At 66.2% G+C, this 115,343-nt stretch carries 91 protein-coding genes, 3 tRNA genes and 1 pseudogene (1 of these 95 running past the window's edge); 44 read left to right on the top strand and 51 right to left on the bottom strand.

Annotation, left to right across the window (positions count from 1 at the left end; genetic code table 11):
- Together ABZS43_RS01000 and ABZS43_RS00995 are read right to left on the bottom strand one after the other, a co-directional pair.
- Positions 1-519, bottom strand: partial view of an ABC transporter permease gene (locus tag ABZS43_RS01000; protein WP_355033740.1) — the 5' portion only. 669 nt of this gene lie to the left of the window's left edge; 519 of the gene's 1,188 nt are visible here — the first part of the coding sequence; the start codon lies at positions 517-519; its stop codon lies off the left edge, out of view.
- A complete protein-coding gene (locus ABZS43_RS00995; protein WP_355033739.1) occupies positions 516-1,412 on the bottom strand; it encodes an ATP-binding cassette domain-containing protein in 897 nt (298 codons plus the stop codon). Before ABZS43_RS00995 ends, ABZS43_RS01000 begins: the two co-directional genes overlap by 4 nt.
- Positions 1,413-1,538: 126 nt before the next feature.
- Here ABZS43_RS00995 and ABZS43_RS00990 point away from each other — a divergent pair, with 126 nt between their 5' ends.
- On the top strand, positions 1,539-2,021 hold the full coding sequence (locus ABZS43_RS00990) for a TrkA C-terminal domain-containing protein (protein WP_355033738.1): 483 nt from the start codon (positions 1,539-1,541) through the stop codon (positions 2,019-2,021).
- A 10-nt stretch (positions 2,022-2,031) separates the two neighbouring features.
- Complete coding sequence (locus ABZS43_RS00985) at positions 2,032-3,228, top strand: cation:proton antiporter (protein WP_355033963.1); 1,197 nt, start codon at positions 2,032-2,034, stop codon at positions 3,226-3,228.
- 20 nt (positions 3,229-3,248) lie between these two features.
- Here ABZS43_RS00985 and ABZS43_RS00980 read toward each other — a convergent pair whose 3' ends face one another.
- The 4 genes from ABZS43_RS00980 to ABZS43_RS00965 form a co-directional block, all read right to left on the bottom strand.
- On the bottom strand, positions 3,249-4,256 hold the full coding sequence (locus ABZS43_RS00980) for a hypothetical protein (protein WP_355033737.1): 1,008 nt from the start codon (positions 4,254-4,256) through the stop codon (positions 3,249-3,251).
- Positions 4,243-5,586 (bottom strand): hypothetical protein, encoded by a 1,344-nt coding sequence (locus tag ABZS43_RS00975; RefSeq protein WP_355033736.1) that lies wholly within the window; start codon positions 5,584-5,586, stop codon positions 4,243-4,245. The genes ABZS43_RS00980 and ABZS43_RS00975 overlap by 14 nt, the downstream gene beginning before the upstream one ends.
- Positions 5,583-5,906, bottom strand: coding sequence for a hypothetical protein (locus ABZS43_RS00970; protein ID WP_355033735.1), 324 nt, complete (start codon positions 5,904-5,906; stop codon positions 5,583-5,585). The genes ABZS43_RS00975 and ABZS43_RS00970 overlap by 4 nt, the downstream gene beginning before the upstream one ends.
- A gap of 167 nt (positions 5,907-6,073) precedes the next feature.
- Positions 6,074-6,601 (bottom strand): ester cyclase, encoded by a 528-nt coding sequence (locus ABZS43_RS00965; protein WP_355033734.1) that lies wholly within the window; start codon positions 6,599-6,601, stop codon positions 6,074-6,076.
- A 91-nt stretch (positions 6,602-6,692) separates the two neighbouring features.
- Between ABZS43_RS00965 and ABZS43_RS00960 the strand changes: the two genes are divergently transcribed.
- Entirely contained in the window at positions 6,693-7,337 is a 645-nt protein-coding gene (locus ABZS43_RS00960; RefSeq protein WP_355033733.1) for a helix-turn-helix domain-containing protein, read from the top strand.
- 36 nt (positions 7,338-7,373) lie between these two features.
- On the opposite strand, the gene ABZS43_RS00955 is transcribed toward ABZS43_RS00960, so the two are convergent.
- A complete protein-coding gene (locus ABZS43_RS00955; protein WP_355033732.1) occupies positions 7,374-8,231 on the bottom strand; it encodes an NAD-dependent protein deacetylase in 858 nt (285 codons plus the stop codon).
- Between the two features lie 103 nt (positions 8,232-8,334).
- Positions 8,335-9,594: a diaminobutyrate--2-oxoglutarate transaminase gene (gene ectB, locus ABZS43_RS00950; protein WP_355033731.1), complete on the bottom strand. Its 1,260-nt coding sequence runs from the start codon at positions 9,592-9,594 to the stop codon at positions 8,335-8,337.
- 169 nt (positions 9,595-9,763) lie between these two features.
- On the opposite strand from ectB, the gene ABZS43_RS00945 reads away from it, so the two are divergent.
- The 3 genes from ABZS43_RS00945 to ABZS43_RS00935 are packed head-to-tail and all read left to right on the top strand — an operon-like array spanning position 9,764 to position 12,439.
- The gene (locus ABZS43_RS00945; RefSeq protein ID WP_355033730.1) at positions 9,764-10,618 is read left to right on the top strand and encodes an ABC-2 family transporter protein; all 855 of its coding nucleotides are present in this window, start codon (positions 9,764-9,766) and stop codon (positions 10,616-10,618) included.
- The gene (locus ABZS43_RS00940) at positions 10,611-11,444 is read left to right on the top strand and encodes an ABC-2 family transporter protein (protein ID WP_355033729.1); all 834 of its coding nucleotides are present in this window, start codon (positions 10,611-10,613) and stop codon (positions 11,442-11,444) included. Before ABZS43_RS00945 ends, ABZS43_RS00940 begins: the two co-directional genes overlap by 8 nt.
- Complete coding sequence (locus ABZS43_RS00935) at positions 11,441-12,439, top strand: ATP-binding cassette domain-containing protein (RefSeq protein ID WP_355033728.1); 999 nt, start codon at positions 11,441-11,443, stop codon at positions 12,437-12,439. The genes ABZS43_RS00940 and ABZS43_RS00935 overlap by 4 nt, the downstream gene beginning before the upstream one ends.
- 47 nt (positions 12,440-12,486) lie before the next feature.
- Here ABZS43_RS00935 and ABZS43_RS00930 read toward each other — a convergent pair whose 3' ends face one another.
- Positions 12,487-13,155: a DUF4389 domain-containing protein gene (locus ABZS43_RS00930; protein ID WP_355033727.1), complete on the bottom strand. Its 669-nt coding sequence runs from the start codon at positions 13,153-13,155 to the stop codon at positions 12,487-12,489.
- 267 nt (positions 13,156-13,422) lie between these two features.
- Between ABZS43_RS00930 and ABZS43_RS00925 the strand changes: the two genes are divergently transcribed.
- A complete protein-coding gene (locus ABZS43_RS00925) occupies positions 13,423-13,779 on the top strand; it encodes an excalibur calcium-binding domain-containing protein (protein WP_355033726.1) in 357 nt (118 codons plus the stop codon).
- A 27-nt stretch (positions 13,780-13,806) separates the two neighbouring features.
- Here ABZS43_RS00925 and ABZS43_RS00920 read toward each other — a convergent pair whose 3' ends face one another.
- Positions 13,807-14,127, bottom strand: coding sequence for a hypothetical protein (locus tag ABZS43_RS00920; RefSeq protein ID WP_355033725.1), 321 nt, complete (start codon positions 14,125-14,127; stop codon positions 13,807-13,809).
- A gap of 439 nt (positions 14,128-14,566) precedes the next feature.
- Here ABZS43_RS00920 and ABZS43_RS00915 point away from each other — a divergent pair, with 439 nt between their 5' ends.
- Positions 14,567-15,103: a DUF4254 domain-containing protein gene (locus tag ABZS43_RS00915; RefSeq protein ID WP_355033724.1), complete on the top strand. Its 537-nt coding sequence runs from the start codon at positions 14,567-14,569 to the stop codon at positions 15,101-15,103.
- Between the two features lie 19 nt (positions 15,104-15,122).
- Here ABZS43_RS00915 and ABZS43_RS00910 read toward each other — a convergent pair whose 3' ends face one another.
- The 3 genes from ABZS43_RS00910 to ABZS43_RS00900 are packed head-to-tail and all read right to left on the bottom strand — an operon-like array spanning position 15,123 to position 17,788.
- Positions 15,123-15,464 (bottom strand): hypothetical protein, encoded by a 342-nt coding sequence (locus ABZS43_RS00910; RefSeq protein ID WP_355033723.1) that lies wholly within the window; start codon positions 15,462-15,464, stop codon positions 15,123-15,125.
- On the bottom strand, positions 15,465-16,649 hold the full coding sequence (locus tag ABZS43_RS00905) for an acyl-CoA desaturase (protein WP_355033722.1): 1,185 nt from the start codon (positions 16,647-16,649) through the stop codon (positions 15,465-15,467).
- 26 nt (positions 16,650-16,675) lie between these two features.
- Positions 16,676-17,788, bottom strand: coding sequence for an FAD-binding oxidoreductase (locus ABZS43_RS00900; protein ID WP_355033721.1), 1,113 nt, complete (start codon positions 17,786-17,788; stop codon positions 16,676-16,678).
- A gap of 171 nt (positions 17,789-17,959) precedes the next feature.
- Here ABZS43_RS00900 and ABZS43_RS00895 point away from each other — a divergent pair, with 171 nt between their 5' ends.
- Positions 17,960-18,577, top strand: a complete 618-nt coding sequence (locus ABZS43_RS00895; protein WP_355033720.1) for a TetR family transcriptional regulator — start codon at positions 17,960-17,962, stop codon at positions 18,575-18,577.
- Positions 18,578-18,622: 45 nt separating this feature from the next.
- On the opposite strand, the gene ABZS43_RS00890 is transcribed toward ABZS43_RS00895, so the two are convergent.
- Entirely contained in the window at positions 18,623-19,960 is a 1,338-nt protein-coding gene (locus tag ABZS43_RS00890) for an MFS transporter (protein ID WP_355033719.1), read from the bottom strand.
- Between the two features lie 110 nt (positions 19,961-20,070).
- Between ABZS43_RS00890 and ABZS43_RS00885 the strand changes: the two genes are divergently transcribed.
- The 3 genes from ABZS43_RS00885 (at position 20,071) to cmrA (ending at position 23,592) form a co-directional block, all read left to right on the top strand.
- Positions 20,071-20,628, top strand: a complete 558-nt coding sequence (locus tag ABZS43_RS00885; protein WP_355033718.1) for a PadR family transcriptional regulator — start codon at positions 20,071-20,073, stop codon at positions 20,626-20,628.
- Positions 20,629-20,643: 15 nt separating this feature from the next.
- Positions 20,644-22,674 carry an NADPH-dependent 2,4-dienoyl-CoA reductase gene (locus tag ABZS43_RS00880; RefSeq protein WP_355033717.1) on the top strand — a complete coding sequence of 677 codons (2,031 nt, stop codon included), beginning with the start codon at positions 20,644-20,646 and terminating at the stop codon, positions 22,672-22,674.
- Positions 22,675-22,788: 114 nt separating this feature from the next.
- Entirely contained in the window at positions 22,789-23,592 is an 804-nt protein-coding gene (cmrA, locus tag ABZS43_RS00875) for a mycolate reductase (protein WP_355033716.1), read from the top strand.
- 64 nt (positions 23,593-23,656) lie between these two features.
- Here the strand turns inward: cmrA and ABZS43_RS00870 are convergent, their stop codons facing one another.
- Both ABZS43_RS00870 and ABZS43_RS00865 read right to left on the bottom strand, forming a co-directional pair.
- Positions 23,657-25,309 carry a S8 family serine peptidase gene (locus ABZS43_RS00870; RefSeq protein WP_355033715.1) on the bottom strand — a complete coding sequence of 551 codons (1,653 nt, stop codon included), beginning with the start codon at positions 25,307-25,309 and terminating at the stop codon, positions 23,657-23,659.
- 128 nt (positions 25,310-25,437) lie between these two features.
- Positions 25,438-27,111 (bottom strand): helicase HerA-like domain-containing protein, encoded by a 1,674-nt coding sequence (locus ABZS43_RS00865; protein ID WP_355033714.1) that lies wholly within the window; start codon positions 27,109-27,111, stop codon positions 25,438-25,440.
- Positions 27,112-27,292: 181 nt separating this feature from the next.
- On the opposite strand from ABZS43_RS00865, the gene orn reads away from it, so the two are divergent.
- The 3 genes from orn to ABZS43_RS00850 all read left to right on the top strand — a co-directional run bounded on the left by orn (position 27,293) and on the right by ABZS43_RS00850 (position 28,741).
- Entirely contained in the window at positions 27,293-27,916 is a 624-nt protein-coding gene (gene orn / locus ABZS43_RS00860; protein ID WP_355033713.1) for an oligoribonuclease, read from the top strand.
- A gap of 79 nt (positions 27,917-27,995) precedes the next feature.
- A tRNA-His gene (locus ABZS43_RS00855) sits at positions 27,996-28,068 on the top strand.
- 385 nt (positions 28,069-28,453) lie between these two features.
- On the top strand, positions 28,454-28,741 hold the full coding sequence (locus tag ABZS43_RS00850; protein WP_355033712.1) for a hypothetical protein: 288 nt from the start codon (positions 28,454-28,456) through the stop codon (positions 28,739-28,741).
- Between the two features lie 59 nt (positions 28,742-28,800).
- Here ABZS43_RS00850 and ABZS43_RS00845 read toward each other — a convergent pair whose 3' ends face one another.
- Positions 28,801-29,985 carry an Ig-like domain-containing protein gene (locus ABZS43_RS00845; protein ID WP_355033711.1) on the bottom strand — a complete coding sequence of 395 codons (1,185 nt, stop codon included), beginning with the start codon at positions 29,983-29,985 and terminating at the stop codon, positions 28,801-28,803.
- Positions 29,986-30,324: 339 nt separating this feature from the next.
- Between ABZS43_RS00845 and ABZS43_RS00840 the strand changes: the two genes are divergently transcribed.
- The 3 genes from ABZS43_RS00840 (at position 30,325) to ABZS43_RS00830 (ending at position 32,401) form a co-directional block, all read left to right on the top strand.
- Positions 30,325-30,400: transfer RNA gene (locus tag ABZS43_RS00840), tRNA-Lys, on the top strand.
- A 955-nt stretch (positions 30,401-31,355) separates the two neighbouring features.
- On the top strand, positions 31,356-32,003 hold the full coding sequence (locus ABZS43_RS00835) for a transglycosylase SLT domain-containing protein (protein WP_355033710.1): 648 nt from the start codon (positions 31,356-31,358) through the stop codon (positions 32,001-32,003).
- 68 nt (positions 32,004-32,071) lie between these two features.
- Positions 32,072-32,401 carry a hypothetical protein gene (locus tag ABZS43_RS00830; RefSeq protein ID WP_355033709.1) on the top strand — a complete coding sequence of 110 codons (330 nt, stop codon included), beginning with the start codon at positions 32,072-32,074 and terminating at the stop codon, positions 32,399-32,401.
- Here the strand turns inward: ABZS43_RS00830 and ABZS43_RS00825 are convergent, their stop codons facing one another.
- Positions 32,402-32,875, bottom strand: a complete 474-nt coding sequence (locus ABZS43_RS00825; protein WP_355033708.1) for a MarR family winged helix-turn-helix transcriptional regulator — start codon at positions 32,873-32,875, stop codon at positions 32,402-32,404.
- Between the two features lie 61 nt (positions 32,876-32,936).
- Here ABZS43_RS00825 and ABZS43_RS00820 point away from each other — a divergent pair, with 61 nt between their 5' ends.
- Positions 32,937-33,914: a pirin family protein gene (locus ABZS43_RS00820; RefSeq protein WP_355033707.1), complete on the top strand. Its 978-nt coding sequence runs from the start codon at positions 32,937-32,939 to the stop codon at positions 33,912-33,914.
- Positions 33,915-34,046: 132 nt separating this feature from the next.
- Positions 34,047-34,340, top strand: coding sequence for an excalibur calcium-binding domain-containing protein (locus ABZS43_RS00815; RefSeq protein ID WP_355033706.1), 294 nt, complete (start codon positions 34,047-34,049; stop codon positions 34,338-34,340).
- A gap of 67 nt (positions 34,341-34,407) precedes the next feature.
- Here the strand turns inward: ABZS43_RS00815 and ABZS43_RS00810 are convergent, their stop codons facing one another.
- A complete protein-coding gene (locus tag ABZS43_RS00810) occupies positions 34,408-34,629 on the bottom strand; it encodes a DUF3618 domain-containing protein (RefSeq protein WP_355033705.1) in 222 nt (73 codons plus the stop codon).
- Between the two features lie 137 nt (positions 34,630-34,766).
- On the opposite strand from ABZS43_RS00810, the gene bcp reads away from it, so the two are divergent.
- Complete coding sequence (gene bcp / locus ABZS43_RS00805) at positions 34,767-35,240, top strand: thioredoxin-dependent thiol peroxidase (RefSeq protein ID WP_355033704.1); 474 nt, start codon at positions 34,767-34,769, stop codon at positions 35,238-35,240.
- A gap of 17 nt (positions 35,241-35,257) precedes the next feature.
- Here bcp and ABZS43_RS00800 read toward each other — a convergent pair whose 3' ends face one another.
- Positions 35,258-35,983: a TetR/AcrR family transcriptional regulator gene (locus tag ABZS43_RS00800; RefSeq protein ID WP_355033703.1), complete on the bottom strand. Its 726-nt coding sequence runs from the start codon at positions 35,981-35,983 to the stop codon at positions 35,258-35,260.
- 171 nt (positions 35,984-36,154) lie between these two features.
- On the opposite strand from ABZS43_RS00800, the gene ABZS43_RS00795 reads away from it, so the two are divergent.
- Both ABZS43_RS00795 and ABZS43_RS00790 read left to right on the top strand, forming a co-directional pair.
- The gene (locus ABZS43_RS00795) at positions 36,155-37,114 is read left to right on the top strand and encodes an ATP-binding cassette domain-containing protein (RefSeq protein WP_355033702.1); all 960 of its coding nucleotides are present in this window, start codon (positions 36,155-36,157) and stop codon (positions 37,112-37,114) included.
- Between the two features lie 27 nt (positions 37,115-37,141).
- Positions 37,142-37,930, top strand: a complete 789-nt coding sequence (locus ABZS43_RS00790; protein ID WP_355033701.1) for an ABC transporter permease — start codon at positions 37,142-37,144, stop codon at positions 37,928-37,930.
- A gap of 27 nt (positions 37,931-37,957) precedes the next feature.
- Here the strand turns inward: ABZS43_RS00790 and ABZS43_RS00785 are convergent, their stop codons facing one another.
- Positions 37,958-39,232 (bottom strand): hypothetical protein, encoded by a 1,275-nt coding sequence (locus tag ABZS43_RS00785; RefSeq protein WP_355033700.1) that lies wholly within the window; start codon positions 39,230-39,232, stop codon positions 37,958-37,960.
- Positions 39,233-39,635: 403 nt separating this feature from the next.
- Here ABZS43_RS00785 and ABZS43_RS00780 point away from each other — a divergent pair, with 403 nt between their 5' ends.
- Positions 39,636-40,256 (top strand): TetR/AcrR family transcriptional regulator, encoded by a 621-nt coding sequence (locus tag ABZS43_RS00780; protein WP_355033962.1) that lies wholly within the window; start codon positions 39,636-39,638, stop codon positions 40,254-40,256.
- Positions 40,257-40,355: 99 nt separating this feature from the next.
- On the opposite strand, the gene ABZS43_RS00775 is transcribed toward ABZS43_RS00780, so the two are convergent.
- Together ABZS43_RS00775 and ABZS43_RS00770 are read right to left on the bottom strand one after the other, a co-directional pair.
- Positions 40,356-40,787, bottom strand: a complete 432-nt coding sequence (locus tag ABZS43_RS00775) for a holo-ACP synthase (RefSeq protein ID WP_355033699.1) — start codon at positions 40,785-40,787, stop codon at positions 40,356-40,358.
- An 11-nt stretch (positions 40,788-40,798) separates the two neighbouring features.
- Positions 40,799-50,155 (bottom strand): fatty acid synthase subunit beta domain-containing protein, encoded by a 9,357-nt coding sequence (locus tag ABZS43_RS00770; RefSeq protein WP_355033698.1) that lies wholly within the window; start codon positions 50,153-50,155, stop codon positions 40,799-40,801.
- Between the two features lie 386 nt (positions 50,156-50,541).
- Between ABZS43_RS00770 and ABZS43_RS00765 the strand changes: the two genes are divergently transcribed.
- Positions 50,542-50,623, top strand: a tRNA-Leu gene (locus tag ABZS43_RS00765).
- Between the two features lie 418 nt (positions 50,624-51,041).
- Here ABZS43_RS00765 and ABZS43_RS00760 read toward each other — a convergent pair.
- Positions 51,042-51,443 carry an Imm21 family immunity protein gene (locus tag ABZS43_RS00760; RefSeq protein WP_355033697.1) on the bottom strand — a complete coding sequence of 134 codons (402 nt, stop codon included), beginning with the start codon at positions 51,441-51,443 and terminating at the stop codon, positions 51,042-51,044.
- A gap of 170 nt (positions 51,444-51,613) precedes the next feature.
- Between ABZS43_RS00760 and ABZS43_RS00755 the strand changes: the two genes are divergently transcribed.
- The 5 genes from ABZS43_RS00755 (at position 51,614) to ABZS43_RS00735 (ending at position 57,155) form a co-directional block, all read left to right on the top strand.
- Positions 51,614-52,726 (top strand): AraC family transcriptional regulator ligand-binding domain-containing protein, encoded by a 1,113-nt coding sequence (locus ABZS43_RS00755; protein WP_355033696.1) that lies wholly within the window; start codon positions 51,614-51,616, stop codon positions 52,724-52,726.
- A gap of 131 nt (positions 52,727-52,857) precedes the next feature.
- On the top strand, positions 52,858-53,985 hold the full coding sequence (locus tag ABZS43_RS00750; RefSeq protein ID WP_355033695.1) for an NDMA-dependent alcohol dehydrogenase: 1,128 nt from the start codon (positions 52,858-52,860) through the stop codon (positions 53,983-53,985).
- Between the two features lie 27 nt (positions 53,986-54,012).
- Positions 54,013-54,966, top strand: a complete 954-nt coding sequence (locus ABZS43_RS00745) for an alpha/beta hydrolase (protein WP_355033694.1) — start codon at positions 54,013-54,015, stop codon at positions 54,964-54,966.
- Between the two features lie 3 nt (positions 54,967-54,969).
- On the top strand, positions 54,970-56,556 hold the full coding sequence (locus ABZS43_RS00740; protein ID WP_355033693.1) for an NAD(P)/FAD-dependent oxidoreductase: 1,587 nt from the start codon (positions 54,970-54,972) through the stop codon (positions 56,554-56,556).
- Between the two features lie 317 nt (positions 56,557-56,873).
- On the top strand, positions 56,874-57,155 hold the full coding sequence (locus ABZS43_RS00735; protein WP_355033692.1) for a hypothetical protein: 282 nt from the start codon (positions 56,874-56,876) through the stop codon (positions 57,153-57,155).
- A 189-nt stretch (positions 57,156-57,344) separates the two neighbouring features.
- Here the strand turns inward: ABZS43_RS00735 and ABZS43_RS00730 are convergent, their stop codons facing one another.
- The 9 genes from ABZS43_RS00730 to ABZS43_RS00690 all read right to left on the bottom strand — a co-directional run bounded on the left by ABZS43_RS00730 (position 57,345) and on the right by ABZS43_RS00690 (position 66,411).
- On the bottom strand, positions 57,345-58,019 hold the full coding sequence (locus tag ABZS43_RS00730; protein ID WP_355033961.1) for a TetR/AcrR family transcriptional regulator: 675 nt from the start codon (positions 58,017-58,019) through the stop codon (positions 57,345-57,347).
- A 156-nt stretch (positions 58,020-58,175) separates the two neighbouring features.
- Positions 58,176-59,555 (bottom strand): ABC transporter substrate-binding protein, encoded by a 1,380-nt coding sequence (locus ABZS43_RS00725; RefSeq protein ID WP_355033691.1) that lies wholly within the window; start codon positions 59,553-59,555, stop codon positions 58,176-58,178.
- 98 nt (positions 59,556-59,653) lie between these two features.
- Positions 59,654-60,283 (bottom strand): carboxymuconolactone decarboxylase family protein, encoded by a 630-nt coding sequence (locus ABZS43_RS00720; RefSeq protein ID WP_355033690.1) that lies wholly within the window; start codon positions 60,281-60,283, stop codon positions 59,654-59,656.
- A complete protein-coding gene (locus ABZS43_RS00715; protein WP_355033689.1) occupies positions 60,280-61,035 on the bottom strand; it encodes an SDR family NAD(P)-dependent oxidoreductase in 756 nt (251 codons plus the stop codon). The genes ABZS43_RS00720 and ABZS43_RS00715 overlap by 4 nt, the downstream gene beginning before the upstream one ends.
- Before the next feature lie 59 nt (positions 61,036-61,094).
- A complete protein-coding gene (locus ABZS43_RS00710) occupies positions 61,095-62,369 on the bottom strand; it encodes a cytochrome P450 (protein WP_355033688.1) in 1,275 nt (424 codons plus the stop codon).
- Positions 62,370-62,421: 52 nt separating this feature from the next.
- Complete coding sequence (locus tag ABZS43_RS00705) at positions 62,422-62,892, bottom strand: hypothetical protein (RefSeq protein ID WP_355033687.1); 471 nt, start codon at positions 62,890-62,892, stop codon at positions 62,422-62,424.
- Positions 62,893-63,010: 118 nt separating this feature from the next.
- The gene (locus ABZS43_RS00700; RefSeq protein WP_355033686.1) at positions 63,011-63,532 is read right to left on the bottom strand and encodes a hypothetical protein; all 522 of its coding nucleotides are present in this window, start codon (positions 63,530-63,532) and stop codon (positions 63,011-63,013) included.
- A gap of 34 nt (positions 63,533-63,566) precedes the next feature.
- Complete coding sequence (locus tag ABZS43_RS00695) at positions 63,567-64,853, bottom strand: aromatic ring-hydroxylating dioxygenase subunit alpha (protein WP_355033960.1); 1,287 nt, start codon at positions 64,851-64,853, stop codon at positions 63,567-63,569.
- Positions 64,854-65,658: 805 nt separating this feature from the next.
- Positions 65,659-66,411 (bottom strand): MBL fold metallo-hydrolase, encoded by a 753-nt coding sequence (locus ABZS43_RS00690; protein ID WP_355033685.1) that lies wholly within the window; start codon positions 66,409-66,411, stop codon positions 65,659-65,661.
- 69 nt (positions 66,412-66,480) lie between these two features.
- Between ABZS43_RS00690 and ABZS43_RS00685 the strand changes: the two genes are divergently transcribed.
- A complete protein-coding gene (locus ABZS43_RS00685) occupies positions 66,481-67,122 on the top strand; it encodes a TetR/AcrR family transcriptional regulator (protein WP_355033684.1) in 642 nt (213 codons plus the stop codon).
- A 134-nt stretch (positions 67,123-67,256) separates the two neighbouring features.
- Here ABZS43_RS00685 and ABZS43_RS00680 read toward each other — a convergent pair whose 3' ends face one another.
- Positions 67,257-67,589, bottom strand: a complete 333-nt coding sequence (locus ABZS43_RS00680) for a MerR family transcriptional regulator (protein ID WP_355033683.1) — start codon at positions 67,587-67,589, stop codon at positions 67,257-67,259.
- Between the two features lie 145 nt (positions 67,590-67,734).
- On the opposite strand from ABZS43_RS00680, the gene ABZS43_RS00675 reads away from it, so the two are divergent.
- Positions 67,735-68,160 (top strand): HSP20 family small heat-shock protein, encoded by a 426-nt coding sequence (locus tag ABZS43_RS00675; protein WP_355033682.1) that lies wholly within the window; start codon positions 67,735-67,737, stop codon positions 68,158-68,160.
- A 38-nt stretch (positions 68,161-68,198) separates the two neighbouring features.
- Positions 68,199-68,516: a hypothetical protein gene (locus ABZS43_RS00670; RefSeq protein ID WP_355033681.1), complete on the top strand. Its 318-nt coding sequence runs from the start codon at positions 68,199-68,201 to the stop codon at positions 68,514-68,516.
- 334 nt (positions 68,517-68,850) lie between these two features.
- Here ABZS43_RS00670 and ABZS43_RS00665 read toward each other — a convergent pair whose 3' ends face one another.
- The 3 genes from ABZS43_RS00665 to ABZS43_RS00655 form a co-directional block, all read right to left on the bottom strand.
- On the bottom strand, positions 68,851-69,009 hold the full coding sequence (locus ABZS43_RS00665; protein ID WP_355033680.1) for a hypothetical protein: 159 nt from the start codon (positions 69,007-69,009) through the stop codon (positions 68,851-68,853).
- A gap of 120 nt (positions 69,010-69,129) precedes the next feature.
- A complete protein-coding gene (locus ABZS43_RS00660) occupies positions 69,130-69,510 on the bottom strand; it encodes a helix-turn-helix domain-containing protein (protein ID WP_355033679.1) in 381 nt (126 codons plus the stop codon).
- Between the two features lie 406 nt (positions 69,511-69,916).
- On the bottom strand, positions 69,917-88,141 hold the full coding sequence (locus ABZS43_RS00655; protein WP_355033678.1) for an amino acid adenylation domain-containing protein: 18,225 nt from the start codon (positions 88,139-88,141) through the stop codon (positions 69,917-69,919).
- 828 nt (positions 88,142-88,969) lie between these two features.
- Between ABZS43_RS00655 and ABZS43_RS00650 the strand changes: the two genes are divergently transcribed.
- The 6 genes from ABZS43_RS00650 to ABZS43_RS00625 all read left to right on the top strand — a co-directional run bounded on the left by ABZS43_RS00650 (position 88,970) and on the right by ABZS43_RS00625 (position 94,872).
- The gene (locus ABZS43_RS00650; protein ID WP_355033677.1) at positions 88,970-90,184 is read left to right on the top strand and encodes an alkane 1-monooxygenase; all 1,215 of its coding nucleotides are present in this window, start codon (positions 88,970-88,972) and stop codon (positions 90,182-90,184) included.
- 454 nt (positions 90,185-90,638) lie between these two features.
- Positions 90,639-90,962 carry a hypothetical protein gene (locus tag ABZS43_RS00645; protein ID WP_355033676.1) on the top strand — a complete coding sequence of 108 codons (324 nt, stop codon included), beginning with the start codon at positions 90,639-90,641 and terminating at the stop codon, positions 90,960-90,962.
- Positions 90,963-91,422: 460 nt separating this feature from the next.
- Positions 91,423-92,316, top strand: a complete 894-nt coding sequence (locus ABZS43_RS00640; protein ID WP_355033675.1) for a PhzF family phenazine biosynthesis protein — start codon at positions 91,423-91,425, stop codon at positions 92,314-92,316.
- Between the two features lie 478 nt (positions 92,317-92,794).
- Complete coding sequence (locus ABZS43_RS00635) at positions 92,795-93,190, top strand: 2OG-Fe(II) oxygenase (RefSeq protein WP_355033674.1); 396 nt, start codon at positions 92,795-92,797, stop codon at positions 93,188-93,190.
- 316 nt (positions 93,191-93,506) lie between these two features.
- Positions 93,507-94,106 carry a hypothetical protein gene (locus ABZS43_RS00630; RefSeq protein WP_355033673.1) on the top strand — a complete coding sequence of 200 codons (600 nt, stop codon included), beginning with the start codon at positions 93,507-93,509 and terminating at the stop codon, positions 94,104-94,106.
- A 118-nt stretch (positions 94,107-94,224) separates the two neighbouring features.
- Positions 94,225-94,872 (top strand): hypothetical protein, encoded by a 648-nt coding sequence (locus ABZS43_RS00625; protein ID WP_355033672.1) that lies wholly within the window; start codon positions 94,225-94,227, stop codon positions 94,870-94,872.
- Positions 94,873-95,069: 197 nt separating this feature from the next.
- On the opposite strand, the gene ABZS43_RS00620 is transcribed toward ABZS43_RS00625, so the two are convergent.
- On the bottom strand, positions 95,070-95,996 hold the full coding sequence (locus ABZS43_RS00620) for an LLM class flavin-dependent oxidoreductase (RefSeq protein ID WP_355033671.1): 927 nt from the start codon (positions 95,994-95,996) through the stop codon (positions 95,070-95,072).
- A 345-nt stretch (positions 95,997-96,341) separates the two neighbouring features.
- On the opposite strand from ABZS43_RS00620, the gene ABZS43_RS00615 reads away from it, so the two are divergent.
- Positions 96,342-96,827 carry a DUF4254 domain-containing protein gene (locus ABZS43_RS00615; RefSeq protein WP_355033670.1) on the top strand — a complete coding sequence of 162 codons (486 nt, stop codon included), beginning with the start codon at positions 96,342-96,344 and terminating at the stop codon, positions 96,825-96,827.
- 3 nt (positions 96,828-96,830) lie between these two features.
- On the opposite strand, the gene ABZS43_RS00610 is transcribed toward ABZS43_RS00615, so the two are convergent.
- From ABZS43_RS00610 to ABZS43_RS00590, 5 genes and pseudogenes are all read right to left on the bottom strand, one after another.
- On the bottom strand, positions 96,831-99,338 hold the full coding sequence (locus ABZS43_RS00610; RefSeq protein ID WP_355033669.1) for a patatin-like protein: 2,508 nt from the start codon (positions 99,336-99,338) through the stop codon (positions 96,831-96,833).
- A gap of 209 nt (positions 99,339-99,547) precedes the next feature.
- Positions 99,548-99,751, bottom strand: coding sequence for a cold-shock protein (locus tag ABZS43_RS00605; RefSeq protein ID WP_067523410.1), 204 nt, complete (start codon positions 99,749-99,751; stop codon positions 99,548-99,550).
- A 155-nt stretch (positions 99,752-99,906) separates the two neighbouring features.
- A complete protein-coding gene (locus tag ABZS43_RS00600) occupies positions 99,907-101,136 on the bottom strand; it encodes a hypothetical protein (RefSeq protein WP_355033668.1) in 1,230 nt (409 codons plus the stop codon).
- Between the two features lie 451 nt (positions 101,137-101,587).
- A complete protein-coding gene (locus tag ABZS43_RS00595) occupies positions 101,588-103,144 on the bottom strand; it encodes a sulfatase-like hydrolase/transferase (protein WP_355033959.1) in 1,557 nt (518 codons plus the stop codon).
- A gap of 186 nt (positions 103,145-103,330) precedes the next feature.
- A pseudogene (locus ABZS43_RS00590) lies at positions 103,331-103,483 on the bottom strand (5,10-methylene tetrahydromethanopterin reductase); the annotation flags it as partial.
- On the opposite strand from ABZS43_RS00590, the gene ABZS43_RS00585 reads away from it, so the two are divergent.
- From ABZS43_RS00585 to ABZS43_RS00570, 4 genes are all read left to right on the top strand, one after another.
- On the top strand, positions 103,475-105,520 hold the full coding sequence (locus tag ABZS43_RS00585; protein WP_355033667.1) for a M3 family metallopeptidase: 2,046 nt from the start codon (positions 103,475-103,477) through the stop codon (positions 105,518-105,520). The pseudogene ABZS43_RS00590 and the gene ABZS43_RS00585 overlap by 9 nt on opposite strands.
- Positions 105,521-105,600: 80 nt before the next feature.
- A complete protein-coding gene (locus ABZS43_RS00580; protein WP_355033666.1) occupies positions 105,601-106,017 on the top strand; it encodes a MerR family transcriptional regulator in 417 nt (138 codons plus the stop codon).
- 155 nt (positions 106,018-106,172) lie between these two features.
- Positions 106,173-106,757, top strand: a complete 585-nt coding sequence (locus ABZS43_RS00575) for a hypothetical protein (RefSeq protein WP_355033665.1) — start codon at positions 106,173-106,175, stop codon at positions 106,755-106,757.
- Between the two features lie 72 nt (positions 106,758-106,829).
- Positions 106,830-107,027 carry a hypothetical protein gene (locus ABZS43_RS00570; protein ID WP_355033664.1) on the top strand — a complete coding sequence of 66 codons (198 nt, stop codon included), beginning with the start codon at positions 106,830-106,832 and terminating at the stop codon, positions 107,025-107,027.
- Positions 107,028-107,056: 29 nt separating this feature from the next.
- Here the strand turns inward: ABZS43_RS00570 and ABZS43_RS00565 are convergent, their stop codons facing one another.
- The 8 genes from ABZS43_RS00565 to ABZS43_RS00530 form a co-directional block, all read right to left on the bottom strand.
- Complete coding sequence (locus ABZS43_RS00565; protein WP_355033663.1) at positions 107,057-107,917, bottom strand: 3-hydroxyacyl-CoA dehydrogenase; 861 nt, start codon at positions 107,915-107,917, stop codon at positions 107,057-107,059.
- 163 nt (positions 107,918-108,080) lie between these two features.
- Entirely contained in the window at positions 108,081-109,205 is a 1,125-nt protein-coding gene (locus ABZS43_RS00560; RefSeq protein WP_355033662.1) for an MSMEG_0565 family glycosyltransferase, read from the bottom strand.
- Positions 109,196-110,056 carry a carbon-nitrogen hydrolase family protein gene (locus ABZS43_RS00555; RefSeq protein WP_355033661.1) on the bottom strand — a complete coding sequence of 287 codons (861 nt, stop codon included), beginning with the start codon at positions 110,054-110,056 and terminating at the stop codon, positions 109,196-109,198. The genes ABZS43_RS00560 and ABZS43_RS00555 overlap by 10 nt, the downstream gene beginning before the upstream one ends.
- Positions 110,057-110,059: 3 nt before the next feature.
- Positions 110,060-111,331: an MSMEG_0569 family flavin-dependent oxidoreductase gene (locus tag ABZS43_RS00550; RefSeq protein WP_355033660.1), complete on the bottom strand. Its 1,272-nt coding sequence runs from the start codon at positions 111,329-111,331 to the stop codon at positions 110,060-110,062.
- Positions 111,328-112,266 carry a carbon-nitrogen hydrolase family protein gene (locus ABZS43_RS00545; protein WP_355033659.1) on the bottom strand — a complete coding sequence of 313 codons (939 nt, stop codon included), beginning with the start codon at positions 112,264-112,266 and terminating at the stop codon, positions 111,328-111,330. Before ABZS43_RS00545 ends, ABZS43_RS00550 begins: the two co-directional genes overlap by 4 nt.
- The gene (locus ABZS43_RS00540) at positions 112,263-113,714 is read right to left on the bottom strand and encodes an MSMEG_0567/sll0787 family protein (protein WP_355033658.1); all 1,452 of its coding nucleotides are present in this window, start codon (positions 113,712-113,714) and stop codon (positions 112,263-112,265) included. The genes ABZS43_RS00545 and ABZS43_RS00540 overlap by 4 nt, the downstream gene beginning before the upstream one ends.
- A gap of 1 nt (position 113,715) precedes the next feature.
- Entirely contained in the window at positions 113,716-114,774 is a 1,059-nt protein-coding gene (locus tag ABZS43_RS00535) for an MSMEG_0568 family radical SAM protein (protein WP_355033657.1), read from the bottom strand.
- Between the two features lie 8 nt (positions 114,775-114,782).
- On the bottom strand, positions 114,783-115,328 hold the full coding sequence (locus tag ABZS43_RS00530) for an MSMEG_0572/Sll0783 family nitrogen starvation response protein (protein WP_355033656.1): 546 nt from the start codon (positions 115,326-115,328) through the stop codon (positions 114,783-114,785).
- Positions 115,329-115,343: the final 15 nt, after the last annotated feature.

The following is a 115,343-nucleotide window of genomic DNA, read 5'->3' as shown; positions in this document are numbered from 1 at the left end:
GTCCACCGCCCCCTTGTCCAGCAGTTCGTAGGTCACCCCGCCACCACGACCGAGTTGTTCGAGTGAGACACCGGCGGCAGCGGCATTGCGCTGTAGCGCGATCTGCCGGGCGGCGGCGCCGAGATAGGTCGCGGCATTGTCGTCCTCGGCGGCTTTGCCGAGGAGTCGCCAACCCGAATCCGAGGGCACAAGACCGACATCGGCCTCGTCGTCGCGCACCCGCTGTTCGGCCGCCGCGACATCGGCCACCGCTCGCGCGGCGAAGGTGACGTTCTTGTCCGCATCGTCGGCGAGGGTATCGGCGGTCCGCAGCACCTGCTCGGCGTCCGCGCCGACCACCGCGACCTCGATCGTCGCGGGACGACCGGTGACGACGGCGCTGATCACCAGTGCCGCGACGATCGCCGCGATCGTGATGAGCGTGGAGACCAGGAAATTCCGATCGCGCAGTTTCACCGCGATCTCACGCGCGGCCACGATGCGCCACACGCCGCGAGGCGCGGATTCCCGACTTCTCATGCCGTCACCTCCCGGTAGATATCCGAGACGGACTGGTGCACCTCGGCCAATTCGCGCACCGAACCGCGGGCCAGTGCCTCGGTGAGCAAATCGTCGGTACTCGCCCCGGCCAACTCCACGAGCGCGGCCGCACCGTTCGCCTCGAGCACCCGCACCCCCGCGAAACCCCCGAGCCAGCCGGTGTCACCGCCGAGCACCAGCCGGTACCTGGTTCGACCGCCCGCGCGCAGATCCGCCACCGAACCCCGGCCGACCACCCGGCCCGCCGAGAGAATCACCAGCTGATCGCATAGTCGCTCCACCAGGTCGAGCTGGTGCGACGAGAACAGCACGGGAACGCCCCGCACCGCGTATTCCCGCAGCAGCGCGGCCATGGAATCGACGGCCCCCGGATCCAGACCGGAGAAGGGTTCGTCGAGGATCAGTACGGCGGGCTCCGCGATGACGGCCGCCGCGATCTGCACACGCTGCTGATTCCCGAGGGACAGCGATTCGAGCTTGTCCTTACCGCGCTCGGCGAGATCGAATCGCCGCAACAGCTCGCCTGCTCGTCGCCCGGCATCGGCGGTGCGAACGCCGCGTAACCGGGCCAGGTACACCAACTGGTCGATGACCGCCTGCTTCGGATAGAGACCGCGTTCTTCGGGCATGTATCCGAACGATCGGCGATCGGCGACCGTCACCGGGCGTCCCCGCCACCGGACTTCACCCCCGTGGGTGGCCAGGACTCCCATGATCATCCGCATGGTAGTGGTCTTGCCCGCGCCGTTGCCGCCGACGAATCCGGTGAGGGCCCCCGGAACCACATCGAACGACACGTCGTTCACCGCCACGTGCTCCCCGAACCGGCGAAACAGGTGCGCGATTTCCAGCATCAACTCCCCTATCCGCATCGATAGAATTCCACCTTACCGACGGGGGCGAGGTGTCGGCGTGTTCCCGCACGGACGCCGCACCGGAGGAGAGGAAGAACGTAAGGTAAAGTAATAGTAATGTGGAGTTAAGCGTTAGGGCGTGGGGTGAACGTAGAGGTGACACCGCTGCCGGGAATCGGCGTGCGTAAAGAATTCTCATTGAAGGGCGAGCGTCGCCGGGTCGGGGTGGTCGACCGCAGGGACGGCACCGTAGATCTGATCTTCACCACGGAAGCGGATCCGGACAAGACGGTGCAGATCCCGCTGTCGGGAAATGAGGCGAGGGTGCTCGCCAACCTGCTCGGCGCGCCGCAACTGGTTGCCCAACTGCGCGAGGAACACCGTGACATCGAGGGTGTGAACACCAGGACGCTTCCGGTCCTGGCCGGTTCGCCGTACGACGGGCGCACCCTCGGCGAGACCGAAATGCGGACGAGGACACGTGTCTCCATCGTCGCGGTGATGCGCGCCGGTCAAGTACACCCTTCACCCGGGCCCGAATTCGTCTTCACCGCGGGCGATCTGCTGATCGCCGTCGGAACCGCCGCGGGCCTCGACGCCGCCGCCGGACTACTCGCAGACGGCTGAGCCGATGGTAGTGGACGGAACCGCGCTGGCATTGATTCAATTGGGCGCGGTGTTCTTCGGCCTCGGTGTGCTCGGCCGCGTCGCGGCGAGAATAGGGCTGTCACCGATCCCGCTCTATCTCATCGGCGGACTCGTCTTCGGCACGGGCGGTCTGATCGAATTACACGAGGTCGACGAATTCATCCATCTCGCCAGTGAAATCGGCGTCGTCCTGCTGCTGCTGCTCCTCGGACTGGAATACACCGCGGCCGAATTGGTCACGGGGATGCGAAGATCGTGGCCGGCCGGTCTGCTCGATATCGCGTTGAACGCCACGCCCGGCGTCATCGTCGCCTTGATGCTCGGACTCGGATTCACCGGCGCGATCGCCCTCGCGGGCGTCACCTATATCTCGTCGTCGGGCATCGTCGCGAAGGTTCTCAACGATCTCGGCAGGCTCGGCAACCGCGAAACGCCGGTGATCCTGTCCATCCTGGTTTTCGAGGATCTCGCGATGGCCGCCTATCTGCCCGCGCTCACGGCGGTGCTGGCGGGTGTCGGATTCGTCGCCGGCCTCACCACCCTCGGTATCGCGCTGGTGGCGGTGACCGTCGTGCTCGTGGTCGCCCTGCGCTTCGGCAAGTATGTCTCGGCAGTGGTCGCCAGCGACGACCGCGAGATCTTCCTGCTCAAACTGTTCGGTGCGGCACTGCTCGTGGCTGGACTGGCATCGGCGGTGCAGGTTTCGGCCGCCGTCGGCGCGTTCCTGCTCGGTATCGCGATCTCCGATTCGACCGCGCACAGTGCGACGAAAATCCTCGAACCGCTGCGCGACCTGTTCGCCGCGATGTTCTTCGTGCTGTTCGGGCTCAGCACCGATCCCGCCAGCATTCCGCCGGTGCTGGGCTGGGCGGTACTGCTCGCCGTCGTCACGATGGTGACCAAGATCGGAACCGGCTGGTGGGCGGCCCAACGCTCGGGCGCGAGCCCACTCGGCCGGGCCCGCGCGGGCACCGCGCTCGTCGCTCGTGGCGAGTTCTCCATCGTCATCGCGGGTCTCGCCGTCACCGCGGGCGCGCTGCCCGCCGAATTCGCCGCGCTGGCGACCACCTACGTCCTGCTGATGGCGATTCTCGGGCCGATCGCGGCCAGGGTGGTCGAACCCATCACGCGGTGGTTGCTGGATCGGTTGGCGCGGCGGCGACAGGCCGCCCCCGTTCCCGAGTAGCCGACCGGCCGACCTGCGATTCAGCCGGGCGCGATGGCGGTGATCAGCGTGCGATTAGCCGAGGTGCGGGTGGTGATCAGTTGGGTGAAGGTGCTCGGCTGTTCCCCCGGAACCTGCTGGGTGAGGCGGACCCTCCAGCGGGCCTGGCCCTCCTCGCTCTCGGCGCGGGTGATCTCCACGCAGTAGAGGGTGCCGACGGGAACCTGGTTGATTCCGCGCTGGATCTGTTCGGCGGCGGGAACGGGCGAATTGTCGGCGACCACGGCGCGCGCGGCATAGCCGGAACGCTGGACGTAATAGGCGCGTTCGAAGGCGAGTATCGCCGAGGGACCATCGGTGGTACCGCCGGGATCGGTGCCGGAGACGATGTCGGGGGTGCGCCGCTGTTCGCATCCGGGGGTCGCGATGACGGCGGGTTCGCCCGCCGGGGTGGTCCTGGTGACGGCGGCGGTGGACGACGTGGGACCCCGGCTGGTCTCGGCCGCCGCGGGACGCTTCTGCTTATCCGAACCGTTGAAGGCGATGAGGACCACGGCCACCAGTGCGACGACTATGCCGACCGCGATCAGCGCGCCGAGCAGTCGACCGCCGCCACCCTGCTCTTCGGTGGTGCGGCGTGGATGACGCAGGGCGACACCGGGATTACCGCCGGTTCGATCGACGATCGACGGCACGCGAATCTCCGGCTCGTCACGCTCCTGCGATTCGGGGTCCTCGGTGCGTACGCGGACCCGAGGCTGGGTGACCGGGTCCGCCGCCGGTTGCCGCACGGGCGCGGGCTCGAGCCACTGCTCCCAATCCCCGGAGCGCTGGGTGCGATCGGGCAGCGGGCCCGGATCCGGCAGCGGTGGTTCCACCGGCGGATCCACCGGATAGTCGGGTACGTCCGCCGGACGAGCCGGACCGGTGCGCACTGGCGACCGTCGCCGTTTGGGTTGTTTCTTCACCGGCTGGCGCAGCATGGGCAAGCCGGTGTCGAAAGGGTTGTCCCGACCGGGGCCGGAACCTTCGGAATCAGACGAAGTCATCGCCGAAATCGCCGATGACGGCGGCCGGTACCGTCACCGGATCGAGGTCGAGCGCGACAGCGGGGACAGTCACGCCGAGTTGGCCGTCCTTCGGTTTGTGCTCCTGATCGTTGGCGCCGGCCTGTGGCGGCATCGCGATACCGCCGGTGGGTCCGTGTTGCTGCGCGGGTTCGGGCGCCGAGGGCCGCGACGATCCGTTGGGCTGCGGTCCAGTTCCCCCGAAGGGCGCCTGCGACAGCGGTGTCGGTTTCGGATCGTCCGCCGTCGAAGGTTCGTCCCGGCCGGATGGCAGCAGCGTGCTGCGGTTGTTGTTCGGCGTGGCCGCCGGTCCCGTTCCGCCGAAATCGAATTGCCCGCCACCGGGTTTGGAGCCGGTCGGGCCACCCGTGCCGTTGTTGTCACCGGTGGTGCTGCCCGGATGGATGAGCTCGGGAATCGCCTTGTCGATCACCTTGTCCACGGAGGCGGCGACGGTATCCATCGCGTGCGTGCCGACCTCGACGATCTTGTCGATGAGGTGGGTGCCGATATCGACGCCCGCGCTGATACCGGCGGTGCCCAACTGGACACCGGCCGAGATCAACTGCTGCTGCACCTGCAACTGCGCCGCGAGTACCGGATCCATCGGCTGCCCGTTCGCGGTCTGCGTCGCGGTACCCGGCACGTATTGATTCGTGCCGAGGGTCTGATCGGGGGTCTGATCGGGGGTCTGGTAGCCGGTCCGGTTCTCGCCGATACCGGAGGGTGAGGAAACGGTGAGCGGTCCCATCGCGTCCAGCCGCCGGGTGTGGTCGTCCATCTCCGAACGGGTGGACTGCACGGTGTCGATGGCGTCGCGCAGCGCCTGCGCGCCCCGCTCGATCACCGCGTCGGTATCCGGGGATGCGGTGGCGACGCCGAGGATCCGACGGGCGTCCCTGCGGAAATCGGCGATGATCTCGTCGACCTTCGCCGCGCCGCGCGATGTGGTGGTCTGCGCGTCGGAGAGCACCTCGAGGTAGGCCGGTCCACGATCGGAGATCTCGCCGAGTTCGGTCTGGGTCGTTCGCAGCGACGGCACCGCCAGATCCGCCGCGTTGGAGGTCCAGGTGGATTCCAGCGCGTACAGACCTTCGCGATGCGGACGCTCGGTATCGGCGGCCCGCGTCGAGGCCGCCGACAGCGCACCGGTGATGGCCTGGTCCGGGGTGCCGACGCCGGTGCCGAGCGAGGATCGCAGTTTCAGGATCGGCTCGACCAGCGCGGCCACGAGCGGTGGATCGACGGTGGGATCGAGGGTTTTCAGCGAACCCGCGTCGGTGTCGGAAGCGCGTCTGCGTAGTCGCCTCATGCCAATTCCTCCCCGGTCCTGGCCAACCCGCCCGCGGTCTCGGAGTCGACGTCCTGCGCGGCCTCGCTGTAGGAGCGCAGTACCTGGCCGTAGGCCGCTACCAGCTGGCCCGCGGTCGACAACGCCTGCGAATGCTGCGCGACGGCTTCGGTGAACCGCGCCGCGAACTGGGCGCCGACCAGTCCGAGGTCGGCGGCCAGCCGCTCCGTGTGCACGGCCTCGGCCGCGACAGCCGCGGCTGACGCCAGCTGTTGCGACACACTCTCCGCGGTCGTGGTGTAGGCGGCCACCGCCGCCGGGTCGAGCTTCAGCGCGTCCACTGTTCCCCCTTCACCGAAACCGATAATCAGAAACCGATAATCAGAAACCAATAGTTCGATGTCGCGGCATGATTCGACACAGCGAGCGTACCCGCGCACACGCCTATCGCGCTCCCGATCCCCCCACTCCGGCCGTGTTCGGCCTGGTCGCGCAATCTCCTATCGCCTCAACTCCGCGCGGCGTCGCGGCGCGCCTTGCCGGTTGCGCGGCGCATGCGGAACAGATACGCCGGTGACGGTGGGGCCCAGCCGAGTTGGGTCGCGGTGCCGAGGTCGTCGCGGTTGGCCCAGTGTTCGACGACCATGCCATCGGCCAGTCGCAGCCAGTGCGTCTGTGTGGTCGCGAAGGATTTGCCCGTGGCCGGGAACGCCTGTGCGACACCGCCGTCGGCGTCATAGGCGACGAAGGTCCCGGTCTGCCGCCCCGACATGGTGGCGTGCACGACGACCAGATCACCCTCGGCGATCACCTCGTGGATCTCCCAGCGCAGATCGGAATAGGCTCCGCGCAGCCAGAGCGCGGTGGCGTAGAACGCGGCCGGTCCGGCCGCGCGGCAGGCGGGCGGCTCCGAGACGCCCTCCCTGTTGTGGGCGCGCGGGTGCACGATCGCCTCGAAATCCGCGAGCGAACCGTCTGCCATGATCCGCATGCTGCGGATCGCGAGATTCTTGATGTCCAGGTCGGTGTGGGTCATACGAGTCTCCGTCTTCGGATTGGAACTGGATACAATTAGTTTGAACATCATTCCATCGAACTGTCAACGACAATTTTCACGAGGAGTACGGGTGGCCGAGAAACGTCGCTACGCCACGGAATTGCGCACCAAACAGACCGAGCTGACCCGAGGCAGGGTCCTCGACGCGGCCCGCGCGGAATTCCTCGAACACGGCTACCTCGGCACCACGCTGACCGGCGTCGCGGCGTCCGCCGGAGTCAGCGTGCAGACCATCTACAACGTGGTCGGCGGCAAGGCAGCGCTGCTCAAGGCCGTCTACGACACCATGCTCGCCGGGGACGACGAACCGATCCCGATGGCGCAGCGGCCGATGTTCGTCGCCATGATCGAGGCCGAATCCGGCCGCGAATGCCTCGCCCGCTATACCGCGATCTCGCGGCTACTCGCCGAGCGCGCGCTGCCGCTCGTGTCGATGGCGCTGGCCCAGGCCGCGACCGGCGACGCCGAACTGCGCGCCTTCACCGACACCATCGAGAACGAACGCGCCATCGGCACCGGAAATGCCGTCCGCCACCTGGCACAACGTTTCGGCCTTCGCGACGGTCTCGATCCGGAGGAGGCCGCCGATACGCTGTGGGCGCTCACCGCGCCCGAACTCGCCGACCGACTGACCAATCGTCGCGGATGGGGCTGGGACAAATACCAGCAATGGCTCGGCACCGCCGCCGCCGACGCGTTGCTCGGACCGGAGTGAGCATTGCCCTTGGGCTCCACGCTCGCCGAACCGCGTCTACATCGCGGTGCGCAGTGCCGCCGCGCCGAAGTGATCGGCGAGGACGCAGAGCGTGGCGGAACAACTCGCGTCGAGAGCGAGCGTCGCCAGATCGTCGGCTCGCGTATTCCCGCGGTTGAGGATGACCACCGGTTTGCCCTGCTTGGCGGCGTGACGAGCGAAGCGAAGACCCGACATCACGGTGAGGGAGGAACCCGCCACCAGCAGCAGGTCGGCGGCGTCGACGAGGGCGAATGCGGCGGCGACCCGGTCACGCGGGACATTCTCGCCGAAGTAGACGATGTCGGGTTTGAGCATGCCGCCGCAGCGTTCACAGTCGACCATCCGGAAATCGGCGGTATCGGCGACGATCGCGTCGGCGTCGGGTGCCACCTCGACACCCGTGACGGACATGCGCGCGCCGAATCCAGGGTTCGCGGCCTCCAGTCTGTCGGCGAGTGACATCCGGGACATCAGGGCCTCGCAGCCGAGGCAGCGCACGCGGGCATAGCTGCCGTGCAGGTCGAGAACCCGGCGGTGTCCCGCCTTGGTGTGCAGCAGGTCGACGTTCTGGGTGATGAGACCAGTCACCACACCCAGTCGTTCCAGTCGGGCCAGCGCCCGATGCCCCGGATTCGGGCGAGCGGCGTCCATATGCCGCCAGCCGAGGTGATTGCGGGCCCAGTACCGCTGCCGGAAAACCGGATCGCCGACGAACTGCTGATAGGTCATCGGCGTGCGCGGCGGCGAGGCGGGACCGCGGTAATCGGGAATCCCGCTGTCGGTCGAGACCCCGGCGCCGGTCAGCACCGCGACCCGGTGGCCGTCGACCAGCGCGAGCAGCCGCGCGATCTCCGGTTCGGTGAGCTCCGACATGGAATTCAGGGTACGGCGACACGGCGCCGCCGGGGCCGAGGTGCCGATCCTGCGCGCGACGGGCCGTCGGCCCGAACCGCCTCGGTGCGGCCCCGCCGTAGGCTCATCCCGCGTAGATTGCGCCGACCGCCCCCGCGAGCACGGACAATCCGTGTTCGATCTCGTCATCGGAAATGGTCAGCGGGGGAAGCAGTTTGATGACCTCGTCCTCGGAACCGGAGGTTTCCACCAGCAGTCCGCGTTCGAAGGCCAGCCTGCACACCTTCGCGGCCCGCGACGCGTCCTCGAAGACGAGACCGTGCACCAGTCCGCGCCCCCGGGTGGACAGCCCGCTGTGCGCACTCGCCAGCTCCGCCAGCGCGGCGCGTACCCGCTCGCCCTTGATCGTCGTCGTGGATTCCAGCGCCCCGTCGGACCAGTACTGTTCCAGGGCGACGCGCGCGGTGACGAAGGCGGCGTTATTGCCTCGGAAGGTTCCGTTGTGCTCCCCGGGGGTCCACTGGTCGAGTTCCGGCCGGAACAGCACGAGCGCCATAGGCAGCCCGTAGCCACCGATCGACTTGGACAACGTGACGATATCCGGGGTGATACCCGCGATCTCGAAGGAGAAGAACGGACCGGTCCGCCCGCAGCCCATCTGGATATCGTCGACGATCAGCAGAATGCCGCGGGCGGAGCACAGTTCGGCGAGTTGGCGCAGCCAGGAGGCGCGCGCGACGTTCACTCCGCCTTCACCCTGGACCGTTTCGACGATCACCGCAGCGGGTTTGTCCAGGCCGGAAGAGGAATCGTCGATGGCGCGGCGCATCCACCGCAGCTCGGCGTCGCCGCCGAGGTAGCCGTCGTATGGCATCGGCGTCGCGTGGACCAGCGGCACCCCCGCCCCGGCCCGTTTGGCGGCGTTGCCGGTCACCGAGAGCGCGCCGAGGGACATGCCGTGGAAGGCGTTGGTGAAGTTGAGGATGGTCTGGCGGCCGGTGATCTTGCGCGCCAATTTCAGCGCCGCCTCCACCGCGTTGGCTCCCGTCGGTCCGGGGAATTGGACCTTGTAGTCCAATTGGCGCGGTACGAGGACGAGGTCGCGCAGCGCCTCGAGCAGCGAACGTTTGGCGATCGTCGACATATCGAGCCCGTGGGTGATGCCGTCGCCCGCGATGTATTCGAGCAGCGCTCGTTTCAGGATCGGGTTGTTGTGCCCGTAGTTCAACGAACCCGCGCCCGCGAAGAAGTCCAGGTACTCGCGGCCCTGCTCGTCACGCAACCAGCTACCGCTCGCGGTGGCGAAGACCGTCGGCCAGGATCGACAGTAGCCGCGAACGTTCGATTCGAGTGTTTCGAAAACGGTCATCTCGGCGACAGTCATCGGCGATCCTTCCTGTCGGGACGAGCGGTTCTGCCTACACGCGGCGGTGCGAACACCAATCTGAAGCGATTGTGTTTCTAACACTGACGCGTCAGGTATGTAGCAGTTTCCGAAAAGAGGCGTGGAATCCTCGCGTATGCCCACACCGTCGAACTAAAGTTGACTCCTTGTGCGCGGCGGTGCGGAGGGGGTGGAATGGCTGGCCGTTGCCATGCGCGCGCGGCGAACGGCGCGGGTGTACCGACATCTCGCCGTCGCGGGATTCCGCCGCCAGTCCCAATACAAGTTGGCGATGTTCGCCGGCCTGTTCACCAACTGCGTGTTCGGGCTGGTCCGCGCCGCGGTGATGTTGGCGGCCGTGCGTGCCGCGGGCGATTTCGGCGGTTACGACGAGGGTTCCATCGGCGCCTACGTCTGGCTGTCGCAGGCCCTGCTCGGCGCGACGCAGTTCATGGGTCCGCCACTGGAATTGGTGGACCGGGTGAAGAACGGCGATATCGCGGTCGATTTCCTGCGCCCGGTCGACGTGCAACTCGCCTATCTGGCTTCCGATCTCGGCCGCGCGGCCTGCACGCTGATCCCCCGCGGCATACCAAGCGTCGTCTTCGGTTACCTCACCTTCGGACTCGCGATGCCGCGCACACCCGGGCCGTATCTGCTCGGCGCGATCTCGGTGTTATGCGCGGTCGCCCTGTCGTTCCTGTCGTTATTCGCTGTTGGCCTGATCGGTTTCTGGGTGGTGGAGACCCGTGGCATCCGGGTGCTATACCAGATTTGCGGCACGTTTCTGGCCGGGTTGTTCGTGCCGGTCCACATGTTCCCGGAATGGCTGCGCGCGCTCGCGCACGCCACCCCGTTCCCGTCGATCCTGCAGGCGCCGATCGATATCCTCTCCGGTCGCGTCCTCGGTTCGGAGGCGATCGCGGTCGTTGCCACGCAGGTGGTTTGGGTGGTGCTGATCGGCATCATCGGTCGGGTGCTACTGGCGGCGGGCCGCCGCAGGCTGGAGGTGCAGGGTGGCTGAGCTCCCGCTGCTGACCGCGCCGGCCGGTACCCGCTTCACCCCCTACATCGCCGTGCTGCGCTCGCGCATTCGCGCCCAGCAGGCCTATAGATTGTCCTTCGCCAGTGAGGTTTTCAGCGCCTTCCTGATCGGCCTGATCGAATTCGCCGAGGTCTGGGTCATTTTTCACACGGTGAAGGTGCTCGGCGGCCTCGACCTCGACGGCGCGCTGCTGCTGTTCGGGCTGAGCAACACCGCGTTCGCGCTGGCGCAGGTCACGGTCGGCCACCTCGATTCCCTGCCGACGCTGATCCGGCTCGGCACCCTCGACGCCTTCCACCTGCGCCCGCAGCCGCTGCTGGCGCAACTCATCACCAGCGATATCTCGTTGCGCCGTCTCGCGCGCGCCGCCGTCGCGATCGCGGTGCTCGTCATCGGTCTCGTTCGCAACGATATCCTTTGGGGGCCTGCCGCATTCGCCATGCTCGCCATCACCGTGATCGGGGGAATCCTGATCTTCGGCGGGATCTTCGTTTGCGCGGCCGGACTGCAATTCTTCCTGATCGACGGCGCGGAACTCACGAACAGCTTCACCTACGGCGGGTCCTTCGCCGCGATGCAGCCCGCCTCGGTCTTTCCAGCACCGCTGAAAATCCTGTTCGGGTTCGCGATCCCGGTCTCGTTCACGGCGTACCTACCCACCATCGCCCTGCTCCGGCTACCCGGACCACCACTGCTGCCCTCCTGGCTTGCCTGGTTGACCCCGGTCGCGGCGATATGGGTTTGGCTACTCGCGCTCTGCCTGTGGCGAATCGGCACTCGGCACTACCAGGGAGGCGGCGGGTGAGCGTGGCGGCCAGCGACTTATCGGACACCATCATCGATATCGAAAATCTCACAAGGGAATTCACACTCTATCGCCGAAACGGCCGCAGGTGGCGCCGCACACGTGACACTCTCACCGCCGTCGACAGCATGACCTTCCGGATCGAGCGCGGCGCCGCGGTGGGCTACATCGGAGCGAACGGCGCGGGCAAATCCACCACCATCAAGATGCTGACCGGCATTCTCGTTCCGACGGCAGGCACGGTGCGCACCTGCGGCCTGGAACCGGTGCGTCAGCGTCGCAGACTCGCCTCGCGGATCGGCGTCGTCTTCGGGCAACGCTCCCAACTGTGGTGGGATCTGCCCCTGCGCGAATCCTTTTCGATCCTGGCCGCCATCCACCGGCTCGACCCCGACATCACCCGCAAGCGCACCTACGAACTGGTCGAACAGCTGGAAATGGCCGAAACGCTCGACACCCCGGTGCGCCAACTCTCCCTCGGGCAGCGGATGCGCGCCGAAGTCGCCGCGGCACTGCTGCACTCCCCCGAACTGGTGATCCTGGACGAGCCGACCATCGGCCTCGATGTGCTGTCCAAACAGCGGCTGCGCGAATTCCTGCGCGCGGAACGGGCCGACCGTGGCACGACGCTGCTGCTCACCACCCACGATATGGGCGATATCGAGCGGCTCTGCGACCGCGTGCTCGTCGTCGACCACGGCAGCCTGGTCTACGACGGGTCACTGCCCGGACTCGGCGCGACGGTCGGGGCGCGCCGAGTGCTCGTGGTCGATCTGGCCGAGCCGACACCCGATCTGGTCGACTTGCCGTGTGCCGCGGAATTGCTCACCAGCGAAGGCGAAGGAATGCGCCAGCGATTGGCCTTCGACGCCGAGACGACAACCGCGGCCCGATTACTCGCCGCGGTATCCGACAGGGCCCAGGTGCGCGACCTGTCCATCGAGGAACCCGAGATCGAGGACATCGTCCGGCGGATATACGAATCCGCCCGTTGATCGAGTCGACGGGCGGATTGGGGCCGAATCTTCGCTACCAGGTCGAGTCAGGGTTCACGCGGCCCCTGGTCGAGCCGGAACGGCGGGTATTCGTCGCGCAGCAGGGCGGCATAGACCGCCACTCGCAGCATCCATCGGTTGGCGCCCACCGAGAAGTCGAACAGCCCCTTGGGATATACGCCGGTGAACAGCAGGCCGATGACGGCGATCAACGCGAGAACACCCAGCAGGGACGGCCAGGAAACGGCATAGTCGTCGGAGACGCTGTTGGACCCGCCGACGAAAACCATGATGACCAGGTAGTGCGGAATAGCCAGCAACCACCACTTGACCAGCACCAATCCGCGATGCAGCCGCTCGGGGTAGTCGACCTCCAGATCCGCGGGATAGTTCGCGTCCGACGCCAGGCTGAACGGCGGGTATCTATCCGTACCCAGCGGCGACCACGCGTAGAAGCCGACCCGCCAGCCCCACCTGAGCACACCGATCGAGTAATCGAAGAGCCCGCGTGGATACTTCCCGGTGAACAGGATCGCGAAGAACGCGATCACCGTGACGACGAACCATCCGATATGCAGGAAGAACAGCACAATATAGTGCGGAATGGCCAAGATCCATTTGACCAGCCACATCCATCGCGACAGCGCGGGATCCAGATCACCTCTGACGCGAACCGGACTCGCGGAACTGACCGGCTTCTCGAGTTCCATTTCCATGATCGACGCTCCTTCCGGGCTTCGATGCGGCGGCACACCGTAGGCCAACAGTCGAATTGTCCCTTATCGGAGGAATGTCCCGACCACGTTCCGATACCGACACGCCAACGAATCGGAGCGCCCGACACTCACTCTCGTCGGCGACTCGGTCCAGCGCTTCGATGTCACGGGCACCCCGAATGGCACGCGCACCCCGGTTGCGCTGCCGCACCGTCACCGCGATACTGACCGGTCGATATCAGAAGCTGTTGTCCCGGGGGTAAATCCATGACGCGCACGTCCCGTCCTGCCGTACTCGCCCTCGGTGTCGCACTGGTCGTCGTACTCGTGCTGACCATGAGCGGATGCGGTAAGAGCAAGAAGAATCGGCACTCGACCGCACACGGCCCGGTCGCCACCGCGACCACGACGGCGCGTCAATTCCAGGACTGCGAGCAAGCCTGGGCCGCAGGCCGGGCCCCGTTGAAACGCGGCGACAGCGGATATTCGGCGGCCCTGGACAAACTCGACGGCAAAGAGGACGGCACCGCCTGCGCCACCCGCCCCGTGTCCCGCACGACGACGCCGAGGACGACCACTCCGCGCGCGAGTACACCGACGCGCACTCCCACCAGAACACGCTGAGCGCACGGGTGTGCACCGCGCGAGAGGTCAATCGGGAGTCCGACCGGTCGCGGAATACAGACTCACCTCGCCGCTCTCGCTCAGGAACGCGTTGACCAGCATCACCCGATTGGCCCGGAACTCTTCCTCGTCCGGAACAACGGTGGTGATGGAAATCTGCGGAATCGTCGCCCAGTTCACCACATACCGCTCGGGCGGGCCGTCGTCATCGGACAGGCGCGCCAGCCGGAAGACCGACACCGTCTTCCGTTCGATGAGCTTGCGCACGACCTCCGCGATTCGCTCCGGGTCTTCCAGCGCGAACAGGAAGCCGAATGTCAGCTCGGGCGAGGACACGTAGGCGGGCACGAATACCGAGGCTAGCCGATCGCGAGCGGGTCCGCAGCCGCCTTGCCGTCGTGATTGCCGCCCATACGCTCACCGGGGCCGTCCCGCGATATTCGATACCGAGGCTCATCAATTACGATTCGATTCGATTCCGATTCGCCGCGGCAACACATCGACGTGTCCGAAACGTAACGGACCATAACGATTTCCGCCGACTCGAAGATTGTGACGGCATACGGTTGCGTCATCGACAGCCATCGCGCTTTCCTGAAAGAGTCCCGATACTTCGGGTCGCCTTGTCATCGCATCGTCGCGGATTTCCCGGTTACTTCGCCGTGGCGGTGAACTGTGTGAGGGCGGCCGGGCTCGGGGCTACGCCGGAGCCGAGGGGTTGCCCCTCCCCGAAATCCCCCTCGGCCCTGGCGTATCCACGATCGGATCGTCACCATGGGGGCTGAGCATGGCTACCGAATACCACGCGCACCGGATCGTCGCAGGCGAACTGCCGCCGCGCTCGGCACTGCTGCGCGTATTCCGCGAACCCGGCGACCCGCGACTGCGTGAGCACCGGGTGCTGGAAGCGGCGGGCGAACTGGCCGAATGCCATGGGGACAGACAGCGCGCGATCCAGACAGCGCGAAGGCCCGGCGCGTCGAGTGGACGGGTCGCCGCATGCGCCCAGCAGGTGGACGATATCGACCGGCGTCGGGCCGAACTCATCGAACGGATCGACCGGTGGGTCGCGACCAATGTCGCGCACCGCGCCGGAGCGTCGTTGCATACCGAGACGCTCGGCGCGGTGATCGACAGAATGGCCGCGAAATGGATTGTGGCGCAACAGGCTGTCGGGCCGAAGGCGTCGATCGAAGCGCCGCGTCCGCTCCGGATGGACGGCGCCGCCCACCTGGAGTGGACCCGGCTGGCCGAATTGGCCGACGGCTATCAGGATCTGATCACCGATGTGGCCGAACACCGACGGCGACTGCCGGTCTGGTGATCGGCCACCGCGGCACCGCTCACCGTGGGTCGTCGAGTTCCGGTTCTATCAACTCCGGCTCCACGACCTCGGCCTCGACGAACGCGGTCGTCTTCGGCGCGGTCTCAGCACCGACGGCGTCATCGGCGCCGGGAGCGTCGTCGGGCTCAGCGAGCCCGACGCCCCGGCCTGCCTCCGCGTCCTTGCGCGCTGCGGCAGCGGCCTCGTTCATCTCGATCGCGTCGGTGATCCATTCGCCGATCTCCCGGGTCACCCCGACGACGGTCCCCGTGATGATGCCGGCGATATTGCCGACATGGCGGGCTCCGGAGGACGTTAATTCCTGAATCAAATCCTTGTTGCTCTCGAATTTCCCGATCATTCACACGCCCACTTCGGTCGCCTTCCGCTGACGCATCACGATAACACCGGGAGTCGGGTCCATCCTGAGCGCAGCGGGCAGCAACTCGGCGAAACGGGATCGGAACAATGCGGGCGGCAACGCGAGCTTACAAATCTTCGACCACACCGATCCGATCTGCTTACCGAATGGCCCGGTGTTGTAGGGCAGGCCGTACTTCGCGCACAGTTCGCGGACCTCAGGAGCGATCTCCGGGTAACGGTTGGCGGGCAGGTCGGGGAAGAGGTGGTGTTCGATCTGATGCGACAGATTGCCGGACATGATGTGGAACAGCCTGCTGCCGGAGATATTGGCCGAGCCGAGCATCTGCCGGACATACCACTCGCCACGGGTCTCCTCGGCGGTCTCCTCCTCGGTGAACGTCTGTACGCCCGCGGGGAAATGCCCGCAGAAGATGATCGAATATGCCCAGACGTTGCGCACCAGATTCGCGGTGACATTACCCGCCAGCGTGCTCAGGAACAGCGGGCCCGACAGCGCGGGGAAGATCACGTAATCCTTGAGGACCTGTCGGCCGGCCTTGCGCCACTGCGCCTTCAGCAGTCGTTTGACCTCATCCCCTGATCGCTTGCCGCGCACGACGTTCTCGACCTCGAGGTCGTGAGCCATCACACCCCACTCGAACAGCATCATCAGCGCGAACGCGTAGATCGGATTGCCGAGCCGCAGCAGATTCCACTCCTGGGCCTCATCGATCCGCAAGATGCCGTAGCCGATATCGCGGTCCTTGCCGTGGATATTGGTGAAGGTGTGGTGCATGTAGTTGTGCGAATGCCTCCACTGGTCGGCCGGGCAGACCGTATCCCACTCGAACTCGCGGGAATTCAGATCGGGCTCACGCATCCAGTCGTACTGGCCGTGCATGACGTTGTGGCCGATCTCCATATTGTCCAGGATCTTCGACACACTCAGCGCCGCGACCGCCGCCAGCCAGACCGGCGGCAAGAAGCCGAGATACATCAGGCCACGGCCCGCGATCTCGAAACCGCGCTGCGCTTTGATGATCGAGTAGATGTACTCGCGGTCGCGTTCGCCGAGGTCGGCGACGACGCGCGCACGCAGTTCGTCGAGCGCCTTACCCAGCTCTTCGATCTGGTCCGGGCTCAGGACCAGCGGTCCGTCCTTGGTTTCGGTAAGAATTGTCATCGGTTCGGTCCCCTGTCGATTGATTGTCAGATGTCGATCTCGACGTCGCCCACGGGGGCGTTGATGCACAACTGGATGGGCTGGTCCGGGTCACTGTTCGTTTCGCCGGTCCGCAGGTTGCGGGTGCAACCGGTGCGGCGAACCGCCGTGCAGGAGAAGCAGATACCCATCCGGCAGCCGTACTCCGGGCTGAGCCCGGCGCCCTCGGCCTGCTCCAGCAGGCTGGCGCCGGTGTTGTCGGCGGCGACGCCGCTGGCGGAGAAGTTCACGGTGCCGTGCGCTGTCTCGGTATCGACCGGTGCGAGCGAGAGCGTGAACTCCTCGGTGTGCAGCCGGTCGGACAACCGCTCGGCCGCGAAGATCTCGCGGGCCGCGTCCATCAGCGGCTTCGGTCCGCAGACGAAGGTCTGCGCGTCGGCGAACCAGGGCGCTACCCGCACCAGCTCGTCGTAGTCGAAATACCCTCCGCCGCTGATTTCTACACATGCGCCCTCGGCCGCCGAGCCGACGGGGTCGGTCGCGCGCCTGCCCGGATAGCGCAGTTCGATGCGGAAGTTCGCGTGCGCCCGCGCGATCGCGTCCAGTTCGGCGCGGTGCGGGACGAGGACGGGCGATTTCGCGTAGTGCAGGAATACCAGTTCGCCCGGATATCCCTCCGCCGCCAGCGTCTGCATCATGGACAGCACCGGCGTGATGCCGCTGCCGCCACTGACCAGCAGGATTCGCTCCGGCCGGATGTCGGGGAGGGCGAACGTGCCGTCGGCCGGGGCCAGATCGACCACCATGCCGGGGGCGGCGTTGTGGTGCAGATATTGCGACACCAGCCCGCCCCGGTGGGCCTTGACGGTCAACTGGATGTAGCGCCCGCGCCTGCCCTCCGGATTCACCGGCGAGTAGCACCGGGTGTGGCGGACACCGTCGATCACCACACCGATCCGGACGAACTGACCCGCGGCGTGACCGCGCCAATGCCGGGTCGGACGCAGCGTCAGCGTCACCGACCCGGGGGTCGAGCGACGGACATGGGTGATCTCGGCCCGCATCTGCCGTGCGGTCAGCGTCGGACGGACCAATTCGAGATAGCGATCGAGCGGGTGCGGCGTGGTCAGGGTCTGCACCAGATCGATGAGATCCACCATTCGGTTCTCCGTACCTCTTGTCGGGCTGGGGCGTGCGCTCATGTTTCAGTGCACGCCTGTACACTCAACTAGTGTGACTGATGAACAGGGGCAGGTGTCAACCGGCAAGTTGTGTGACCCGAACAACATCCTCGGAGTGGACGCATGGTGAACGGATGTATGCTCACCGTGATGACTGAGCAGGCAGCGACCAGAAATGAGCGCAAGGAGCGCACCCGGCAGGCCCTGCTGGAGGGCACCCTCGCCCTCGCCTCCGACCGCGGATTCGCCGCGCTCAGCCTCCGCGAGATCGCCCGATCGGCCGGTATCGTGCCGACGGCCTTCTACCGGCATTTCGAATCCCTGGAAGATCTCGGCGCGACCCTGGTCGACGAGGGCGTGACCGCATTGCGACTCGCCCTTCGCGAAGTCCGCCGCAATCCCGACGCGGGCCTGACCGATACGGTGCGGTTCGTCTTCGATCAGGTCGGGCCCAAACGCGACCTGTTCGGATTCCTCACCAGGGAACGTCACGGCGGGTCGGCGGTATTGCGCCGGGCCATCGCCACGGAATTGCAGCTGATCGTGCGCGAACTGGTCGCCGACCTCTCGCGCGTGCGCGCACTCGACGAGTGGAGCCCCCGCGACCTGGAGATCGCCGCCGACCTGCTGGTCTCCACCGTGACCGACGGCATCGCCGCCTATATCTCCGCTACCCCCCGCGACGCCCAGCCGATCATCGATCGGACGGTCCAGCAGGTCCGCCTGATCGCCCTCGGCATGGGGGCGTGGTCGCCGAAACAGCGATAGCGCGCTCCGGGCCGCCAGGAGCGCGGGCCGCCGGAGTGCGGTATCTCACACCTCGGGATCGAAGCTGGTGTCGGGTCCGCGCACGGGGATGAGAACGGCCAACCCGACGGCGAGCACGATCAGCAGCCCGACGATGCCCGCCCGCTCCGCGTCGAAGACCCACACGAAGAAACCGAACAGCGCGGGGGCGAGGAACGACGCGGCGCGGCCCGTGGTGGTGTAGAGACCGAACAGCTGCCCCTCACGTCCCGGCGGCGCGAGCCGGGCAAGGAAAGACCGGGCCGACGCCTGCGCCGGGCCGACCGCGACGGTGAGCAGCAATCCGAATACCCAGAACAGCACCGGACCCGAGACGAAGAGCAGGACGACGCCCCAGATCAGCATCGATACCAACGACACCACGATCACCGCCTTGGGCCCGACCCGGTCGTCGAATCGACCCGCGACGACCGCGCCGAGCGCCGCGACGACATTCGCCGCGATACCGAACAGCAGCACATCGGAGTCGGCGATGCCGTACACCCGCACCGCGAGCACCGCGCCGAAGGTGAACACGCCCGCCAGCCCGTCACGGAAAACCGCACTGGCCAACAGGAATCCGACCGTGCGCCGATCCGCTGCCCACAACTCGCGCAGATCCCGCCACAGCACGCGATAGGACCCGAGGAATCCAGCGCTCGCCGCGCCGGGATCGGCTCCGGTACGGGGTATCTCGGGAACCGACAGCAGGACCGGAAGCGCGAAGGCGGCGAACCAGACCGCCGCGAGAATGGCGACGAGACGGATATTCAGTCCGTCATCGGTGGGTATCCCGAGGAGTCCGCGGTTGTCGCCGGCGCCGGCGATGAACCCGAAGTAGCAGATCAGCAGCAGGAATATGCCGCCGAAATAGCCCATGGCCCAGCCGAATCCGGATACCCGGCCGACGGTGGCCGGGGTGGAGACCTGACGCAGCATGGCGTTGTACGGCACACCCGCCAATTCGAAGACCGTCGAACCGAAGGCGAGCAGCGCCAGGCCCAGCCACAGGTCGTTGTAGTCGTCGTGCACGAAGAACAGCCCGGTCATCGCCAGGATCGTCAGCGCGGTCAGCACGGCGAGCGCGCGTTTACGTCGCGCGGAGGCGTCGAAGTACTGCCCGCTGATCGGCGCGGTGAGCGCGACGATCACTCCCGCGGTGGCGATGGCCCAGCCCAGCCAGGAGCTGGCGTTGATCCCGCCCGGCAGATCGTCGCCGACTTTATCGGTGAGATACACCGAGAAGACGAATGTCAGGATGACGGCCTGGAATGCCGACGATCCCCAGTCCCACAACCCCCACGCCACGATCTGTCCACGCCCGGCGGCCTGCCCAATGGTCGCCTCGGCGTTCACCTCGGTCATGCCGCGCAGCCTAACGGGGATCGCCGCCCCGCACGGGGCAAGACCCGAGGGCCACCCCCAGCTATGCACCTAATTGCATAGTACCGAGTGTTACGGCTAACCTGTCCGACATGGCCCTCGAGCACGCGTTGCTGGTATCGCTGACCGAGCGCGCCGGCTCGGGCTACGAGTTGGCGCGCCGCTTCGACAAATCGATCGGGTTCTTCTGGAATGCCACCCACCAGCAGATCTATCGGGTCCTCAAGCGCATGGAGGAATCCGGCTGGCTCGACAGCGTGACGGTCGCCCAGGAGGGAAAACCCGATAAGAAGGTCTATTCGGTCAACGAGGCAGGCCGCCTCGAATTGGCGCGCTGGATCGCCGAACCCACCGATACCGATATGCCGCGCAGCGAACTCGGCGTCAAGATCCGCGCCGCCGCGCACGGCGATATCGCCGCCCTACGCACCGAGGTCAACCGGCATCGCGACCAGCACGCCCAGCGACTCCAGGTGTATCTGCTCATCGAGAAGAACGACTTCCCCGCGCCGGATCAGCTCTCCGGCACCGCCCTGCACCAATACCTGGTCCTGCGCGGTGGTATCCGCGTGGAATCCGGATTCGTCGAATGGTGCGACGAAGTTCTGCAAGCCCTACGACCGCGTGCGTCAGCCCCGCACCAGGATTGATGGACAAAGAGAGCGATGACTTCCTTCCCCCACCTGTTCGAGCCGCTCGACCTCGGTTTCACCACGCTGCGCAATCGCGTGGTGATGGGTTCCATGCACACCGGCCTCGAGGACCGCGCCTGGGACACCAACAAATTGGCGGCCTATTTCGCCGAACGCGCGAAAGGCGGTGTCGGCCTGATCATCACCGGCGGGTACGCGCCCAATCGCACCGGCTGGCTGCTGCCCTTCGGCGCCAAGCTGACCAATAAGACCGAGGCATACCGGCACCGCGCCATCACCAAGGCCGTCCACGACGCGGGCGGCAAGATCGCCATCCAGATCCTGCACGCGGGGCGCTACTCCTATATGCCCGGCAGCGTCTCCGCCTCCTCGATCAAAGCGCCGATCAATCCGTTCCGGCCGCGCGCACTCTCCGCCACGGGCGTCGAGCGGACCATCGACGATTACGCCCGGTGCGCGGCACTGGCGAAATTCGCCGGATACGACGGCTGCGAGATCATGGGCGGTGAAGGTTATTTCATCAACCAATTCCTCGCGCCGCGCACGAACAAGCGCACCGATCAATGGGGTGGTTCGCCGGAGAACCGGCGTCGTCTCGCCGTGGAGATCGTGCGCCGCACCCGCGCCGCGGTCGGCCCGGATTTCATCATCGTCTTCCGGCTGTCCATGGCGGAACTGGTGGAAGAGGGCCAGACCTTCGACGAAATCGTCGCGCTGGCACAGGAACTCGAAGCCGCGGGCGCGAATATCCTCAACACCGATATCGGCTGGCACGAGGCCAGGGTGCCGACCATCGTGACCTCGGTGCCGCGCGCGGCCTTCGTGGAATTCACCGCCAAGATCACCCAGCGGGTCGCCATCCCGGTCTGCGCCTCCAATCGCATCAATATGCCCGAAATCGCCGAGGAAATCCTGACCAGGGGCGATGCCGAGCTGGTCTCGCTGGCCCGGCCGTTCCTCACCGATCCGGATTGGGTGAACAAGGCCGCCGAGAACCGCGTCGACGAGATCAACACCTGTATCGCCTGCAACCAGGCGTGCCTGGATCACGCGTTCCAACACAAGACCGTCTCCTGTCTGCTCAATCCGCGCGCCGGGCGCGAAACCGAGCTCACGCTGCTGCCGACGCGGCGCACCAAGCGCATCGCCGTCGTCGGCGCAGGCCCTGCCGGACTCTCGGCGGCGGTCGCCCTAGCCGAGCGTGGCCATCGCGTCGATCTCTTCGAAGCCGACGACAAGATCGGCGGCCAATTCGATATCGCCCGCCGCATCCCCGGCAAGGAGGAATTCGCCGAATCGATCCGGTACTACCGGCGAATGCTCGAGATCACCGGTGTGACAGTACATCTCGACAACCGCGTGAGCGCCGACGAACTCATCGCCGGTCGATACGACGAGGTCGTGCTCGCCACCGGCGTGCAGCCGCGCATTCCGAATATCCCCGGAATCGACCACCCGATGGTGCTGTCCTACGCCGAATTGGTGCGCCAAGACCGACCGGTGGGTAAACGGGTCGCGGTCATCGGCGCGGGCGGTATCGGCTACGACGTGAGCGAATTCCTCACCGTCGAAGGACATCCGACGCTGAAGCTGGACGAATGGAAGGAGGAATGGGGCGTCACCTCCGAGGACGAACAGGTCCGCGGCCAGCTGAGGACCCCCGAACCCGCCCCCGCCGCACGCGAAGTGATACTGCTGCAACGCAAGTCGACGCCATTCGGCAAGGATCTCGGCAAGACCTCGGGCTGGGTGCACCGGGCGGCGCTGAAGGCCAAGGGTGTCGAACACCTCGGCGGCGTCAACTACGAGCGCATCGATGACAGCGGCCTGCACATCAGCTTCGGCGAGAAACGTTCCCGCCCGCAGCTGATCCCGGTCGACAATGTGATCATCTGCGCGGGCCAGGAATCGGTCCGCGAACTGGAGCAGCCGCTGCGCGCCGCGGGCGTCGCCATCCACCTGATCGGCGGCGCGGAACTCGCGGCCGAACTCGACGCCAAGCGCGCTATCGACCAGGGCACCCGCCTGGCGGCGCGTTTGTAGGCAGTGCGGTAGGCGCGCCCGGTGCGGGGAGCAGGTCGCCTCCACGCTCAGCGGCCCGCCACGGACAACGCGCCTCGCACACGGGCGCCGCGCCGCATCGCCTAGGCTCGCAGCGTGAGCCTGCCTTCCCCTTCCTCCGAGAATCGCGCGGTCGTCACCGGCGCGTCGTCCGGTATCGGTACCGCCCTCGCCACCGAGCTCGCGGCGCGCGGATATTCGCTGATCCTCGTCGCCCGGCGCGGTGACCTGCTCGAGAAGCTGGCGCAGCGGCTCACCTCGGCGCACGGGATCACCGCCGAGGTGCGCGCGGTCGATCTCTCCGACCGCGCGCAGCGCGGGCCGTTGGCCGAGGAACTCGCTGCCCGCGATATCGCCATCCTGTGCAATAACGCGGGCGTGGCGACCTTCGGCGCGGTCGCCGACCTCGATCTCGATTTCGAGCGTTCGGTGATGGAACTCAACGCGGTGGCCGTGCACGATCTCACCCTGGCCGTACTGCCAGGGATGCTCGAACGCGGTGGCGGCGGCATCCTGATCACCGGTTCTGCGGCGGGGAATATGCCGATTCCGAACAACACGACCTACGCGGCCAGCAAAGCCTTCGCCAACAGCTTCTCCGAATCGCTGCGCGGCGAACTGCGCGGCAGCGGAGTGCACGTCACACTGCTCGCGCCGGGGCCGGTGCGCACCGACAATCCGGAGCAGACCGAGGCTTTCGTCTCCGATAACAAAGTGCCCGAATTCATCTGGGTCTCCGCGGAATACACCGCGAAGCTGTCCATCGATGCCCTTGCCCGCAACAAGATGCGGGTCGTCCCCGGTCTGCTCGGCAAGGGAATGAGCGTCGCGGGCCAATTCGCGCCGCGGGCCCTTTCCGCGCCGATCGCGGGAGCTCTCTACAAGAAACTCGGCAACTGATCGCCCCACGACCCGCTGCGCGCGATATGGACCACTGACTCCGCCGCCCGCGGTGAATCACGAATCAGGCGACCGGCACGACCTGTCCGGCCGCTCGGGCCACCCGCACCGCGGCGAGTGCGTCGAGCCTGCCGAAGCCGTATTTGTCGCTGCGCCCGTCGGGGCCGTATGCCCCGCCCTGCGGGTCGATCTTGTCGCAGGAACCACGCAGCAGATCTTTGACCTTGTCCCAAGTCAGATTCGGCTGCACCGACAGCATGAGCGCCACGACACCCGCCGCGCCGGGGCAGGCGCTCGAGGTGCCGCCGAAACTGTTCGTGAAATCGCCTGCCGCGTCCCCGTCCGCGACGCTGCCGGAGTTGTAGCCGTCGCGCCCGTGCCGATCGACGGTCCAGATGCCGGGGGTCAACGCCTGCGGGTGGCCGAACGGCGCGTACCCGAAATCGCTGCTCGGGAACGCGCACCACACGGCTTTACCGAAATCACTGTAGACACTGCGCTTTCCGGTGTCGTTGCAGGCCGCGACGGCGATCACCTTCGAGAAGCTCGCGTAGCCGTCGTTATCGACCGATTCGTTGCCGTTGCCCGCGGCGAACAGGATGACGCAACCCCTACCGCCGCGACCGGTGGTGACGGCGTACTCCATCGCCAACCGGGTGCTCGCGGGCAGCGCCACCACCTGGTTGTGCGCGGGATCACTCGGCTGGAACCACGCGCCGTCGGCGGGCCCCCAGCTACACGATATGACGTCGGCGCCGTGATCGGCCGCCCACTGGAAAGCCCCTGCCTCCGCCTGTGCCCCGAGCCCAGAGGCGAGACGGATCGGCATCAGTTTCGCCTCCGGAGCGACCCCGGACGCGCCGACGGCGCCGTTCGCACAGGCCACGCCCGCGCAGGCGGTGCCGTGGTTGTCTCCGGCGTCCGGACCCGTGCCGAAGGTGTCTTTCGGCCGCGGATCGCCGGTCCCCACCGTCACGTCACGCGGCGCGACCACTTTCGCGGTGCCCGCGAATTCGGGATGGTCGATATCCACCCCGTCATCGATGACGGCGACAGTCACACCGGCGCCGCGGGTAACCGCGTGGGCCGCTTCCACATTCGCGTGTGCGTCGATCGATACCCCGCCGATGGTGGTCGGCTTCAGATGCCACTGCTGGGCGAAAACCGCCTTGCGCGAGCGCCGCCGAATCAACTCGGGGTGGCAGTACCGCACATCCTCGCGGGCGAGCAGCGCGTTCGCGATATCGAAAACCCGCTGGCCCGTGTTCTCCGGTGTGGCCGCGAAGAACGCGTTCGCCGCATAACCCACCTGTTCCTTGACCCGCAGACCCGCATCGCCCAGCACGGCGCGGCAGTTCTGTGGATCCGCGTCATCGGCGAATTTCACGAAGATGTTCTCGGTGTACAGCACCGGTTCCTCGGTGCCGGGATCGACAAGCACATGCCCGGCGAAACGTACCTCGGGCGCCGCGGCCAGCACCCGCTTGCGTTCCTGGACCGACGGTGAACCCGCAGGCAGCCGATACACCTCGACACCGGCCTCCGGGTAGCTCACCACCAGACGGGCGTCCTCGAGTTCCGCGCCCAGCGGAGTACGGACCGACCCGGATTTGCGCCGAATCCCCCGACCGCTGTGTGTCCTGACCACGATCAGAACCGCACTCTGTTCCAACTCGAAACCAGGCTCGTCCTTCGTCCCGAAATATGCGGTAGGCACCGTGAATCCCTTCGTCGCATGGCCCGAACACCACTGCCGAATCTATCCGTGGCCGAGGCCGGCGTATCCAGTATCCGGGTACTCGAAACGGGGTAGCCGCCCCACGCCGGAGACGGCACGACGGGTCGTCAGCGACGGCGGGTACCGAACAGACTGCGACTGATCTCCCGGCCAGCGGCCGTCGCCGCGGAACGCAGGAAACTCTTCACCGCGGGGTTCTTCATGATGCGCTCGGCCGCCGAATCCCGCTCGTCCGGCCGCGCGGAACGGCCGGGAGCGGGCGCGGCCTGCGGATCGTTCCTGGTCGCCGCCTCGATTTTGGCGGTAAGGATTTCGTGGGCCGACTCCCTGTCCACGGTCGCACCGTACTTCGCCGCCAACGCGCTCGCCAGCGCCCTGGATCTGATCGCCTCCTCGCCGATGGTGTCCATCAGCGAGCGGGGCGGGGAAATCCTGGTCCATGCCACCGGAGTCGGCGCGCCCCGTTCGGAGAGTACCGTCACGATCGCCTCACCGGTGCCGAGCGAGGTCAACGCCTTCTCCAAGTCGTAGACGCTGGTATTCGGATAGGTACGCACGGTTCTCGACAGCGCTTTCTGATCGTCCGGCGTGAAAGCGCGCAGGGCGTGCTGTATTCGCGCGCCCAATTGGGAGAGCACAGGATTCGGGATATCGGTGGGCAGTTGCGTGCAGAAGAACACCCCGACGCCCTTGGAGCGGATCAGTTTGACGGTCTGTTCCACCTGCTCGAGAAATGCCTTGGACGCGTCCGAGAAGAGAAGGTGCGCCTCGTCGAAGATGAAGACCAGTTCGGGCTTCTCGATATCGCCGACCTCGGGCAAGGTCTGGAACAGATCGGCAAGCACCCACATGAGGAAGGTGGAGAACATCACCGGCCGCGCGGCCTGCGCACCCAGTTCGAACAGCGTGATGACGCCCTGCCCGCCCTCGGTGCGCAACAGATCGGCCGGATCCAGTTCCGGCTCACCGAAGAAGGTCTCGCCGCCGTCGGCCTCCAGATTCACCAGCGCACGCAGAATCACCCCCGCGGTGGCGGCGGACACACCGCCGATCCCCCGCAGATCGGCCTTACCCTCGGGACTGGTGAGGTGGGTGATGACCGCCCGCAGGTCCTTCAGATCCAGCAGCGCCAGTCCCTGCTTGTCCGCCCAGTGGAAGATCAGGCCGAGGGTCGATTCCTGAGTGTCGTTGAGCCCGAGCACCTTACTGAGCAGCACCGGCCCGAACGCGGTGATGGTGGCGCGGATCGGTACCCCGATGCCGCCGGTGCCGAGCGAGACGAATTCGACAGGGAACCCGCTCGGCGTCCACTCCCGAACCCCGGTCTCCGCGGCGCGCGCGGTGATCTTCTCGTCCGCCTCGCCCGGCACGGCCAGACCCGACAGATCGCCCTTGATATCGGCCAGCACCACGGGAACCCCCGCGCGCGAGAGCTGTTCGGCGATGCCCTGCAACGTCTTCGTCTTACCGGTGCCGGTCGCGCCCGTGACCAGTCCGTGCCGGTTCATGGTGCGCATCGGGATCCGCACCGGCGCGCCCGGATCGACCTGCCCGTCGACCACGACGGCGCCGAGTTCCAGCGCGGCCCCCTCGAACGCGTAACCGGCGGCGATCTCCCGGGCGACCGACCTATCGGCGGCCTCGGCGACCGCCTGCGCCTCGGCCGCGATCCGCGCGGGGTCCTCGGCAGCCTTGCGGGCGGCTGCCGCCTTCTCCCGGGGGCTCGGCGCACTTGTTTCCCGGTCGCCTTCCGGTGAATCACTCCGCGATACGTCGTTCATCGCACATCCTCCGTTCGGGTCTGACCCCCGTCGAGGCGGGGTGTGCTGTCGCACCGAAAACGCCTGTGCCGAACTCTGCCGAAAGCCTATCCCCGCTGATCACATTCACCGGGACCCCCACCCGGTGACGCCTGCGCCGACCTCCGGCACCCGGCGAATCGAGCACAGTAAGGTTGCCCGGGTGTCCGACAAACTAGTGGTGTGGATGGATTGCGAGATGACGGGGCTGCGCCTCGACAGCGACAAGCTGATCGAGGTGGCCGCGCTCGTGACCGACAGTGACCTCAATATTCTCGGTGACGGCGTGGATATCGTCATCCACGCCGACGACGAGGCGCTGGCCGCCATGCCCGCGGTGGTCGCCGATATGCACGCGCGCTCCGGCCTCACCGACGAGGTGCGCCGCTCGGCCGTCACCCTCGCCGAGGCCGAGCAGCAGGTGCTCGACTACATCCGCCAGTTCGCGCCGACCGCGGGAACCGTTCCGTTGGCGGGTAATTCGATCGCCACCGACCGCGGCTTCATCTCCAGGGATATGCCCGCACTCGACGCTCACCTGCACTACCGCATGATCGATGTGAGTTCCATCAAGGAGCTGTGCAGGCGCTGGTATCCGCGCATCTACTTCGGGCAGCCGGAGAAGGGGCTGACCCACCGCGCGTTGGCCGATATCAAGGAGTCCATCCGCGAACTGGAGTACTACCGGCGCACCGCGTTCGTCGCCGCGCCCGGCCCCTCCACCACGGAGATCGCGGCCATCGTGGACGAGCTCAGCGACGACCCTGCTCCCGGATCGCCGCAGTAGAGCGGCTCGCCGGACACCGATTAGGGAGTCGAGGGGGTTACACGCTAGTATCGAGCGCGCCGGTGATTCACCGGCGATGGTGAGTGTAGTTCAGTTGGTAGAGCACCAGGTTGTGATCCTGGCTGTCGCGGGTTCGAGTCCCGTCACTCACCCCGAGAGGGCCGGGTCAGGATGCGAATCCTGACCCGGCCCTCACTCGTTCTCACGAGGCGACTTCTCGCCCCTCAGCGCATCATCGATCCGGTAGTAGATACCTCGTGCGGACCACGCCCGCCGAGCACTCCGCCTCGGTCAGCAGCGAATGGTCCCGGCGCGGAAGCTGTTTCCGCGTGGGGCAGCTCATCGAATGGGTCGGACGCCATACCACACCACCTGTACCTGTTCTCACCCCTCTAGACACGCCCCCGACAGCGGAAAACTGTACTGTGAAACGTAATTCCTCCAGATTGTGGTACATATCCCGGCAAGGTCCGTAGACTTCCCTCACCGAGGCGCAGGCATCGGACATCGGGTCGACAAGAAAGACAACAGTTCGTGATGCGTTCCGCGGTTATCGCAGCCTTCGTCGGGGCCACCCTGCTCACCGGCACCACCGCCACGGCGGCCGTTCAGCCCATCATCGATTCCGGTTCGGCGGGCACGGCGACCACGGGGTCGTCCAGCGGCTCCTCGGGCGGGGCCACCACCACCGGCTCCGGTAACTCGGGATCGGCTACCGGGCTGGAGAGCCTGCTCTTCGGCGGGCCGCTGCTGTGCGCCGCGATCGGCAGCGCGATCAACGCCAACCTCACCTGCCCCGGCACCGCGGGACCGAATATCCCCTGAGTTCCCGAAACGAGAAAGGCTCCCCGCGATGCGGGGAGCCTTTTCGCTGTGGTCGCCGATCAGCGGACGTCCGCGTTGCCCTCTTTCCATTCTGCCCACGGAATATTCCAGTCACCGAGGCCGTCGGTTCCCGACAGCGTGCCGCCGACGGTGTTCTTGACGATGGTGATGTCCCCGCGCTTGGCGTTCTGGAACACCCACTGCGCATTCGCCGGGCTGAGATTCAGGCAGCCGTGGCTGGTGTTGGTGTTGCCCTGCGCACCCACCGACCAGGGGGCCGAATGGAAGAAGATGCCGCTGTAGGAGAGCCGGGTCGCGAAGTCCACCGGCGTCTTGTACCCGGCGGGCGAGTTCACCGCGACACCGTAGGTCGAGGAGTCCATGATGATCTTCTCGTGCTTGTCGGCCACGATGTAGACCCCGTTGTCGGTCGGCGTGCTGTCCTTACCCATGGAGGTATCCATGGTGCGGATCACCTGACCGTTCTGCTCGACGACCACTTGTTTGGTGTTGTCGTCCGCGGTGAAGATCATCGCGTCGCCGACCGTGAAGTAGGAGTGCAGATTGTCCTGGCCGTAGAGGCCGTTGCCGAGATTCTTGCCGTAGACGTTGACGTCGATGGTGACCTTGGTACCCGGGGCCCAGAAATGTTCGGGCCGCCACCGCACCTCGCGATTGTTCACCCAATAGAACGCGCCCTCGACCGGCGGCTCGGTAGTGATCTTGATCGCGTCCTGGGCCGCCCGACGGTCCGGAATGTTCTCGTCGAACTGCACCGCCACCGGCTGACCGATGCCGACCACCTCGCCCTCGCCCGGAATCAGATAGGGATGGGTCTGATTGTTCGGGGAACTGGTGGTGAAACGCAGCGCGGTGGAATTGCCGCCGCCAAGACCGATCGCGTCGGCGGTCAACGTGTAGGACTTGCCGTAGCCGAGAACCTCGGTGGTCTCCCAGGAACGACCGTCGGCGGCCAGCCTGCCGCTCACCGGATCATCCTGCGCGTTCACCAATTTCACATTCGTGAACTGCCCGTCATCGACCTTGAATGTCATCGGGACGCCCGGCGAGACGCCGACATCGCCGTCCTTGACCGGGGACATCAGTTTCGGTTTGATCAACTCGGTGATCGGATTGCGATCGATCGCCACCACGTCACCGGCAGTACCCGACGACGACGCACACGCCGTCGCCCCGAGTGCGAGCACCGCGAGGACGGCCACCGGTCCAGCTAGTTTCCGCATCGACCAACGATGCCGACCTCGACCAACGCTCATATTCAACCCCGTTTCAAGTCCCGGCGCCCCTGTAGAGCACGCCGATGGCTTCGGATCCAACCGATTGCTGCGCTCAACTCACCGCGCAGGCGGGATCGGTCGAGACCACGTAGCCATTCTGCCAGCACTGCGAGACCGATCCAATGTGAAGATCGCAGCGCCGCGACCCGGTCCACCGGATTGATACGTCGCGGACCGCCCAGTGTTAACACCGCCCCATCGGGCGACATCACCCCGCTCAACTGGCGATTTCACTTCTGCCACCTCCGCCTGTTAATGTTTGTCCCGCACCGGAACACGGGGCAGGCGCCATTAGCTCAATTGGCAGAGCAGCTGACTCTTAATCAGCGGGTTCGGGGTTCGAGTCCCTGATGGCGCACCATAAATCTTCTCCCTACCAGCGATTACGCTGACGAGGAGAACCACGGGGCGATCGAACTGCAAGCGGGATCTGTAGCTTACGGTGACGACCCTCGATCGTGGAGACAGCGCGGCTACCGTGCCATGTCTGTGATCTACCACACGAACCGACCGGACGATCTGATCACCGTCGCGCGATCACGCCCCCGAGTCGACCTCGGATATTCACACCGGGGCCATGGAACCCGGATCCCCCCACACCCGTCCGATCTCTGACGCGCGGCTATGTAGCGGCCGGCAACCCAGAAAATGTCGCGCAGATCACGGCGACATCACCGCGGCTCGATAGCCGACCAGAACCCGCTCCCATCGTCACGCCATCGTGACCTTCTCTCGCCATCGGTCACATTTCGGACACGGCGCGAGGTCGTCGCAGGCAAATTCCTGGCTTACCGACCGAAAACTTCTGTGACCTACAGCACATGATGTTTAGGGGCAAATCCCCTGCGTACGGCTAGGATTTCGGCGCCGTCCTGGGCCTCCCAAGATCGCTAGCGCCTCTCATTCACTTTTCGTTCATCCTGCGTTCATGTGTCGTGACCATTCTGCAATCAGGTCACGAAACGACCTGAAGTTTGGTTAGACCGAGATTTCGTTACCCGCATTCGGAAACGACCGAGAAAGTCCACAGGGACTCCTATCGGAGCGGGGCAACCGCGAAATTCAGCTCCCCGAACTTCGACCTCGCTTCACCTCGAGTGTGAAGCCTCGCGCACAGCGCGGGCCGGGAATGCGCCGAGCGCGCACCGATGCCGACATGTGATCGGCGCCCGGCCCGGGGACCGGAGCGTCCCCACAACCGAATCCCATAACAGCACATCTGCTCGAACGGTGAGCGGCCGGTACGGCGCTCGCCTTGGATTCGCACTGCCTCGTGGCGGCCGAATCGGTCCTGTCCCCGAAGAAGGAACCTCGTAATGCCTGACAGTCGCTTCTCTCGTATCCGCCGCACCACGCTTCGCGAGGGTTTCACCTTCGCCGTCGCCGCGGCGGGCATCGTGGCCGTCGCGGCCTCGTCAGCGGTTTCTGTGGCTGACGACAGCGTCGCCGCGCGCATTGCCGTCGTCGCCGACGAACAGCCCGCCGCCGGGCAGGTCCCCGCCGGGCAGGTCCCCGCCGGGCAGGTCCCCGCCGAGCAGGCCGCCACCGTGCAGGAGGCCGCGGCAGCGGTACCCGCGCCGATGCCGGCACCCGCCCCGGAACCGGCGCCCGCGCCGATGCCGGCACCCGCGCCGCCGGTCTACGAGGACAACCTCGACGGCTGGATCCACCAGGCTCTCGACATCATGGCCGCCAACGGCATCCCCGGCACCTACGAGGGCATCCACCGCAACATCATGCGCGAGTCGACCGGCAATCCCCGGGCGATCAACCTGTGGGATTCCAACGCCGCCATGGGCATCCCGTCCAAGGGTCTGCTCCAAGTGATCGACCCCACCTTCGCGGCCTACCACGTCGAAGGCACCCCGTTCGACGTGTGGAACCCGGTCGCGAACATCGTGGCGGCCTGCAATTACGCCGCCCACCGCTACGGCTCGATGGACAACGTCAACTCGGCGTACTGAGTCGCACGCATTCCCGAGTAGCCCCCGGCTCGATCGACACCGATCGAGCCGGGGGCTACCGGCGTACGATGCTCGACGTGGCCGATTACGCGCATACCGACGCGTCGGTCAGCCGCCGCGCCGAGAAGGCACGCCGTTTGGCCGCCTACCTCTGGGACCGCGATATCAGCGGGGCCGAACTGCTCGACATGTCCGGCGCCACCCGGCGCAAACTGGCGCGGGCGGCGGATACCAATCCGCCGAGCACCGACGAGACCTGGACGGCCGCCGCCCGGCTGCTGGACGAGAAACAGGCGTGGTCGCAGCGCAATCCCGGTCACCCCGCCGGAGAACGGGCATATGTCGAGGAGAAGATCCTGTGGGTCAAACCGCCGGTCAGACCCTGGATGTCCGAATAGTCAGCGACTCGGCTGGTCCAGCGGGGCCGACCGCTCGGCCACCGGCACCACCCGATCCGCCAGCGAGCGCAGCGCCTCGGCCTCGCGATTCGTCATCGGCTCGATGAACAGTGTGCGCACCAGATCGACATGATTCGGGGCTGCCCGTTCGATGGCGGCGCGCCCCTGCGGTGTCAGACGCACCAGGATGCCCCTGGCATCATCCGCCGCGGGCGTGCGCTCGACGAGTCCGCGAGATGCCATGCGCGCCAAGTGTTTCGACAGCCTGCTCTTCTCCCAGCACACCTCGGCGGCCAATTCCTTGGCGCGCATGGCGTCATCGGGTGCGGCCGAGAGAGCGACGAGGAGTTCGTAATCAGCGAAGGACAGGCCGTCACGCGCCAGTCCCGCCGCCAGGGCGGCGTCCATCCGCTGACGCAGCCGCACATAGGCCTGCCAGGTCTTCTGCTCGTCATCGTTCAGCCACCGCACCACGGGAATGATCCTAGTCCTCATTTAGTTGACATGGATACCAATAGCCCCCAGGAGGTGCCACATGCCCGCCATCACCGTCGACGACATCATGATCCTGCCGCGTCTGCAGCGGCCGGACCGGGACGCACGCGAACGCCGGGTCGAGAAACTGGTCACCGCGCACAAACAATTGGAGGGCGCGGGATTCCAGGTGCGCAGGCCGTTCCCGAGCGTGGACCTGCGTTCGGCCGATCCGTTCATCCTGCTCGACCAGATGGGCCCGGTGGCCTACGAACCGCACGAGGCCAAAGGCGCGCCATGGCATCCGCATCGCGGCTTCGAAACCGTCACCTACATGCTGGACGGCACCATGGTCCACCACGACTCCAACGGCGGTGGCGGCACCATCAGCGAGGGTGACACCCAGTGGATGACCGCGGGTTCGGGCATTCTGCACGACGAGGTGCCGCCGGAGGAACTGGTCGTCAGCGGCGGCTGGTTCCACGGCATCCAACTCTGGGTGAATCTGCCGCGGGTGCTGAAGATGACGCCGCCGCGTTACCAGGATCTGGACGCCTCGAAGCTGACACTGGTCAGTTCCCACGACGGCGGCGCGCTCGTGCGCGTCATCGCGGGTGAGATCGGCGGATTCAGCGGCCCCGGTTCGACATACACGCCGATCGCCTACGCACACGCCTCGATCAGTCCCGGCGGACAATTGGAAATGCCATGGCCGCAACAATTTACAGCAATGGCATACGTTTTATCCGGTCGCGGAACAGTTGGCGCCGAGCGCCGTCCATTCGCCGAAGGGCAGCTCGCGGTCTTCGGTCCCGGGTCGGCGATCACGGTGTCAGCTGATTCCGAGCAAAACACCGTGACCGGAGATTTCGAGGTGCTGCTACTCGGCGGACAACCGCTGCGTGAGCCGGTTGTCCAGTACGGGCCGTTCGTGATGAATACCCGCGCCGAAATCATCCAGGCGATGGAGGATTACCAATCGGGACGAATGGGCAACATTCCAGCGGAGCACAGTCGCGGCACGCGAATCGGCGAATAACCGCGGTGTGCGCCTGCCCCTAATGCCCTAGTTCCTCGGCCGCGCGGTTGACAACCGGCCGGAGCGTCACGAAGGTGGATGCGGCGTAGCCCGATCGACGCAACATCCACCACACCAGACACAGAGGAATACATGAACGTTCGCCGGCTTACCGTCAGCGCCGCCGCCGCGGGCCTGACCCTCCTCGCGGCTCCGGCCGCCATGGCCGCACCCACCGGTTCGGCAGGGACGGGTTCATCCGCCATAGATACCGGCTCGGCCGCGACCGGTTCGGCCGGTCTGTCGCAGACCGGTTCCGCCGCAGGCGCCTTCAACAATTGCGATGATGCCAGGGCGGCCGGTCGCGCACCCCTGTTCCGCGGAGAACCGGGCTACGGGCCGCATCTGGACCCAGACGGCGACGGATTCGCCTGCCCGACCGTCTGATCACCTCGAAGACGAAACACCCGGTGCGGCCTGCTGGCCACACCGGGTGTTTTTCGTGCGCGTCGAGTCAGCGGAAGATCTTGAGCAGAACCAGGCCGACGACCACGGCACCGGCCCCGATCAGGCTGTACTTCACCTTCGGCTCGTTCAACTTCGCCAATACCAGGTGTTTGGTGTCGTCGGCGATCCGCTGCGGATCGGCGCGAACCGCGATCTCGTCGAGCGTGCTCGCGAGCCGAGTGCGCGCCTCCTCGATATCACGCTCGATCCGGTCGGTATCCCTAGCCACGTCAATGTCCTCCTGTCGATTTCGGCGCCGCCGGGCGCGGACCAGGCGCGAAGTGCAGGCCGTCCGCGAGTCACCAGGGCTCGCGGACGAGTGTATCCGCCTGCCTCGTGTCGGCATGTTCGGTTACCGTGCAGGACGTGACCGACAACCAACGACTCTCCGCGGGCGATACCGCCCCCGCGTTCACGCTGTCCGACGCCGACGGCGCAGAGGTCTCACTCGCCGACTATCGCGGCCGCAAGGTGATCGTGTACTTCTACCCCGCCGCGAGCACGCCGGGCTGCACCAAACAGGCCTGCGATTTCCGCGACAATCTGTCCGAACTCAACCACGCCGGCATCGATGTGCTCGGAATCTCACCCGATAAGCCTGCCAAACTGGCGAAATTCCGCGACGCGGAACAACTCACCTTCCCGCTGCTGTCCGATCCGGACAAGAGCGTGCTCACCGCGTGGGGCGCGTTCGGCGAGAAGACCATGTACGGCAAAACCGTCACCGGCGTCATCCGGTCCACCTTTCTGGTGGACGAACAGGGCCGCATAGAGGTCGCCCAGTACAACGTGCGCGCCACCGGTCACGTCGCCAAACTGCGCCGCGATCTGTCGGTCTGACCGACCGGACGGCCCGCTCACCGCAGTCCGCGCACGAAACTCTCGTAGCCGTCCAAAATCCGGTCCAGACCGAATTCGAAGTCGGCTCTGTTCCAATCGATGTCGTCGCCGAAGCTATCCGGCGACAGGGCCGCGACCACGTTGGGGTAGAGCTGCGGATCGAGTAGCCGCTGCGATACCTCGGCGTAGTCGACGTCGTTCGCATCCTCGATCGACAGACCGCGGGCTATGCGCATTCTGCCCATCACGTAGAACGACAGGTTCATCACCATCCGCATGCGCATCGGCACCGGCACCTCGGTGGCGGCCAAGATCCCCAATCCGGCCTCCAGCCAGGCCATATTGTTCGGTCCCATCGGCGGGCCGATGAGCGGGATGTCGAGCCACCACGGATGCCGTTCGATCGCGGCGCATTCCGCCATCGACCACTGCCGGAGCCCCTCGCGCCACGGTGTGCCCGCGGCGATCACCGGCGGCGTTCCTACCACCCGGTCCAGTAGCAGGTCGATGAGCGTCTGCTTGCTGTCCACATAGCGGTACAGCGACATCGCCGTGAAGCCGAGTTGCTTGGCGACTCGATTCATGGACAACGCCGGATAGCCCTCGGCGTCGGCCACCTCGACGGCGGCATCGAGGATCTGGTCCAGCGTCAGACCGCGCTTCGGTCCCCGACCGCCCGGTGCGTCCAGCCCCCACAACAGTGCGATGGACTTCGGTATCGCCGCTTCGTCGGATGCCGCCATCGACTTCCGGCTCCTCTCCGTCGTGCGGGCCTCGGCGCGCCGCGGGATTCGACGCCGAGCCCATTCTGGTCCGTCCCGCGCGCCTGTCCGCCCTCTGGTCCACCACTTGCGCCCGGTAACTGTTTATTCTATAAACTATGTTTATTACATAAACAGTTTTCCAGGAGAGCCATGGCACCCCGATCCCACCCCGCGCTCACCACGCGGCGCCTCACCAAAGCTTTCGGCGATCACCTCGTCCTTGCCGGCATCGACCTGTCCGTCGACGTGGGGACTGTCTTCGCCCTACTCGGCCCGAACGGATCGGGAAAGACCACACTGGTCCGCATCCTCGCCACCCTCAGCCGACCCGACAGCGGTGACGTCCGGGTTCTCGGCCACGATCTGATTCACGAGCCCGCCGCCGTGCGCCGCCGCATCGGTGTCACGGGACAGTATTCGGCCGTCGACAATGTGCTGACCGGCGCCGAGAACCTTCGACTCACCGGCAGACTGCTCCATCTGGACCGGGCGCGGATCGCCGAACGCACCGCCGGACTACTGGACCGATTCGACCTGACCGACGTCGCCGACCGTCGCGCCGCGACCTATTCGGGCGGCCTGCGCCGCCGTCTCGATCTCGCGATGAGTCTCATGGGCGGCCCCGACCTGATCTTCCTGGACGAGCCGACCACCGGCTTGGACCCACGCAGCCGCCGCGAACTGTGGCAGGTGATCCAACGACTCACCGCCGACGGCGTCACCGTCTTCCTCACCACCCAATACCTCGAAGAGGCAGACCAATTGGCCGACCGCGTCGCCCTGCTCGACCACGGTGCGATCGTCGCCGAAGGCACCCCGGAGGAACTCAAACGGCGTGCGCCCGGCGGCCACATTCAGCTGCGTTTCGGCGATCAGGGGCAATGGTCCGCTGCCGTCCGCGCCGTCGCGGACCGGGCGGGAACCGCCGATCAGGACCAATTGACGCTGCAGGTGCCCTCCGACGGCAACGCGGGCGACGTGAAAAGGCTGCTCGATCGGTTCGAGGAGCTCGACATCACCGTCGAACAGCTCACCGTCCACATTCCGGATCTCGATGATGTGTTCTTCGCGCTGACCGGGCACCCCACCCACCCCGCGCCGGTCGCCTGACCGGCTCCCACCGAACGAGACGAACCGATGCCGACCTTCTCCGCCGCCCAGCGCACCCTGCGCGCCACCCAGGATTCCGGCACCATGCTGGACCGCAACTTGCGTCACACCCTTCGCAGCCCCGACACCATGATCGTGAGCATCGCGCTTCCCGTGATGATCCTGCTGATGTTCGTCTACGTCTTCGGCGGCGCGATGGACGTCGGCCCCGGACCCTATATCGACTACGTGGTGCCAGGAATCATCTTGCTGTGCGCCGGATTCGGCGCGGGAACCACGGCCGTGAGCATTTCGACCGATATGAAAGACGGCATCGTCGACCGGTTCCGGACCATGGATATCGCACGCTCCGCGGTACTCACGGGCCACGTCGCCGAAAGCCTGATCCGCAATATGATCACCACCAGCGTGGTGATCGTTGTGGCAGTGGCGCTCGGTTTCCGCCCGACCACCGATCCGCTGCGCTGGCTCGGCGCGCTCGGGGTCATCGCGATGTTCGTCCTCGCGCTGTCCTGGATCGCCGCCGCTCTCGGGCTGCTCGCGAGAAATCCGGAGGCGGCCAACGGCTTCACCGTCACCTTCATGTTCATTCCCTATGTGAGCAGTGCGTTCGTCCCACCCGAATCCATGCCGACCTGGCTGCACTGGTTCGCCGAGAACCAGCCCGTCACCCCGGTGATCGAAACCGTGCGCGGGTTGCTGATGGGCACCCCGATCGGCGATAGCGCGGTCACGGCGGTCGGGTGGTGCGCCGGGATCGCCGTCGCCGGTTACCTCGCAGCCGCAACACTGTTCACGCGCCGCACCACCGACTGAATGCACCGGACACCGATGAAATCACGCTCAGAATTGCTGAGCGGCCCAGCTCATCAGCAGGCGGAAGTGGTTATCCCACCACCGCTGGGATTCGGCGGTGAAGGCGGGAGGCGGCGGGGCCTCACCGGGGAACAGCATGAAATCGTTCGGCGGTCCGACCTTGGCCGCCGGGTCGGGGGCCGCCGTGCCGGGCACCTGCGACATGGCGGTGGTCTCCGATTCGTGCGCGGACGATTCGGACTCGTCCACCGGCAGCGGGTGACTGCCCAACAACTGGGGCATCACCCGCGAACGGGGCCCACCGGTGTCGGTGGTCATCACCGTGGGCTCGCCCGCCCACGAATCCGTTCCCGCGGCCGGCACACGGCCCACGTCGAATCCCGGCCGCACCGGCGGCCCTGCCGTGGAGCCGCCGGCCGCACCGGACCCGTTCACCGGTCCGGTGCCCGCCTGACCCCGGGAATCGACGGCGGCGCTCGTGTCGGAGGCCACGGCCGACACATCGGTACTCGAGATGTTGTACAGCGTGTAGATACCGCCTGCCATCACCCCACCGGCCAGCACGCTCGCCGCCGCGAACAGTGCCGCCGTCCCTCGCCCGTAGCGGCCCTGCTCCACGGCGACGGTCACGTCCTCCGTATCCCCCGAGACGGTCAGCGCGGCGCCGACCGCGGGCGCGGACGAGGCGAACGCGCACGGCAACACCGGCGCGCCGAACCGCTCGAGCGCGGCGCGCACCGCGGCCACCTCCGCGCCGGAACCGATCAGCACGACGGCATCCGCGCGTACCGCGGCCGCCTCGAGCTGATCCCAGGCCGCCGAAACCGCCGCGCCGAGGGCTTCCCTGGTGGCGCGGCCCGTACTGCTGGTCGCGGCCAGCACCCTGCTGCGGGCACGATCGACCAGGGTGAACGACTGGTGCCCTGGAACGACCTCGCAGATGAGCAGGTGGTCGAATTCCTTCAGCCACGTCATCATCGCGGCGACGCTCAGGTGTGCCGACTTCGTCGACACCAGCGAGGTCGACTGCCAGGGACCGGCGGCCAACCGGGTGACGATGGCGCGGCGCTCGGCGGGATCGCGGTAGACCACTGCGGCGCCGCCGATTTCCTGATCGGGACCGATTTCGGCGGCGACTTCGTCCATCGCCGCCTCGACCGCCGCCGCCACGTCCGCCTTGGTGTCACCGAATGTTCGCTCCACCCGGTGCGCCAGCACGCGTTCAGGCAGCCGTTCGCCGGAATCGGCGAGCGCTACCGCGTGCACAGCGCCACGTTCGGTGGAGACGCCGAGTGTGACCACAGTTCGAGCTGCCTCTGTTCGAGCTACCACAGCTATGCCTCCCTGTACGACTTCCGGATGGTGACCGTCCGCGTTCTTGCCCAGCTCGACGGCGTTCACAGCCGTCGAGGCCATTCGAGGTTCAGCCCCACGTACGCGGGATGCCGCAGGTCGCACCCTGCCGAAGCACGGTGCGAAGCTCCTTACAGCATCGGTACGAATTCACGCCCGCTCGTTATGTGTTCGGAACTACATCGGCTCCGGATGGGTCATGAAATGTGACAGAACCGAACACGCTGGCCTGGTGCGCGTGTCGCGTACTTGTCGGTACCGCTAGCCTGGGTGGGTGGATGTACACACGGAGGCCAGGGCAAAGCGGCACCTGGACCCCGCGTTGGAGCTGCAGGACGACCCGCAGGAGCTGATGCCGCGGCGGCGACCGACCCAGGAACGCAGTAAGCGCAAGTTCGACGCACTGCTGCAGGCATCCAGAGAATTGCTGGTCGAGGTCGGATTCGAATCGTTCACCTGTGAAGAGGTCGCCGCACGGGCCGAGGTGCCGATCGGCACGCTGTACCAGTTCTTCGCCAACAAGTACGTCATCGTCTGCGAACTGAATCGCCAAGACCTGGTTGCGGTTTCCCAGGAACTGGCCGACTTCCACGGCGAGGTTCCCTCACTGGACTGGTTACGGCATATGAACCAGTTCGTCGACCATCTGGCCAATCTGTGGATGACCGACCCGTCCCGCCGCGAGGTCTGGCTCGCCATGCAGTCGACACCGTCGACCCGGGCCACCGGCGCGATCCACGAGAAGGAATTCGCCGAGGTCGTCTCGCAGATGCTGCGACCACTGACCCCGCGAACCCCGCGCCCCCGCCGCACCATGATGGCGGAAGTGCTCGTGCACGTCGTCTACTCGATGCTGAATTTCTCCGTCCAGGACGAACAGAGCAATGCCGAAGCGGTCTCCGAACTCAAACGCCTGATGGTCGCGTATCTGCTGGTGGCCGAGAAGGAATCCAGGGGCGCCAGCGAACGCTGATGGCCGTCGGCGCGTCGTTTTCACGCACGACAGCGCGCAGAAGAGGTAGGGACGGACCGGATCATCCGGTCCGTCCCTACCTGCGAGTCCACAGCTGTGTCAGCCGTTGCGCCCTTCGATCAGATCGGCCAGCTCGCCCGGATCTTCCAGGACGACCATGGCTGCCGCCGTATCGCCGTCATGCGTCAGCGACAGGTGAACCCTGACCCTGGGCAGGAATTCGGCGGCGAGACCGTGCAATTTGATGCTTGGCCTGCCCCAGGCGTCGTTCACCACCTCGATCAGCGGATACGGGTTGTCCCCGATCTGCGGACTGCGGGCGAACCGAGACGATGCCCACGCCTTGAGCACCGCCTCCTTCGCCGCCCAGCGCGCCGCGAAACTGCGCGCCGGATCGGTGCCCTTGCTCTGGCAGTACCGCCGTTCACCGGCGGTGAAACTCTCCCGAAGCATGGTCGTTCCGGCACGTTCGAGCTGTTCGGAGAACTCGGAGATAGTCACCAAGTCCAAACCGATACCGAGAATCGTCACAAACGCGCAGCCTACGACGCGGCGGGCCCGACGGGGGCCGAACCGTCGACAGCGGGTTGTCCTGTGTTGCAACCGAAGCCGTTCGCCCGGTATGTGCCGTCCGCGGCGAGGCGGGCCTCGGCCGAGAGCAGCACATCCGCTTCCAGCTGACGAACCTTCGCGGCGGGCGTGCCGTCACCACCGAGGCGACGATCGGCGGGCCGCTCGTACAGCGGTGTGCCGCCGCACATGGCCTCGGCGAAACGCTGGCGTCCGGCGAGCTGACGCCGCTCGGCCTGTCGCTGGTACTCCTCGCGACGTCCCGGCTCGATCGCCTGGACGAACGCCTGAGGATGCACCACCGCGAGCAGCCCGGAGACATGCCCGAAGCCGAGTGAGGTCACCAGACCCGCTTTCAGCGGGAACTTCTCGCCGAAGCGCAGCGGTTCGCGCGCCCACACCAGATGCGGGTAGGCCTGCATCTTGTCGTCGACGCAGTCAAGGCTCCGGTTCGGTGGCACCACACCCTGTTCCAGCACCTGGCACAGGCCGATGAGCTGGAAGGCGGCAGCACCGCCCTTCGCATGCCCGGTCAGGCTCTTCTGCGAGACGACGAACAGCGGAGCGCCTTCCGAGCGCCCGATGGCCGTCGCCAGCCGCTCGTGCAGTTCGGATTCGTTGGGATCGTTGGCCGCGGTGGAGGTGTCGTGCTTGGAGATCACCGCGATGTCGTCCGCGCCGACACCGAGTTTGCGCAGTTCGGCGGCGAAACGGGATTCCCGCCCGCCGCGACCCGCACCGAGCGCGCCGAGGCCGGGCGCCGGGATGGAGGTGTGCACGCCGTCGGCGAAGGACTGCGCGTAGGCCACCACACCGAGCACGGGCAGGCCGAGTTCGAGTGCGACGTCACCGCGAGCCAGCAGCACCGTTCCGCCACCCTGTGATTCCACGAAGCCGCCGCGACGACGGTCGTTGGCGCGAGAGAAGTACCGGTCGCTGATGCCCTTGGCGCTCATGGCCGCCGAATCCGCGGTGGCCGACATATCGCCGAAGCCGACGATGCCCTCGATGCCGAGATCGTCGAAACCGCCCGCGACCACGACCTCGGCCTTGCCGAGCCGGATCTTGTCGACACCTTCCTCCACCGACACCGCCGCCGTCGCGCAGGCCGCGACCGGATGCACCATCGCGCCGTAGCTGCCGACGTAGGACTGCACCACGTGCGCCAGCGCCACGTTCGGCAGCGCTTCCTGCAGGATGTCGTTCGGGCGCGGTTCGCCGAGCAGATTGTCGACGTAGAGCGAGCGCATCGAGGACATGCCGCCCATGCCGGTGCCCTGGGTGTTGGCGACCAGGCTCGGATGCACCCAGCTCATCAGCTCGGCCGGGCTGAACCCGGAGCTGACGAACGCGTCCACCGTGCAGGCGATATTCCACAGTGCGACCCGGTCCACCGAGGACGCCATATCGGCGGAGATACCCCAGACGGTCGGATCCCAGCCGGTGGGGATCTGGCCGCCGACGGTGCGCGAGAGCTTCGCCTTACGCGGCACGCGAATCTCGGTGCCCGCCTTGCGCGTCACGGTCCAATCGCCGGAATCGGCGACCGGTGTGATGACGGTGTGCTCAGGATCGGCGCTGTGGAAGGCGCGGGCCTCGGCCTCGCCGCCCACCGTGAACGAGAGGTCCTGGTCGAGGAAGACCGAGGTCATCAACGGTGCCGCGTTATCGATCATGGAGCCGTCGTCGGCGTAGCGGCGCACGCCGCACCGGGCGACCACCGCGTCGTGATAACGCTCGGCCAGTTCCGATTCCGGGACGAAATCGCCGGATTCGACGTCGTACCAGCCCGGTTTGGGATCCTGCTCCCAGGTGACGAGGCCGGTGGTCCACGCGAGTTCCAGCACGCCGGCGGCGGAGAGCTCGTCGGAGACCTCGACCTCGAAGCGAGTGCGCGAGGATCCGTACGGGCCGAGTTCACCCGCGCCGACGATCACGACCATATCGGCGAGATCGGCGGTCACCTCGCCCCATTCGGGAACCGGAAGCGCCGAACTCATGGTCGGCGGGGCGGGCAGCGCCGGGATCGTCGTCTCGGCGGGCTCGTCCACTTCCTCGGCGGCTGCCTCCTCGGCGGCCTGCTTGGCGAGTTCCGGGAGGTTGAGCTTGACCCGGGCGAGACCACCGGTGAGGTCGATCTGCTGGGGTCCGGCGGCAGTCACCTGACGGGCCCGCGAGGTGCACCACTTGAGCAGCTCGTCGGCCATCTCGAGGGTGGACCAGGTGTGCACACCCGCCTTCTCCACCACCGAGACCACGGGATCGTTGTGGCCCATCAGACCGGTGCCGCGCACCCAGCCGATCAGCGCGTGCACCAATGTCACTCGCGTCGACCACGACTTCTCGACCCGCGAACGAGCCACGAGGGCGTCGAGCGCGGCCTTCGATTCGCCGTACGCGCCGTCACCGCCGAACATGCCTCGGTTCGGCGAACCCGGCAGCACCACATGCAGTTTCGCGTCGACATCGTGGTCGGCGCCGATCGCGGACAGCCCGCCGATCAGCCGCTCGACCGACCAGAGCAGCACCTTCATCTCGATTTCGGCGCGGGGGCCGGCGTCGGAGAGATCGCCCGCGACCCGCGGCGCCGCGAACGGCAGCAGCAGGGTGGGCGTCATCGCGTCCTTGACCTTGACCTTGGCCCCGCCCGCATTGTCGACCTGCTCGGCGCCGACCCAGTCGACGAGTGCGTCGATGTCCTGGTAGGAGGCCATATTCGCGGGCACGACCCACAGCGCGGCGCCCTGACGGGCGTTCTCGCGGTAGAGCTTGCGGTAGAAGGCGAGACGCTCGTCGTTCAGGCTCGAGGTGGTGACGACCACGGTGGCCCCGCCGCCGAGCAGGCGGCCGGTGGCCGCAGCGGCGATGGAACCCTTGCTCGCACCGGTGATCACCGCGACGTCGGAGGACCACACGCCGGGTTCCTCGGTCTGCACCGCCGCCTCGGCGATGCGCTCGTAGACGCCCGCCAGGACCGAACGGGCCTCGTGCTTGGCCCGCGCACGCCACCAGTCGGCCTGCGCGGCAACGGCTTCGCCCGCTCCGATGAAACCGTCGATCGGCACGTCCTCGGTATCGGCGTCCAGCCACAGCCGGACCAGATCCTCGCGGGCGGTGGCCCAGCGGTCATCGATGAGCACGGCCTTGCGTGCGTCGAAGGCAGGCGCGACGAGACGCGGCCAGTCCGAACCCAATTCGGCGGAGACCAGATCGACGAGCGAGGACTCATCGGCCGATTCGACGGCGGAGATCTGCTCGGCGAGTCCGAGCTCGTTCAGGATCACCCTGGCCGCCTTGGCGAGCACGCCATCGCGTCCGGTGATCTGCTCGGTGAACTCACCCAGGGCCGCCGCGTCGACGGTGCCGCCACCGCCGCCACCGGCGGCGGGCAGCGAAACCGCGACCCCGCGCCGAGCGGCCACCGACTGCACCGCGGCATCGATCGCGGCGTCGACCGAGGCGCCGTCGCCCAGCGCACCGGCGACCAGTCCGCCGAGATCGCCGCCGCGCACGCTCGCACCCTCGCGGGTGCCGAGGGATACCTCGGCGGTGACGTGGTGGGTCCAGCCGTCGCCGAGTTCCCAGACCTTCTTCACGCGTTCGGCGATGGCCGCCGGCCGCTTACCGGACGGGCCGAACACCTTGCGCAGGTGGTCGCTGATCGAATCGGACAGCACCGAGCCGAAGGGCTTGTAGGTGCGGGCCAACCGCTCGACGGTGGCGGACAGCGCACCCATATCGGCGTCGGCCGCACCGTCGATGGCGCCGAGCGAAAGCTCGGAACCGAGGTCGACGAGCAGCTGGTTACGCCGCGAGGAGACGCCGTCGCACAGGCCCTCGATGGTGTCGACCGGACCGATCTGGTCCAGCCGGAGCTTGGTCCACAGCGCGATGAGCACGCGGGTGGCGTCGGCGGCGGTGAACGCGATGTCATCCGGGCGGGGACCACCGGAACTCGCGACCGGGGCCGCGGCGGCGGGTGCCGCGGCGACCGGAGCCGCAGTCGACGGCGCGGCCTCGACGGTCTCCTCCGGCTCGTCCACCGGCGCCGGATCGGTATCGGTGGAGTAGACGATGCCCGCCTCGCGCTCGATATTGAGCACCTCGACGGTGGCGGTGGCGAAACTCGGCAGCTTCAAGGTCTGGCTCGCCAGATTCGCCACGGTCGGGGTCGCACCCAAGCCGATTTCCACGAACCGCTCCACACCGAGCCCACCGTGCGCGGTATCGGTGAACAGCAGATCCTGGGTTTCGATCCAGCGCACCGGGCTGGCGAACTGCCAGGCCAGCAGTTCGATCAGCACCACGCGGCACAGCTCGGTCGGGCGCGCCGCCCAGCTGTCGAAGTCGGCGAGGACGGCGGCCAGCGGCTCCGACGGCACCAGATCCACGATCTCCTGGACGAAGGCGCGCTCCAGCGAGAACGGCCTCGGCACCAGGTTCGGGATGTAGCGTCCGACCAGGATTTCCGGGTGCAGATCCTCGGGAAGCAGCTGCTCCAGCTTGTGCCGGAACTCGGGAACGCCCTTGCGCAGCACGGTCGAGTGGAACGGCACGTCGATGCCGGGGACCAGGATGAAGGCCCGCTTGCCGCCGAATTCGGCGCGGCGGCGGTCGATCTCGGTCTCGAGGGCATCGAGGCCCGCGACCGTGCCCGCGATCGCGTACTGCGAACCGCGCAGGTTCAGGTTCACGACCTCGAGGAATTCGCCGACCTGCTCGCCGACGCTCGTGACGAAGTCGATGACCTCGTCGTCCGGCAGACCGATCTGCGAAGGCCGGATAGCGGCCATCCGGTAGTCGCTGCGGCCCTGAGCGTCACGGGGCACCAGCTCGTGCATGGCGGAACCGCGCTGGAACACCACCTCGAGGACGGCCTCCAGCGGCAGCACCCCGGCCACCGCGGCAAGGGCGTTGTACTCGCCGACCGAATGTCCGGCCAGCATCGCGCCTTCGACGAAGGCGCCGGCCTCACGCAGTTCGGCGACCTGGGCGACACCGAGGGTGGCCATGGCGACCTGGGTGAACTGGGTCAGGTGCAGCACGCCGTCGGGATGGCGATGCTCGACGCCGCGCGCCTTGAGGTAGGTCGGGTTGTCGCGGACCACGGCCAGGATCGAGAAGCCGAGCGCGTCGCGGGTGTGCTTGTCGGCCCGCTCCCAGATCTCCTTGGCCGCCTTCGAGCGGGTGCGGGCGTCCAGACCCATCCCCTTGCGCTGGATGCCCTGACCGGGGAAGGCGTAGACCGTCTTCGGCGCTGTGGTGCGACCGGTCGCGGTCATCACCAGATCACCGCCGGTGCGGCAGGAGACCTCGATGATTTCGCTGCCCGCGTCCACCGCGACGCGCTCGACACGCACGTCGATCTCCGCACCGGGGCGAACCATGCCGAGGAATCGGGTGGTCCACGCGGTCACGGTGCGCGCGGGCACCGAACTGTCGGGATCGACGGCCGACACCGCGTGCTGGGCCGCGGCCGAGAGCCACATGCCGTGCACGATCGGGCTGCCGAGCCCGGCCAGTTTGGCGGCGGAATCGCTGGTGTGGATGGGGTTGTGGTCACCCGAAACAGCGGCGAAGGCGTGCATGGCGCGCGGGGCGACCATGGTGACATCGCGACGCCGACGACGCGGGGTGTCGGTCGCGGCGTCGGAGACGCTACCCGCCGCCCGCGGCGGATCGGACAGTTCACCCGCGCCGTTGCGACCGCGGATGGCGAAACGTTCGGTCAAGGTGGCGACGGTCGGCATGGACAGTCCGGTTTCCGGCTTGTCCAGCATGCCGGTGATCTTCACCGTGACCTCGACGACGCGCCCCATATCGGTGTCGACGGTCTCGCCCGCCCGCGCGCGCACCACGAGAACACTGGTGTCGGCGGGCAGTTCACCGTCCAGGTCGATCTGGTGATCGAGGTGAACCAGGTCGAGCATGCCCTCGATGACGCTCGCGCCATCGGCGGTGCGGGTGGCGCCGAGCACCGCGAAGACAGCGGGCCAGCACGCGCCGACCAGCACATCGGGCACCGTACGGCCGAGGGTGCTCAGCGAAGCGGGCAGGCCGGAACCGGTGACGCCCGCGTGGTCGGCGATCAGATCCGGGGTCCACGCGACATTGAGATGCGCGATGCCGCCCTTCACCTCCGGCAGCGACTGACCGGCCGCGACCGCGAGCAGCGCGGACATCGCGGTTTCGGCGTCGGCCTCGGTGATGACGGGTGCGCCGCCGTTGTAGGAGGACACCGGGACGGTGATTCTGATCCGCACGGCGTCGCGGCCGAGCAGCGGAACGGTCAGTTCGACGTAGGAGTTCTCGGCGTCGTCGCCGGTGGTCTCCACCAGCGTCGCGCCGGTGCGGGGATGCACCGCGCCCTTGCCGTCCACGGTCCACTCGGCCAGATCGCCGAGGCGGTGTACCGGGTTGATGGTGGTACGGCCGGACCACTCCACATCGGGCGCGGCCAGCACCGCATCGATCGGGCCGCTGGTCACACCGGCCACCCGGCGCGCGTCGACCGGGGCCGGAACCACGCCGGAACGCACCAGCGAATACGCGGTGTCCTGCTCGAAGCGGTCGAGCAGTTCGCCGACCGGCTCGTCGACGCGGGTGATGCCAGCCACCGAGACGGTGCCGGGGATGACGCACACCTGGTCGGCCGAGTAGCGCGGATCGTGGGCCTGCCACAGCGAATCCGAGCGCCACCAGCGACGCACATCGCCGTCGACGACGGGAACGAAATTCACCGGCTTGCCGGGGATCTTGCAGAGCGTGACGAAGAACGGCACATCCGCCGGATGCAGCAGGGTCCGCTCGGCCGCCGGGTACTGCTCCTTCAGCGTGCAGATGGCCTCGACGGGGCTTTCGAACGCGTCGTCGGAGGCGAACAGCGTCGGGATCTCGCCGCGATCGGCCGGATTGAGCCGGGATTCGGTGCGGCGGATCATTTCGGCGAACCGGTCACGCCAAGTGATGTCGAGCCACACCGAGCGGGTGGCGTCGAGGATGGCGTCGCCGATATCGCTGCCGCAGTCGAAATCCTTGCGGCGATCAAGGCCGACGGCCAGTTCGACGTAGCGCTCCAGCCATTCCAGGTAGGTCATGGTGGCGACGTCGCCGAAATACGGCTTGGCGGTGGAGTTCAGCGCCGCGATGATCTCCTCGCGGCGCTCGGCGACCGCGTCGGCGTCGCCCGCGACCTCGTCCAGCAGACGGCCGGTGCGCGAGGCGGCATTGTCGATCTCGTGGATGTCGGCGCCCAATTGGCTACGGCCCGAGGCCATTCCGCCGTTCGCGGTGCCCGCGCCGACCCAATCCGGGGTGCCGGGCGTTTCGACGAGCAGCCGCTTCACCTCGGGGGCCGTCGTGGCCTCCAGCGTCGCCATGGCGGCGGTGCCGACCAGGACACCGTCGAGCGGCATCACCGGGTAGCCGTGCGTGGTCGACCACGCGCCGGTCAGGTACTCCGTCGCGCGCTCGGGAGTGCCGATGCCACCGCCGACGCAGATCACGACGTTATCGCGGGTGCGCAGTTCGGCGTAGGTCTCCAGCAGCAGGTCGTCGAGGTCCTCCCAGGAGTGGTGGCCGCCGGCCTTGCCGCCCTCGATATGCATGATGACCGGGTAATCGGGAACCTCGTCGGCGATCCGCAGCACCGCGCGGATCTGCGCCACCGTTCCCGGTTTGAAGGCGACATGGGAGATGCCGACCTCGGTGAGCTCCTGGATCAGCGCGACGGCTTCTTCCAATTCCGGGATGCCCGCGGTGACGATCACGCCGTCGAGCGGAGCGCCAGCGCTGCGTGCCTTCTGGACCAGGCGCTTGCCGCCCAGCTGGAGCTTCCACAGGTACGGATCGAGGAACAGCGAGTTGAACTGCACCGCGCGCCCCGGATGCAGCAGCGTCTTCAGCTCGGCGACCCGGTCGGCGAAGATCTGCTCGGTCACCTGGCCGCCACCGGCCAGTTCCGCCCAGTGACCCGCGTTCGCCGCGGCAGCGACGATTTTCGCGTCGACGGTGGTCGGCGTCATACCCGCGAGCAGGATCGGCGAGCGGCCGGTCAACTTGGTGAACGAGGTCTCGACCACGATCCGCCCGTTCGGCAGCCGCACCGGGCGCGGCGCGTAGGCCGACCACGGCTGGGCCACCTCGGGCGCGGCCCCCGGGGTCAGCAGACCGCGCTGTCCCACACGGGTTGCCGCGGCGATCATGCCGACTCCGGTCCCCTTGAGCGAACTACTGGTGACCCGGCTCAGCAGATCACCCGGACCCAGATCAAGGATCCACTGCGCGCCCGCGGCGACGACCTCGTCCACGATGCCGACCCAGTCGACCGGGTCGACGAGGATCTCCTTGGCCAACGTCGCGGCCAGCTCCTGGTCGAGCCCGCACTGCCCGGCCCAGCCGGTCACCACATCCACCGTGTCGGCCAGCGCCGGGTGATGGAAAGCGACATCGACCAGCAGATCCTCGAAGACCGGAGCGAAGACCGCGCCGCCGAACTGCTTGGCGTCGCGCGCCCCGCTCTGCTCGTCGTGGATCTCGGCGCAACGCTGACGGACCCGCTCGAGGTGGGCCGGGGTTCCCGACAGCACCACGCGCCTGCGACCGTTGCGGATCGAGATCACCGCTGCCGCGTTCGCGTCGACACCGGCCGACACCTCGGCCAGCACCTCGCGCAGTCGCTCGGGATCCACATTGGACACCGCGACCATCGATGAGCGTTCGCCCACCGGCATGAGCCCGCGCCGCCGCGCCACCAAACCGGCTGCGGCGCCGATCAATTGCGCGATTGCCAAAAGTTCGACGTCCCGTGAACCACCGGCCTTCACCGCCGCCGCGGCCAGCCGTCCCTGCGAATGACCGACCACCGCCACCGGAGCGTGCTCGGCCGGGTCGAGCCCCTGCAACCGCAGCGCCCGCAGGGCCGCGAGCTGAGCGAGCAGCACACCCGGCATCGACACCGCGGCGCCGCGCAACTCGATCTCCGACGGCGCGGCAGAGTTCTCCCCCTGATCCGCGTCGACCAACTCGTTCTCGAGCATCCACCCGATCGGGTCGAACCCGACGGGCCGCACCACGAGCAGTTGCCGCGCAACAGGTTCCAGCAGCACGGCCGCCTCGTTGACCAGCGCGGTCAACTCCGGCTCCAGCGCGCTGTCACGCCCTATTTCTTCCAGCTCGCCGAGCCACTGCGCCCCCTGTCCCCCGAACGCGAGCGCATACGGCGCTCCGTTCAGCAGGCGATCCAACAGCGGCGCCCGCACCCCGTCTCGCTGGGGGGTCGCCTTCGCGCTCGGTCCGGTCCCGGTCTCGGTGCTCTCGTTGATCGTCAAGACGCTTCGACTTCCTTCTCCTGGCGACACACCCCGTCCGGCGCGTCGCTCCCTCCGGTTCGCACTACTCCGCAACCTCTAGGCCTGTTCTGGGCGAGGATTCCACAGAATCATGAGGAAATCCTCACGTTTCCCCCCGGGAGTGGCGCTTACCAATCAGTATTCGAGTACGGAAGTACCAGAATGCCCAGAAACATGACCCCTCCTCATGTTTGAACTCCCTGGTCCATCCGGTTACCAACACGTACGAAACATGAGCGCTCCTCATGTTGAGCGTTACTAAACCGTTATAGTCCCAGGTCGGGTTACCGGCGAGTACGACACTCCTCACATGAGCTTCGCGATCGCGGTCAAGGCCGGTAGAGTTTGGACGGTCGTACCATCAAGCGCGAGTGGCGAAATTGGCAGACGCGCCAGATTTAGGTTCTGGTGTCCACGGACGTAGGGGTTCAAGTCCCCTCTCGCGCACAGATCTCCGTCATTCGTGACAGATATTCGCGCAGTGTGCTCGAGGGCCATCACCACAGCAGCCCGACCAGCGAATACACCTTCTGACCTGCGCCAATTCGTGGCGCGTCTGCCATTTCACGACAATTGTGCCGTATCCCGGATGTTTGCTGACGGAAGCGATCAGCGATAATCGCGCCGGTCATCCCGCCGCAACCGCCGTTGCAGGAACTCGTTTCAAGAACCGCAGATCGGACCGCCCGGTCCGTCCTTCGGACAGCAATGTCCGGTACGGGCTGTGCACCTACGACACCGGCGCTCTTCGGCCCAGTGGGGAGAAGGACGGCAGCGACCGGCGAACGGACCGCCCGGTTACGCTCGAGCCGGTTGATCCAACGTTGCGGGAGAGGATGGCTTCCCCCCGGCTGGATTGGTGACCTCAGAGGGTTTCGGCCGACTCGCTGTCGTCGATGGGCTCGCCGATGATCGGCTGGAGCTGAACAAGGATCATCCAGTTATCCGAGTCCCGAAGAGACGCTGCCCGGACTCGGTAACTCCCTGGATCCAGGTCGATGAGGAGTTGGTTGTCGGGCTCGATCTCTGCTCCCGCCCATGCCGAGTCGAAAAGCATGACGGGTTCTCGTACTTCCCAGGCAAGGTCTTCGTCTGGGTCCCAAGTGATGTCTCGCAGTACTCGCCGCACCATGTCGACGGGATCTTCGTCGGAGTCGGCTGCCGCCCCGCGCAGGAACACCCGCTCGGCGGGGAGATATGTCGTGCGAGCGGGTTGGTCACCGAGAACAGGGCGGCCTGGGAGCCGATCGCGACCAGGCCGATGCATCCCCGCACCGAGCGGGCTCGGCCGTAATCGCCCCACGTCTCCACCGACCCGTTCATATCCTCACCGGTTCCTCGGGGGTTCCAGCCGATCACTTCACCGCGAGGTAGCCGACTCCACATCCGGTCGACTCGGCGTTGACGCACCGCCGCGCTCTTGTAACACTCGCTCGAATGAAGACAACGACGTCACCCGCCGGGGAGGTGACGGCGGTTGGCCCGTCCGGGCCGGGGGACGAGGGCGTTCTCTTCGCCCTCACCGGCGAGACCTGGGATCATGCTCGCACGATGGCCGGGGTCTCGCTGCTCTGCGAGTGGGCGGTGCGGCACGGCTCGACCATCGAATCGGTCCTGTCCGGCTCCCACATAGCCCCGGAGTCACTGGATTCCCCGCACGAGTTGATGACGGCCCGCCAGGAGATCACGGTGATTCGGAACATTCTGAGTCACCATGGGGGCCGTCACGGTATCGGGACCGAGATCGGCAGGCAATACCACCTGACCACCTACGGCTATTTCGGCTATCTGCTCGTCACGTCCGGGACCGTCCGCGAGATGGTGAGCAACGGCCTGCGCTACGCGCCGCTGTCATTCGCCCTGTCCGAGATCCGGGCGCATGTCACCGGGTCTGGCTGGTTCCGTTCCACGTACAGCGCCGATTATCTGCCGGAGCCGATCCGCGATTTCGCCGTGGAGCGGGACATGGCGGCGAGTATCCAGATACAGCGTGAACTCTTCACCGATCCGGACGCCGTTCGGCTGGTCGAGGTCCGGTTCGCCTCCGCGGAACCCCGGGAACCGGATGCCATCCAGCGCGAGTACTTCGCGGTGCCGGTGTCCTTCGGCCATCCTGTTTCCGAGCTGGTCTACGAGACCGGCTACCTGGATACTCCGCTGCCGCTGGCCAACCGTCATACCGCGTCGGTGATGGTGGACCAGTGCGAACGCATCAGATCCGAACGGCTGCGCTACATCGGGGTCACCGCGCGGATCCGGGAGCTCCTGCTGACGCGGCAGTGCCTCGATCTCACGCTCGAGGACGTGGCGGCCGAACTGCACTACGCGCCGAGAACTCTGCGTCGCTATCTACACCAGGAAGGCACGAGCTTCCGGGAGGTGGTGGAGGAGGTGCGCCGCAGTCTCGCCTATGACCTGCTGCGTGAGCGCGCCGTTCCCCGGGAGGAGGTGGCGCGGCGACTCGGCTACCACGACTGGTCCAGTCTGGCTCGCGCGCTCCGCCGGTGGAAGATGTCCGGCCTGTCGGAGACGCCTCGGCCCGCGCACTGACCCGGTTGGCCTGAACTGTCGCGTTCTGGCCCCGGACGTCCTGTCTCCGAAGCCCCGCTCCGCCTTACCTTCGGTGAGACGTAGCCCACATTCGAAGCTGCGTGTGGTCGGCATTACAGGAGGCGGTTCGGGTGAAGGTCAAAGCAGCAGTGGTCGACGAGGTCGGTGCGCCGTGGCGGATCACCGAGGTCGAACTCGGGGATCCGGTGGCGGGTGAGGTGCAGGTCAAGCTGACCGCGTCCGGTCTGTGCCACTCCGATGTGCATGTGTCGGCGGGTTCGAGTCCGGTGCCGTTCTTCCCGGTGCTCGGCGGGCACGAGGGCGCCGGTGTCGTCACCAAGGTCGGTCCGGGTGTCCGCGGCCTCGAGGAGGGCGATCATGTGGTGCTCGCCTTCATCCCGGCGTGCGGGACGTGCCGGCCGTGTGCCTCGGGTCTGCAGAACCTCTGCGACGAGGGCGCCGGACTGCTGACCGGCGAGGCGATCTCCGACAAGGGCTTTCGGGTGCAGGAGGCCGGGCGGCCGGTGATCCAGATGTGTCTGCTCGGGACGTTCGCACCATACGTGACCGTGAATCAGGCCTCGGTTGTCAAGATCGAGAAGGACGTGCCTCTGGAGGTGGCCTCGCTGCTCGGCTGCGGCGTCTCCACCGGGTGGGGGTCGGCCACCGAGATCGGCAACACGCGCCCCGGCGACACCGTCGTCGTCATGGGGGTCGGCGGTGTCGGCATCAACGCCGTGCAGGGCGCGAAGTTCGCCGGCGCCCGCTACATCGTCGGGATCGATCCGGTCGAGTTCAAGCGCAAGAAGGCGCTCGAGTTCGGGGCCACCCACGTCTACTCCTCTGTCGACGAGGCCGTCGCGGAACTGCCCGATCTGACCTGGGGGTTGATGGCTCAGGTCACGATCATCACGGTCGGCGAGATCAGGGGCGAATACATCCAGCAGGCACTGAGCCTGACCAGCAAGGGCGGCCAGGTGGTCGTGACCGCCATGGGCGATCACACCCTCTCCGCTGTCGAGATGAATCTGTTCGAACTGACCCTGTTGCAGAAGCGCGTGCAGGGAGCGATCTTCGGCGGCGTGGGGCCGCGCACCCAGATCCCCAAACTCCTCGACCTCTACCGCTGCGGCCATTTGGAACTGGAGAAGCTCGTCAGCGCCCGGTATCGCCTCGAGGACGTCAACCAGGGCTACCAGGACATGGCCGACGGCAAGAACCTGCGGGGCGTCATCAGCTTCTCGGACACGGACTACTGAGAGCACCGACGGACAAGGAACGATCCGATGCCACTGGAACCCGTCACCCAGGCACTGCTGGCGCAACTGGCAGAACCGCGCACTCCACCGATCCACGAGAGCACTCCCGCCATCGCGCGAATGTCGGGACCGATCTTCGCCGGGCTGAGCGGGCGCGGACCGGAGGTCGCCGCGGTCCGCAACACCAAACTCACCGGCGCGGACGGGCAATCCTTCCGCGTCCGGGTCCTCGAGCCCGAGGGCCCGCCACGGTCGGTGATCGTCTACTTCCACGGCGGCGGCTGGGTGATCGGCGATATCGACCTGCAGTACGACCACCTGGGCCGGCACCTGGTGAACCTCACCGAATCCACGGTGGTGCTGGTGAACTACCGCAAGGCTCCCGAGCATCGCTTTCCCACCGCGCTAGAGGACAGCTGGCTCGGCCTGCGGTGGGCCGCCGACCTCGCGGGACCGGACACCCCGCTGATCGTGGCCGGCGACAGTGCGGGCGGCAACATCGCGGCGGTGATGACGCGCTGGGCCCGCGATCGCGGCGGTCCCCGCATCGACTACCAGGTGCTGGTCTACCCCGTCACCGATGCCGATTTCGACCGCCCGTCCTACGTCGATCCGCAGAACCAGTTGCTGCTCGGTCGCGACACCATGATCTGGTTCTGGAACCACTACCTCCCCGATCCCGCCGCACGACTGCACCCCGACGCGTCTCCGCTGCGCGCACCCGACCTCGCCGGATTGCCGCCTGCCCTGGTCTATGTCGCCGAGTACGACCCGCTGCACGACGAAGGGGTCGCCTACGCCCGAGCTCTCGACGCCGCCGGAGTCCCGGTGGTGCTGGAGGAAGCGGCCGGGCAGATGCACGGGTACTTCCAGATGGCGAACATCCTCCCCGGCTACACCACCGGAATCGAACTGGTGGCGGCCCAAATTCGCACATTCATCGGGCAGTACTCCCCCGATCTCGATCAGAAGGTGGTGTGACCAGTGGCCGATCACGACGTCGTCGTCATCGGGGCCGGATTCGCCGGCCTCTACCAACTCCACGCACTACGCGAACTCGGTTTCGACACAGTGGTGTTCGAAGCCGGGCCCGAGGTCGGCGGAACCTGGTATTGGAACCGCTATCCAGGAGCCCGGTGCGATATCGAGTCCATCGAATACTCCTACTCCTTCGACCCCGAGCTCGAGCAGGAGTGGAACTGGACCGAGCGCTACGCCGCCCAGCCCGAAATCCTCTCCTACATCCGCCACGTCGCGGACCGCCACGACCTGCGCCGCGATATCCGATTCGACACCCGGATCACCGGACTCGATTTCGACCGTGACACCGGCGAGTGGACCGTCGTCACCGAGACCGGTGAACGCGTCACCACCCGATTCGTGATCGCCGCGACCGGCTGCCTGTCCGTGCCCGCGAAGCCGCGGTTCGACGGGCTCGCCGACTTCACCGGCGAGGTGTACTGGACGTGGGACTGGCCGTCCGAGAAGGTCGACCTGCGCGGCAAACGGGTCGCCGTCATCGGCACGGGCTCGTCGGGCCTGCAGACGATTACCGCCATCGCCCCGGAAGTCGAGCATCTCACCGTCTTCCAGCGCACACCCCCCTACGCGGTCCCCGCGCACAACGGGCCGATCGGCCCAGCATTGGCCGAGGTCAAGCAGCGCTATCCGGAATACCGTGAAGTCAGCCGCAACTCCATCGGCGGCGCACAATGCGCGGACCTGGAACTCCCGTTCTTCGCCGACCTCGAACCCCGCGCCGCGACCGCCTACCTCGACCGGCGCTGGGACCACGGCGGGCTGTGCTTCCAGCAGAGCTTCTACGATCTGATCCAGGACCCGCAGGCCAACGAACTCGCCGCCGAATACGTCCGCGCCCGCATCCGGGAGAAGGTGAAAGATCCCGCGCTCGCGGAGAAACTGACACCACGGTCCTATCCGATCGCCGCCAAACGCATGTGCGTGGACACCGGCTACTACGAGGTCTACAACCGGGACAACGTCACCCTCGTCGACCTGCTCGAGGAACCGATCTCGCGGATCACCCCGCGCGGCATCCGCACCGGAGACACCGAACGCGAATTCGACGTCATCGTGCTCGCCACCGGATTCGACGCGATGACCGGTGCGTTGAACGCCATCGACATCCGCAACGGCGAACAGAGCCTGGCCCGGAGATGGGCCGACGGACCCCGCACCTACCTGGGGTTGATGTCGGCCGGATTCCCCAACCTGTTCACCATCACCGGCCCCCAGAGTCCCGCGGTCCTGTCGAACATGCTGACCTCCATCGAATACCACGTCGAATGGATCAGCGATCTGCTCGTACACCTGCGCGCCAAGGGACTGAACCGCGTCGAGCCCGACCCCGCCGCCGAACAGAACTGGGTGGACATCGTCGCCGACACCGCCGACCTGACCCTCTTCCCGCAAGCGGCATCGTGGTACATGGGCGCCAACATTCCCGGTAAGCGCAGGGTCTTCCTGCCCTTCGTCGGCGGAGTCGGGGTGTACAAGCAGATCGGCGACGGCGTCGCGATCGCCGATTACCACGGTTTCGAACTCGCCTAGCAGTTACGGGCCCAACCCGGCGTGTTCGGCCGTGTGGCGTCCGATCCGGCTGATCTCGAACCTTACCGGCGACGCACCGAAGGCGTTGCGCGCGTTGGCTTCCGCGAGCGCCGCCACCCGGGTGGCGGCGCTCGCCGACGGCCATCCGGCGCCTATCCGAGGTACACCCCTCAACGAGCCCGGTGAGAAAGCCAGGGGAAGTCGGGGCTTGTCGACCGCCACGTCCAAACTTAGCGTGGCATTGAAATTAGTTGTGGCACAACTAATTCAATGAGATGAGTGCCCCTGGAAGTGGGGGCGGACGATAGGAAACGAACGTGCGGCGAACGCTGACGACCTGCGCCCTGCTGGCGACGATCACCCTCTCGACGGCATCCGGTGCGGCGCAGGCCGGCCCCCATTCCGGGCTGCCCGTCGACCCGATGACACACATCGACACGCCTGAGCGTGCCGACACGGTGGGGATCACCATCCCGCAGCCCGGCCCGGGTTCGGGCTCAGCCGACCAGATCCCATACGCCTTGTTCATATTGCTGGCAACCGGATCCGCCGTCCTTTTCCCCGCCGAACCAGGTCATTGCGGGGTGCTCTGCGGGTGAGAGCTCGCACCACGCGGTGATATCCGGCATCGCCGCCGGAACACTGAAGGGCCACCGCGAGCTCCTGGCACGTGGCGGGAGGTCATGATGTCCGAGCTTCCCCCCACTGCCGGAGGGCTCGAGGTTCACCCCGAATACCGGACAGGGATCGCCCGGTTCCAGCCGAAACGAGGTCGAACACGTTCACGCTCAGCGCGGGAGGGTCGACGCGCTCGCCGCGTCGACGGCCGGAGCCGGGGGAGCCAACTTGGCGTAGTCGAACAGCGTGCCGCTGAGCAGAAGTTTCAAGGCCCGGACGGTGGTGTGGTAGCTCTCGGGGGTCGCGATGGCATGCTCGTTGAGACCTCGAAGCAGGACGTAGATCGCATCCGCCGCATCGTCGACGGTGGCTTGCGCGCCCAGCGCTCCCTCCTGACGAGCCTGTTCCACGATGTCGACGATCAGGTCACGCAATGTGTTGAAAATCGTCTCGCTGTTCTCGGCCAAGTGCAGATGTTGCGCGCTTTCGGCACGGATCGCACGGTCGAACGCCGCCGCGTAGGGGTAGTCACGCATAAGCCGCTCACCCTCGTCCAGCACTGCCATCAGCTTGTTCAACACGCCCTCTGTCCTCGCCGCCGCAGCGACCAGGCCCGGAACGGCGACGTCCGCGAGTTCGAGGAACGTAGCTTTCATGAGCTCGGCTTTGTTGGGAAAGTAGTGATAGAGGCTGCCGCTCGTCATATTGGCCATGCGGGCGATTTCTCTGATCGTCGCGCGCGAGTAACCGACCTCGGCCACACAGCGCATCGTGGCCGCGACGATGCGCTGGCGGGTCTCTTCACTATTGGCGCCGACCGGTCGGCCCAGAGACGGTGAACTGATCACCAATGCGCCCCATTCCTCGACCCTATTGCTTCGACCCTGTTGCTTCGTCCCGCGTTGATTTCGAGGGCGGCGGTCCACTCGGGGCCATCCGCCCTCGAAATCAAGTGCTTGATCAATTATAGGCGAGCTGTGTGGTGCGTCATGATGGGGCGGTCACTTCAGATCACTCATGCTCTTGCCCACGTCGGCGAGCGTCAGCGGCTTACCGAAATCCTGGGTGTACTTGTAAGGGGTGAAGCCGCAACGGAACTGGCCGTTGTTGGGCTTGAAATCGGCGGACTTCCACCCGTCCGGGGTGGCCTGCTGCACGTTGAAGCAGCGCGTCTGTTCGACGAGCGGGCGCGACAGGTCGACCGGCGCCTGCAAACCACCGCCGGTCCACGCCGTCTCTTTCCGCGCGGCGTTGTAGACGCACGCCCTGGTCAGGTTGTCACCACAGCTGGTCGCCGACTCGGCGAACAGCAGCCACGCCTGGAAGGCCCGCAGCACCTGATAGGTGATGTGACTGCTCGGCGCGTACTGCTCGAACAGATCCTTCAACTGCTGGATCGCGGGAGTCGTCGCCGCGGCGTCCAGCGCAGCGGTGCCGTTGAGGTCGGCGACGTTGTTCTGGGTTCCCAGTGAACTCTTCGCGCCGTCGAGGAAGGTCTGGTTGTAGGCGTTGGCATTGGCGTCGATCCAGTCCAACTTGTAGTTCATGCTGGTGAGGATGTCCTCGAGTTTGGCCAGGTAGCGGAAATCGCCGAGGAAGATCAGGCCCTTCACATTATTGGACTTGATCGCCTGCGCGTACGGGGTCCAGTCCGAGACGCCCGCGGCGGGGTACAGATCGCTGTAGACGACCTTCGCGCCCGAGGCCGTGAACGACTCGGTGAGCTTGTCACCCATCACTTTCGTCAACGGCGAATCGCCGTTGATCATCCCGATGGCACCCAGCGAATCCGGGTAGGCCTCTTCGGTAAGCCATTCGTACAGACCGGAATACGGGTTGACGGTTTCCGATAACGACGATCCCGCACCCAACTGCAGGTCCGACCCCGTATTCGCCGTCTGTGTCACCTGCGCGGGAAACTCCGGCAGCAGACACGAGAGCCGATCCTTCACACCGAGACCATCCAGCGCCGCGCTACCGCCCACGAGGAAGAAATCCTCGCGGCACGCCTCGAGCATCCGCTGGCGCACCTCCATCAGGTTGGTGTCGCGCAGGTTCGCGCTGATCTTGCGGCCGTTGATACCGCCAGCGGCGTTGCACCAGGAGGTGAAGACCTTCGCGGCGTCGACGTAATCCGGGTTCTTGGTGAACCCGATATCGGAGAACATGCCGACTTCGATCTCGGTCGCCGTAACCCCCTGCGCCGAGACACTTTTCGCATTACCCGGCCGACAGATACCGGTCAGGTTTCCGAAGTTGCCCGAGGCGGCCTGCCCCGACGAGCCGCCCGCGCTGGTCTCGGTGCTGCCGCCCTCGCGACCACAACCCGCTGCCACCAGCGCGATCGCGATCAGGGCAACGACTATTCGCTGCGCTTTCACCGTATTCCTCCTTGTCGGCTCGACGACCGGATGCGGGGATGCCTGCCGCACTCCGCGGACTCATCCGGTCAGGGGCCTGGTTCTGTTGGCCGCCAGCGCTATCGGCGCTGTTGTCCGCTGATGTCGGCCGGTATCGGCAACGGGGCGGCTCCCGGCGCCGGCGGAAGACCCCAGGTGACGAACGCCATCGCCGCCATGGCGTAGGTGCCGACGACGAAGATCAGTTCCATCGCCTGATGCATGCCGAGGGCATCGACCAGGCGTTGCCACATCTCCCACGTCGCGTGACCGTCGACAAGCAATTCGTCGGTGATCTCGAGTACCAAGCGGTCGTCGCCCTCGAAGCCGTCGTTGCCCGCCGCCAGGCGGGTGATGTCGTCCTCCGATACGCCGCCACCGACCGCGATCTTGACGTGCTGGCCCCACTCGTAGGCGGAGCGATGGGTGCAGGCAACGCGCAGAATGGCCAGCTCACGCAGACGCAATGGCAGCTCGCCTCGGCGCAGAAGGTAGGTGTTGAACCTCAAGAAGGCGCGTGCCAACTCCGGGTGGTGTGCGAGCAGGCCGACGATGTCGAATTTCAGTGGGTCGTACTCGTGGCCGGAGCCCGCGCGCGGAACCTTCTCACCGGGAATGCCGAGCAGCACACCGAAAGCGGCATACTCCGCGTCCCCCCATTGCGCTGCCGACAGCGGCGCCAGCCGGGGTCCTTCGTGCTCAGCGGTCATGTTCTTCGTCCTCCGTTGACACCGATGATCTGGCCTGTGATGTATGAGGATTCGTCCTGGCACAAGAACACCGCCGCGTTGGCGATGTCCTCCGGACGCCCGGCCCGCCGAACAGGCGTGATACTGACGAAGTGTTCGAGGCTGTCGGTGAATTTGCCTTCGGCGATAGCTTTTTCGAGCATCGGCGTCACCACCATGCCGGGTGGAATCGTATTGACGGTTATTCCCCGCGGGCCCAGCTCGAGCGCCAAGGCCTTGGTGAACCCGATCAACCCGGCCTTCGAGGCGACATAGGCAGCCATGTACGACTGCCCGCCCTGAGCGCTCGATGACGAGATGTTGACGATCCGGCCCCACTTGGCGTCCTGCATATCGGGCAGCGCCAGCTGCGTGCAGATGAACGGCCCACGCAGGTTGATCGCCATGACGCGGTCCCACAGGTCATCGGTGAGTTGTGTGAACTTTCCGAATTGTTCGATACCGGCGTTGTTGATCAGGATCAGGATCGGGCCGAACTCGGCTCGGACCTTGCCCATCGCGGATTCGACCTGTTCGCGGTCGGAGACGTCCACGACGTAACCATCGACTGTGGCGCCCTGCTCACGTAGTCGGGTTACCTCGGTATCGAGCTGATCGGCCTGGATGTCGAAGATGGCGACTTTGGTGCCGCGAGCGACGAGGGCCTCGGCGATCGCCAGTCCGAGCCCGGATGCCCCGCCGGTGACGATCGCGGTAGTTCCTTCGAAAGCCATGAAAGTCGGTTCCTTGATCGATATCGATTGATGCCGTCTGCCACGATGGAGCAGCGTCTTCACTTGCCGGTGTCGGCCGGAGTGAACCGAATGTGCAGTGAGGTCAGCCCGCGCAGGATGAACGTCCGCAAGTACCGGTATCGCCGTTCGCCGGGCGGGCCGTGCTGGTCGGAGTCGATCCAGATGTCCGCCGTGCGATCGAACAGGCGTTGCAGACTGATGAGAGCCTCCGCCCTGGCCAAAGGTGCGCCCGGGCAACTGTGCGGCCCGCGGCCGAACGCGACATGGCTACGGGCATTGCGACGTTCGCTATCGAAGACATCCGGCTCGGGGAACCTGCGTGGGTCACGGTTGAGGGCCGCGTTGACCAGCATCACGGTGGTTCCCGCCGGGATGTCCACTCCGCCGATGGTGACCGGCACCTTCGAGAGCCGGAAATCGCCCCGGATCGGGCTTTCGTAGCGCAGCGTTTCCTCGATGAAATTGGGAAGCAGCGTGCGGTCCGCACGCAGTCTCGCCTGCAACTCGGGGTTCTCGGCGATGAGCATCACGGCGGTACCGAGTAAACGAACCGTCGTTTCCTGTCCCGCGGCGAACAGGTTGGACGCCACGCACACCGCATCGATCACCTCCGGCGTGCTGCCATCGGGGAACGTGGCCGTCGCGACGCCGGTGAGAACGTCGCCGCGCGGGCTCTGACGACGCTCGCTGATGTACTCGGTGAACTTGCCGTAGAGGTAGCCCAGTGGAGTGTGTTCCAGCCCCTCGCCGTTGCTGCTGCCGATCACGTTCCCCAGCAGCGCATTTCGGAAACCCTCATGGTCCGATTCGGGAACTCCGAGCAGATCGGCGATCACCAGCATCGCGAACGGGTTGGCGTAATCCTGATTGAATTCGCAATGACCGTCGGTGAGGGCCATGTCATATTGCCGGTCGGCCAGGCGCCACATGAACTCTTCGTTCTCTTTCAGGCGCTTGGGCGTGATCATCCGCGACAGCAGTGCCCGGTGATCGGCGTGAACCGGCGGATCCAAGGTGGGTAGCTGATCACTCATCGGCAACCGGTCCCGATGCGCGGCGATCAGTTCGGAAACATCGTCGCCTTCCAGCGGTACCGGAAAGCCGGGGAATGGGCCGGTGACCGATAGGCAGGACGAGAAGCTTTCGGTGTCGTTGTAGATGGCCAGCGCCTCGTCATAACCGGTGACCATCATGACGTCGTGATATTTCTCGCGCCGTATCGGGCATTCGGTGCGCAGCGCGGCGAGGTAGTCGTACGGGGCGTGCAGGACCGCGTTGTCGGTGAAGAAGTCGACGGCGTCGACGTCGGTCATGGTAGGTCCTTCCGGCCGGTCGGCGCTCGCCCCGGACTCTTCGGTCGCGCGTTCACTCGGAGATTTCGACACCGTCATAGCCCTCGAGCAGGCCGGGTTCCGGCAGCGCCATCTGCAGGTACACGTCGATGTGCCGAATCTTGCCCGCGCTGTCGAACTCATAGACCGACAGCGAATTGACTACCGAGCTGTATTCGCCCACCGTGCTACGTTCCTCGAGCTCGAGAAAGACCAGGCCGGGCAGCTCGGTGATCCGTTTGAAGGAGCCTTCCCAATCGGAAGACCTCGCCCAATTGGTCAGGAACGCAACGTAGTCATTCCAATCCATCACCTCTTTGAAAGGCCCGACACGGTCGAACTCCTCGACGGCGATCAACTCCGCCAAGGGAGCCCAACTGTCGGCGGAAAATCCGGGCTGCTTAGCGCTGTCCACCAACCGCTTCATGACCAGGCTGTATTCCAGCACTGTGCGCGACAGACCCTCATGCCTGTCGACGACGTCGCTGATCTCGTTCGATACCAAAACTGTTCTCCGTCATCGCTATCGGATTTCTCTCGGCGCCGAGTCCTTACTTGTCGGACTGCGCCGGGGTGACGCGCTCGCCGACGTCTCCCGTCGCCCGCGAGCGCCACCCGCAACGTCACATGGTCACACCGGCCTTGCTCAGGCACCGGTTGAGCGCGTCGAGGTACTCCCCGGTTCCGTGGAAGGGGCCGTGCGTGCCGATCGCGACATCGAGGAAGGGGCTGTATTCGTCGTTGACGTGCGTCTCCCAACGAAGAACCTCACCGGCGTCGTTGGTTTCCACGAAGCTGTAGGAGTAGAAGCCCATGGCGGTGCCGTCTTTCGTATGGCCCTCCCACCTGGTCTTCATCACGAAGCCGGTGTCGCCCGCCCAGTACTTGAAGTCCGACGGCTTCCAGTCCGGGAATGTGAGCGAGTAGGCCTTGGCCTCCATGGTCGCGGCTTTCGCGGTGTCTTCCGGAAAAGCACTGAGCGGGAATGCCTCGTCGCCGGTGAAGTACGGCGACGCGTACACGCCGTCCTCGGCGAATGCCCAGGCTTCGTAGGTCTCGCCGTCTTGGACACCTTGACGCAAATAGGAGTTCCGGTAGGACTCGGCCATCCGGGTGTGATGGGCGATGCGCTCTTCGAGATTCATTTTTTAGTCCTCGTGCAGGGTGGAAATAGTGATTTCAGGAGTTCGTCTCTGCTGCCAGATATCTGTCGACGACCGAGTGGTAATGGGCGATGACGATTTCTTCTCTGACCAAGGCCATGTGATCGAGCCGGTCGCTGCGCAGGCCCCGTTGCTGACGTGGCATCTGCTCGTAATCCTGCTGCAGCGCCAGGAAGTACTTGAAACTACCGGGCTCCTCGACCTCGACCAGTTTTGCCCGATACACATCGCGATTTTCCTCGGGCAGCCACATGAAGCTGGTGATATGCCAGATGCACTTATTCGGATCGCCGTCGGGGTGCGGTGTGGCCATGATTGTCGTGGCCTCGCCCGCCCGGATGGTCATGAAGAAATTCGGAAAGAGCACCCAGCCGTGATTGTCACTCATCTGCGCGTCGGTCAGCCCGCTGACGTCCAGGCCCATGCCGGTCAACGTATCGCGCGTGGCCTGCTGCAGCAGAACGCGCGCGGTGACGCCTTCCGGGAAAAGCAGCGTGCCGTCGTCACCGCGATAGCCGGCGACGAGCTCGTCGAAACGCGGCAACACCATTGCCACCGAAGGAAAGGTCTCGGGAAGCCCTCTGATACCCTCGACCTGCTCGTCCGGGCTGAATTTATCGACGTTGGCCACATCGAAGGGCGCGACGGCAACACTGTGATTGTCGAAGAATCGATACCGCACGGTGGCCGGATCGATCATGATAACTCGGAGAAGTTCGGGGTGGATGCCGGAAATGTGATAGCCCTCTTCGAAGGCGTCCATGACGACCTTCCAATTACAGTTCACACTTTCGCGGACATTGAGCACCGTCACCATCTCGTCGAGATGATATGGCGCCAAGAGTTCCGGTAGCCCATCGCCGAGGAATTCGGCCAACGGCGCCGCATCGGGATCGGGGTTCAAGAATATGAATCCAGCGAAGCAATCGACCGACACCTGCACCAGCGAGAGACCGTCTTTGCCGAAGTCCCCTTGAGCGCCTTCCCGCAGAATGCCTTTCAGATTTCCGTCGAGATCGTACGACCAGAGGTGATACTGACACAGTATGCCGCGCTTGGCGTTACCGCTGCCCACGCACAACACGTTGCCGCGATGTCTGCACGCGTTGACGAATCCGCGGATCCGGCCATCCTTCCCGCGGATGACGACGAAGGATTGATCGAAGATCTTGTACTCCTTCCAGTCGCCGACCTCCGGGATCTCATCGACTCGTCCGGCGACCTGCCACACCCGCATCCAGATCTTTTCGCGCTCCTGCGCCTGGATGTCCGGGGAGGTGTACCTGTCGGTCGGGATCCGCATCCTGTAGGCGTCTGCCGGAATATCGGCGAGACCGACTCCGGTGTCGACCCATTCTCCGGGTCGCGTTGGCCGTACGGCTTCGGTTGTCACTGATCCACCCTTTCCTCGACTGATGCGGCACCGATATCGCGGCGCCATGCCCGTGGGACGCGGCACAGGATTCCCCATGCGCGGCGAACGACGCGGGTGACGGTTGATCCCTCGAGTGCGCGGCGGCCAGGAGCGGTCGCACTGTGCCGAAGGCCACAATCTTTTATCAATCGGTTGATTGATTGATTGGAGTATTCTCGATCACACAGCCAGCTGTCAAGGATCAGTCCAGCGGTTCACCAGTCGGCACGCCGGCGAACACCGCCGCCAGAAGGTGTGGGGCCGTAGCGGACTGCGCGCACCCGCAGCAGGGCCACAGCGCACCGGTGGCACACACCGAAGGAAATCTGTGACACCTCGACCAACGATTCCGCCGACCTGGGCGGGCGGCTGTTCGATATGCGTGCGGCGGGCCGGGAAGCGACCGTATGCGTGATCGATGCCGACCCGCGCCCGCTCGAAACTCTCGGGGCCGAGTCGGCAACCCATCGTGTGAGTGTTGCTGGACGCGCTTACAAGGCGTGCGCACTCGATGCGACCAGCGCCTTCGACGCGACCGTGGAGCGATCGAGAAGTTCCGGGCAACCAACCCGGGTTTCTGGCACCGAATCAGCGTGTCGCACTGAGCATCACACGCACCGTGAGGCGATCCACCACTCGCGGGCAATCGACCTCGTCCTCGAATCCTTCACCGACGAATCGACGATTCAGCACACTATGGGGTAATCGTGAGAGGTTGGCCGGTCGGCAGGATGTGCACGGTGGTGTCCGGGGCCAGAACGGCGGCCGCGGCACGGAAGTGCTCGGGATCGCGGTCGGCTTTGGTCATGAAGCGGTCGCCGAGCGGGCCGCTGGTGAAGGCGTAGTGGATCGGGACCGCCAGACGTGGCCGCAACACCCGGGTCAGTTCGGCGGCTTGGTCGGCGTCCATCACCACTTGACGGTTGAGCGCGGGGCGGATGCGCAAGCCATTGGTCGGCAGCAGGGCCAGATCGAGCTTCGGAAACCGGCGGGCGATCTCGTCCAGTTCGGCGATACGCAGGGTGTCGGCGCCGAAGAAGATTTCCGCCCCATCGCCACGCAGGACGAAGGTGATCTCGCGAACGCCGTGGGCAGCCGGGGCCGCGGTGACCTCCACCGGTCCGAGATGGGTGCTTTGCCACGGATCCAATTCCACGACATCGGCGAACCCCGCCGCCCGCACCCTGGCGCCCAACCCCCGCACCACGGCGAACGGCACCGACTTGTCCGGATAGCCGGCCAGCGCGTCCAGATCGCAGTGGTCGTAGTGACCGTGACTGATCACCACACCCGCCAACTCCGGCAGGTGGGACGCCGCGGCAACCGAGCGCGGTTCGCCGTGACGGTAGAAGCGACGCTCCGACAACCAGGGGTCGGTGAGGATTCGCGCTCCCCCGAAGTCGAGAACAACACTGGCGTGCACGATCCGAGTCATGATGACAGACATACGATTTCCTAACAAGACGGGTGTCTACTGATAGTTGTCAGCAGACACCCGTCTTGTTAATCTGTCAAGGTGACGAACAGATCGGGAGGCCGGAATCGCAACAAGCGTGGAGAAGGGGGGAAACTGCGCGATGAACTCATCGCCGCGGCCAGTCGCCTACTGGAAACAGCCGACGGACAGGAGTCGCTGTCGCTGCGGGCGGTCGCCCGCGCGGCCGGGATCTCGCCCCAGAGCCTGTACCTGCACTTCGCCGACCGGCGCGCACTGCTCACCGCAGTCTACGAAGTCCGCTTCGCCGAACTCGCGAACGAACTCGCGGCCACATCGGCCACCGACCCGCCGACCCGCCTCCGCGAAATCTGCCACGCCTATTGCGAATACGGCCTGAGGAATCCGGGGCACTACCGAGTGCTGTTCGGGACCGCGGGCACACCGGGCTGGGAACCCACCGACGCGCAATTACCCGGCCTGCCGGTGTTCCGATCCCTCGTCGAGGCCGTAAACGACTGCGGCGGTGTCGATCGCAGCGACGATTCGAGTGACGATTCGAGCGACGATCCCAGTGACGATCCCACTGCCACCGCAATCTGCATATGGGCAGCCATGCACGGTCTGATCACCCTTCGACAGGATCGGCCCAGCTTCCCGTGGCCACCACTACCCCACCTGCTCGACACGCTCGTCACCGCCCATCTCGGCACCACACCGTGACCACCCCGCCGCCGCGGTCTGCGTGTCGGGGAACTACCCGACCCCACCCCCGCCGAGCACCGTTATCGGACCCCGGCGCCGGCTACCGATCAGCCTGTTCGCGCTCGGCCGCTCGAACCGGCAGAGGTGGCAGTTCAGGTCTGCGGCGGGGGATTGCCGGTGTCGCGGCGGAGGCGATCGTTGTCGGCGTGTAGGTCGGCGTTGGCGTCTTCGAGGTCCAGGATGCGTCCGATGCCTGCCAGGTTCACTCCCGCGGCGGCCAGGGCGATGATGCGGTGCAGGCGCGCGAGGTCGTCGCTGCTGTAGCGGCGGGTACCGCCGTCGCTGCGGGCGGGAGTGAGCAGCCCGTGCCGTTCGTACAGTCGCAGGGTCTGTACCCCGATCCCGGCGAGGTCGGCGGCCACCGAGATCGCGTACACCGCCCGCGTGGGATCGGGCAGATGCGACCGTTGTTGCTCTTCTGACACCGTTGCGCTACCTCCGAACTGCTTCTCAGATTTTCTATTCTAACTACTTGCACTCACCCACCTGAAGTGCTAAAACAAATCTATGTCAGATGGCACAGGTTATCTGACCCGAACGAAAGATTGGAGTGTGTTGGAGGTGGCGACCATGCTGATGCGTACCGATCCGTTCCGTGATCTGGACCGTCTCACGCAGCAGGTGTTCGGCACGGCGGCCCGTCCGGCGGTGATGCCGATGGACGCCTGGCGCGAGGGTGAGGAATTCCTGGTCGAATTCGACCTGCCCGGTATCGACCCCGATTCCCTCGACCTCGACATCGAACGCAATGTGGTGACGGTGCGAGCCGCCCGCCCGGAGCTGGACTCGGGCCGGTCGATGATCGCGGCGGAACGTTCCCGCGGGATCTTCAGCCGCCAACTGTTCCTGGGCGAAGGCCTCGACACCGACCATATCCGCGCCGACTACACCGACGGGGTACTGCGCTTGACGATCCCGGTCGCGGAGAAGGCCAAACCACGCAAGATCGAGATCGAACACAGCCAACGCGAGCAGCGCCAGGCCATCGACGCCTGACCACCCCGGCCCGGCAACTCATCTCGGGAGGCAGGGTCATGACCATCAACGACACCCGCGCAGGATCATTCGACACCCTCGATACCGAACTACTCGTCCTCGACCCCGACCTGGAGGTGTTGTTCGCCGAGGTTGAATTGGCCCTGCGTCGAGCCCGCCTATCGGCCCCACCGCGCGCCCCGGTCACGGCGAGCAGGGCGCGCGCGCATCCGGCGCTGCGGGAGTACTTCCAGCGGTTGCGGGGACGACGCCCATCGGCCTGGAGGGCCACCCAGCGCGGCCCTCCGCCCCGCTGGCGCCAACCGATATGCACCGCACGTCCCCAGAAAAGTGAGGTGATGCCCGTATCCGAGTAACAGGAACCAATTCCGCTGGTGGCGAGGCTGTCACGATCCCACGTCAGGCGCATTGGAGAACATCGTGCGGGAAGTTCCGTGCGCACCGCCCCACACGGGGCACAACGGGATAGGACGCCAACGCCACCGCGGACCTTCCGAAGTCACGTCACTCTTCCTTCACGGGGTGGGTCCGGACCGGCAACCGGGCCCACCCCCTCGACCAGCACCACCACCGCGCCACACGGCACCGCGGCCTGGTTCCAGGGGGCTAGGGGGAAGGGGGAAGGGGAACTACTTCTCGGCGGGAACTACCACTCGGCGCCGTCGCGAGCCTCAGCCGACCACGGACGGCTCAACCGGCGAGACGGTGATTGTCTCGACGCCGCCCGCCGTTCACCGCGCGGGTGGACAGCCCCATGACTGTTTCCCACCACTCGCTCAACGGACTGGGATCGGGCCACACCACAGGACCGGCTTCTACCTCAGCATCGGAATAAGCATTCTCTGTCATCGAAACTTCCTCGCGGCTGGATCAACTGCCCCAGTCCGACTGGCCCGCGCGACGACACTCTTCCGGTGTCCAGACCTCGGACTCGGACCGGGATGAGAGTGCTACCCACCCTACGCCGGATCAAACAGCGTCAGGGGGTTTCCCGGTGCCCGCCTCGGAGTCCGGCACCTGGTCTTGGGCATGTTGTAGTGCGGTGTTGATCCGTTGAGCTTCGGCGAGTTGGTCTTCGAGGATGATGATGCGACATGCCGCGTCCACGGCGATGCCCTGGTCGACGAGTTCGCGGACCCGGGCGGCGACGCGCAGCTGGTAGCGCGAGTAGCGGCGATGCCCACCGTCGGAGCGCTGCGGGGTCAGCAGTTTCGCGGTATCCAGAGCGCGCAGGAAGGCTTGGGTGACGCCGAGCGCTTGCGCGGCGGCTCCCATGCTGTAGGAGGGGTAGTCCTCATCGTCGAGGTTGCCGGTGTGGTTGTCCGCCGGTTCGGGCTGAGCTTGTTCCATGTACACCTGTCCGGGAAACGAGAATCGGCCCCCGGCGCGTACCGCGCCGGGGGCCCGAGGGGATTTACTTCACTAGCCGTATCCGATGATCGGCTTCGTGCTTTCGCGCCCCAGGAAGAACAAGGCGCGAGGGTTGCTGCGGCGTGACTGTCGATCACCTCCTATCGATCCGACCGGCACGGTGCCCCCAACCCTGAACGAGGGCGGTTCGGACACCACTTCGTACTTCCTGCACCCTTCCGAACGTTGAGCTTGCGCGCCCGGAAGGGGGTGTTCTGTTACTTCATCTCATCCGGGAAGTTCATCCTCTACCCGGCCTATGGGACTTTCTTCATCTGTGATGAACACGAAGATATAGCAACCGATCACGGATGTCTACAGTGGCGGATAGAGATTTTTCTCCGGATCATCCGAGTCGTTCATTGAGAATCCGGGCGATCTGGGCGACGGCCCCGGGCTCGGTCATCGCCAGGTGAGTCGCGTTGATCTGGAAGTTCGAAATACGCCCACGGATGAATGGCGCCCAGCCTCGGTGTCCTTCGGCGTCGGACCGCCTGTCATGTGCCGCGGTGAAGTACAGCAGGTCGCTGTCCACGACCGGGGGTTGCCAGACACCGGCAGCCCGGATCGATAGGTTGTAGGCGTCGGTCAGGCGTTCGATCGTTGCGGCGTCGATCTCGATGCCGCCGCCCAGGTGCTCGGCGATCTGCTGGGCGGCTTGCTCCGCCGTCGCATCGGGACTGACGAAATCGATTCCCATGACCGGGCCGAGGTTGCTTATCAACTCCCCTGCCGTGATGGTGGAGATCGACGAAGCGTCGATACCGCTGGCTTCGGAGTCGAGCATCGCCAATAGCGCGACCTGCTCCCCCGCGGCGCGCATCTCGGCGGCGACGGCGTGGGCGATCAAACCTCCCAGTGACCAGCCGAGAAGGTGGTACGGGCCGTGTGGCTGGACCGTTCGGATCTCCTCGAAGTAGCGTTCGGCGATTTCCGCGATCGTCGTCGGACCCGGGTTTTCGCCGCCGATCTGGGGCGCCTGGAGGCCGTAGATCGGCTGACCGGCGGATATGTATTGGTCGAGGGTGTGATAGCACCAGGACAGACCGGAGGCGGGATGGATACAGAACAGAGGTGGTTGCTGACCGCCGGGTCGGATCGGTAGTAGTACGTCGAGTCCGAGGGCGGTTGGGTCCGCGGCGGTGTGACCGGAGCGCATGCCGGATTCGATTCGCTTCGCGAGGTCGGCAGGACTCGGGTCCGACAACATCCAGCGGACCGGAATCTCGAAGTCGAGTTCCTTCTTCAACTCGCTCACCACTTGCACCGATCTCAGCGAGTTACCGCCCAACGCGTAGAAGTCGTCGTCGGCCCCGACCCGCTGCACGCCGAGCACATGCTCGAAGGCTCGGGCGACCTCCTCTTCCAGCCATGAAGAGGGCTCCCTGAACTCGCCTACCGCGAGTACCGGCTCCGGCAGTCGCGCGCGGTCCAGCTTGCCCGATGCGGTGAGGGGCACCGTATCGAGGACCATCACGGTGGTGGGCACCATATATCCGGGCAGTCTGCTGGCCGCGTGCGCCAGCACCTCTTCGGTATCGACCGTGGCGCCCGCGGCGGGGACGACATAGCCGACGAGGTAGTCCACCGCCTTGGTGGTGGACACCGCGGCCACCGCCCGCGCGACGGTGGGGTGCTCGGCGAACACCGCCTCGATTTCCCCGAGTTCGATGCGTAGGCCGCGCAGTTTCACCTGGAAGTCGGTGCGGCCCAGGTATTCCAGCTCACCGGTGCGCCGCCAGCGCGCCAAGTCGCCGGTGCGGTACATACGACGGCCGACTGCGTGTGGGTCGGGCACGAACCGTTCCGCCGTCAGGCCCGCACGCGCGTGGTAACCGCGCGCGATCTGGGCGCCAGCCAGGTACAGCTCACCCGCCACGCCCGGCGGTACCGGTCGCAGCCGGGAGTCGAGTACGTATGCTCGCGCGTTCCATACCGGTGTGCCCATCGGCATGCTCCCGCTGTCGGCCGCGCGCACCTGATGCGCCGTCGCGTGCAGGGTGAACTCGGTCGGGCCGTACAGATTCTGCAAGTCGGTCTCGGGCAGCACCGCCCGCGCCGCGGCCGCCACTTCCGCGCCGAACGCCTCGCCGCCCACGAGCAGCGCCCGCAATGAGTCCAGTGAATCTGTCGGCGCGGCGTCCGCGAACACCGCCAGCATCGACGGAACGAACGAGGTGATCGTGATCTTCTGCGCGGCAATGGTTTCGGCGAGATAGGCCGGATCGGTATGTCCGTCGGGCCGGGCGATCACCAGCCGGGCGCCCACCGCGAGGGGCGCGAAGATTTCCCACACCGAAACGTCGAACGTGGCGGGGGTCTTCTGCAACACCACATCGGCCGGTGTCAGCGCGTATGTCCCACTGACCCAGCGCAACTGGTTCATCACCGAATAATGCTGTACGGCTACGCCTTTCGGCCGTCCCGTCGATCCGGAGGTGAACATCACGTACGCGATGTTGTCCGGCCGCAACGGTGCGATCCGATCCTTGTCGGTGACGGGGGCGTCGTCGAATCCGGACAACTCCAGACCATCGAGGGACGACAGCACGACCGCCGCATCGGCGGTCTCCAGCATGTACTCGATGCGCTCGGCCGGGTGGTCAGGATCGATCGGTACGTACCCGCCGCCCGCGGCGTGTACCGCGTACATCGCGGTGACCTGGTCCAACGATCGCCGCATCGGTAGCGCCACCAACGACTCCGGACCAACCCCTCGGGAGATCAACCATCGTGCCAGCCGGTATACGCGCGACGCGAACGCCGCGTAGGTCAGCGACTCGTCACCGAATATCACCGCGGGACGGTCCGCGTGCTCCTGCGCCGAGCGGGCGAAGGCCGAGGCGAGTGTCTCATTCGGAACGAGCGCGTGATCGGTCGAGTTCCACCGCACCAGAACGGTTTCCCGTTCGGCGGCATCGAGCAGGTCCACGTCGTGGACGGGTTGCTCGGGGTTTGTCACCAGTGCGTCGAGCAGCCGCAGCAGACGATCGATGAACGTGGTCACAGTGACCTGGTCGAAGAGATCGGTCGCGTAGGTCACCGCACCGGTCATGCCCGCTGGGGCGCCGGTGTTGTCGTAGGTATCCGATACCGTGACTTGCAGGTCGAACAGTGAGGTACCGGTATCGGCTTCGAGGGCCGACATGGACAGCCCTGGCAACTCGAGGTCGGTCGTAGCGAGATTCTGGAACGCCAGCAGCACCTGGAACAAGGGGTGGTGGGCGTGGGATCGCACCGGGTTCAGCTCCTGCACCAGCCGTTCGAACGGCACGTCCGCGTGCCCGAACGCGGCCAGATCGGTCCCCCGCGCCTGCTCGAGCAGCTGTGTGAACGACATCCCCGCGCTCAACCGTGTCCGCAGCACGAGGGTGTTGACGAACATGCCGACCAGATCGTCGAGTTCGGGCTCGCCGCGGCCCGCGTAGGGAGTGCCGATCGCGATGTCGTCGGTGTCGGCCAGCCGAGCCAGCGTGGCAGCCAGTGCCGCGTGGAACACCATGAACAGCGTCGTATTGTGCGCTCGCGCGATCCGCTGCAATCCCGCGTGGAGATCGGCACCGACCGTCAGCGGCAGGCTCGCGCCCGCATAGGACTGCGTGGGCGGACGCGGCCGGTCGATCGGTAGTTCCAGCAGCGCGGGCAGGTCGGCCAACTGCGTCGTCCAGTAGTCGATCTGCGCTCGCAGCAATGATTCGGGGTCGTCCTCGGTTCCCAGCACTGCCTGCTGCCAGATCGAGTAATCCGCGTACTGCACCGTGAGCGGTGACCAGGCCGGCGCCTCGTCGTGCAGCCGGGCCGCGTACGCGACCATCATGTCCCGCGCGAGTGGGCCGAGCGACGACCCGTCGCCGCAGATGTGGTGCATCACGACGGCCAGAACCCACTCCTCGGGCCCGAGTTCGAACAGGCGTACCCGGAACGGCACCTCCACCGTCACATCGAACGGTGCCGCTACCAGTGCCGACACCGACTCTGCCAGTTCCGGCTCGGCGACCGGGGTCACGGCCAGCGGCGTGACCGCTTCGGCGGCGGGAAGAACAAGTTGCGCCGGCTCGCCCGCCACCTGCGGATACACGGTCCGGAGTACCTCGTGACGGGTGACGACGTCATCGATCGCCGCGTGCAGCGCATCGATATCCAGCTGCCCGGACAGGCGAAAGACGATCGGGATGCTGTAGGCGGGCGAGTCGGGCTCGAACCGGTTCAGGAACCACATCCGCTGCTGCGCGTACGACAATGGAATGCGCTGCGGGCGCGGCTGCGCGGTCAACGCCATCCGGGTGGTGTCGGTGTGGGATTCGGCGCGCGCGGCCAATTTTTCGACGGTCGACGCCTCGAAGATCATCGATACCGGGATATTCGTGTCGAGCGCGGCGCCGATCCGCGCGGCCACGCGGGTGGCGACCAGACTGTTGCCGCCCAGGTCGAAGAAGTCGTCGTCGGCGCCGACGGCGCCGCTGACGCCGAGCATCTCGGCGAACACACCGGCCACTATCTCCTCCACCGGCGATGCCGGGGCGCGGAATTGCTTGGCCGCGACGACGGGGGCAGGCAGCGCCTTGCGGTCGAGTTTTCCGTTCGGCGACAGGGGGATCTCATCGAGGACCATCACCGCGGCGGGCACCATATACGAGGGCAGCAGCTCGGCCAGCGCCGCGCGCAACTCCTCACCCGACACACTCGCCTGCGCTACCGGCACCACGTAGGACACCAACATCAACGGAGCGGCGCCCTCACGACGCGGCACCGTCACCGCGAACCCCACATCGGCACGCGCGCCGAGCACCGCATCGATCTCCCCGAGCTCGACCCGGAAACCGCGGATCTTCACCTGAAAATCGTTACGTCCCACGAACTCCAAAGCGCCACCGGCATTCCACCGCACCACATCGCCGGTGCGGTACACCCGGCGTCCCCGGTCCGCGAACGGGTGTGCCACGAACCGCGCCGCGGTCGTGCCCGCCCTGTTCAGGTACCCGCGCGCGAGCGCCGGGCCGGCCAGATACAACTCTCCGCTCACCCCTACCGGCACCGGCTGCATCCGGGTATCCAGCACCAAGGCTTGCATTCCCGGCAGCGGCGCGCCGATCGTCGACGGATCACCCGGTCGCAGCCGTTGCGTCGCCGTGGCGACCACCGTCGTCTCGGTCGGTCCGTACAACACCCGGAACTCCCTGACTCCGGCGATGTCGGTGCCTGCCCATCGGTTCACCAGGTCCGCCGGGACCTGCTCACCTCCGGACATCACTACCCGCAGGTCGTCCAGCCCCGCCGGATCCACCGAGGCCAGTGCGGCCGGGGTGACGAACGCGTGCGTGACCCGCTGCTCGCGGAGGAGTTCGGCCAGCTCTTTCCCGCCGACCATCCCCGCCCGCGCCACCACCAGCGCCGACCCGGAGCCGACCGCCAGCAGTATTTCCAGCAGGGAGGCGTCGAACGAGGGCGACGCGAAATGTAGTACCCGGGACGTGCGCTCGGGGTCGGCGCGCTGCGCCGTGAGGTAATCGGCCAGGCCGGAATGTGTGACAGCGACACCCTTCGGCACTCCGGTGGATCCGGAAGTGAAGACCAACCAGGCCACATTCGAGGTCCGCAGTGGCCGTAGCCGCTCCCCTTGCTCGACCGTTCCCCCGTCCAGCGCGTCGATTCGCGCGGCTACGTCGGTGTCGTCGAGCACGATCCAGTCCACCGAACCGGGCAACGCGGCGCGCGCGGACGACACCGTCACACCCAGCGCCGCATCCGAATCCGACACCATCTGCTCGATCCGCGCCTCGGGATAGCCAGGATCCACCGGTACGTATACCGCGCCCGATTTCACCACCGCCCACCACGCGATGACGGATTCCACCGATCGCTCGAGCACCACCACGACCGCACTCTCCGGTGCGGCCCCGAAGTGGATCAGCAACCGCGCCAGCCGATTCGACCGTTCGTCGAGCTCGGTGTACGACAACTCCGTATCCCCCGACACCACGGCCACACCCTCGCCGTTGTCCCGCACCGCCGCGGCAAGCACCTCCGGCAACAGCACCGGTGACGCCGCGGCGTGCGAACCCACCCGCGACAGCAACTCCGTGCGTTCGCCGGTGTCCAACCAGTCGATATCCCCGACCGCTACCGACGGATCATCGGCGACCGCTTCCAGGACCCGCGTGAATCGCCGGACGAACCCCGCGACCGTTGCTTCGTCGAACAGATCCCGCGCGAACATCATCATGCCCGAGATGCCTTGCGTAACACCCGCTTTCGCATACGAATCGGAAAGTACGAGTTGCAGGTCGAACTGGCAGATTCCGGTATCCAGATCCGTCTGCGACACCGCGACGTCGGGCAGCACGACCTCGACCGTCGACAGATTCTGGAACGCCAGCGCGACCTGGAACAGGGGATGCTGCGCCGTTGATCGCTGCGGATTCAGTTCCTCCACGACCCGCTCGAACGGCACATCGGCATGTTCGAACGCCTGCAGGTCCGTCTCCCGAATCCGTTTGAGCAGATCCGCGAATGACTCTGCCCCGTCTACCGGAGTCCGCAACGCCAGCGTGTTCACGAACATGCCCACCAGCGCATCCAGACCCGGTTCACCCCGGCCCGCGACCGGGGTTCCGATGACCACGTCATCGGTGGCGCTCAACCGCCCCAGTGTCACAGCCAGTGCGGCATGTACCACCATGAACAGCGACGCTCCCCGCGATCGTGCCAGCGCCAGTAGTCGACCGTGCAGCCTCGCCTCGATCTCCACCGGCACTCGACCGCCCGCCAACGACGCCGCTGCCGGGCGGGCCCGGTCGGCGGGCAGATCCAGTCGATCCGGCGCGTCGGCCAGCGTCGAGCGCCAGAACGCCAACTGCGCGTGCATCAACGAAGCCGGATCATCCGCCGCCCCCAGCACCTGCCGCTGCCACAATGCGAAATCCGCGTACTGCACCGGCAGGGGCTCCCATACCGGCGCGTGTCCCGCCAACCGCGCCGCGTAGGCCGCCATCACATCACGAGCCAGCGGCCCCATGGACTGTCCATCACCGGCGATGTGATGGACCACCAGCACCAGCATGAACTGTCCGATACCGCCGTCGGCCTCCTGGCCGACCTCGAACAATCCCACGCGCATCGGCACCTGCGCGGTCACGTCGAACCCGCGTTGCACGAACTCGCCCACCACATCCCGGACCGAACTCGCCCGCACTCGCATCGACTCCACCGCGACCTCGGGATCGTCCAGAACCAGCTGTCGCGGCTCACCGGCGGTCTCCGGATAAATCGTGCGCAACACCTCGTGACGCCCGATCACATCCCCGAGCGCCGCCTCCATGGCCGCGGTGTCCAAGTGCCCGGACAACCGCAGCATCACCGGAATGTTGTACGCCGCCGACTCCGGTTCCAGTCGGTTCAGGAACCACATCCGTTGCTGCGCCAGTGACAGCGGCACCGGCTCGGGGCGCGCCGCCGCTGTCAGAGGCACCCGGCCCCCGCCGCTGAGTGACCCGGCGAGTTCCGCCAACCCCGCAACGGTCGGCGCCTCGAACAACGACCGCACCGGCACCAGGACATCAAGGGCCGCACCCACTCGCGCCACCACCAGCGACGCACGCAACGAGTCACCGCCCAGCATGAAGAAGTCGTCGTCGACCCCGACCCGGTCGACGTCGAGTACCTGCTCGAATGCCGTCGCCACGACCGCCTCCACCCACGACGACGGCGCCGTGAACGCTCGCATGGCGAAAACCGGCTCCGGCAATCGCTCGCGATCCAATTTCCCATTCGGGGTCAGCGGGACCTCGTCGAGCACCACCACCGCGGCAGGCACCATGTAGGCGGGCAGTACCTCGGTCAGCGACGCGCGCAACTCCTCGCCCGTCAGCGTCGTCCCCGCCGACGGCACCACATAGGACACCAGCATCACCGGTCGCCGGTCGTCGCTGCGCGGGACGGTGACAACGAATGCCACGTCCGCACGCGCTCCGAGCGCCGCGTCGATCTCACTCAACTCGACCCTGGTGCCGCGCACCTTCACCTGAAAATCGTTGCGCCCCAGGAATTCCAGCTGGTCGTGCGCATTCCGCCGCACAATATCGCCGGTCCGGTACATGCGGCGTCCCTTTTCCCCGAACGGGCATGCCACGAACCGCGCCGCACTCAACCCCGACTTGGCGATATACCCCTCGGCCAGGCCCGGTCCGAACAGGTACAGCTCTCCCGCCACACCCAGCGGTACCGGCCGCAACCAGGTATCGAGGACCGCCGCGGCGACGGAGCCGACCGGTCTGCCGATCGTGATCGCGGCGCCGGGGGTCAGCGCTTCACTCGCGGTAGCCCAGATCGTGCATTCGGTCGGCCCGTAGAGGTTGACCATGGTGCGATCCGGCGCCCACTGATCGACCAGTTCCGGCCCGACCTGTTCACCGGCCGTCGCCAGCACCCGCAGTTCGTCGAGGCCGTCCCGCGGAACTGTCGCCAGCGCCGACGGCGTCAATACCGCATGTGAGACGTGTTCGCGCCGCATCAGATCCGCCAGATCGCGGCCGCCGTAGACATCCGGTGGCGCGACGACCAACCTGCCGCCCGAGCCGTGCGCCATCAACAGTTCGAACACCGAGGCGTCGAAGCTGAGTGAGGCGACCTGCAATACCGTCGAGGTGCGGTCGACGCCGAGGATGCGGCGTTGCGCCGCAACGACATCGGCGAGGCCACGATGGCTGACAAGCACCCCCTTGGGCGTTCCCGTCGACCCGGAGGTGTAGATCACATACGCTGTGCGATCCGTCCGAATCGGTCCGCCGCGTTCGGCATCGGTGATCGGCGCGGCAGCAGCCGAGTCCACGATTCGACAGGTCTCGTCGTCGTCGACGATCAGCCAGTCGACGACATCGGGCAGATACTTCTCGGAGCCGGTATCGGTCAGCCCGAGTGAGGCGTTCGAATCCGCCAGTAGGAATTCGATTCGCTCGGGCGGGAGCTTCGGGTCGATCGGCATGAACGCGACGCCCGCTTTCGCGGCAGCCCATATCGTGACGATCGCGTCGAGGGATCGCGGGAGCGCGCAGGCGAGCACGGCACGTGCCCGACCCGCCCGCCGCAGCAGAACCCTGGCCAGACGATTGGATCGCTCGTCGAGCTGCCGGTAGGTCATGGTGGTCCCGCCGTATGTCGCCGCGGGCGCGTCGGGTTCGCGGGCAACCGAGGCCACGAGGATGTCGTGCAATGGGACCGGGCTGACATGCTCGTCATCCGGAGTGGGCCAGGACGGACCCGGTTCGTCGTTCAGCGCGATCGCGCCGAGCCGACAGGCCGCGTCCCCGGCGATCCGACACAACAACTCGACGAAGCGGTCGAGGATTTCGCGCGCCCGCGCCGGCTCGAATTCGTCCTCGAAGTATCGCAGGGTGATCTGCAGTCCCTGCGCGCCGCCGCGCTCGGCGTGCTGTGGTGCGACGACCAAGCTCAGCGGATACGGGGTGGCGTCGATACCGGTGATGTCATCGACGCGCAGGCCCGCCGAATCGACGAGTTGTTGCAGCGCGGACCGGTCGAGCGGGAATGACTGGAAAGCGAGCGCGGTGTCGAAGAGGGCGGATACTCCGGCGCTGCGGTGGATGTCCGGTAGACCGACGTAATGGTGATCCAGCATGCGGGCGTGCTCTGCCTGAATGCGGATCAGCAACTGCCGCAACGAAAGAGTGGGTTCGAGCCGAACGCGGACGGGGATCGTATTCAGGAACATGCCGAGCGTCTGGTCCACCATCGGCAACTGCGGTGGCCGGCCCGACACGGCGGAGCCGAAGATCACCTCGGTCTCACCGGTCAGTACGCGCAGATTCATGGCCCAGGCCGCGGCGATGGCCGTATTGACGGTGACGGCGGCCTCCGCCGCCACCGCGCGAAGTTCCCCGAACCGGTCCGCGGAAAGCTGCGCGCTGACCGCGGCGGCCGACGTGGAACCGGCCGCACCCGCTGCACGGGCGACAAGGGTAGGTGAATCCACATCCGAATAGGCTTGCGCCCATGCTGCTTTGGACGCGGCGAGATCCTGCTGACGTAGCCAGACCAGGTAGTCACGGTAGGAGGGAGCAGGTCCGACGGCCTCGATACGAGACGGTGATCCGTAGTACTCGAGCAGTTCTCGCATCAGCAGCGGCATCGACCAGCCGTCCAGGATCACGTGGTGATTCGTGACGAGTAGCCGGAAAGCGCCCGAATCGACATGGATCAGCGTGAATCGAATCAGCGGAGGGGCGGACAGGTCGAAACCTGCCGCCGCGTCCGCCGCGGCGATAGCGCCGATGTCGGCCCTGGATTCCGGATCGTCGCCGTCGGCGAGATCGACCTCCCGGAAACGAACGTCGGCGTGGCTCAGCACGATCTGGCACGGCCCCGCGGTCGTTTCCGCGAACGCTGCACGCAGGATGTCGTGGCGGTCGACCAGCGCCTGCGCGGCACGCCGCAGGCGTTCGCTGTCGACCTCGCCGGAAAATCCGATCATCGTCTGGACGGTGTAATTGTCCAGGGTGTCCGGGTTGAACATCGAGTGGAAGTGGATACCGGATTGCATCGGCGACAGGGGCCACACGTCGGACAGGGCGTGATACTGCCGCTCGAGTCGCTCGATGTCCTGTTGTGTGAGGCCGACGAGCGGGAAATCCGAAGGCCGGTACGCGCGTCCCTCCTCGCGGTGGACCGCGTGGCGTCCGGGCGCTTCCTCGATCGCCACGGGGGCCGGATCGCCGCGCGCTATCGCGGCGAGGGCGGCAACCGTCTTGCCCTCGAACACGTTTCGCGGGGTGATGATCAACCCGGCCGATCTCGCCAGGGCCACAAGGCGCATCGAGACGATGCTGTCGCCGCCGAGGGTGAAGAAGTTGCTTTCCGCCGAGACGCTGTCGACATGCAGCACATCGGCGAACAGTTGCGCCATGATCTTTTCCGCGGGCGTGGACGGCGGTCTACCACCGACCGCCTCCGATTCGAACGCGCGCTCCCGCAGGGCATTCCGATCGATCTTGCCCGTGGCGGTGAGCGGCATCGAGTCGAGTTCCACGATCGCCGTTGGATTCATGTAGTAGGTCAGCGTGTTCGCGAGATCATCGTGTAGTGCCTGCACATCCAGAGCGACACCCGGCGCGGAGACGACATAGGACACCAGCACGGGCTGGCCTGCGGGCCCCTTCTGCGCGACGGTGGCGACCCTGGAGACAGCGGCGTGCCGCGTCAGATGGACATCGATGTCCCCGGGTTCGATCCGCAGCCCGTGGATCTTGACCTGTTGATCGTTGCGTCCCAGGTAATCCAGCTCCAAACCGCTGCGACCCCGCACCCAGCGCACGGAATCACCGGTGCGATAGATCCGTGCACCGTGGGCGGATTCCGGGTCCGCGACGAAGCGGGACGCGGTCGCGCCCGGTCGATCGAAGTAGCCTCGCGCGAGTCCGGGGCCTCCGATATAGAGTTCGCCCGCGACCCCGACCGGCACGGGGCGCAGCCACATATCGAGAACCGTCACGGACACACCTCGGATCGGTCCACCGATCGACACGGGTTCACCGGGCCTCATGGCACCGGAGCCTGTTGCCCAGATCGTGCATTCCGTCGGCCCGTAATGATTCATCAGCCGGTGCCCCGGGCCCCACCGGTTCACGGTGTCCGATCCGGTCGCTTCACCGACGACCGCCACCGATTCGAGGGACGGAAGCCCGGACGGGTCCATCGTATTCAGTACCGACGGGGTGATGATCGCGTGTGAAACCTTCTCCGACCGTATCAATTCCGCGAGATCGCTACCGCCGTACACGTGCGGTGGCGCCACCACGAGGCACGCGCCGCTGCTGTGTGCCAACAGCAACTCGGACAGGCAGGCGTCGAACCCCGGTGAGGCGACCTGCAACACCGCCGAGTCCGTATCGGCACCGAAGGATTCGGCTTGCGCGGCGACAAGGTCGGCAAGACCTCGATGGCTGAGTTGGACTGCCTTCGGCTTGCCGGTCGATCCGGACGTATAGATCACATACGCCGCGTTGTCGGCCCGCAGCCTTCCCGCCGTGGCCGGGTCGCCGCTCACGCGAGGCGGATCTTCCTCGGCGTCCAGAACCACCCAGTCGACCGTATCCGGAAGGCGTGATGCGACAGCGCTGGTCGTCACTCCCCGCTCGGTCCGCGAGTCCGACAGCAACTCCGCGATCCGCTCGGTGGGATTGCCGGGATCCAGTGGGACGAAAGCGGCTCCCGTCCTTGCCACCGCCCAGATCGCCACGACGAGTTCGATCGAACGGGGCATGGCCAATGCGACGAACGATTCGGGGCGCGCACCCCGGTCGATCAGCAGGCCCGCGAGCCTGTCCGCGCGCAATTCGAGCTCACGATAGGTCAGCGTGGTGTCACCGCAGCGGACAGCCGTCGCGTCCGGATACCGGCGCGCTGTTCGCGACAGGATCTGGCGCAGCGTGAGCTCCGCGGTCGGTGGCTCGCTGGTGACCGACAGTAGTTCGGCGCGTTCGGATTCCCAGCACGAGGAGATCGCGGCGACCTTTTCAGTCGGATCGGTTACGATCTGCCGCAGGATCAGTTCGAATCGTTCGAGCAGCGTGCGGGCATTCCGCGGGCCGAGCCGGTCGGTGGAGAATCTCAAGGTCACCGTGTAGGCGCCTGGCTCGCCGGTGTCGGATCGTCCGTCACGACTCGACCGCGGCGGGGTCACCTGCAGACTCAGCGGATACGGCGTGGCATCGTGGGCGTCGATATCGACAAGACGCAAACCGGCGTCGCCGAGAGTGTGTGCCAGCCCCTCCCGATCGAGAGGGTAGGACTCGAGCACGGTCACCGTATCGAACATATCGGCGATCCCGGTCGCCCGTTGGAGCTCGGCCAGCCCGATGTGCCGGTGATCCAGCATCGCGGCCTGCTCGGCTTGCACTCGAACGAGTAGGTCGGCCACGGACTCGTTGGGGTCGAGCCGCACTCGTACGGGCAGTGTGTTGATGAACAGGCCGACCATGCGCTCCACATCCGGGATCTGCGGCGGGCGGTGCGACACCGTGTTTCCGAACACCACATCCGATCGCCCGGTCAGCACCGTGAGCAGCAAAGCCCACGCCACCTGCACGGCCGTATTGGCGGTGACGTTATGGGAGCGGCCGAGGCCGAGAACCGCGGCGGTGGTGGCGGCGTCGAGGTTCAGGCCGACTTCGTCGTTGCGCGCGGTGACAGTTCGATCCGGCTTGCCGGTGACCCGCGTCGGGCTCTCGATACCGGCGAGCATCTGCCGCCACGCGGCGGTCGCGGCATCACGATCCTGCGCGTGCAGCCACTGCAGATAGTCTCGGTAGGACCGAGGGGGCGCGAGTTCGGCCGTGTCGCCATCGGATATGTACAACGTGAGCAACTCGTGGATCAGCAAGGGCATCGACCAGCCGTCCAGCACGATGTGATGGTTGGTGACGAGCAGCTGGAACTCCTCGGCACCGACGCGGATGAGGTGGAAACGCACCATCGGCGGACGAGCCGGATCGAACGGCGCCGACGCCGCCGTCGCGAGTCGTCGGAGTTCGCGCTCGCGATCACCGGCCTCGCGGATATCGCTGATATCCGACTGACGCCATTCGACCCGGCTGTCGCGCAGCACGATCTGGCGTGGCCCGTCGGCACTCTCGACGAACGCGGTCCGGAGGCTGTCGTGCCGGTCGATGAGCGCCTGCGCGGCCTGCCGCATCCGTTCGGCGTGTACCTTCCCGGCCAGCGTCAGCGCTACCTGCACGATGTAGCCATCGACGCTGTCACCGTCGTAGATGGCGTGGAACAGCAGTCCGGACTGCAACGTGGTCAACGGCCACACATCGGTCATCGACGGGTATTCGCGCAGCCAGTGGTCGATATCTTCCTGGGACGCCGCGACGAGCGGGAAGTCGGAGGCGGTGAAGCCGCCCGCGGTTTCGGAGCGGACGTGTTCGGTGAACGCCCGCAGCGCCTGTACCCACAGGCCGGCGAGTTCGTCGACCTCGGCGGCGCTCAACACCTGTGCGGCGAACTCCCATGTCGCGTCGAGTTCGAGCCCGTCGGGGCCAGGCACGGCGATCGCATTGAGATCGAGCACGGCGGGCAGCGCCATCCGCGGATCGCTCGTCCCGGTCAGGGCGGTGAATTCGGTAGTCGGTGTCCACGCGCCCGACTGTTCGCCGGCGCCCACCCGCCCCAGATAGTTGACGCTGATCTGGGGTTCGGGCGAACTTTCGAGCTCGTTACGACCGCGGGGGTCGAGGAAGCGCAGCATTCCGTAGCCGATGCCGTTGTCGGGCACCGCACGTAGCTGGTCCTTCACCTGCTTTATCGCACGTCCCGCGGCCGCACCGCCCGCGAACGCCTCGTCGAGATCGACGGCCCGCAGTTCGAGCCGGACCGGGAACCGTGTGGTGAACCAGCCAACGGTCGCGCTGAGATCGGCGCCCGGCACAGCCCGTTCCTCGCGCCCATGGCCCTCCAGCCAGATCAATTCCCCGTCGGCCACCGTGCCGCGCCCGCGTCGCCACTGCGCCAGCGCCAGCGCCAGCGCCGCGAGCAGCGGGTCATTGGCGCTGCCGTGAAAGCGAGCCGGAATGGTGGTGAGAACCGCCTCGGTGACATCTGCCGGGATACGCGTCCGGATCCGGCCCGCCGTGGCCGCGACGTCACGATTCGGGTCCAGATTCCGCGCCCCGAGTAGCTGATCGCCCCGCGCGAGAACTTCTTTCCACACGTCGAGCTCCGCCGAACGCTTGCCCGGTGCCTGCTCGACCAGGCCGTGAGCCCAGCGCCGGAACGAGGTCGTGCCCGATGCGAAGCGCGGTTCGCCGCCGTCGCGAATCTGCTGCCAGGCCTGCGCGAGGTCGGTGAGGATGATCCGCCACGACACCGCGTCGACAGCGAGATGGTGGATGACCAGCCACATCAGGTCACGGCTCGCGTCGTCGTGATCTTCCATCCAGACGAGTTGAACGAGTGTGCCGCTGCCGGGGTCCAATCGATCCGCGGCCGCTTGCAGATGCCTGTCGACTTCCGCGGCGTCGCGTCGATCGAGCCGGACGTGGGCGATCGCCGTGGCGGCGTCGACCGTTCCCGGCTCGACTACATCGACGGACCGATCCTCCGACTCGCCGCCGCGCAACACCGCGCGCAGCACATCGTGGTGGTCGAGCAGGGATTGCAGCGCGCGCACGAGCCCCGCTCGATCGATGTCGCCCGGAAGCTGTACGAGCACGGCTTGCGCGAACCGATCGAAATGCCCTCGCCCGAGCATCGCGTGCATGATCGGCGTCAGCGGCATGGGTCCGACGCCGCCACCGGGTAACTCGACCAGCCGGGGTTCATCGCCGACTTCCGTCGCCGTGGCGGCCAGACCCGCGACGGTCTTGTACTCGAACACATCCTGCGTCGTGAAAGCCAAGCCAACGGCCTTGGCCCGCGTCACCAATTGAATCGACAGTATGCTGTCGCCGCCGAGGGCGAAGAAGCTGTCGTCCGCCCCGACCTGTCGCACGCCGAGGACCTCGGCGAACAGCTTCGCCATCACGGTTTCCCTCGGTGTGGCCGGCGGCCGACCGGCCGGTGCGGTCCCGAAAGCCGGTTCGGGTAGTGCGCTGCGATCGAGCTTGCCGAACGCGTTCACCGGGAGGCTGTCCAGTGGCAGGATCACCGCCGGGACCATATGCGGCGGCAGGGACTCGCGGGCGAAACGCTCGAGTTCGATCGGATCGACCCGACGATCGTGCACCGGGACGACATAGGACGCCAAGACGGTCGCGCCCGCGTTGTTGCGCACCGGCACCGTCACGGACATGTCCACGTCCTGGTGTGCGGTGAATGCCGCGTCGATCTCGCCCGGCTCGATCCGGTACCCGCGAATCTTCACCTGGAAGTCGCTGCGGCCCATCAGCTCCAGCGTCAGCGCCGAGTCCTCGCCCGCCCAGCGCGCGATGTCACCGGTCCGGTACATCCGCTCACCAGCAACGCCGCATGGATCGGCGACGAACCGGGCCGCGGTCTGGCCGACCAGGTGACTGTAGCCTCGCGCCAAGCCGGGCCCGGCCAGATACAACTCACCCGCGGTGCCCTTCGGCACCGGTTGCAGGGTGGGGTCGAGAATCATGGCCGATACCCCACGTATGGGGCCGCCGACCGTGAGATCACCGCCGGGTCTCAGCACGGCGCCCGCGGCGGTCACCGTGGTTTCGGTCGGCCCGTATTCGTTGTGCATGGAACAGGTCTGCGCCCACCGCTCGATGATGTGCGGTGGACACACGTCGCCGCCGACCACCACCGCGCGCAAGTCGGTCAGCCGACTCGGATCCACGGTTGCCAGCATCGCGGGCGTCAGCGTCAGGTGGGTCACGCCTTCATCGGCGAGTAATTGGGTGAGCCGTTCACCGCCGATCACCTCGGGAGGCACGATCACCAGCGTGGATCCGTTCGCGAAGCACGTCAGGAACTGTTCCAGTGAAGCGTCGAAGCTGGGCGAGAGCGCATAGGACACCCGCGACGTCGTGTCGATTTCGTAGGCTTCGCTGCGATCGGCGATGAGATTCGCGATTCCGGCCTGGGTGACCTGGACACCTTTCGGCAATCCGGTCGATCCCGACGTGTAGGTCATATACGCGAGGTTGGACGCTCGCAGTGGACGGATCCGCTCCTCGTCGCGAATCGGCCCGCCCGCGGCGTCGTCGCATATCTGTCGGGTCGCGGCGTCATCGAGAACTACCTGGCGCACCGCCTCGGGGAGCCGTCCACGATGGGCGCCGATGGTGATCCCCACTCGTGCGCCGCTGTCGGCGATCATGTGCTCGATCCGCTTCGGCGGATACTCCGGGTCCACCTGCACGATCGCGGCCCCACACTTCGCGACCGCCCACGCCGCGGTGATCGACTCGACCGAGCGTCGGAGCACGATCGCTACCGCCTCGTCCGGACCACACCCCAGAGCTATCAGCTGTCGCGACAGCTGGGAGGATCTGACGTCCAGCTCGCCATATGTCACCGTCTGCCCGGCCGAGGCGATCGCACTCGCCTCAGGATCGCGGTGTGCGCTGTCGGCCAAGATGTCCGGTAGCAGTCGTGTTCCGATGCCGCGCGGCCCTCGCACGGGCAGCAGCGCGGACCGCTCCTTCGCCTCGAGCAAAGGCAGTCTGCTGACCTGATTCTCGGTCCCGCCTGCGAGGAACTCGTGCAGGAACATCAGGAATCGTTTGTGGTGACCGGCAAGTTCCGCCGGACTGTACACATTCGGATTCCCTTGGAAGTCGATGTGTGTGCTGCTCTTGCCGGCTCCCGGGTAGATGTTGACAAACAGGTCAGCCGTAGGACCTGACGTCAGGACATTCAGGCGCCCTGTCGTATCACCGAGCACAACCTCGTTCTCGATCATCATGAGGTTCACGGCAGGCCCGAAGGACGCCGCCTCGTCGCGCGCGATCCCCATATCGTGGAATATGTCCTCTTGGCGGTAGCGCTGTCGCCGAAGCGCACTCGTCAACTCGCTTTGAGCGGCGGCGATCACTTCACCGACGCTGCGTGCTGCGACCCGCACTCGCAGCGGCACCACATTCGCCACCATTCCGCCCGACCGTCGCAGCACAGCGGAGTGCCGACCCGAAACCGGCAGACTCAGCAGCACTTCATCGCTTCCGGTCATGCGGGCGAGATAGGCCGCGAACGCCGCGACAATGATCGGAGCTACGCTCGTGCCGCGCTCCAGCACGACGTTGTCCAGCAGCTGCGCGGTGTCGTCCGGCAACGGGGCGCTGACGAGCGCCGGGTGAATGGTCGGCTTGCTCACTCGACCGGCCAGGCTGACGACCGGCGGCGCGCCGGCCAGGTGCTCCGTCCAGTATTTGCGGTCGTTGTCGAAACGCGCGGAACCCCGGTAGGCCAGGTCCTGCTCGATGATGTCGCCCAGGTCGTTCGCCGTCGACGGCGGGGCGTTTTCGCCGTTCACCCAAGCGTTGTACAACTCGAGCACTCGGTGCAGCATCGTTACCGCAGCGTATCCATCCAGGGCAATATGGTGAGCACGCTGATACCACAGGAAGTGATCCGAGCCCACCTGGAACACCACACTCCGCATGAGGTGGTCGTTCAGCAAGTCCAGCGGGGTCGAATAGTCCTGAACCATCAGCCGATGCGCGGTCGCGACAGGATCGGCATACCGGCGCAAGTCCATGACCGACGCCGGAGAGCCGTCTGTTTCGTCGACGAACTGGCGTGGTTCGCCGTCGACTTCGACCAGGTGCAGGTACCCGCACCCGAATTCGAGACCGGCGGCCTTACATGCCTCGATGAGCAATTCTGGTTTCAGTTCACCGACGATCTCGACGTATTGGGCCACAGATATCGGCGATGCCCCCGCGAGATGCTGCGCGAACCAGATGCCCCGCTGTGCCGCGGACAGCCGGAGAACATCGGAGGCTGGAAGGTGTGCGGATCCATTGCCGTTGTTGCGCGCGCCGGAGCCGTTACCGGAAATCAGATGACCGGCGAACTCGGATGAGCCGACCTGCGATGGAATAAACCGCCCCGAACCACTATCGAAGTTGCGCTGGGATGTGGTCACCTGACCTCCATGCATTCGTCATTTCAGAAGTCGACCGGCCTGTCGAGCCGCTTTTGAACCCACTGTCCGCGTATCATCACTCCTGCGTACGCGGCGAACTTCATTCGAAAGGCTCCATATGCCGTCCGGACGAGTCATCACTTCCTGAAGACGCGTCGGCGGGCGATCGGCGCTGCGCGGACCAGGGCTTCTAAACAACCAGACCAGCTCGAACCGCAGTCGGGTTCAGCGAGCAGAGAGCCGATATCGTTACAATTCATGGGTTGCACCGCTTAGGCCTGAGACGTAGGGTGTGCTGCCAATTCATGTTTTCAATCGAACGACCTCACGGTCGTCGACTTTGCGCTACAGACGTCGCACCCCCGACAAACGAGAGGATTCTCCCGCCTTGCCGACCCGCGGCCGAAGACAATCCGACCGGCAGTCGCCGAAGCACGTTCGCGGTGTCGGCGACCAACTTGAAAGAGTAATCATAACGGGGCAGTACTCGGTTCGCAACGGCCATTAACGGCGCACAGTCCACGGTACTGGCGATATCGCGATTCACCCGCCCGGGATGGCCCGGCCGAGTTTCGGGATTCGCATTCCGTTGACAGTTCCTCGATTCGCGAGTAGGTTCGCGTCTGCAGGAAAGTTCGTTGCGTACCAGGGTGAAGACGGGGTGGACGCAACGCATCCGCCGAATAATACTCGCCGACGTCGAGAACGCTCACGTCGGCATCAGGGCATATCCCGGGGTGAGTAGCCTCCTGCGGACATGCGCGATGAGCGGAGCATTCGGCAGCAAAGACTCTGACGGGTATGGTCCGACTTAAATGGGTGACTGTTATGGTCTTCGAGAAGTCAGAATCTCGCGATCCGAAGCGCTATCTCTGGATTATGGGTTTGATTGCCCCGGGTTGCGCGCTTCTCCCGGCATTTCTGGTACAACACACTGGGCTGCATGTATTCTGGTGGATCGGTCCGATCATTGTCTTCCTGGTGATCCCGCTGCTCGACGTCACCATCGGCGACGATGGGAGCAATCCACGGGACGGAGACTATGAATCGTTATCCAACGATCGATACTACAGATGGTGCACCTACCTGTTCCTGCCGCTACAGTTCATCGGCCTGATCATCGCGGGATACATGTGGTCCGGTCCCGAACTCGATTTTCTCGACAAAGTAGGACTGGCCGTCACGCTCGGCGTCGTGTCGGGAGTCGGCATAAATGCCGCTCATGAACTCGGTCACCGCTCCGAACATCTCGAGCGCTGGCTGGCGAAAATCGCACTGGCACAATCCGGGTATGGACATTTCTTCGTCGAACACAATCGCGGCCATCACGTCCGCGTCGCCACGCCTGCGGATCCGGCCAGCGGAAGATTCGGTGAGACGCTCTGGCAATTCCTGCCGCGTAGCGCATTCGGGGGTTTCCGATCGGCGCTGACTCTGGAACGCGAACGTCTGTCTCGCAAAGGAAAGTCCTGGTTCAGCCCGGATAACCATCTCCTTCAAGCATGGTCGATGAGTGTCGCGTTATTCGGTACACTGATCCTGATCTTCGGCTACGCCGTCATTCCATTTCTCCTATTGCAGGCGCTGGTCGGAATCGCGTTGCTCGAGGCCGTGAACTACATCGAACACTATGGTCTGCTCCGCCCACGCCGCGCCGATGGTCGGTTCGCGCGATGCTCACCACGCGACAGCTGGAACAGCGATCGGCTTGTCACGAACGTATTCTTGTTCCACCTCCAACGACACAGCGACCACCACGCCAATCCCGGCCGTCGCTATCAGACTCTGCGTAGCTGCGAGCAGGCGCCGCAGCTCCCGGGCGGGTACGCCACCATGATCCTGCTGGCCGCCGTACCGCCACTGTGGCGCGCGGTCATGGACCACAGGGTGCTCGCGCACTACGGTGGCGACCTCACGCTGATCAACACCAAACCCGAAACCAAGCGTCACCAACTCATGCCACGCCTACGCTATCGGGTCACCGGCCTCGATCGGTCTCGACGCCGTCACCGATCGGTCACGACTTCGAGATCCCCATCGTAAGCACCGCACCTGTCGCGTCGGGCACGGGCGCGTGATCTGAGCAGGTCGGCCACGTCGGCGATCTGATCGAGGGTGAACCAGTCGGACGGGGCGGCTGCGACGCATGCTCCCGAAGAAGCCGCCGCCACTTCTGACGGTGGGCGGGACGGCGCACGCGTACAGCTCGATTGTTCGGTACCCATTGTCCGGACCGACCCCGGCTCCTGACCGTGCGATTACCATGTAGGTCGGCCCCGCGTAGGACAACCGCCCCTCGGCGACGCTCTTCGATGCGGCGCCTGGAGGGGCCATCGCGTCGCTCCTCGCGCCCGGACCGGAAACGCCGCGGCCCGACAACACCCCCGAAAAGGCACGTCATGACGATCCAGCACAGTCGATCCCGTTATGCCGTAACGGCATTCGTCGAACGCACCGAGTTCGCTCGCACAGGGGTCGTCGGACACCCCGACCGACGATGAGTTCGACACCCGGCCGCCTTCCCGGCTTGACCGCGGCCGAGAAGGAACTGGTCGACCAACTGCTGCGGGCCATCGATCTGTTGGGCCGGATGAATCCGTCCCGAGAACCGGGACGGATTCCGACCAGTGCGTACCGACACTCCGCGCAGGCACTGCTGGCCGCCGCCAGAAATATCAATGCCGCGATCGAGCACATGATCGACAGAGGCGAAACCGAACTGTTCGCACCCACCCTGACCAGAGCGATGACGCTGCTCGACGCGGAGAAACGCTCGGAGCGGGTGGTCATCCGGAACCGATTCGACGACAAGCAGACCTGATCTTCGACAGGTCCGAACCGACTGTCGGCCGAGCATGCCGCGAGCGGTTCAGCCGATAATTCACACCGAGGCCGTCACCGAACTCGACGACCTCCTCGCCGATCAACGGCGGGGTCCTCGGTGGAGGCCGACGCGGATATCGATCAGACGACTCGACTGCTGTGCGAAGCACGTGAGGCTCCGTACCAATCCGCAGAATCCACCGCGCTACGCATCCAGTTGGCGTACAACTGTCGCTGAGGGACGCGGAGTCGACTGCGACAGAACGATGACGTCGGTCTGTGATGATTTCGATAGTGTTGTGCCGCAATGCTTTTCGACAGCGCGATCCACATCGCTCGAAGAATTCTGCCGATGACGCTCAGCCCGGACAGGTAATCGGAGTTCGGGCCGAATCGACGTACTCACGGCACGGTAGGTGAATGACGACAACTGACAGCTACCCGAGGAAGCGAGAGTCATGAGGATGATCTGCTTGCATCAGGTCGACGCATTTACGAATGTATTGTTCGGCGGCAACCCCGCGGGTGTCGTAACGAATGCCGACGCACTGACCGACCAGGAAATGGCGAAGATCGCACGCGAAATGAGTTGGTCCAAAACGGCATTCGTCCTGCGGCCATCGAAGGACGGTGCCGCCGTGCGACTGCGATTCTTCACGCCGGAAGCGGAAGTGAACTTCTGCGGGCACGCCACGATCGGCGCTCTGCACCAGCTCGCCCGATCGAACCGGTTGGGCCTCGGCGAGGCCGGCCGGAACATTGTCGCGGTCGAGACCAATGCGGGCGTGCTGGACATGGCGGTGACGAACAAGGACGAGAAGTCACGAGTCACCTTCACCGCTCCCGAGGTCGAGATGGTTCCATATCGGCTCCAGGGTGCGGATTTCGCCGCGGAGTTCGGCGTACCCGCCGAACTGTTGAAGCCGAACGGCACCATACTCATCGACCGCCTGCTCGACTACGTGTATATACCGGTAGTCTCACTGGACAAGCTCGGAACGCAGGCCTTCGATTTCTCGCGCATCCGTGAGCGTTCCGCCGCCGAGGGCATCGTCGTCTTCTGCTTCTTCGCCGTCGGCAGCGTCGACGAGAACGCCGACCTGCACGCACGCGGCCTTGCCCCCAATGTGGGAGTCGACGAAGACCCCTTCACCGGATCCATGCAATCCGGCCTGGTGCACGCGGCCAAGCACAACGGATATATCGGCGAATCCGTGCAGAACATCGTCACGGAGCAGGGGCATTTCATCGGCAGGCCGGGCTTCGCGGAGATCGAACATCACAGCGGGTCGGGCGCCGTGCTGGTCAGCGCGGAAGCGGTAAGCGTATTTTCGACCACGATCGAACTCTAGGTATTCCCTTGTGACACAGCGGGGGCCACCGTCCGGTTCCCACCGATAGACCGCAGGCGCATGATGGCACAATCGAAGTTCCGAGATAGGCAGCACGGTGACCAACACCTCTCGTTATCGCTCGACATCTGAACCGAGACAACCTGATAGATCTCTGCGAGGGTGGAACAGATATTGTCTGGCATCGGGAATTCTTTCCAGGGGAGAGTTGCAGGATCATACTCTCCGAAATCGAGCAAGCATATGAGGCCGCGCAGTATACGCTCGCCGACGATTGCGGAGTCTCGGCACATCGCTGGGCGAAGCGAGTGAATCCGATGAGGCGGCTATCCGGTGTCTGATGACCGCGCCGGATACGACGAGGCAGATTCGCGAGGAGATATTCGGACCGTTGCAGGCTTCCACCAATGTCGTCCGACTGCTGTGCGACGAATGGTGGCCGTCCGGGACGACGGTCGGACATATCAACGGTGAACCCATGCTCCCCAGCATCATTCGAAGGTGGCCGAGAGGCGGACACGCCAATCCGCATATCGATCAGCGCCTGCTGCCGCTCCTGGACTCCTTCGAATTGAAGCGTCGTATCGGCGTGAATGTGTACATCCAGACTCCGGAGGCCGGTGGCGAGATCGAATTCTGGGACCGCCGCTCGAACGAGGACAACTATGTGACTACCAAGCGTTCCGACTACAGCCTAGACCGGGAAGGGCTTGGTGAGCCGCATCTTTCCCTCCGCCCCTGCCAAGGCGACCTCATCATGTTCGACGCCGCACGCCTGCATGGTGTTCGTCGGGTGAGCGTCGGTTCACGAGTGACTTCGGCATGCTTTCTCGGTGTCCGATCCACCGCGGAACCGCTGATCGTCTTCGCGTGAGCCGGTAGTTTCGCCTGGGCCGCCCTCCACCGCGATTACCCATTCGATAGCGGTGGGCCCGGCCGTTCGGTCAGCCCACCGGCTTATCTGATGTGAGTCAACGAGGCTGCCCATGGCCAGTCGGGCTCAGGCTGTTTAATCCAGGTCGATGGCTGGCGGCGTGGCGCGTTCGTATTGTGCGTCCGATACTGGTTGTGATGCTGTCTCGTTGGATCGCGGCGCGCAGTATCTTGAGGGGGAGGACGAGGATGACTGCGGTATCGGATGCAGAGCCTGATCATGCGGGACAGCACGAGGGGCATCGGAGTGGTCGGCCGTGATCAGTGTTCTTGTCGCTGGTGTCGGAGTCTTGGGTACGATCTTCGGTGCTGCTCTCACCGCTACTATCACTGCAAGGGCGCAGGGGCATCAGCAACTCATGCTCGAGCGGCAGCAGGTGCGTCAAGAGTCGGTGCACCGCGATGACAAAGCGCGTGAGTTGCGTGTGGAGCATCTGCGTTGGCGTCGTGAGCGTCGCCAGGCGGCCTATCTCGATCTGCTGCAGGCGCTGAGCGCCGCAGACCATCTCAACCAGCAGTACTTCCACGAATTACGTGACTCCGCTGAGCCCGTCGCGGTAGCGGAAGGGCGATTGGCCGAAATTCGGCAACACTTCAAAACTGCAGAGCAGGTCGGGCACAGGGTGCTGCTGGAAGGTCCCGACCAAGTCGCTGATGCGGCGGAGAAGCTACTGGAACAACTGAGGTCGCTCATTCGGGAGGTCCGGACATTCGCTGAGGCGTACATAGCCAACTCCGGTGACCTTGAATCGTGTCGCACCACCGTCGAGGAGGGCGGGCGGCAATATCTTGCTGAACATCGCCAGTTTCTTCGTATCGCGCGGACCGCGTTGGACCAGATCATCGACACCAACTGAAGAGCTCATCCCCATTTGGATACCGCTCGCCTCGAGCACGCCGGTCGCATCCGGGCGGGTGGACGTAGCCGCACACCTGTGGCGGGAATGTGTCGGGCCGCCTCGCTAATCTGCCGGGATGGTCAGACCCGATTCGGCACTGCGCCGCCTGCTGCGTGAAACAGGAAAGCTGCTACAGCCGTATGGGTTCGACGGCTCCGAACCTACCTGGACACGGGTCGAACCGGGCGGTGTCGCGTCGGTCGGCCGCACCCGAGTCTCGCGCACCTGGACCGACGGACAGCAAATCCTCCGATTCGGTTTGCGCCTGAACGCCACGCCCACGCCGTGGTGGGAATTCGTCAACTGGCGCAACGCCCAGCTGGGTCTGCCGCCCGCGCCGCTGGAGATCGCCACCGGCCCCGACCTGATCGACGCGCACCCGCTGCCCACAGAGCTGACCGCGCCGTGGTCCCTGCGGCTCGATCCCGACCAACCCGGCGGGCACGTGTTGCAGACCGACATCGACGCCATCCGAGCCGAACTGCCCCGCCGGGTACACGCCTACGCGCGCCGGGCATTACAGCTGGTGCAGCAGGATCGGTATCTCGACGAACTACTGGCTCGACCCGACCCGTCGATCGGCGCACAGGAGGCGATCGTCGTCCTGCTCGCCGACCGCGGGCATGGACCGCAACTCGATGACGCCATACGCGATCTCCGGCAGTCCGCCGCGTCGGCCGACGTCATCACCTACGCCCGAGCCCGAGCCGCCGCGACCGCCTGAATTTCCCTACCCGGCGCCCCGCGTCTCGGCCGACGACAGGATCGGCGCGATGGCCTGCGATCCATTCGGACGAAGCAGCGATCTACTTCATGTAGGTGCGCACTGCGCCGTTGCGCCTGTCCACCGACGGATGGCGGTCGTGCTGTGGGGCGCGATCCTTGCGGTGTATCTCTGGTGACCCGATGGCGGCTGCCCGCCTAGAACTCGCTCATCACCTGTGAGGCGAGGAGTTCGAGGGACAGATCCGACGCGCGGTCGTGGGTGAACAGGATGACCTGCGAAAACCCCGTCGCCCGCAATTCTCGCAAACGTTCCACCACAACCGGCGCGGTGCCGATGAGCCCTCCCTCGGCCAGCCCGTACGCGGGTGCGCCGAAACGCCGTTCGGCCTTCGCCCTGACCTCCGCGACGGAGGCGTCGTCGGGGGCGATGGCCATCACGGCCTGCAATGACAATGTGATGGAAGCGGGGTCGCGGCCGATGTCGTCACAGTGCGACCGGAGTACGGCGAGTTTGTGTTCGAGGTCGCCGAGTGCGTAGGTCGGGATATTCCATATGTCGGCGTAGCGGGCCACCAGGGGCAGCGTGTATTTCTCGCCGACGCCGCCGATCACGATCGGGGGGCGGACCCGCGGGGCGGGAACGACGGCGACATCTCGGACGGCGTAATACGCGCCGGTGACGTCGATTCGCTGCTGGGTGAACGCCTGCGTGAGAATTTCCAGGGTTTCGGCCAGTCGCCCGGAGCGCTCGGCGAATGATCCCCACGGCAGTCCCGCCCGCTGGTGTTCCTCCGCGATGGAGCCGCTGCCGAGCCCGAGCGTGAAACGACCGGGGGCGATCTCCGCGAGGGTTTTCACCATCTGAGCCAGCAGCGCGGGATGACGGAATTGATTGCACAGCACCAGGTGCCCGATATGCAGCCGTTCCGTGTGGCTGAGTAGCGCGGTGGCCAGCGTCCACGCTTCCATCGACGGGAGCTCGGGGGCTCCGGGGCCGTACAGGTGGTCGTAGAGCCACAGCGAGCCGATACCGAGTTCTTCGCATCGCTGTGCGCGATGGAGCAGGTCCTGGTAGGAGAAACCGATCTGGGGCAGGTAGACGCCGATATCGAAATCCGTCATCGCCGTGCTCCCGCCCGCCGGATGGCGCGACGGGCGGAGGGCGGCGCGTCCTCGCCGCATCGGCCCGGTGATCGTCGGTCCGTCGAGTACATCGTCCTCACCTTCCTACCCTCACCAAAGCGGTAACCACCCTCCCGCCGTTATCGGAACTTCATTATCCTGATATGAGAACATCATTTCCATCAGTGATAAGATACTGACCATACGCCCGATTGTCGGGTTGGGGACACAGCGGAGTGAACCGATGGCAGAAGTATCGACCACGCGAACCCGGACAGCGGGGCACGGTACTACCGGCGCTGCCGACTATCGGTTGCCGACGACAGATCGCTCCCGGATCGAATGGTGAAGACGTTGCATGGTTCCTCACCACTGAAACCGGCGATCGCGGATCCGTTCGCCGAGCCGGAACAGTACTTTCCCTCCTCGGAACTGCTTTCGGCCATCAGCGGCCGGTGCACGGCGCACCATCCGATCACCCGCTGGTGCGTGGATCTCGTCGATATCCACACCGCCTCGGAGGGGATCGAGGATCGGCACTCGGCCAAACGTCGCGCCGACATCATCCGCGATATCGATATGTGGACCAATCACCATGTCCCCCAGCATCTGAACGGTTCGCGACTGCACACCGAGACCATCGGCGCCGTGATCGATAAGATCGCCAGGGCCTATACCCGCTTCCAGACCGAGATGTCACGGCACGCACCGGGCGACCCACGGGTGCACGGCGCGTGGCATTGCGTGGCCGAACTCGTCGTCGCCTATCGCGATCTGGCCGCCGAAGTCGTCCGGGGACAACGCCGCCTGCCGGATCGGTCGGCGGAGTAGGGATCACACCAGCGTTCCGGTGTCCGGCACGCGTTCGGCGGCGGCATCCGCGAGGTCGAGCGCATCGGGGCTGTCCTCGCCCCCGAGCGCACGTATCTGCGCCGCGAGCTCATCTCTCAATTGCCGCGGAACCGTGGCGAGATCTTTCTCGGTGGCGAGGACCGCGGCCAGGGCCCGTGGTAGATGCGAACTTTCCAGTACCGCGCCGGGCACCGCTTCCCGCACGGTCCGCAGGATCAACTCCACCGCGTCGAGCCTGCCCCACAGGTAGTCGTTCTCCCGGTAGGGCGCGTCCATGAACGCCCCGAAATGGTGCAGGGCGACGCCGTCGAGTTTGCGAGCCTTCAGCGGCCTGAGCGCACGCGCGCGCAGGGGGCTGAACTGGACAAGGGGAATCTGGCTGAATTGCGGGAGATCCGAGAGCGAGATCGTGGGGAACAGCAGCCCGTCCCACAACGGGAAGCCGAGATAGCGGCTGGCCAGCAGGACGCGATGGACCTCGTTCCAGCCCGCGGTCGCCCGCGCGAACGCCTCCCACAGCGGCTCACCGCCGTCACCGAGCCCGCCCCGGATCTTCGCGGCGAACACCTCGAAGAGCGTCGCGAACTCCTCGGCGTGGTCCCCGGCGAATTCTTCCGGCGCGAGGAATCTGTCACCGTCGAAGGCCGTGCCCTGCAACCGATCCGGGAGCAGGAAGCCGAGCGCACCCGATGCGCTCATATCCTCGATCGCCTTCGTTGGCGCCGCGAGGATCGCCTCGATCTGCGTCCAGGCCTGGTCCTTGAGCGCGTCGATATCGTTACGGGGCGGGCCGCCGTCAGCGGTGTACAGCTCGTTGAGTCCGGCCAGGATGAACAGCATGCGGCGATGTCGGTAGGGGGTGTCGATATCGCGGAGGAATTCCCCCAGCCCGGTGGTGTCGGGTGCGGTCCAGCACGGCCGCCGACGCAGCCAGGACGCGGTGGCCGATCGGATGAACACCGCCGTCCCCGACTCACCGGGCAGCGCGAAGTGGTTCACGATCGCGTCGGCGACACAGCGGGCGACCGCCTCCGCCTTGAGCCGCTGATATGTGTTCCAGGTGGACCCGAGGGCGGCCTCGGCCTCGGCGTGCATCCTCTTGGACACCGCGAGAAACGCGGGTTTGGACACCAGTGGGTCGAACGACGGCATCGCGGCGACCGCTTCACCGATATCGCTCGAATTCCTTTGGGGCGCGGCCTGTCCGTCGCCCCAGATGGCCTCGAGCACATCACCTATCCGGTCGAGCACCTCGACTTGCTGTTGTTCGGCGATCGCACCCACCTGCGCGATCTTCTCGTTCATCGCACGCAACCGGATCAGTTCATCGATCAACGACTGCCTGCCCCGCACCCCCATGAGCACCTTGCGCGTGTCGGCGGCCCAGCGCCGTTTGGCGGCAGTGCCGCCATTGGTGTCGGCGGGCGGCGCTTCGAGGGCGCATCCCGGATCCGGTTCGATGTAGATCAACCGACGATGTACCTCGGTGGCGGCCCGACGGCGGCTGATGGCGTCGACCACCAGGTCGAAGGGCGCGTTGTCAAGCACGCCCCCGTCGACGAACCACGCGTCGTCGGCGGTGCGTCCGTTCTCGCCGTAACCGAATCGGAAGGCTCCGGTATCCACCGCGGCCCCCTCGGGAAATCCGGCCTCGGTGGGAAAGGCGCGCGGGTTGACCGGCTCGAAAGCGCCGGGGAACGCCGAGGTCGCCCTCGCTGCGAAGGCGAGGGTCGGCGTTGACTTCGGGTCGAACGCTCGTCCCGGCCTGCCGTCGTGGGTGAATTCGATGGCCTGGGCGTGGCAGCGGTCGCGCTGACCGATGCCGCCGCCCGCCGAGGGCACGGCGACGTCGAATCCGTTCAGATCGGTGGTCGTGAGGAACAGCGACAGCTCGCCGCCGGGCGGGATCAGCGTCTCCGGCGCCTGCCCCCACTCGGCGTTCCACCCGGGCGCTTTCGCCCTGTCCATATCGGCGAGCGCCTGGTAGAGCAGCCGCGACATGAGATCGCCCTTCAGCGGGGCACGGGCGGTCCAGAAGGTCGCCAACTTCCCGATGACGGCCAGCGCGGTCCGCAATCGTGGCGAGCCGACGCGGGGAGCGCGCACCAGATTCCGCATATCGGCCTCATCGATCCACAGCCTCTTCAACTGCGACTGATCCGCGTTCTCGGCGATCGCCTTGCCGAGCACGACACCGTTGATACCGCCCGCGGAGGTGCCGCCGATGATGTCGATGCCCACCGAGAGCCGGGTGCCATCGACCGCGAACCGACGCAGCACCTCGAAATAGATCGCTTCGGTATCCAGGGGTTCGCCCGCGGCGTCGAGGAACGGATTCACCGCGTCCGCCGCGGGCCCCGACGCCGCATCGATGGCGCGCGACGCGCGCACGAGTTTATGCAATTCCTTGGTAATGCCGTGCATATAGATCGCCAGCGATACACCGCCGTAGCAGATGAGCGCTATGCGAAGTTCGGCATGCTTGGACATCGCGGTCTCCCCTCGTAGGGTTTCCCCCGCAGGTCGCCCGACCGGGTGACACTGCAACCGTAGGTTCGCGCGAGCTCAGGCAACCGCGTAGCGCACTACTCGAATCCCGCCGTATCTCCCGCCCCTACCCGCGAACGAGGGCGGCGCATACCCCCAGGAACAGCAAAAACCCCGCACCCGAAGGTGCGGGGTTCTCCTAGCCGTCGCGATCAGATGGCGCGGACATCCTGGGCCTGCGGCCCCTTCTGTCCCTGCCCGACCTCGAACTCCACGCGCTGTCCTTCTTCAAGGGACTTGAATCCCGAGCCGGACACGGCGGAGTAATGAACGAAGACGTCAGGGCCGCCACCGTCTTGCGCGATGAAGCCGAAGCCTTTTTCGCTGTTGAACCACTTCACACTGCCTTGAGCCATTTGCTTACTTCATCTTTTCTGTAGGTGAGCCGAGCAAATCACACCGATAAGCTCGATCCCACTTGCTAACCATGCCATGGATTCCCCGGTTTTGCGCGGTTATTGTGAGCAAGGCGACAACCGGGTGAGGACCGATCCGGCCGCTACGGCGGATTTCAGCCATCGTTGAGCCAACGCTGTTTCAACGACCAATGATTATCCCACCACTGCCGCGCGACCTCCGGATCCGCTCCCGCGGGCGGCGGTGCGGACTCGCCGGGGAACAGCCCGTTGCCATCGGGGGCTCCGACCTTGGTCGTCCCCGGTTGGACCGGCTGCGCTTCATCCGGTGGCGCCTGCTGGTCGGCGGGCGGCTCGGGCGCGACGGCGAGCGCGGGCTGCTGATCAGGTTCGACCGGTTCCGGTGGTGCGGTCGTCTCCGTCGGGGAATTCGACTCCGGAGCGGGAAGCTCCGGAGCGGGCTGCACAGGCGGTACCGGCGGCACGGGCGGCACCGGTTCGACGGGCAGGATCGCGGGCGATATCGGTACGACCGGTGGCGGCGGCGTCACCGCGGGCTCGGTCGACAGGTCGCCCGCCCTGGAAGCCGCCGGATGGTTGTCGTCGATCTGCGCCACCGCGAGCCCGGTCGCGCCGAGTACGGCGATGACGGCCGCGGCGATCAGCACGGGCCGTCGCAACCGGGCGCGCACCGCGGGGGATGTCTCCCGATCGGGGTCCTCGATCTGAGACGAGGCGATCAGCGCCGCGCCGCGCGCCGCCATGGTGGCAGCGCCGGGAACCTGGAGGACCGGCACCCCGAGACCACTGTCGAACGCCGCCGCGATCGCCGGGACGCCTGCCGCCGCACCGCACAGCAGCACCGCCTGCGGTCGGCTGGACGGCGAATCGCCCTGCTGGCGAATGCGAGTGAGGGCGGCAGCGGCGGATTCGGCGTCGATGATGCCCGGCTGCCAGGTGTCGGAGGCGAGAACCCGCGTGCGGGCCGCGTCGACCAGTGCGTAGGAGGTGCGTCGATCGACGGTTTCGACCACGAGAACGGGACCGTATCGCTCCTGGCCCGGCACCGCACGCACCGCCGCGAGCAAGGCCGAGCGCAGCGAGACCAGGGACGCCGAACTCCATCCGCCTGCCGACAGACGCGACACGATCGCCCGGCGTTCCTCGACGGTTCGATAGACGACGGCGACATTCTCGATCCGGATATCGGGCGCGACGGCGGCGACGATCCTGTCGAGCACACCGGGCACCGCACCGGCGCCATCGGCGACCGGCTCCTCGACCGTACGCAAGACGGGCTCCGGCGCATCGTCCTCCGGGGTGCACGACACGATTACCCCGCGCACCGCTGTCTGTTCCACGGATAGTCCGACAGTTGCCCTCATGGAATTACCTCGATTCGACGAACACTTTCGTACGGGGTTCGCAGCGGTTACCCGAAACGATGAGCGCGCGGCGCGTCGATCTCGCGACGATCCCTTCGACCGGGACCTTCGATCGACGCCGGGCAATGTCGCGCGCATAGTGCCGGAGCGATATTCGCCCCCCCGGGTTCACCGAACCGGAAACCATTCGGATCGGCGGCCCGCACATTGCAGCTTATTGCCGTGAGCACGGAATTTCTATCTCTACCTGCGACGAATGCGTTACGCGTGTCGGAATCAGCATAGAACCGCGCACGCGGCAACATATGCGCACGAATATTCGGCACGGCGATCCCAGGCGCGCCGGAAGCGAAGTCACGGATTCGTCTCCACGGCACCGGATCGATCACGACGTGATGTCAGCGATTTCGCCGTGTGCACGCGACAGCGGGCGTCGCTCCGTCGAGCCGGGTCAGCAGCTGGTTCCCGCGCAGGAGGTGAGTTCGAGCAATCGACGCTCCAGCGCGCTGACGGTGGCGGCGTTGGCGGCGCGGCCTTCTGCGGTCTTGACGAGGTTCGTCAGCTGATAGGGGTCGGCTGTCAGGTCGTAGAGTTCGTATTCGCGATCGGCCAGCGGGCGTTCACGTTCGTACCAGCGCACATAGAGGTAGCGCTTGTTGCGGATACCGATCCAGGACGGCATGTCGAACGCGTAGATCGCCGGGGTGTCCGTTCCCGGGATCTGCTCCTGGGCGATGCCGTCACGGCCGCTCGCGCCCGCTCCGCCGTATTCGGCGGTGAAATCGGTGCGCCATCCGGCGGTGTCGCCTGCGAGCGGTCGGTCGAGCGAGCGGCCGTCCATGCGCGCGGGGCGCGGTATCGCGGCCCAGCCGAGAATGGTGGGGGCGAGGTCGATCGAGAGGGCGAAGGCATCGGTGGTCCCCGGACGGATGCCGGGGCCGGCGACGGCCAGGGGAACCCGGACGGATTCCTCGTAGGGGGCCATCTTCTGGGTGAGCCGATGCGCGCCGAGGCTGTATCCGTTATCGGAGGTGAAGATCAGGTAGGTGTTGTCGAGACTTCCGGTCGCGGCGAGGGTGTCGACGATCGCCGCCACCATCTCGTCCAGCGCTTTCAGCGAACCGAGCCGGTTCGTGTAGTCCACGTCATTGGTCGCGGCGATGGTCGCGGCGCGGACGTCCGCGGTGTCGATCAGCCATTCGGGTTTATCGGAGACGTCGGGCTCCTGATAATTCGGCGATCGCGGCGCGGCCGTCGGGACAGTCTCGGCGAGATGGCGCGGCGCGGGTGGAATCGGGAAATGCGGAGCCGTCGAGGCCGCGTACCAGAAGAACGGTCGCCCGGACGCGGCGGCGTCGGTGATGAACCGCACCGATTTGTCCCTGATGACATCGGTCTGGTAATCCCGCGGCGCGACACCGTATTTCACGAAAGCGCCGTTCTCGTTGAGGGTGTAGTTGTACCCGGCGTAGAGAAAGTTGTTCACGCCGGCGTTCCAGTCGTCCCACCCGGGCGGGATATGACCCGGATCGTGTTCGAGGCCGTTCAGGTACTTCCCCGCCATACCGGTGCGATATCCGGCGTCGTGCAGATACGTGGCGATGGTGTGGGACTCGTTGCCATTATCGCGGAAGGCCTCGAAACCGCCGACTTCCCCCGCATTGGTGAGCACCCCGGTGTTGTGCCCGTACTCGCCGGTCAGAATCGACGCGCGCGCCGCGCAGCAAATCGGCATCGGTGCGAAGCCGTCGGTGAATTCCATGCCGCGGTCACGGATCAGGGCCGCGGTTCGGGGCATGGCCTGCCACACCGGTGTGGATGTCGTGTCGAGATCATCGGCGAGGATCATCACGATATTCGGACGCCCGTCTTCGGGCGCGTCGGCGGTCGAGGCGCCGGGAAGCCATGCCGCCACCGACAGCAGCAGCAGGACCGCCACGGACAGGACACGACTACGCGAAGGACCATGATTCATCGAATGCTCCTGCCAGATGGTGGCAACGGTCACGCAGAGTATCCACCACGGCGCCACCCCGGGAACGAGGCGATCGGCATTCGACCCCGATCGTCGCGCCGCGGCTCGCACCGGAACCACCTCGCGACCGAGGATCTCGATCTGATCGAGTATCACCTCGAGTGGAAGTCCGGCGTGATCCGTCAGGAACAGCTGGCGCTGGTAGGCGCACCATCTGCTCGGCGGATTGTGGTGTTCACCGGTCGCGAAGACGTCGAGGCCGACTCCCTCGGCCTTCTCGCCGATCGCGATCATCGCCTTGATCCGCTCGGCCTCACTCGACGTCCGGCCCGTGACCGGATCCGGGCATAGGGTCGAAACATGATGAGCAATCCGTTCTTTGCGCCGAGCACGCTTCCGTATCAGCTGCCGCCGTTCGCCGAGATCCGGGAGGAGCACTACCTCCCCGCCTTCGAGCGTGGAATGGCCGAACAGCTCGCCGAGATCGCCGAGATCACCTCCGGCCCGGCGACGCCGACGTTCACCGATACGGTGGTCGCGCTGGAGCGCTCGGGCACGCTGCTCAACCGCGTCGCCAACGTGTTCTTCAATATCGCCTCCTCCGATTCGACGGAGGCGACGGAGGCGATCGAGGCCGAGATCGCGCCGAGGCTGGCCGCGCACCGGGATGCCATCTACCTCGACGCCGCACTGTTCGCCCGCATCGAGGCGCTGTACGAGCGCCGCGACGACCTCGGCGCGGACGCCGAAGGGCTACGCCTGCTCGAGCAGTACCGCACCCGATTCATCAGGGCGGGCGCGCGGTTGGATCCCGCAGGACAGGCGCGGCTGCGCGAACTCAACGCGGCATTGGCCGCCGCCGCGACCGAATTCGGGCAGAACCTGCTCGCGGCGACCAATGCCGCCGCACTGATCGTGGACCGGGAGGAGGAACTGGCCGGGTTGACTTCGGCCGCGGTGACGGCGGCGGCCGAGAACGCCAGAAGCCTCGGACACGACGGCGCGTGGGCACTGCGCCTGCAGAATGTGTCCAATCAGCCTGTCCTCGCCGAACTCGCCGACCGGGATACGCGCCGCAGGGTGATGACCGCCTCCCTCGAACGCGGATTCGGCGCGGACGACGCCAATAGCGTTCTCGCCGTACGGATCGCCGCATTGCGGGCCGAACGGGCCGCGCTGCTCGGCTATTCGGATCACGCGGCGTACGCGGTGCAGGATCAGACCGCGAAGACGGCCGAAGCCGTCGAGGAGATGCTCGGGCGACTCGTCGCGCCCGCTGTGGTCAACGCGGAGCGGGAGGCGGACGAATTGTCCGCGGCGATGCGCGGATCGGCCGACACCGAGGTCGAACTGCGCTCGTGGGATTGGCAGTACTGGTCGGAAAGGGTTCGGGCCGAGCGATTCTCGGTGGACGCGGAGGCGTTGCGGCCGTATTTCGAACTCGAGCGCGTGCTGCGTGACGGCGTGTTCTACGCGGCCGGACTGGTCTACGGGATCGCCCTGCGCGAGCGGACGGATCTGGTCGGCTACCACCCGGAGGTGCGGATCTTCGAGGTGTTCGACGCCGACGGCGGCGCGCTGGGACTTTTCCTCGGTGATTTCTTCGCCAGGCCGTCCAAACGCGGCGGGGCTTGGATGAACGAACTCGTCGCGCAGTCCGGGTTGCTGGGGACGCGGCCGGTGGTGGTGAACAATCTGAACATCGCGAAACCTCCCGCCGGCGAGCCCGCGCTGCTGACCTGGGATAACGTACGGACTCTTTTCCACGAATTCGGACACGCGCTGCACGGACTGTTCTCCGATGTGCGATTCCCGTTCTTCGCCGGTACCGAGGTGCCGCGTGATTTCGTGGAATTCCCGTCGCAGGTGAACGAGATGTGGATGTCGCGGCCGGAGGTACTCGCCAACTACGCCAGACATGTCGAGACCGGAGCGCCGATGCCCCCCGAACTCGTCGAACGGATGGACGCGGCCGAACGCTTCGGAACGGGTTTCCGGACGGTGGAGTACCTGGGCGCGGCGCTGCTGGACTGGGCCTGGCATCGGGTGCCGGGCCCGGAGGCGCTCGACGGCGCCGACGCGGCGGCGTTCGAGGAGGAAGCCCTGCGCAAAGCGGGCGTCGCCATCGCGGCGATTCCGCCCCGGTACCGGACCGGCTATTTCGCGCATATCTTCTCCGGCGGGTACGCGGCGGGCTACTACTCCTACATCTGGAGCGAGGTACTCGACGCGGACACCGTGGCGTGGTTCGAGGACGGCGCCGCATCGATCCGGGACAAGGGCGAGATCTTCCGGCGCGCCCTGCTGGCGCGCGGCGGGTCGGTCGATCCGCTGGAAGCCTTCGAAAGCTTTCGCGGCCGGGCCCCCGATATCCAGCCGCTGCTGGCCAGGCGCGGCCTGGCCGAATGATCCCTCGGGAATGTCTCGTCTTGCCTTGACGTCGAGGTCAATGTCTAGCATCGACATGCTCGCCAGGGAAGGACTCGTACATGCGTATCGGAGAGCTGGCCCGGCGCGCGGCGACCACCACCCGCGCGCTGCGCTACTACGAATCGCGCGGGCTGCTCACCGCCCATCGCGACGACAGCGGCTACCGGATCTACGGCGAGGAAGACCTGCGCATTCTGCGCCAGATCAGGACCCTGCAGGATTGCGGTTTCGACCTGGAGGAGATCCGGCCGTTCGTGGAATGCCTCAGGGCCGGATATCCGACCGGCGACTCGTGCCCCGCCTCCTCCGAGGTGTATCGCAGGAAACTCACCGAACTCGATGACAGGATCGCGCGGCTGCACGATGTGCGGGAGTGGATTCGCACCAGGCTGGACGAACCGGAGGATATCGGCCAGCGGTTGCCGGTCGCGCCCAAGTGTGAACTCACACCGAGCGGCCTGCGTCTCGGCGCGTAGCCGAAGGAGACCCGGCGCACTGTGAGCAACCCCCGGTACTTCCCGAGCCGGGAGCCCGTTCGATCCGCGCGGACGCGACGCGTTAAATTATTCGGGTGACGAGGGCATCCGTAGCGACGACGGCAGGGGCAAAACGAGCGGCGGACGGAACGGCGGTGCCATTCCGGGACGCTACGGTGGCGTGGGCGTTGGCGGCCCACGCCGTATTGGCCGAAACAGCTACCAGCTACGGACATTTCATCACCGTCAACGAGTTGGCCGAGCGGGTGCAGGAAACGTCGGGGGTGCAGACCGAGGCGCCGACCCGCGCCTGGATGGATGCCATTCTGCGCAAGGTGGCGCGGCGCTGTCACCGCGCGGGCGAGCCACCGCTGACGGCGCTGTGCGTACGGCAGAACCACACCGTCGGTGACGCCTACCGCTACGTTCTCGAACTGGCCGGACTCCCCATCCCGGACGATCTCGAACTGCACGCCGCCTACGCGCGCTGGCAGTGCCATCAGCATTTCGGCGCGGGTATGCCCGCCGACGGCGGCATACCGCCGCTCACGCCCAAGGTGGCGGCCCGCCGCCGGATGACAACGGCGACGGCCACCCCCGCGGAGACGGCGGCGCAGTCGGCGGCGGCTCAGCAGGAGGTCGCGACGCTCGAGGAGATGGCGGCCCAGCCCACCCGCGAACGCGTATGCGGCGAATGTTTCATCCAGCTTCCCGCCAGCGGGGTCTGCCACTACTGCTGATCGTGAATCCGCCCTGCCGCCACGCCGGTGCGGTCATTGCAATACCGCCGATCGTTACCCAGGCTTAGCGCCATGGCCGCCGACTGCCCGACCTGCTCATGGCCCGCACCGATGTATGTGTCGTCGCACGGCTCGGTCCGCTATCTGCGGTGCGTGTGCGGGCAGTGGCTCGCCGCACATAGTGGCGGTGTGAGCCCGATATCCGGTCTCGGCGTCGTCGCGCCACCGGCCGCCGAACACCTCGAGCTGATCCCGCTACCGGAGGAATAGGTTTACCGGACCGGGCAGGCGCGCGGTGGTCAGGAGGAATAGCGGTAGAAGCCCTCGCCGGTGGCGATGCCGAGTTTGCCCTTGGCGATGTATTCGGACTCGAGCCACGCGGCGAGTCTCGCGGAATCGGCGTCCCCGTTGACGAGGATGTTGTAGGGCGTGGTGAGCCCGATGACATCGAGAATCTGGAACGGCCCCATCGGCGCGCCCGTCGCGATCCGCCAGGTCTTGTCGACCGCCTCTGGGTCGGCATAGCCGCCCGCGCTGAGCGCGATCGCGGAGTTGAGGAAGGGGACCAGCAGCGAGTTGAGGACGTAACCCGCCTTCTCCTTGTGTATTTCGATCGGCACCATCCCGATCGCCGAGGCGAAATCGATGACCGCCCGGTACACCTCGGGATCGGTCTCGTCGGTCCCCATGATTTCGGCGGTGTTGAACTTCCACACCTGATTGGCGAAGTGCAGTGCGAGGAATCTATCCGGTCGACCGGTGTAATCCTTGATATCGCTCGGCAGCAGCGTCGAGGAGTTGGTGGCGAAGATCGTGCGCTCCGGCGCGAGTTCGGCCAGTGCGCGATAGGTGTCCTGTTTGATGGACAAGACTTCCGGGACCGCCTCGATGACCAGGTCGGCGTCGCGCACCGCCGCGGCGAGATCCGAGGTGAGCGTGATTCCAGCCCCCGCTTTTTCCGCTTTGCCGTCGGCGGCGCCGGACACCTCGGCGCTGTAGGTTTCGGTCAATGTCGCGAAACGATCGCGGGCGGCGGCAATGGCCTCAGCACTGATGTCGTAGGCCGTGACGTCGAATCCGCTGAACGCGGTCTGGAATGCGATCTGCGAACCCAGCACGCCGGTGCCGAGCACGGTCACCCTGCGGATCTCGATGGTCATTGCGGTCTCCTTCGTGCGTGGGGCGCGGTGAGAGACGCGGGCCTGCCGACCGGGCTGTGCGGAAGGCAACGACATCACCGAGACCCTCCACCGTCGCCGGGTGGACTCGGAAATGAGCGTACTCCCGGCTATCCATCGCGCAAAAAGATCTCCGCGCGGCCGCTCACGGAGGCCCCGCCGCGACGGCTGGGCCGCCGCGTCGCGGATCCAACGCACGGACCTCCGCGTAGAACCGCAGGTGCGCCGCGGCCGCGCCATCCCAATCGAATCCACGGGCCACCGCGCGACCACGAGCGCGGCGCGCGGAATCGGGTCGGAGGGCGTGCGCCAACGCCGCCGCCATCTCCCCCGGCGTCGTCGCGTAGGCGACCGCGCCGCCGAAGACCTCGCGCAGCACAGGCAGGTCGCGGGCGACCACGGGAACCCCCGCCGCGAGGGCCTCCATCGCGGCCAACCCGAATCCCTCCTTGACCGAGAAGAAGGGCACCGCCGCGGCGCCTGCGACGAGCGCGGGGAGATCGGCGTGCGCGACCGTGCCGAGTACCGTCACATCGATCCCGAGTTCGTCGGCACGCGCGTCGAATCGGGCGCGGTAGGCACGGTAGTCGAACAGCGTCTCACCACCGGCGAAGACCAACCGGAGACCTGGATCGTCGAGTAGAGCGAAGGCGTCCAGCAGATCTACGCTGCCCTTGCGCGGCTCGATCCCGCCGACGGCGAGCACATACCTGCCGAGCCGATCCCGCCAGCGCCGTCGATCGGCGGCGGCGCTCGGCCCGGCCGCCGCGGCGAAGCGCTCGTATTCGACGCCGTTGGGGATGACCGTCGGCGTGAGACCGTAGCGCGCCCGCACCTCCTCGGCGACGGCCGCCGACACGCAGATCCGCGCGTAAGGGTCGAGAATCGCGCGTTCGTGGCACCGCGCGAGTTCCGGGGTGGTGAAGTCGTCGAGGTGGTGGATGGTGCGCACGCAGTCGTCGACGGCATTGGCGCTGATGCAGTCCTGGGCGTGCACGACATCGTAATCCGCCGGGGTGAACCCCGCCCGTAAGGCATTGATGGAGCGTATGATTCGTGCACCCACCGTCTCGTCCTCGACGGCGGCGAACGGCACGATCACGACCCGCACCGAGGGATCGACACCGCGGAAGAACGCGGCGTCACCCCCTCGTCCGAGGGTCCACACCGTCACCTGGGCGCCCGCCCTCGACAGCGCCTCGGCCAGATTGAGCGTGTGCACGACGCCGCCGCGCGGCTTGGTCGAATAGGTCAGCAGCGCTATCCGCATGTTCGATTCACCTTGTCGCGCAACAGATTGTGGTAGGCGTCGGTGCGGCGCTCATCCAGATGCCGCAGTACTCGCCTGGCCCGGTCGACCTCGGCGTCGATATCGATATCGGCCACGGCGAGACCGCCTTTCGACCAGGTTTTGGCGAGAATCTCCCCGCCGGGCCCGACCACCTTGGCCTGACCGAGGAAGCGCAACCTGCCGGTGATACCCGTCTGATTCGAGGAGGCGAGTACCACCTGATTCTCGGCGGCCCGCGCCTGGTCATAGAGATCGAACAGGCGTGCCTGCCGGTCGTTGGGCATACGCGAGGCGCGATCGGTGACGCTCGCGGGCCAGGCCGACAGCGCCGCGATGGTGCGCGCACCGTCCAGGGCCAGCGTGCGCGCGGATTCGGGGAAGGTCTTGTCGTAGTCGATCAGCATGCCGATCCGCCCGACCGGCGTCTCGAAGGCCGCGAAACGGTCCCCCGCCGCGTACGCCAGATGCTCGCCCGCCGGTTGGTGCACCTTGCGGTGGCGGCCGAGTACACCGTCACCGGTGAGGCAGACCGCCGCGTTGTAGCGCCGCTGACCGACCCGCTCGGCGTATCCCACGCAGACGGTCATCGCCCCTGCCATCCGGCACAGCATCCTGATCTCGGATCCGTCGGAATCGATCGCCTCGGGCCAATCCGCCGGATCCGGATCGCTGAGGTCGCCGAGGTAGCCGCCGAGGGTGGCGTCGGGCAGCACCAGCAGATCGACGCCGTCGGCGGCGAGCCGATCGATGATGCCGGCGAGTTTATCCAGCGCGCGGCCGATATCCGCGCCGAAATGTCCGGCGACGGCGGCGATTCGGGTGACGGTCATGGCTCAGGCCGCGGCTGTCTCCCTGGCGCCGACCGCGATGCGCTCGCCCAGGTATTCGGCGTCGCGCGCGATGGCGGCGAAGCGGCCGGAACCCCACGTGTGCAGCCACGGCAGCCCAAGGAAATACAGTCCGGCGGTATCGGTGACCCCACGGTTGTGACAGGGGTGGCCCGCGCCGTCGAAGACGCCGACGCGCAACCAGCGGTAGTCGGTGCGGAATCCCACCGACCAGATGACCGCCGAGATATTCGCCGCGTGCAGATCGAGCGCGGTGATCTCGCGTTCGGGTCGCCACACCGGCCGATACCTCGGCTCGACGGGCGCGTCGATACCCGCGCGAGCGATATAGGCGTCGATGGAATCCTTGATGCTCTCCGCGACCGCGTCAGCGGCGTCGAGCGAACGCTCCAGCGAGGGCTCGAAAACGGCGGTGGCGCCATCGATATCGATCATGCGTCCGTAGAGCGACATCCCTTCGGTCGCGAACTGCCGCAGATCGATATCGCGACCGCCACCTCGGCCGGTGACGTAGTGATTGGTGTTCTCCCGCTTGCCGAGCCCGCCGGGCTGGTGCTGGATGGGGATGTCGTAGTGGCCCATATCGTGCAGCCAGGCCACACAATCGCGGCCACGATAGAACCGCGCTACCCGGGGCGCGTCACCCGCGGCCAGATGGACCGTCCGCCCGTCCAAGTGCAGATCTTCGGCGATCTGGGCCCCGGACTGCCCGGTGCCGACCACGAGTACCGCGCCATCGGGAAGTTGCGCCGCGCTGCGGTACTGGGCCGAATGCAATTGCCTGATCCCCCTCGGAAGTTTCTCCGCGAACCGGGGAATGGTCGGCACGTGATAGCCGCCGACCGCGACGACCACCTGATCGGCGCGCAGCGGTCCCGCCGTGGTCTCCAGGTCGAATCCGCCACCGCGAGACTGGGTCACCGACACGACGCCGACATGTTCGCGCACCGGAGGATCGAAGGTGTCGGCGTAGGCGCGCACCCAGTCGTAGACCTCGGCGCGCGTCATGAAACCGTGCGGATCAGGCCCGTCGTAGGAATATCCGGGCAGGACGCACTGCCAGTTGGGCGTGACCAGGGTGAAATTGTCCCAGCGACCGTCACGCCATTCGTGCGCGATGGTCTCGCGTTCGAGGACCACGTGATCGATGCCGCGGGCCGCGAGTTGCCAGCTCATGGACAGTCCCGCCTGACCGCCGCCGATCACGACGACATCCCGATGTTCCACGGCCGCTGCCGAATTCGTCGTGTCGGTCATCGCAGACTCCCGGCTGTCGCGGACGCGACCAGATCGGCAGGGCTATCGGGCTGGCCGACGACTCCGTGGCGCGCCACGACGCGGTGGTAGAGCTCGGGACGCCGGTCGCGCAGGTTGTACATGCCCCCGCCGCGCGCCTGTTCCAGCGCGGCGGCGACATCGACCGTGGCAGTGGCCAAGCCCGGCGCCACTCCGGTGTCGGCGAGCATTTCGCCGCCGGGGCCGACGATTTTCGCGCTGCACACGAAGCGGAGCGAACCGAAGGACCCGGCCTGATTCGAGGCCACCCAGACGACCTGGTTCTCCAGGGCACGGGCGCGGTCGTAGATATCGAATCGCTGTTTCCAGCGGTCGTCTTCGAGCCGCTCCACGGTGGCGGTGCGCGCCGTCGGCCACGCCGATAGTGACGTGATGATCTGCGCGCCGTCGAGGGCGAGGCCGCGCGCCGCCTCCGGGAATGCCTTGTCGTAGCAGATCTGCATGCCGAGGCGGCCGACCGGCGTATCGAAGGCCTTGTACTCCGATCCCGCCGAGTAGCAGAGATTCTCACCGAGCGGCTGATGCACCTTGCGGTAGGAGCCGAGGATGCCGTCGCCGTTGAGGGTCACCGCCGCGTTGTATCGGGTAGGCCCATCCGCTTCGCAGAAACCGAGGGTGACGACCAGATCGCCTGCCATGGCGATGATCCGCCGCAGTTCCAGGCCGTCCAGTTCGAGGGCGGGCGGCAGACTGCGCAGCCTGCGCTGTTTCGCCTCCTCGCTCTCCCCGCCGCCGCCCAGGCTCGGCAGGTAGCCGCCCAGGCACGCTTCGGGCAGCACCAGCAGCGCACTGCCGCGCTCACGCGCCTGTGTCATCAGCGCGTCGATCGTGCGATAGCACGCGTCCATATCGCGGCCGAATTCGGCGGCTGCCACCGATATCGTGAGCTCGCTCATGATTCTCCCAATCCGGTGACGGCGCCTGGCACCGCGACCGTGGTCGTTCCGTCGGGCCAGCGCAGCGTGACCCCTGGTATCGATGTGAGGACCCCGCACACGGCGGAGGTGGCCGGTCCGGCCGGTGCGATCCGCGCGCCCGGCCGATCGGCGGTGATCATGGCGAAGCCGGGGAAACAGGTGATCCATTCCGCGAGGGAGGCATCCGATGGTCTCGGAATGCGCGCCAGATCGAGTTCGACCCCGACTCCGCTGGCCTCGGCGAGCATTCCCGCGGTGCCCGCGAACCCGGCCATGCTGACATCCTTGGCCGCGTGCGGCGATGTCCGCGCCACGAACCGGCCCAGCTCGCGCAGCTCCGCTCCGGTGCGATGGGATGACGAATCCCATTGGCTCCCGGCATATCCGGCTCGCCAGCCGCCACCGAGGTCAGCGGTGAGACGTACCTCGTCGCCGATCCGGCCGCCACCGCCCGGTATCGGCCGCGCGGTGCGGCCGAGCGCGGTGACCGACAGGGCGGCGGGCACTCCGAGCTGGGTATGTCCGCCGAGGACAGGCACACCCCAGATCTCACTCGCCCGGCCGAGCCCGCGCAGGACGCGAGTCAACAGCGAGCGGGTCGGCGCGCCCACCGCGTCCAACATGCCGACCGGGTGCGCGCCCATCGCGGCGAGATCGTTGAGGTTGACCAACGCGGCACACCACCCGGCCCATTCCGGATCTCGCTCGACCAGCGACGGAATGATCGCGTCGCACGCGGCCACGAGATCGCTGCCCGGCACCGGCGCGCCATCGTCGCCACGAAAACCCGTGCCGCCCAATGACATCTGCTGGCCACGCAGGGGGGCGAGCGCTTCGGCGAGCATTCCCTTGGTGGTGCGGGCCAATCGTTCGATCCGGTCGATCGGCCAGCGCATCCGCACATGCCCCGTCTCACCGATGACGCAGTCGGCCAATCGAATCCAGCCGAGTCGGGTGAACATCGGCTCGTATCGGGCCTGCGCCGTCGCCTCGAATCGCAGGGCGTGCGCGTTCTCCGCGTAGGCGCAGGCCGCGCGGACCAGCGCCTGTCCCACTCCCTTGGCACGCAGGCGGCAGTCGACCACCAATCTGCTGCCTGTCCACCACCCGATATCGACCGGTGTGGCCGGGGCGAGGCGAACGCCGCCGAGCAGTACGCCATCCGGGGTGACGGCGACAAGCACCCTGGTACGCGAATCGTCGTCGATATCGTCGGTATCGGACCCGGCGAACAAACCCTGCTCGACGACGAAATTCTCCCGGCGCAGGGTCCGGTAGGCCTCGAGTTGCCGGTCATCGGCGAGTCCGATCAGGTAGCCGGACGCCGGTTCGGCCGGGTCCGGATGTCCCGACAGCACGCAGTAGTCCAGCGAAGGGGCAGCGGCCGTGGCGAATTGGTCGGTCCACATTCCGGCGACGACGGCCATCTCACCCTCCCGCATTCGGTAGCACGCTGCACGCCCCGCAGGCCGCGCACCCCGCCTTCTGATCGGCGCCCAGCATCCCCGCGCGCCGCAATGCCGCGCCGACTCGACGGCTGACGTCTTCGAGCACCGCTGCGGGCGGCGCGACAGCGTGATCGACGTCGACGGCGAGGGTGCCCGCCAGCGGACGGAAGGGAACCACGAACGGATACACCCCCATATCGATGAGTTCCTGCGCGCCGGAAACCAATTCGTCCGGATCCTCACCGAGGCCGACCAACAGGTAGGTCGACACCTGATTGCGGCCGAAGACGCGCACCGCCTCCGCCCAGGCCGCGCGGTATTCGCTCAGCGGAATGGTCGCCTTGCCCGGCATCCAGTGCGCTCGCACCCGGTCGTCCATGGATTCGACATGAATTCCGATGGAATCCGCACCGGCATCATGTAATTCGGTGATCGTGTGGAGATCACCCGGCGGTTCGCACTGCACCTGGATCGGCAGCTCGGGCACGGCCGCCTTGACCGCGCGTACACAGCGGGCGAGATGGCGTGCGCCACGGTCTGCCGCCGCGGAGGTACCCGTGGTCATCACCATCTGCCGGACGCCGTCGAGACGGACGGCCGCCGCGGCGACCTCGGCCAATTGATCGGGCCTTTTCACCGCGACGGTATCGCCCGCCCGCAACGACGCCTCGATGGAGCAGAAGCGGCAGCGCTGTTCCTCCCCGTAGCGAATACAGGTCTGCACCACCGTGGTGGCCAGGACATCGGCGCCGTGCAGTTTGGCGATCTTCTCGTAGCCGACGCCGTCGGCGGTGGTCAGGTCGTAGAAACGCGGCCTGACCACCGGCTCCACCGCGACGCCGAGATCGGTGCCGTCGAACAGCAGCCGGTTCGCCCTGATCTCGTACGGACTTCCGGAACGGATGGGGACGGCGACGCCGGCACCGCCGATCAGCACATGGCCGTCATCGCTCGGTCCCGCGCCGGACCGGCGCCGCACCGGCACCTCGACGCGAATTCCGAGGAGCGCCAGATCAACTCGCGTGGACAGGTCGGCCATGGTCGCGCCTACAGCTGGTAGGTGGAGTTGATGATGGCGCCCTTGCGCGCGTAGTGGATCAGCGCGTCCTGCACGTCGAGCGGATGGGCGGGAATGACGCCCTCGATCAGATCCTGTTCGCGCGCGCCGTGCAGGGCCAGACCGAACCGGCACGCGAAGACCTTGCCGCCCTCCTTGATGAAGGTCGCCAGGGCCTGGTTGATGTTCTGTTCGCCGGGAAAGCCGCTGTCACCCGTGGTCGGGAACCCTCGGGTCGCGACGCAATTGATCGCACCGGGGCCGTAGAAGTAGATCGCCGATTCGAATCCCTTGCGCAAAGCGCGGGTGGCCTGCAGGATCGCGACGAAACTCACCGAGGATTCGTGCGCTATGCCGTGCACGAGGGTGAAATAGGTTTCGCCCGCCTCCGCCTGATAGTCCGGGAATATCTTCGTCGAACCGTAGATATTGGTGCCCTGCGGCAACGCCGGATGCGGAATCTCGGCGAGTGATTTCGCGATGTTCTCCTCGATCTGCTTCTCGATCTCCGCGGGCGAGGTGGTGGGTGCGGCCATGACTGCTCCTGGATG

The sequence above is a fragment of the Nocardia sp. NPDC005366 genome (assembly GCF_040606855.1).
Classification (GTDB): domain Bacteria; phylum Actinomycetota; class Actinomycetes; order Mycobacteriales; family Mycobacteriaceae; genus Nocardia.
Note: the sequence above shows the minus strand (reverse complement) of the source record. Positions and strands in the feature narration are given on the sequence as shown.

What these genes read in the sequence shown, in the direction of transcription:
- ABZS43_RS00995 (WP_355033739.1), bottom strand. Translation starts at nt 1,412, where the DNA reads ATGCGGATAGGGGAGTTGATGCTGGAAATCGCGCACCTGTTTCGCCGG.
- ABZS43_RS00980 (WP_355033737.1), bottom strand. Translation starts at nt 4,256, where the DNA reads ATGACTTCGTCTGATTCCGAAGGTTCCGGCCCCGGTCGGGACAACCCT.
- ABZS43_RS00975 (WP_355033736.1), bottom strand. Translation starts at nt 5,586, where the DNA reads ATGAGGCGACTACGCAGACGCGCTTCCGACACCGACGCGGGTTCGCTG.
- ABZS43_RS00965 (WP_355033734.1), bottom strand. Translation starts at nt 6,601, where the DNA reads ATGACCCACACCGACCTGGACATCAAGAATCTCGCGATCCGCAGCATG.
- ABZS43_RS00955 (WP_355033732.1), bottom strand. Translation starts at nt 8,231, where the DNA reads ATGTCGGAGCTCACCGAACCGGAGATCGCGCGGCTGCTCGCGCTGGTC.
- ectB (WP_355033731.1), bottom strand. Translation starts at nt 9,594, where the DNA reads ATGACTGTCGCCGAGATGACCGTTTTCGAAACACTCGAATCGAACGTT.
- ABZS43_RS00930 (WP_355033727.1), bottom strand. Translation starts at nt 13,155, where the DNA reads ATGGAAATGGAACTCGAGAAGCCGGTCAGTTCCGCGAGTCCGGTTCGC.
- ABZS43_RS00925 (WP_355033726.1), top strand. Translation starts at nt 13,423, where the DNA reads ATGACGCGCACGTCCCGTCCTGCCGTACTCGCCCTCGGTGTCGCACTG.
- ABZS43_RS00915 (WP_355033724.1), top strand. Translation starts at nt 14,567, where the DNA reads ATGGCTACCGAATACCACGCGCACCGGATCGTCGCAGGCGAACTGCCG.
- ABZS43_RS00910 (WP_355033723.1), bottom strand. Translation starts at nt 15,464, where the DNA reads ATGATCGGGAAATTCGAGAGCAACAAGGATTTGATTCAGGAATTAACG.
- ABZS43_RS00905 (WP_355033722.1), bottom strand. Translation starts at nt 16,649, where the DNA reads ATGACAATTCTTACCGAAACCAAGGACGGACCGCTGGTCCTGAGCCCG.
- ABZS43_RS00900 (WP_355033721.1), bottom strand. Translation starts at nt 17,788, where the DNA reads ATGGTGGATCTCATCGATCTGGTGCAGACCCTGACCACGCCGCACCCG.
- ABZS43_RS00895 (WP_355033720.1), top strand. Translation starts at nt 17,960, where the DNA reads ATGACTGAGCAGGCAGCGACCAGAAATGAGCGCAAGGAGCGCACCCGG.
- ABZS43_RS00890 (WP_355033719.1), bottom strand. Translation starts at nt 19,960, where the DNA reads ATGACCGAGGTGAACGCCGAGGCGACCATTGGGCAGGCCGCCGGGCGT.
- ABZS43_RS00885 (WP_355033718.1), top strand. Translation starts at nt 20,071, where the DNA reads ATGGCCCTCGAGCACGCGTTGCTGGTATCGCTGACCGAGCGCGCCGGC.
- ABZS43_RS00880 (WP_355033717.1), top strand. Translation starts at nt 20,644, where the DNA reads ATGACTTCCTTCCCCCACCTGTTCGAGCCGCTCGACCTCGGTTTCACC.
- ABZS43_RS00865 (WP_355033714.1), bottom strand. Translation starts at nt 27,111, where the DNA reads ATGAACGACGTATCGCGGAGTGATTCACCGGAAGGCGACCGGGAAACA.
- ABZS43_RS00850 (WP_355033712.1), top strand. Translation starts at nt 28,454, where the DNA reads ATGCGTTCCGCGGTTATCGCAGCCTTCGTCGGGGCCACCCTGCTCACC.
- ABZS43_RS00845 (WP_355033711.1), bottom strand. Translation starts at nt 29,985, where the DNA reads ATGCGGAAACTAGCTGGACCGGTGGCCGTCCTCGCGGTGCTCGCACTC.
- ABZS43_RS00835 (WP_355033710.1), top strand. Translation starts at nt 31,356, where the DNA reads ATGCCTGACAGTCGCTTCTCTCGTATCCGCCGCACCACGCTTCGCGAG.
- ABZS43_RS00830 (WP_355033709.1), top strand. Translation starts at nt 32,072, where the DNA reads ATGCTCGACGTGGCCGATTACGCGCATACCGACGCGTCGGTCAGCCGC.
- ABZS43_RS00820 (WP_355033707.1), top strand. Translation starts at nt 32,937, where the DNA reads ATGCCCGCCATCACCGTCGACGACATCATGATCCTGCCGCGTCTGCAG.
- ABZS43_RS00815 (WP_355033706.1), top strand. Translation starts at nt 34,047, where the DNA reads ATGAACGTTCGCCGGCTTACCGTCAGCGCCGCCGCCGCGGGCCTGACC.
- ABZS43_RS00800 (WP_355033703.1), bottom strand. Translation starts at nt 35,983, where the DNA reads ATGGCGGCATCCGACGAAGCGGCGATACCGAAGTCCATCGCACTGTTG.
- ABZS43_RS00795 (WP_355033702.1), top strand. Translation starts at nt 36,155, where the DNA reads ATGGCACCCCGATCCCACCCCGCGCTCACCACGCGGCGCCTCACCAAA.
- ABZS43_RS00790 (WP_355033701.1), top strand. Translation starts at nt 37,142, where the DNA reads ATGCCGACCTTCTCCGCCGCCCAGCGCACCCTGCGCGCCACCCAGGAT.
- ABZS43_RS00780 (WP_355033962.1), top strand. Translation starts at nt 39,636, where the DNA reads ATGCCGCGGCGGCGACCGACCCAGGAACGCAGTAAGCGCAAGTTCGAC.
- ABZS43_RS00760 (WP_355033697.1), bottom strand. Translation starts at nt 51,443, where the DNA reads ATGCATCGGCCTGGTCGCGATCGGCTCCCAGGCCGCCCTGTTCTCGGT.
- ABZS43_RS00755 (WP_355033696.1), top strand. Translation starts at nt 51,614, where the DNA reads ATGAAGACAACGACGTCACCCGCCGGGGAGGTGACGGCGGTTGGCCCG.
- ABZS43_RS00745 (WP_355033694.1), top strand. Translation starts at nt 54,013, where the DNA reads ATGCCACTGGAACCCGTCACCCAGGCACTGCTGGCGCAACTGGCAGAA.
- ABZS43_RS00720 (WP_355033690.1), bottom strand. Translation starts at nt 60,283, where the DNA reads ATGACCGCTGAGCACGAAGGACCCCGGCTGGCGCCGCTGTCGGCAGCG.
- ABZS43_RS00715 (WP_355033689.1), bottom strand. Translation starts at nt 61,035, where the DNA reads ATGGCTTTCGAAGGAACTACCGCGATCGTCACCGGCGGGGCATCCGGG.
- ABZS43_RS00710 (WP_355033688.1), bottom strand. Translation starts at nt 62,369, where the DNA reads ATGACCGACGTCGACGCCGTCGACTTCTTCACCGACAACGCGGTCCTG.
- ABZS43_RS00700 (WP_355033686.1), bottom strand. Translation starts at nt 63,532, where the DNA reads ATGAATCTCGAAGAGCGCATCGCCCATCACACCCGGATGGCCGAGTCC.
- ABZS43_RS00695 (WP_355033960.1), bottom strand. Translation starts at nt 64,853, where the DNA reads ATGCGGATCCCGACCGACAGGTACACCTCCCCGGACATCCAGGCGCAG.
- ABZS43_RS00690 (WP_355033685.1), bottom strand. Translation starts at nt 66,411, where the DNA reads ATGTCTGTCATCATGACTCGGATCGTGCACGCCAGTGTTGTTCTCGAC.
- ABZS43_RS00675 (WP_355033682.1), top strand. Translation starts at nt 67,735, where the DNA reads ATGCTGATGCGTACCGATCCGTTCCGTGATCTGGACCGTCTCACGCAG.
- ABZS43_RS00670 (WP_355033681.1), top strand. Translation starts at nt 68,199, where the DNA reads ATGACCATCAACGACACCCGCGCAGGATCATTCGACACCCTCGATACC.
- ABZS43_RS00665 (WP_355033680.1), bottom strand. Translation starts at nt 69,009, where the DNA reads ATGACAGAGAATGCTTATTCCGATGCTGAGGTAGAAGCCGGTCCTGTG.
- ABZS43_RS00660 (WP_355033679.1), bottom strand. Translation starts at nt 69,510, where the DNA reads ATGGAACAAGCTCAGCCCGAACCGGCGGACAACCACACCGGCAACCTC.
- ABZS43_RS00650 (WP_355033677.1), top strand. Translation starts at nt 88,970, where the DNA reads ATGGTCTTCGAGAAGTCAGAATCTCGCGATCCGAAGCGCTATCTCTGG.
- ABZS43_RS00645 (WP_355033676.1), top strand. Translation starts at nt 90,639, where the DNA reads ATGAGTTCGACACCCGGCCGCCTTCCCGGCTTGACCGCGGCCGAGAAG.
- ABZS43_RS00640 (WP_355033675.1), top strand. Translation starts at nt 91,423, where the DNA reads ATGAGGATGATCTGCTTGCATCAGGTCGACGCATTTACGAATGTATTG.
- ABZS43_RS00635 (WP_355033674.1), top strand. Translation starts at nt 92,795, where the DNA reads ATGCTCCCCAGCATCATTCGAAGGTGGCCGAGAGGCGGACACGCCAAT.
- ABZS43_RS00625 (WP_355033672.1), top strand. Translation starts at nt 94,225, where the DNA reads ATGGTCAGACCCGATTCGGCACTGCGCCGCCTGCTGCGTGAAACAGGA.
- ABZS43_RS00620 (WP_355033671.1), bottom strand. Translation starts at nt 95,996, where the DNA reads ATGACGGATTTCGATATCGGCGTCTACCTGCCCCAGATCGGTTTCTCC.
- ABZS43_RS00610 (WP_355033669.1), bottom strand. Translation starts at nt 99,338, where the DNA reads ATGTCCAAGCATGCCGAACTTCGCATAGCGCTCATCTGCTACGGCGGT.
- ABZS43_RS00605 (WP_067523410.1), bottom strand. Translation starts at nt 99,751, where the DNA reads ATGGCTCAAGGCAGTGTGAAGTGGTTCAACAGCGAAAAAGGCTTCGGC.
- ABZS43_RS00600 (WP_355033668.1), bottom strand. Translation starts at nt 101,136, where the DNA reads ATGAGGGCAACTGTCGGACTATCCGTGGAACAGACAGCGGTGCGCGGG.
- ABZS43_RS00585 (WP_355033667.1), top strand. Translation starts at nt 103,475, where the DNA reads ATGAGCAATCCGTTCTTTGCGCCGAGCACGCTTCCGTATCAGCTGCCG.
- ABZS43_RS00580 (WP_355033666.1), top strand. Translation starts at nt 105,601, where the DNA reads ATGCGTATCGGAGAGCTGGCCCGGCGCGCGGCGACCACCACCCGCGCG.
- ABZS43_RS00570 (WP_355033664.1), top strand. Translation starts at nt 106,830, where the DNA reads ATGGCCGCCGACTGCCCGACCTGCTCATGGCCCGCACCGATGTATGTG.
- ABZS43_RS00565 (WP_355033663.1), bottom strand. Translation starts at nt 107,917, where the DNA reads ATGACCATCGAGATCCGCAGGGTGACCGTGCTCGGCACCGGCGTGCTG.
- ABZS43_RS00560 (WP_355033662.1), bottom strand. Translation starts at nt 109,205, where the DNA reads ATGCGGATAGCGCTGCTGACCTATTCGACCAAGCCGCGCGGCGGCGTC.
- ABZS43_RS00555 (WP_355033661.1), bottom strand. Translation starts at nt 110,056, where the DNA reads ATGACCGTCACCCGAATCGCCGCCGTCGCCGGACATTTCGGCGCGGAT.
- ABZS43_RS00550 (WP_355033660.1), bottom strand. Translation starts at nt 111,331, where the DNA reads ATGACCGACACGACGAATTCGGCAGCGGCCGTGGAACATCGGGATGTC.
- ABZS43_RS00545 (WP_355033659.1), bottom strand. Translation starts at nt 112,266, where the DNA reads ATGAGCGAGCTCACGATATCGGTGGCAGCCGCCGAATTCGGCCGCGAT.
- ABZS43_RS00540 (WP_355033658.1), bottom strand. Translation starts at nt 113,714, where the DNA reads ATGGCCGTCGTCGCCGGAATGTGGACCGACCAATTCGCCACGGCCGCT.
- ABZS43_RS00535 (WP_355033657.1), bottom strand. Translation starts at nt 114,774, where the DNA reads ATGGCCGACCTGTCCACGCGAGTTGATCTGGCGCTCCTCGGAATTCGC.
- ABZS43_RS00530 (WP_355033656.1), bottom strand. Translation starts at nt 115,328, where the DNA reads ATGGCCGCACCCACCACCTCGCCCGCGGAGATCGAGAAGCAGATCGAG.